Here is a 115,343-nt window from a genome sequence, read left to right on the forward strand (position 1 = left end):
TAACTGGGAAATAGTGCCACAAGGTAATGCGCAAGGTATTGGTGTTATTGATAGCGGTAGCGTTACAGCTACCAGCGCGTCTGCTACTGGTTTAACAACAGATACCTTGTACGACCTATACGTGCAATCAGATTGTGGAGCCGGCGATTTAAGCGGTTATGCTGGACCGTTTACCTTTAATGCAGGATACTGCTTACCGTCTGGAACAAACACAAGTACTTATATAAACGATTTTACAGCTACCGGTCCGTATACCAATATTTCAAACTTGGGTTCTGGTTTATCTACTAATAACTATGGCGATTTTTACAATACGCAGGCTATTGAAGTGGTACCAGGAATGTCATTCGATTTCAGTACAACTATTGTGAGTGGTACAGTGGGTTCAACTATTTGGATTGACTGGAACAATGATTTTGTGTTTGATCAGGCAACAGAAACCATGTTCACTACTACAAGTTTTGGTAATGGGCCATTTACAGGAAGCATAACTGTACCAGCAGGCATTGCAGATGGCGATTACAGAATGCGTGTTATGATAGATTGGAATGATTCTAATCCATCTGAAGATGCATGCGCGTTAAATTTTGGTAGAGGAGAAGTAGAGGATTATAAAGTAACTGTAAATGCAACACTTTCTGCAGATAGCTTTAATCAAATTGCATTTAACTACTATCCAAATCCTGTGTCTAATGTGTTAACAATAAAAGGGCAACAAACCATTGAAAAAGTGTCTGTTTACAACATGTTAGGGCAAACAGTATTAAATACAACGCCAAACGCAGCAACAAGCCAAGTAGACATGTCTGCACTGCAGGCTGGTGCCTACTTTGTAAAAGTAACCATTGCTAACAGTACGGAAACTATTCGTATTATAAAGAACTAGCAATAGTTTTTATAAATGATTTTAAAAACCACCCAAACGGGTGGTTTTTTTTATGGTTTAACTACATTTGTTATATGCAACTACAATTTTCGTTTATCGTTCCCGTTTTTAATCGTCCATCAGAAATAGACGAGTTATTAAGCAGTTTAGTAGAACAACAATACCCTCATAGTTTCGAGGTGGTTATTGTTGAAGATGGCTCTACCAATTCCGCTGAACAAGTAGTAAGTAGTTATGCTAATAAGTTAACTATTAATTACTTATTCAAACCAAATTCTGGGCCGGGTGATTCTAGAAATTTTGGAATGCGCCACGCCAAAGGAAACTACTTTATAATTCTCGATTCCGATTGCATTGTACCACCACAGTATTTAAGTACGGTGTCTAATTTTTTAAATTCGACTTATGTAGATTGTTTTGGGGGACCCGATGCAGCTCACACCTCCTTTTCTAATTTGCAAAAGGCAATAAATTTTGCAATGACCTCTTTTATGACAACGGGTGGTATTAGGGGGAATAAAAATCAAATTAGTAAATTTCAGCCACGAAGTTTTAATATGGGCTTATCTAAAAAGGCTTTTAAAGAAACAGGAGGATTTGGTAATATTCATCCTGGCGAAGATCCAGATTTGTCCATCAGACTCTGGAAATTGGGTTACCAAACCGCCCTGATAACAGATGCCTACGTTTTTCACAAACGACGCATTTCATGGCGAACCTTTTATAAGCAGGTATCTAAATTTGGAAAAGTTCGTCCCATACTCAATTATTGGCATCCCGACACCAGAAAAATAACCTATTGGTTTCCTTCCGTGTTTTTTATTGGCTTTTTAGCTACTGTATTACTGGCACCCCTTATTGGTGTTTATCCGCTAGCATGGTATGTAATTTATTTTATAGGTGTATTTTTTGGTGCCCTGTTTCAAACTAAAAGTTTGTCTATTGCCATACAATCGGTGGTTGCTACTGGTATCCAGTTTACAGGCTATGGCATCGGATTTTTAACGTCAGTTATCAAGCTCAAGTTATATAATAAAGCACCGGAACAGCTATTTCCTGAATTATTTTTTAAAAACAAATCATGAAATTATTAAAACATGTTATCCATCGGGCCCTTAAAAATAAACGAATAAATGTATTTGTATTGTTTTTGGCACTTTCCTTTGGTGTGTTACTTGTTATGAAACTGTCCAATGTATATACCAATACCATTAGCTTCAAAATAAATAAGGTAAATATTCCAGAAACGGCGGTTATTTTAAACGACAGTAGCAGCAAATTACAAATTACCCTAAAAGCTAAAGGTTTTAGCTTGCTGCCTTATTATTTTAAAAAACCAGAAATTGCAATCGATTTTAGTAAACACATTACCAAAACTAAAACGCATTACATTTGGAATAAACATTCCGCTTATTTGGATATTATGAAACAATTTGATAAAGCTGTTGAGGTTGTAAACATTACACCCGACACCTTACAATTTCCTTTTGATGTAAATGCCATAAAAAAAGTCCCTGTAAAAATTAATCAGCGCATTAAATACGCCATTGGATATGATGTTTTAGGAAATTTGAAAGCCACGCCAGATTCTATAAAAATTATTGGACCAGAAGCTGTAGTAACCTCTATTACACACGTGGCCACCGATACCCTAAAACAACAGGGTGTTAAAAGTGATTTAGATGTACCAATGACTTTATTATTACCAAAAACAAAGCATCAAATTCAGTTTTCGGATAGTCAAGTAAGGGTGGCGGCAACCGTTACCAAATTTACAGAAGGCAAATTAAAAATACCCGTAACTATTATAAATGTACCAGATAACTTAAGTTTAAAATACTATCCAAAAAAAGTAAGTGTTTATTATTATACCAGTTTAGAACATTATAAAACTATTTCCGCCTCCGATTTTGAAGTTATTTGTAACTTTAACGAAGTAACCAAGCAACAACCATTTTTAGTGCCTAAATTAGTGAAACAGCCCGAGGGATTAAAGCATGTAAAAATTAATCAGGATCATATTGAGTATTTAATAACAAAATGAAAATAGTGGGATTAACAGGCGGAATTGGCAGCGGAAAAACAACGGCAGCCTCATTTTTTAAGGAGATGGGTGTGCCTGTGTATATTGCAGATGAGGAAGCTAAAATGCTAATGAATAAATCGGAAACATTGCGCAAACAACTAACTGCATTATTTGGTAGCCAAGCGTATATAAATGAGGCGTTAAATAAAACTTATATTGCTGAAGCCATTTTTAACAATAAGGCGTTACTACAGCAAATGAATAAACTAGTACACCCCATAGTGGCCAAACATTTTAATAATTGGGTTTTAAATCAACAGGGCCCTTATGTTATAAAAGAATCGGCTATTTTATTTGAACACGGTGCCGATGCAGCCTGCCATTATACCATATTGGTAACTGCGCCAGAACCAATAAGAATTTCGCGTGTTATAGCGCGCGATGGTAAAACTGAAGCTCAAGTTCGTGCTATTATAGCCAACCAAATGCCAGATGCAGAAAAACGCAAAAAAGCGTCGTTTGTTATTGAAAATATAGACCTTCAAGCCACTAAAGAACAGGTGCGAAACGTACACCTAAAATTGCTAAAAACTACAAAAACTTCTTAAATTTTAACATTATTGTTAATGTAAGGTTAAATGCTAAGATAGCTAAATGTTAAAATGTTAATTTTGAACGATGAGCAAAAAGTTATTCATCATACTGGTGTTATTAATGAGTCTGTCGCTTGTTGGTATAATATTTGTCCAAGCTTATTATATCAACAATTCAATTAAAAACGAGGAAGATCAGTTTAATTTTAATGTAAAAAATGCATTAACCTACGCTTCTCGCCAAATTGAAGAGCGCGAAATGACAAGCTATTACAACAAATACCAAACCTTGGTAGATGAAAAAAAACAAGCCGATACGGTAGCTATTTCAAAATTGTTTATTGTCTCCCAAATTAACGACACCAACGAAACGTTTATATATAGAAGTGGCATATTAGAAGAAAATCATAAATTATCTTCTTCGCTCTTTGACATTGGTTTAGATAGCTTAAATATTAAACGCATTATAGGGAGTTCGGAAGCTAAAGTATTTAGTAACCAAGCTACAATGGATAATGAATTAACACCCAATCCGGTTTTAAGTTTGTTAAAAACGGGACGCATGACCGCGGCCGAACGCATAAATTTTGACGAGGCTTTTAAAGTGCTAGGAAGCAGAATTCCTATTCATAAACGTGTTAGCGAGGCGCAAATAGATAATTTGTTGTGCCGAAAATTGCGAGACGACAACATTCATTTAGATTATGAATTTGCCATTTACAGTAATGATTTAGCAACGAAAATTCAGACGGATAATTTTGAAATGGATCAGGGCACCACGTTTAGTGTCAATATCTTTTCGAACGAGTTTGATCGTAACAACTATCAATTGTTGGTAAATTTTCCGAAACGTAATAAATTCTTACAATCGTCCATAATACGGATGACCTTGTTGTCTATAATTTTCACTTCCATTATAATTATTGCTTATTCCAGTGCTTTATTGCAACTTTTTAGGCAACGAAAAATATCGGAAATTAAAACCGATTTTATAAACAACATGACACATGAGTTTAAAACGCCAATTGCAACTATAAATTTAGCGCTAGATGCCGTTAAAAACCCAAAAGTTATTAACGATCCAGATCGTGTGGCTAGATACTTGCAAATGATTCGCGATGAAAATAAACGCATGCATGCCCAAGTGGAAAATGTTTTACGCATTTCTAAACTGGAAAAAAATGAATTAAACATCAGTAAAGATCGTGTGGATTTACATGAGTTAATTGAAGATGCCATTGCACATATCCATTTAATTGTGGAAGATAGAAAAGGCTATGTTAACGCGCATTTAGAGGCCGAGCAATCATCGGTATTAGCAAATGAAACGCACTTTACAAATGTATTGGTAAATATATTGGACAATGCCGTAAAATACTCGCCAAACGCGCCTAAAATTGATGTGTTTACGGAAACTGTTGGTAATAATATTATTATAAAAATAAAAGATCAAGGAAGTGGTATGGGAAAAGCCGCTCAAAAACGTGTTTTTGAAAAATTTTACAGAGAACATACAGGAAATATACACAATGTAAAAGGGCATGGTCTTGGTTTAGCCTACGTAAAGCGTATGGTGGAAGATCACCAAGGTCATATATCTTTAGAAAGTGAAAAAGAAAAAGGAAGTACCTTTATTATAAAACTTCCATTAATATCGTAAATGTTATGACAGAACAAAACAAAAAAATATTGTTAGTAGAAGATGATCCTAACTTCGGTATCATTCTTAAAGATTATTTAATGATGAATGATTACGATGTAACCCACGCCAAAAACGGTATGGAGGGATTCGAAAAATTTAAAAAAGACGATTTCGATTTATGTATTCTAGATGTAATGATGCCGTATAAAGACGGGTTTACATTAGCAAAAGAAATCCGTGAGAAAAATACCGATGTACCTATTGTTTTCTTAACGGCAAAGGCCATGAAAGAGGATGTCCTTAAAGGGTACAAAGTGGGCGCAGACGACTATTTAAACAAACCGTTTGATAGCGAAGTCCTGCTTATGAAAATAAAAGCTATTATGCAGCGTAAAGCAACCGAAACTGTTGCCGATAGTAAGCAATTTCAGTTTACTATAGGCGGTTTTGAGCTTAACTCTAAACTGCGTTTTTTAACCTATAAAGGTGGGGAGCAAATTAAGTTGTCGCCTAAAGAGAATGAATTATTGCGCTTATTAGCTTTGCATGAAAACGATTTAATGCCAAGAGAATTAGCCCTAACAAAAATATGGCGAGACGATAATTATTTTACATCGCGAAGCATGGACGTGTACATTGCAAAACTTCGAAAATACTTGAAATTAGACGATAACGTAGAAATTTTAAATATCCATGGCGAAGGATTCAGACTTGTAGTAAATACCGAATCTGAAGATTAACCCAAAATAGTAAAAAAAACCAGCTTTATAGCTGGTTTTTTTATTTCGAAATACGGGTGTTTATAGCTTCTATAATTTTGGAAATATCGGTATTATAATCAAACCAAAGTGTATTGCTGTTTCGTTTAAACCACGTTAGCTGCCTTTTGGCAAAACGTCTGGTGTTCATTTTTATAGTAGATACGGCAGATTCTAAACTACAATCGCCATTTAAATAGTTGAAAATTTCTTTGTAGCCTACGGTATTTAGTGCATTCAAATGCGCCTGATCTTTTAGTTTGGTAACTTCTTCTAAAAGTCCCGCCGCCATCATGGCGTCTACACGATTATTTATGCGGTTGTAAATAATGTCGCGCGGCGCCGTTAATCCTATCGTTAGTGTTTTAAATGGTCTGTTACTAGCCGTTTTATTTAAAAAGGACGAATAGGGTTTGCCACTACCAATGCAAACTTCTAGCGCACGTATAACCCGATGCGGATTTTGAAGCGCTATGGTATTATAGGTTTGTGGGTCTTTTTGTTTTAGGATTTCCTGTAAAGCTTCCAAGCCCTCGGTTTCTAGGGTATTGTTTAAAGCGATACGAATGGCCTTATCTATTTTCGGAAACGCATCTAGCCCAGTTGTTACAGCATCTACATATAAACCAGAGCCACCTACCATAATAACAATTTGGTGGGTTTTAAATAGCTGTGTGAGTTTCGTTAAAGCATCTTTTTCAAAACTACCCACACTGTAAGTATCTGTTATGGATTTATTGTGTATAAAATGATGCTTGGCTGCCTGTAATTCTGAAGCTGAAGGAGCAGCGGTGCCAATAGGTATTTCCTTGTAAAACTGGCGGGAATCTGCCGAAATAATTTCAGTATTAAAATAAGTGGCCAATTGAATACTTAATGCGGTTTTTCCAATACCGGTTGGACCAACTACAGAAATGAGATACTTATGTTGCAACATGGAAATTGGGGTTGGTGTATTAGCGTTTAGACGGTAAGTAATGGCCGCATTTATAGCAAAATTCAGCTTTATCCTTATGATTGTCTGCCGTACAATTTCGGCAGGATTTTGTGTTTAAATCTACCTCATTTACCGTTGCTGTTTCGTGAGCGGCATTAGCAGCGGCATTGGCAGCTAATTGGTTGTCCATATTTACTTTACGCGTGTATTCTGCCGAAACAATACCCGTAGGCACAGCAATAATACCATAACCCAAAATCATGATTAAACTGGCTATAAATTGTCCCAATGGTGTAACAGGTGCAATATCGCCAAATCCTACGGTGGTTAAGGTAACAATACTCCAATATATACTTTTAGGAATGTTATCAAATCCGCTTGCTTCGCCTTCTACTAAATACATAATTGTTCCGAAAATAGTTGCAGCAATAATAACAGCAAACAAAAACACGAATATTTTAGCCCGACTGGCTTTTATAGCCGTACCCAAATGAATAGAAGCTCCCAAAAAACGTGCTAATTTTAAAATTCGGAAGACACGCAGTAAACGCAATGCGCGGAGTGCCACCAGTGCGTGAGTACCCGGAAAAATTAACGAAATGTATTTAGGTAATGTGGACAGCAAATCCACGATACCATAAAAACTGGTAATGTATTTAAGTGGTTTTTTAACAGAAATAATACGTAAAATATATTCAATGGTAAACAATACGGTAATTATCCATTCTGAAATGTTTAAAAAATCGTGGTATTTTTCGTCAATGCTTCTTACGCTTTCCAGCATAACCAAAACAATACTAGCTATGATGACTATTAGTAAAACAACATCAAATAACTTGCCTGCAGGCGTATCTGCTCCGTAAATTACCTCGTGAAGTTTGGCTTGCCAATTTCTATACTGTTTCTTGCCCATAATACTAAATATACAATAAGTTTTGCCTATTTGTTAATTATCGAATTTTAATATTTTTATCTTTTTGTTTTTACGTAAGTAGCTTTTAATAATGTGTTGCGCATCTCGGTTGTTTGCCATGGGCGTAATAATAGTTTCTAAAACCTTCTTATTTGTAATTTGATAATTTAAATTAAAATAGCCTAGGCCTTTAAAAATACCATTTTCTATTAATATCGCGCTACGTTCATCTACCGCTCTAGCACGGTCTATTATTACCATGGTGTCGTTGGTATAACTATTTTTTTCAATAAGTTGCAACACACGTTTGTTGTAGTTTTCGGCCGATTCTTCTTGCACACAGGCTCCTAAACATTGTTTAATGCTGTAATTAAAACAGCTAGACTTGGTTGGATATAAGCCTGTTAATTTCTGGCACAAATTAAACGTTTCTACCGCTTTAAACAGATAACTTTTGGCACTTTGTCTATTTGTAAAAGTGGTTATGGGTTTTTTTCGGCCATCAGCCTTATCAATTACCAAATTAATGTAACCATGTTCGTCTTTAAAACTGTATAATGCGTGTGTAAAGCTGTTGCGGCGTAAAGCTCTGTTGTATATTGGTTTTAGTTTTTTTATTTCTTCGCTTTCCTTTAACAATGCCACCAATTCGCTTCCTGTATGTTCGTAGGTTACCGTGGCAGCATGGCGTTGTATTTTTTTAGATTTTGGACTACTATTTGTAAAGTGCTGGCTAATTCTATTTTTAATATTGTTGCTTTTGCCTATATAAATTATGGTGCCAGCTTCATTGTGAATATAATAAACACCTGTAGCATGAGGCAATTTATCTAGAATTGTTTTTAAATTGGCTGCCAAACCTTTTTTAGCTTCCAGTTGAATGGTGTCCTGAATTATAGATTTTTCCGAATCCTTGGCCAGTAACATTTTAAATAAAGCTACAGTAGCTTGTGCGTCGCCCGTTGCCCGATGCCTGTCGCTAACTGGAATTCCTAATGCGCGTGCTAATTTACCCAAACTATACGACTCCTGATTAGGAAGTAGTTTTTGAGATAACTGCACCGTACACAGTGTTTTTCGTTTAAACGCGAATCCTAAACGGTTAAATTCTGTTTTTAAAATACGGTAATCGAACTGCGAATTATGAGCAACAATAATACAGTCCTCTGTAATTTCGACAATGCGTTTAGCTACCTCATAAAATTTAGGCGCTGTTTTTAGCATACCATTATTTATGCCCGTAAGGTTTACAACATAAGGCTGAATTGGGCGTTCTGGATTTACCAAACTGCTAAACTGATCGACTACCTGGTGTCCATCAAATTTATAAATGGCTATCTCGGTTATACCTTCTTCATTATACTTGCCACCTGTGGTTTCTATGTCTAAAATTGCGTAAATAGTGTTCGTTTTTTTATTTTCCTAGGTTGTAATTCCTTTCAAACCGGGTTTTTAATTGCGCGCTCCAAAGATACTACTTCCTACGCGAATCATGTTACTTCCACATTGTATTGCCAATTCGTAATCACCGCTCATGCCCATAGAGATTATGTTCAAATCTGCATGCACTTGTTTCAGTTGGTTAAACACGGTTTTAAGTGTTTTAAACTCCTGGGTTACTTGTGTTGTATTGTTGGTAAATGTGGCCATCCCCATAACACCAACAACTTGAATGTTATTTAGTGTTTTAAAGGTATCGTGTTGCAATATTTGAAGGGCTTCTGTACTATTTAAGCCAAATTTGGTGTCTTCAGCAGCAATTTTTATTTGCAATAAACAGTTAATTGCACGGTTGTTTTTTTTTGCCTGTTTATTTATTTCCTGCAACAGTTTATAACTATCCACACCGTGTATTAAATTTACAAATGGGGCCATGTATTTAACTTTGTTTCGTTGTACATGCCCAATCATGTGCCACAAAATATCCTTGGGTAGGGCCGCATGTTTTTCTGCCATTTCTTGAATTTTATTTTCACCAAAAATGCGATGTCCTGAATGATAGGCTTCTAAAATAGCTTCGGTTGGTTTGGTTTTTGAAACCGCAACCAATGTAACGTCTTCAGGAATGGTTTTCTTAATTTTTTCTAGGTTTTCTTTAATGGACATATAAGTTTGGGATTTTAAAAGTAAAAATGTCGGGCTAATAAACACGGTACAAAATTACGGAATGTAATGGGTTTTCTTGACTAGTTACTAAACAAACGGAGCTTTTTGAAAGCAAATTAATTTTAAATAAGCGTTATTAAAAAGCACAACGTTATCACGACATGGAAAGACCTCCAAAATAGCCCTACAGACAGGTTAACAACTTATTTTAAAATTCGTAAATGGTAATGCCACTACGTAATTTTGGTTCGATAAAGGTAGATTTAGGCGGCATTTTAAGTCCGTCGTCTGCAATTTGTTTCATTTCATCAATTTTTACAGGAACCATGCCAAAACCAACCGCAAAGTCGCCGTTATCCACGCTGCTTTTCATGTTTACCACATCGTTTTTACCATTCATATACATTATACGGTTATCGTTTCGTAAATCCACAATACCTAAAATAGGCTCTAAAATTGTTTTAAACAATATTTGTGTATCAAGGCCATCCAGCGAGTTGGTCATTTTATAAGCAGTTTTACGAAGATGTAACGAATAAAATTCGCCGTCTAAATACATGCTAAACTGATGTTTTTGATTTGGTTTATAGGGTATCGATCCGCGGTTTTCAATCCGGTATACCGTATCTAATTGAATTAAAAAAGCTTCTTTTGTTAGGCCGTTTAAATCTTTTACAAGTCTATTAAATTCATGAATGCGCAAATCTGATTCTGGAATTAAATAACTCATAAAAAAATTATACGGTTCCTGTCCGCTATGATTTTTGTTTTCTGTTTTACAATCTTTATATAGTAAATATGAGCTAGCCGACCTGTGGTGGCCATCGGCAATATACACATGCGACATGCTTTCAAATTCTGTTTCAATAGCTTTTAAAAGTTCGGGTTTTTCTACCTTCCATAAATAGTGCGTATCTCTGTAAGTAGTTGTAAACTCATATTCTGCCCGTTCTTTCTGTTTTTTTGAAATAATATTTTTAATTACAGTATTATCCGGATAGGTTAAAAGAACCGGTTCGGCGTTAAAACCAACTGTTTTTAAATAGTCCTTAAAAATAATTTCTTTGTAAGCTATGGTGTCCTCGTGTTTCCGAATGCGGTTGTTTTCGTAATCCAAAGCACTTACGGCAGCAATTATGCCGTTAAACTCCTGATTTTCGCGGTCTACAATTTTGTAAACGTAATAGCAAGGCTTGCTATCCTGCACAAATATGGCGTCTTCTTTAAACTCGAGATAGCGGTTTTTTACCAACGAATAGCGTTCAATACCCGAAATTTCTTTATCGAAGCGATAACCCGGATTTACAATGTGTAAAAACGAAAAGGGGTTATCGCGCAGCCGCGATTCTAATTGTTCTTTGGTGTAACTTTGGTAGGATCTAGCAGCAACCAGATTTACTTTGTCGCGCGTTGGTCTAACTGCTTTAAATGGAATTATTTTTGCCATGTTTAGGTTGCTTCAATGTTGGCAAGTTCTTTTTTGTAATACCATTGCGCCCCAAATTTTGTGTTTTAGGGCGCAAGGTTTTTGTTGTTATTTTAAAAACTGTTTGGATACCTTTTCGGCTTTACGACTTTCGGAATAATCGTAAAAACCTTCACCCGATTTTACGCCAAGTTTGCCGGCGCGTACCATATTTACTAGTAGTGGGCAAGGCGCATATTTTGGATTTTTAAATCCGTCGTGCATAACATGTAAAATGGATAAGCATACATCCAAACCAATAAAATCAGCCAGTTGTAAAGGTCCCATTGGGTGCGCCATGCCTAACTTCATTACGGTATCTATTTCTGTAACTCCTGCTACACCGTTGTACAGCGTTTCTATAGATTCGTTTATCATAGGCATTAAAATACGGTTGGCCACAAACCCAGGGTAATCGTTTACTTCTGTAGGTATTTTGCCAAGGGTTTTAGACAATGTCATGATGGTTTCGGTTACCTCATTGCTGGTATTATAGCCTCTAATAATTTCAACTAATTTCATAATTGGCACCGGATTCATGAAGTGCATACCAATTACTTGGCTAGGCCTGTTGGTAACTGCTGCAATTTGGGTAATGGAAATTGAGGAGGTGTTGGTAGCTAAAATGGTGTTTTCTGCACAAACGGCGTCTAAATCCTTGAAAATTTTCAGTTTTAAATCGATGTTTTCAGTAGCAGCCTCCACAACCAATTCAACGGTTTTTACACCTTCGTGCATTTTGGTATGGGTGGTAATATTGCCTAAAGTTTCTTGTTTTTGGGCTTCCGATATTTTTTCTTTGGCTACCATTCTATCTAAATTTTTAGCAATGGTATCCATTCCTTTTTTTAAGGAAGCTTCGTTAATATCAATTAATTGAACTTTAAAACCGCTTTGGGCAAATGTATGAGCAATACCATTTCCCATGGTTCCTGCTCCTATAACTGCAATGTTTTTCATAAAAATATAGTTTCTATTTCTGTTAGGAATTTAGTCTGTATTCCAAAATTAATTTCAAATTATAAGTATGGCTTAAGCCTAACCTTTAAAACTGGTTAATAATCATATTGGCTACACGAAGCGCTTCCGTGCCGTCGTGTAGGCTAACTACTGGTGTGGTGTTGGTGTTAATGGCATGCGCAAATGTTTCCAATTCGTCCAAAATGGCATTGTTGTTTGTAACTTCAGGGTTATCAAAATAAATTTGTTTTTTAACCCCCTCGGCATTTTGCAACACCATATCAAAATCGCCTGGATTTTCGGGCGCATCTTTCATTTTTACCACTTCACATTTTTTTTCTAAAAAGTCCACAGATATATAAGCATCGCGCTGAAAAAATCTGGTTTTACGCATGTTTTTTAATGAAATACGGCTTGCTGTTAAATTGGCCACACAGCCGTTTTCAAATTCTATACGGGCATTGGCAATATCTGGTGTATCGCTAATTACTGACACGCCACTGGCAGATACGCTTTTTACTTTGGATTTTACAACGCTTAACACAATATCGATATCGTGAATCATTAAATCTAAAACCACAGGGACATCAGTGCCACGCGGATTAAATTCGGCTAACCGGTGCGCTTCAATAAACATGGGGTTTTCAATTTTGTTTTTAACCGCGGTAAAAGCTGGATTAAAACGTTCCACATGTCCTACTTGGCCGCGAATATTGTGTTTGGCTAGCAGTGCTCTAATTTCTTCGGCCTCTGCAACGGTATTGGTTATGGGTTTTTCTATAAAAATATGTTTGCCTTGTGCTATGGCTTTTTTAGCGCATTCGTAATGCGAAAGGGTAGGGGTTACAATATCTACCATATCTACGGCTGCAATAAGTGCGTCTATAGAATTGAAGTAGGTGTAACCAAATTCTTCAGCTACTTTTTTGGCATTTGCTTCATCTGCGTCGTAAAAGCCAACTAGTTCGTATTTATCCGATTGCTGTAATAAGCGTAAGTGAATTTTCCCCAAATGCCCTGCACCTAGGACCCCAGCTTTTATCATAATATCTTGTTTTCAACAAAAATACGGTTTTTCATTATTTATTGCTCCGAAATTTGCCATAAAATAACCTCTGGTTAATTGTGGAAAAAATAGCTGTCTTTTAATTTTTACCCATTAAATGTTTGTGTAATTTTAGATTTTTAAAATTTGCATAGTTTGAAAGATACATTTAAGCATAAGGGCATGCGCCAACAGTTGGTTCAGGTAATTAAGGATAAGGGTATTATAGATAGTCGCGTACTGAATGCTATTGGTAAAATACCACGTCATTTATTTATGGATTCGAGTTTTTTAGATCATGCCTACCAGGATAAAGCATTTCCTATTGCGGCGGATCAGACTATTTCGCAGCCGTATACTGTAGCTTTTCAAACCGAGTTGTTACAAATTGAAAAAGGCGATAAAGTTTTGGAAATTGGCACCGGAAGTGGTTATCAAACGGCGGTGTTATGCGAAATGGGAGCCCAGGTATTTAGTATTGAGCGCCAACATGAATTATTTAAAAAAACACGTCAGTTTTTACCCAAATTAAATTACCGACCTAAAAAATTAATTTTTGGCGACGGGTATATAGGTTTAAAAGAAGAGGCGCCATTTAAAGGAATTATTGTAACTGCAGGCGCACCTTTTGTACCGAAAGCTTTGTTGAGTCAGTTGGATATTGGCGGTAGACTGGTTATACCAGTGGGCGACCAGGTGCAAATTATGACCCTCTTTATTAGAAATGGGGTAAAAGATTTTGAAAAGCACGAATTTGGCGAGTTTCGTTTTGTGCCTTTACTGGAGGATAAAAACTAATTTAGTTACGTTTTTTAGCTTTTAAATGCCATAAAATAGAAACCAAGGGGCCCACGGTTAGTATTACAACTAACGCTATAATGATGTAATGTGCAACCTGACTTATTTGTTGGTTATCCTGTTTGCTTACCCGAACAATTTCAATGGACAAAACTGTAAAAATTAAAGCCATTATTAGGTTTATAAAACGCATTAACCGTGTGGCGTGTTGGTACATGGTTTTCGCATTTTCTGCTGTAATTTTTGTAGGATAATTAAAAAGGTGTGGAAATTTATTTAGGTAATAACCGCCGTAAATAATGGGAAAACCAATAATATATATAATCCATATCATGTCCTTGCTATCGTAGCGCGTTGCGGTGCCATCAAAGTTAAAATGCATAGGAATTAATTCAGGCAAGGAATTGTACTGAAAGCAGGTATACAGAAAGGCCAAAATTAATAACCCAAATGTTGTAATATCTACATACCGATCTAGTTTGGTGGGTTTTAAGTCAATTTTAGGTCGGTTGTCAAAAAACATAATTTAAGAATTGGCTTTTATTTTGGTAAATAATCCGATGGAATAGGTTTTTTGGGTGTTTCCAAACTCCAATACAAGTTTACAATCCACCACCTAATACCGTCGTTAAGAAGCTGAATGCTTTTAATGCCGCGCATGGCTGGTGCGGGATCATTTTCGGTATGGTACACTTCAAAGGTGCTAAATACGTGTGCCATGTTTCCAAAAACATCCATTTTTCTGTGTATTTCCTTTTCTATATAGCCTTCTTCTTTTAGCCAGGTAGCCGAGGTGTTTTTGTAAGCATCTGTGCTTAAATATTTGGCTAAATGATTGCCATCTAAACTGGTTCCTGTTGGAATAATTTTAGCATTGGGATAAAACAAATATTTAAAATCGCCCCAATTGCGCTCAAAACCGGGTTTACCCGAGTTTACCCGATACAATTCTGTAATAATAGCATCTATACTGCCCACTTTTTTAGCGCTAGGATCTAGAAATAGCTGCGCTTGGCTTGGTGCTAGGTATCCAAGAAACAAGGAAATTAAGAGTACTTTCTTTAAAAACATAGTTAAAAACTTTTTTTAATCCGGTCCAAACGGACTTTGTTTTCACGGTCTTTTATGGTTTCTCGTTTATCGTACAATTTTTTACCTCTTGCCAAAGCAATGACTAGTTTGGCGTAACCTTTTTCGTTTATAAACAGCCGCAATGGTATAATAGTTAAGCCGGTATTTTGTACCTCTTTGTTTAATTTTTTTAATTCGCGTTTATTAAGTAGCAATTTGCGGGTAGCCTTTGGTTGGTGATTGTAATAGGTGCCATACATGTATTCTTCCACCGTCATGTTTACAACAAAAAGCTCGCCTTGCTCATTAAATTCGCAAAAGCTTTCGGCAATAGATGCTTTGCTATTTCTAATCGATTTTATTTCGGTGCCAGATAATACAATACCTGCCGTGTATTTATCTAAAATTTCATATTGAAATTTAGCCTTTTTATTTCTTATGTTAACCGTGTTCTGCATAAGGCCAAAGGTAAATAATTTATGCTTGTTTTTCGAATTTATTCCGTAAGTATTCAGTAGCTTTACAACGGATAAATGAAATTTTTGGAACCATGAAATACCCTATTTTTTTAGTTTTTTTGTTTGTTTTAGTAGCTTGTGAGCCTTCTAAAAAATCACTTACAGCACAAGAAATTGTTAACGAGGCCATTGCGGTTGCTGGCGGAAGCAAATTTGATTCGGCGGCCTATTCGTTTCAATTTAGAGATAAGCAATATTTTGCATCCAGAAACAAGGGCTTGTTTACTTTGGCTAGAACCTTTAAGGATACCACAGGAATTGTAAAAGATGTAATTACTAATTCTGGTTTTACGCGCTATGTTAATAACAAACCTGTGGTAATAGCAGATAGCACTAAAGCCCAATTACATGCGGCTGTAAATTCTGTTCATTATTTTGCGGTGTTGCCATATGGCCTAAACGATGCCGCAGTAAATAAAGAGTTGTTAGGTACGGTAAGCATAAAAAACACGCCTTACTACAAAATAAAAGTAACCTTTAATGAAGCAGGAGGCGGTGAGGATTATGAAGATGTTTTTATTTATTGGATTCATACAAACACGTTTAAAACGGCATATTTGGCCTATTCCTACGAGGAAGATGATGGTATTGGATTTAGATTTCGAGAGGCCTTTAATGAGCGTTATGTTGGCGAAATGCGTTTTGTAGATTACAATAACTATAAAACCGAAAAAACAGATATTCTGGTAGAAGATTTAGATGACTTGTTTGAAAATAATTCGTTAACATTAGTATCTAAAATAAACTTGGAAGCTATAAAAATGGCGGCATCTTTTAGTGTGGCGGACTAAAGGATACTAGCTCTTAAAATGTAATCAAATAAAAAACCATGTGCACCTAATGATGTACATGGTTTTTAGTTTTTTTACTTGAAATATGTTTGTTCAAACTACCCTTATGCTAGCTCCAAAGCTATAGAAATCATGTCTTTAAAGGTGGTTTCCCGCTCTTTGCTTGTGGTGCGTTCGCCTGTAACCAACGAATCTGAAATGGTTAAAATAGTTAGGGCGTTTACATTGTGTTTGGCAGCAACAGTATATAGGCCGGCGGTTTCCATTTCTACGCACAACACACCAAATTTGGACCATTTTTTATAGGACTCAAAATTATCTGCATAAAACTCGTCGGAGGTAAAAACGTTTCCTGCTTTAACAGGAATTTGTTTGCTTTTGGCTACTTCTACGGCTTTTAAAAACAAATCAAAATTGGCTGTTGGCGCAAAATCAGCGCCACCAAAGCGTAATTCGTTAACGCCCGAATTGGAGGAGGCAGCCATGGCCAAAACAATGTCTCTAATTTTTACGTGTGCCTGGTACGAACCAGCGCTACCAACCCGAATTAGGTTTTTTACGCCAAATTCGTTAATTAATTCGTGGGCATAAATGGAAATACTGGGCACCCCCATACCTGTTCCCATAACCGAAATACGCTTGCCATTGTAGGTGCCTGTATAGCCAAACATATTTCTTACCGTGTTGAAACAAACAGGGTTCTCAAAAAAAGTTTCGGCTATCCATTTGGCGCGTAGCGGATCGCCGGGTAGTAGTATCGTTTCGGCAATATCGCCTTTGTTTGCATCTATATGAACGCTCATAGTTTTTGGTTTTAGCTGTTTTTTTTCTGTAGTTCTTCCATGATTGAAACACCCGCTGAACAACCTAATCTGTCCACACCGGCTTCAAGGTATTTTTCTGCTACTTCTAGCGTTTTTATACCACCAGAGGCTTTTATTTTAGCCCCTTTTTTAACTGTTTTCCGAATCATTTTAACGGCCGTTAAGGTGGCGCCACTTTTTGAAAAGCCAGTGGATGTTTTTATAAAATCTGCTTTGGCATCCAAGCAAATTTGGCATGCCTTTATAATTTCATTTTTAGATAATTCACTTATTTCTAAAATTACTTTTAGCACTTTATTGCCAATAGCTAACTTAACATCTCTAATATCTGTATACACATTTACAAAGTTCTCACTTTTCAGCATACCAATATTTAAAACCATATCAATTTCGTCTGCGCCATCGGCAATGGCTTTTTTTGCTTCAAAAACTTTCACTTCTGTGGCCATGGCACCTAATGGGAATCCAACAACAGCGCACACCTTTACATTGGATTTTGCTAAAAGTGCTTTCGCCAAAGGCACGTAATGTCCGTTTACACAAACACTATAAAAACGATGTTGTTTGGCTTCCTCGCAAAGCGTTTTAATGTCTTTTTGGGATGTAGTGGGTTTTAAAGCGGTATGGTCTATATAGTTATTAATTGTCTTCATGTAAAAAATAGGTTAAGATGGGATAAAAGTACGCTAAACGGTTCAATTTTCCCCATAAAGTACTAAATATTCTCTTATTTTGATGATTTTGTTTGAAAGAAAAACTGTTTTAAATATAAAATGGTTAGCAGGTGTATTTTTTGTACTTGTAAGTGTCACATTTACAGTTTACTAAAACTATAAATTATGGACTATGATTTTTGTCAGTATTTAACCTGTTTTAAGCCAGTACTTTTGGTTTATAATTTTAAAACCTTTAAATCATGAAAAAAATAATTTTTAGCGCCTTGTTAGCTTTTGCATTTGTTTTTAATGCACAGGCACAAGAAAATGAGACATCGAAAGACGATTATAGCAAATGGCAAGCTCGCTTTAGAGTAATATCGGTTATTCCTTCGCCAGGCGATAACCTACCTGGGGCTGAAGTAAATATTTCTACTACGTTTATGCCCGAATTGGATTTTACGTATTTCTTTACTAAAAATATTGCAGCCGAATTAATTTTATCGTCTACTAAACACGAAGTGGATGTAGATGATGCATTAGATTTAGGTCACGTATGGTTATTACCACCAACTTTAAATTTACAATACCACTTTTATGCAGGCAATTTTAAGCCGTATATTGGAGCAGGTATTAACTATACTATTTTTTATGGTATAGATGAAGGAGCGGTAGTTGGTATGGATTATGATAATACAGTTGGTTTTTCATTTCAAGCAGGTTTGGATTACAACTTAAACGACAAATGGTTTCTAAATCTGGATGTAAAACAATTACTACTATCTACAGATGTTGAAGTAAATACAGGATTAGGTGTGTTACCAGTAGAGGTAGATATTAACCCATTAATTGTTGGTATTGGTATTGGTAGAAAATTCTAATAAGCTGTTAATTTCCACAAAAAAAAGCCACATACATGTTATGTGGCTTTTTTTGTAGGTTACCATGGGCTTCTTTTTAATTAAGAATTTTGGGTAAAAACGTGAAAAGTTTTAGGCTCTAAAAATTCTAAAAAGAAAAAAAGCAACGTGCGTCTTTTTACAGATTTACGTTGCTTTTTACACTAACTAACCAACCAAAACATTAAAACGTAGTACCGTGTTATTTATTTTCGCTTTAACGAAACTTTAATAGTATTAGGCTGTTAATTCATTCTGATTTCTAAACACCAGTTGCTCATCAAAAGCATCAAGGAGTATAATGCTGTCTGTTGTAATACGGCCAGATAAAATTTCTTTACTCAAGGCATTTAAAACCTCTTTCTGAATAACCCGTTTTACAGGTCTGGCACCATACTCTGGATTATAACCTTTTTTGGCTAAATACTGAATGGCTTCTGGAGTCGCATCAAAAGTGATACCTTGTTTACTAATCATTTTTGAAACACTTTTTAATTGTAAGCCCACAATTTCTGTAATATTATCTTGTGTTAATGGCGTAAACATAATGGTTTCGTCTATTCGGTTTAAAAATTCGGGTCTAACCGATTGTTTTAGTAAGCCTAGTACCTCTATTTTTGCCAGTTCCATAGCGGCATCTACATCGTCTGTAGCTTCAAATTTTTCCTGAATTATCTGACTGCCCATATTAGAGGTCATGATAATAATGGTGTTTTTAAAATCGGCCATGCGCCCTTTATTGTCTGTTAAATGCCCTTCATCCAATACTTGCAATAAAATATTAAAGGTATCTGGATGTGCCTTTTCAATTTCATCCAGCAATACTACGGAATAGGGTTTCCGGCGCACAGCCTCTGTAAGTTGTCCGCCTTCCTCATACCCAACATATCCGGGAGGTGCACCAACCAAGCGGCTTACCGCATGGCGCTCTTGATACTCGCTCATGTCTATACGTGTCATAGCAGCTTCATCGTCAAATAGGTACTCGGCTAAAGCTTTGGCTAACTCGGTTTTTCCTACCCCCGTTGTTCCTAAAAATAGGAAGGTGCCAATTGGTTTTTGGGGATTTTGTAAGCCAGCTCGAGAACGACGTACAGCATCACTTACGGCTACAATAGCCTCTTCTTGGCCCACAACACGTTTGTGAAGTTGCGCTTCAAGTTTTAGTAATTTTTCGCGATCGCTCTGAAGCATTTTCGATACCGGTATACCGGTCCATTTTGCTACTACTTCGGCAATATCATCGTAAGTGACTTCCTCTTTAATTAAGGAGCTATCCGATTGATTGGCTTGTAATTCTTTCTGAAGTGCTTCTAAATGTTCTTGTGCTTCTTTTATTTTGCCATAGCGAATTTCGGCTACTTTGCCGTAGTCGCCATCGCGCTCGGCACGTTCCGCTTCCAGCTTAAATTCTTCAATATTAGATTTGGCAACCTGAATATTGTCTACCACTTCTTTTTCGGTCTTCCATTTGGCGTTTAGTTCGTTGCGCTCTTCTTTTAAGTTGGCAAGGTCGGCGCGCAAGGATTTTAATTTAACATCATCTTTTTCGCGCTTTATAGCTTCAATTTCAATTTCCAATTGCATCACTTTTCTGTCCAAAACATCCAATTCTTCTGGCTTGGAGTTTATTTCCATACGCAGTTTGGAGGCAGCTTCGTCCATTAAATCGATGGCCTTGTCTGGTAAAAAACGGTTGGTTATATAACGTTCAGATAATTCTACGGCGCCAATAATAGCTTCGTCCTTAATGCGTACTTTATGGTGCGTTTCGTATTTTTCTTTAATACCGCGCAAAATAGAAATAGCACTTTCTGTATCTGGTTCGTCCACCATTACTTTTTGAAAACGACGCTCTAAAGCTTTGTCTTTTTCGAAGTATTTTTGGTATTCATCTAAAGTGGTGGCACCAATGGCGCGCAATTCGCCTCTGGCTAATGCAGGTTTTAAAATATTGGCAGCATCCATGGCGCCTTGGCCACCACCAGCACCTACAAGTGTATGTATTTCGTCTATAAACAGAACAATATCGCCTTCGCTAGTTGTAACTTCTTTAATGACAGCTTTTAGGCGTTCTTCAAATTCGCCTTTGTATTTAGCCCCAGCAATGAGCGCGCCCATGTCCAAAGCAAAAATCTGTTTGTCTACCAAGTTTTCAGGTACATCGCCATCTATAATTCGGTGCGCCAAACCTTCAGCAATAGCTGTTTTACCGGTTCCAGGTTCGCCTACCAAAATAGGGTTGTTTTTTGTTCTACGGGATAAAATTTGAAGAATCCGGCGTATTTCTTCATCACGCCCAATTACAGGATCCAGTTTACCATCTTTAGCTAGCTGATTTAAGTTTTTAGCATATTTGTTTAAAGAATTGTAGGTTTCCTCTTGGCTTTGTGATGTAACCCGATTGCCTTGGCGTAATTCTTCAATGGCGGCTTTTAAATGTTTTTCTGTGACTCCTTGGTCTTTTAACATCTGACTAATTTTGCTGTTCGACTTGAAAATAGCCAGTATAATGTGTTCAACAGATACGTATTCGTCTGTCATTTTCTTGGCAATTATGGAAGCCTCATTTAAGGTTTTTCCAGCCTCGCGACTTAACATGAGTTCCCCGCCAGATACTTTAGCAAAACTTTCCAATTGTTTATCTAAAGTCTGTTTTAAAATGTTAATATTAACATTTAGTTTTTTAAGTAAAAAAGGAAGCACGTTTTCGTCCACTGTAAAGAGTGCTTTAAAAATATGCTCGTTTTCTATTTGTTGGTGTCCAAAGCCTTGGGCTAGCTGCTGTGCTTGCTGGATGGCTTCTTGAGATTTAATGGTGAAATTATTTAAATTCATAGTATTTATGTCCTTGGTTAGGATCTGTTTTTAAGGTTTTTTTGTTGTGTTTGTAATTCAAATAGCAATATCCTTACCAGTTTACGGTAGCAGACAAAATGACGTTTTAAGACCTTGTTTTACTGACGTTTAGTCAGTTTTCGTAACTGCTAAAAATGTTTAGACTATCTTTGATGGTAAAAATAGAAACACCTTATGCAATTTATAAAAAACTTATTTGGAGGTTCTTCGGAGCCTAAAGAGGAAAAGATTCTGCCATGGCAGGCGCTAACTACTACTGCCAATTTGGATACGATAGATAAAAAGTCTGTAGCTAAAACCCAACTTATTTTTAAACATTCCACACGTTGTGGCATTAGTAAAATGGTGTTAAATCAGTTTGTAACAAGTTATAATCTGGATTTATCAGCCGATTTGTATTATTTGGATTTACTTAATTACCGGGCTTTATCCGATGAGATAGGCTACCGGTATCAAGTTTTGCACGAATCGCCACAATTACTCATAATTCGAAATGGTGTTGCAGTGGCACATGCCAGTCATGGTGCCATTAATGACTTGCATTTGGAGAAGTACGTGTAAGTTAATGACCACAAATTTGAATCCTTAAGTATTCATTTTTAACTATATTTGAGACATAAAAGCAATAAATCAAAACAGATAATTCATGAAAAAAACTATTATGATGGCCTTTATGGTGTCCGCTTTATGGACGTGTAAAAACCAAGAGGCGCCCAAAGAATCTACTGAAAACAAAGCAGTCGCAACTGTTTATTACAACGGCGACATAATTACAATGGATGGCGATACGGCTCAATATGCGGAAGCAGTTGTAGTATCTGAAGGTAAAATTACCTTTGTAGGCAATGCAAACGAGGCCATGAAAGTGGCAGGTCCGGGACATAAAATGAAAGACTTGGATGGTAAAACCATGTTACCAGGATTTATAGATCCGCACAGTCATTTTATAAACGCACTGTCCATGAGCAACCAGGCAAACTGTTCGCCGGCTCCTGTAGGTAAGGGCAACGACGTACCAGGAATACTTGCTGCTTTAAAGGATTTCCAAAAGGAGAAGGCTGTACCAGAGGGCAAATTAATTACCGGTTATGGTTACGACGATTCGGTTATGCCAGAAGGTAGAACCTTAAATAGAGATGATTTGGATGACGCTTTTCCCAATAATCCAGTTTTAATTATTCATGTATCGCTACATGGTGGGGTACTAAACTCTAAAGCTATGGAATTATTTGGTATTTCTGCGGAAACCGAAACTCCTGCTGGTGGTATTATTGTTAGAAAACCAGGAACCAATGAGCCATATGGCTTAATTATGGAAACGGCATTTATGCCTATCATGGAACAATTACCAACGCCTACAGATGCCGAATTAATGCAACAAATAAAAGACGGGCAAATGATTTATGCTGAAGAAGGTGTAACCACTGCACACGAAGGGTTAACGAATGCGCAACAAGTAGCTATTTTGAAAAAAGCGGCAGATGCTAATGCGTTATTTATAGATGTTATTTCCTATCCTTTTATTACCGAAATGGATACACTAATTAGTACTTATGGTTTGGATGCTTTTGGCAAATACGACAACGGATTAAAATTAGGGGGTATAAAAATTACTATAGATGGTTCGCCACAGGGGCGTACAGCCTTATTTACCACGCCTTACTTAACTGGAGGTCCAGGAGGTGAAAAAAATTGGAAAGGCGAATCGACTTTCTCACAGGATGAGGTAAACAACATGTTAAAACGCATTTACGATAATGGCCTACAATCTACCTTTCATGCCAACGGAGACGGCGCAATTGATATGTGTTTAAAGGCTCACGAGTTTGCAAGCAATGGCGATTTGACTAAAGACAGACGCACCACTATTATTCACTCGCAGTTTGTTCGAGATGATCAATTAGATAAATATGTAGACTATAATTTAATTCCTTCATTATATACCGAGCACACCTTCTTTTTTGGCGATACCCACGTTAAAAATCGCGGTTTAGAGCAGGCTTCCAGAATTAGCCCTATGAAAACGGCCATGGAAAAAGGTTTAAAACCTACTAACCATACAGATTTTAATGTAGTGCCTATAAATCAATTATTTGTAATATGGTCTGCAGTAAACAGGATAACAAGAAACGGGGAGGTGTTAGGTGCCGAGGAGCGTGTTTCGCCATACCAAGCACTGCAAGCTATTACCACCAATGCAGCGTATCAATATTTTGAAGAAGATACCAAAGGAAGGTTAAAAGCAGGCTATGTTGCAGATTTTGTAATTTTAGATAAAAACCCACTAAAAGTAGATGCTATGGCTATTAAAGATATAGTGGTGCAGGAAACCATAAAAGGAGGTAATTCTATATTTTTAAAAGAATAAATACACTAAAACATGATAAAAACTCCCAATTTATGTTGGGAGTTTTTTTTTATAAAAATACGGACTGCCAAGTTAAAAGATAGTAAGCGCTTAACAATTGCAGTTTCTTTTGGCGGATTTATTACGCATTTAAGAATTTTCTTATTACGACCTTGTGTTTTTTAAACAAAGGAGGGTAGCATGTTGTTTTATTGAGGCAAACAAATATACCACCGCAACTAATTTATATGTTAGAAATTAATTTACTTTTGGGGCTCACAATAATTTATAAAAATAATGACAAAGTATTATGTTTTAGTTGGCTTGTTTTTAGCTAGCTTTCAAGCGGTTGTTTCGCAGGGTATAACGGGCGATAATGTCGAGTTTAACGTGCCACAGCCCCCAAAAGTAGCTATTCCAGAAGCCCAGCAATTTTATGCGGTAACGGTAACGTCACCTTATAATATTACAGCGGATGATGTTATAGCGCAGTCTAAAATAGATTTTCAGAACGAACTGGATAATTACGATCAAAAAGTCTTGGATAGCGAGGCGGAACATAAGGTTATACTGGCGCAGCATGAAAAGGATATTGAAATAGCCAAAGAAAAATATGCCATAGAGTCCAAGGAGTACAGCAAGTTGTCCTTATTGGAGCGCATGGCAGTAGCCGAACAAGGAAAAAAACCTACATTGGTACTACCTAGCAGACCAACCTACTACAAACCGGCTAAACCTATTTATAGAAATCCAAACTTAAACGATTATGTAATAGTCGATAATACCATTCTAGCGAGCAAAATTGTTGTAAATGGCATGCAGCGCGGCGAGAATATTCTGGATATTCAAGTTGCTATGGAACGGGTAAATTTTCAGGATAACGCTGGTAAATCTTATGCCAATCTGCCAACAAACATTGCGGTAAGTTTAAATGGTGTTCCAGATTTTACAACCAATTTGTTCACGGACTTCGAATTAATAGCTAATTACCCAACTAATAATATTAACAAAAACCGCGAGGAAAAAGCTTACTTGGAAAAAGTGATTAAGCAAGTAAACCAGTTGTTAAATGAACGGTATGGCTATATTAATAAGCGCAAATCTTTATATTTAGAAGTGGTTAAAAACCGAAAAAACACTTACGACGATTTGGAAAAAGCGCATATTTATGTTCTTACTAACTTAAAGAAAATTCAAGAGGATCCTCATTCGCGTTTAACACTTTCGGCTATGGAAAACCTGCAAAAAGGTTTGGATATTTGGGATAACACTTTAGCAAAAATTGATTACAAAAATTCCAAAGCCGATTACAATGCTAAAATTGCTCAATATGTTTATTTTAATTTAATAAAAGTACATGTAGCGTTAAACAGAAAAGAACAAGCTGAAAACTATTTAAATGCCTTACAGGAAAATTTAATTTACATAAAACTTTCTTACGACGATGAGCAAGCATTAAAGCGCCTAGAAAAAGAAATTTACACACAATAAAAGTATGAAAACACTATATGTATTAGTTAGTTTGCTTTTTGCGTCTTTATTGCATGCACAACAAATTAATTACGGACCACAATTTCCATTCAATCCGGAGACAGAAAATGATTTACAATTCGTACTATCGGATAATTACAACAGCTATTTGTTTAGTCAAATAAATATGCATGGTATGCAAAGTAAACATGCCCTTATTTTGCGAAAACTGGACCAAACAAACACTTTAGTAGCAACCTATGAGCATACGTTTCCGGGAATGGGCGCGAGTAGTTTGTATAACTTTTTAGGTGTATACCAACGTAATGCCAATCAGTTAGTAGCCTACACACATGCGTACTCTGGTAAAATGGATAAAATGGAAGTGTATGAAATAGTGTTCCATAAAACCACCAATACTTTTGCAGAGCGTCTAATTTTTAGTCACCCTATTGAATCCAATTCTAAATCGGGTAACGTAGCTTTTAAAGTGTCTGAAAATGGCTTGTATGCGGGACTTATTTATACGCCATATGCCAAACGGAAAGAGCCAGCAAAAAGTATTATAAATCTTTATAATACGGAAACAGGCGAGCGCTTATGGGATAAGGAGGTTGTATTTGAGGATACCAATGAAAAGCATGTAGGAGTGACTAATTCGGGAAGCATTTTATGGGTGCGCACGGAAAAAGGGTTTAAAGCGGAAACCAATCAGTTATTTGTGGTAAATGCAGACCAAACAAAACGTTTGTTATTCCCAGAAAAAACAGCTTTATTCCAGCCAAAATTGTTTTCTATTGGCAATCAGGATTACTTTATGGCTTTTTATGAAGATAAGTCCATTGGCCTAAAATTTGGTAAATTTAACCGATTGCTTATGTACAGTTTAACCGACGGTTCCATATTAAATAACAATAAAATAGACGTGTTAACGCAGTACAAAAGTTTAACAGGGGTGGCACCAGCTGAAATTACCGATGTTAAAATTTCTGAACTTATTGTGGGTAATAATAGCATGCATGTTATTTTAGAAACACTTTACAAAGCTGGTACGGTACAAAAGCCTATGTTTTCAGGTAGCAGCACTACCATGGAAGTAGATTTAATTAAGTATGGTGTGGGCTATGTTTTAGAAACTGATATGGCCGGAAAGGTTTTACAAACCACCACACTAAAAACAAGTGTTGGTATGTTGCCAGAAATTTCTAATTCGTTTGGAATTATCTCTATTTTAGGCGATTTCTATATTAACACAGGTTGGTATTACGGTTTATACAAACCAAGCCAATTAAACGGTTTGAACGAAAACTATGGCAGAAAGCTTTTTGGCTACAGTTCGTTACGAGATTACGGTACGTTTGTTAATCAACTAATGCATTATTCGGCAGACAGTCGGATTTTAAAATTAGCGCGGTACCACAGCAACAACAGCTTGTCAGTTATGGATCTAACTAATTTTCCTGAATAACAGGTTTTTTAGTAGAGATGTGGCAAAAAAAAGCCCGCAACAAATTTTTGTTGCGGGCTTTTTATATGCTAAAAATAGTAATTACTTACCAGCTTTTTTTGGTTCAAAAACAGGAAGTAGCTCGGTAGAAACTTCGCCAAAACCAATACGTGTACCATCTTTTTCGCAATGACCGCGCATAATTACGGTATCGTAGTCGTTTATAAATTTACGGGTGGTGCCATCTTTTAGTTTTACAGGTTTTTCACCGCGCCAGCTTAATTCAAGCATAGAACCGTAGGAATCTGGTGTTGGACCAGAAATGGTACCACTACCCATCATGTCGCCAGAGTTAACAGGGCAACCATTTACGGTGTGGTGCGCTAACTGCTGTGCCATATTCCAATACATATATTTAAAGTTGGAGCGGCTTACAATAGTTTCTTTAGCCGATTTTGGTTTTATAGCAACCTCCAGTTTAATATCGTAGCTTTTCTTGCCTTTATATTGCAGATAAGGAAGTTGCGGTTTTAAAGGTTTCGGACTTTCCACACGGAAAGGTTCTAAAGCATCCAGGGTAACTATCCAAGGCGAAATAGACGACGCAAAACTTTTGGCTAAAAATGGACCTAAAGGCACATATTCCCATTTTTGAATATCGCGTGCAGACCAGTCGTTAAATAACACCAGTCCAAAAATATACTCCTCGGCTTCGTCTATGGGAATTGGTTCACCCAAATCGTTAGCATCGGTAGTAATAAAAGCCATTTCTAATTCAAAATCTACTAATTTACTCGGACCAAAAACTGGGGTGTCGCTACCAGCAGGTAAGGTTTGTCCTTGTGGCCTGTGTATTGGAATACCAGACGGAATAATAGACGAACTTCTACCATGGTAGCCAACAGGAATGTGCAGCCAGTTTGGCATTAAGGCGTTTTCTGGATCGCGGAACATGGTGCCAACATTTGTGGCATGCTCAATACTGGAATAAAAATCGGTGTAATCGCCAATTTGAACGGGTAGCTGCATTTCAATTTCATCCAAACGGAACAGCACCACTTCTTTATGTTTTTTATTGTCTTTTAAAACATGGTTTTCAGCGTCAAAAATTTCGGCAATGCGGTTTCTAACGGCGCGCCATGTTTTTCTGCCATCGGCAATAAAGTCGTTTAAAGAATCCTGAAGGAAAATATCGTCTGTTAGCGGAATACCATCAAAATAACCAAGTTGGTGTAAAGCTCCTAAATCAATTGCCGTATCGCCTATGCGGGTACCAATGGTAATAATATCATCGCGCGTTAGAAATACGCCAAAAGGAATGTTTTGTATGGGAAAATCGGAGTTCTTATCTACATGTAACCACGATTTTCTGTCTGGATTGTTAGCTGAAATTGGCATAACTATATTCTGTTTTTTGGTGTTTAAAATCTTTTCAAACCTACATAACTTTTCGTTTTATTACTAATTAAAGACTGAAAAACTTCGAAATCTTTACCCTTAAAGAAAAACAATTTAGGTATGGTAAATATATGTTTTTTGGTGTATTAAACTAATCTATTTCTTATTTTTGCAATCTATTCAACAATAACCAAAATTTATGCAACGCGACGAACAAATATTTGAACTCATAGAAGCCGAAAAACAAAGACAGCTTCAAGGTATAGAACTCATAGCATCGGAAAATTTTGTAAGTAACCAGGTTATGGAAGCAGCCGGATCTGTGTTAACAAACAAATACGCTGAAGGCTATCCAGGAAAGCGCTACTATGGTGGTTGCGAAGTAGTAGATGAGGTGGAGCAATTAGCTATAGAACGCGCTAAAGCTTTGTTTGGTGCGGCCTACGCGAACGTACAACCGCACTCTGGTAGCCAGGCTAATACCGCTGTTTTTTCGGTTTGTTTAAAACCAGGCGATACCATTCTTGGTTTCGATTTATCGCATGGTGGCCATTTAACGCATGGCTCGCCTGTAAATTTCTCGGGAAAATTATACAATCCTGTTTTTTACGGTGTTGATAAGGAAACCGGTTTAATAGATTACAATCATGTAGCCGAAGTTGCCCAGCGCGAAAAACCAAAAATGATTATTTGTGGGGCTTCAGCATATTCTCGCGATATGGATTTTAAGCGTTTCCGAGAAATTGCCGATAGCGTGGGCGCATTACTTTTAGGCGATATTTCACATCCATCGGGTTTAATAGCTAAAGGTATTTTAAACGATCCGCTGCCACATTGCCATATTGTTACTACCACCACACATAAAACATTGCGTGGTCCTAGAGGCGGTATGATATTAATGGGACAGGATTTTGATAACCCATTTGGTATTAGGCTTAAAAATGGTAGTTTACGAAAAATGTCGTCTCTACTGGATTCGGGTGTGTTTCCAGGTAACCAAGGCGGACCACTAGAACATATTATTGCCGCTAAAGCTATTGCTTTTGGAGAAGCTTTAACGGACGAATTTATGCACTACATGTTACAAGTTAAGAAAAATGCAGCCGCTATGGCAAAGGCTTTTGTAGAGCGTGATTACCATATTATTTCCGGAGGAACCGATAACCACATGATGCTTATTGATTTGCGTAACAAAAATATTACTGGAAAAGACGCTGAAAAAGCTTTAGTGAAAGCGGATATTACGGTGAACAAAAACATGGTGCCTTTTGATGATAAAAGCCCGTTTGTAACATCTGGTATCCGGGTAGGCACACCTGCTATTACCACCCGTGGCCTTAAAGAAAACGATATGGATGCTATTGTGGCACTAATAGATGCTGTTATTATGAACCACGAGGACGATGCTAAATTAGAGGCCATTAGTAAAGAAGTAAATGCTATGATGAGTCATTTACCGTTATTTGCCTAATCGGAATTAATGTCAACTTAAAGTCATAAAAAAACCTGCTTGTTTATTTAAGCAGGTTTTTTTCGTTTTGCTGTTAGGTGTAAAATATTTGGTTTTAAATATGCTTAATTAATTTCATGCACCATTACACAAAGGTATTTTAGTTAGCAGCTTATTTTTTTAGGACGTAAATTGTATTTATTAAGGGTAAATACTTTTTGTATTCTGTTATGTTCTGTATGTGGCTGTGTGCTAATTTTTTAAGAGATTGTAATTTAAGAAAAGTATTTCTTTGTAAGAAAATTTAGATGTTTTATATTGGCTGTCTATTAATCAAGTTGGTTCTTGAGTGAGTCAGTGTCAACTTTAAAACTTTATACCATGAAAAAACTATTTTTATTATTTTTAAGTACAACATTGATGTTTACCACATCTTGTTCAAGCGACGATGACAATAACACGCCGCCACCGGCACCCAGAAATACCGTAACAAAAGCGAATATTTTAGTGTTGGATTTATCTGATAATCCCATGCAAAATGTAACGGTTTACGCGCAATCTGAAAGTAATTGGGATGCTAACGGAGGTGCTTCCAGTACAAATGCCAATTTTGAAGTAACCACCGGTGCAGATGGCATTGCTAAATTTGACGATTTATACACCGAAGCCGATTTTAACAGCGGTAATAATTTTACTAACGTATACCGCTTTTCGGTATTTATTAATACAGGTACTACAACAGGTAATGTAACCGTAGGACAAAGTATTACTATGGGCGAAGAAGTAAATATTACGCTAAATAGCCTGTAAACTTAATTAATAACACCAACCGCTGGCTCATCAGTTCAACGCTATTTAAACAATGCGAATAAGGTGTTTTACACATATCTCATTTTCAGTTTATATGTTTTTTAATTTGAATTAAGATACACCATTTATATCGCGAATAAAAAAGCCTGCTTAACTATAAGCAGGCTTTCTTTTTTTTGGTTGTACCTTACAAAAACGGGACTTTTGTGTGAGTCCTTAAAAATCGGTGTTTTGATATGCTCCAGCATCCGGAGACGCGGTTCTGTTTATTCCCAAAATATCATTAGGTACGGCATCCGAAAATATATTAGGGCCAATGGCTGTAGCACCAGAATTTGGACTAATAAGTAGTTCGTTTTTAGCCGTGTTTTTAAAAACAGGTGCTTCGTTAAAACGCGTGCTTTCGTATAAATCGGTATTGTTAAAGTTGTAATTACCACCCGTAAAATTGCCATTTGGGTCGTTAAAGCGCACTAACGAATTGGTAAACTTAAAATTAAAGGTGTTGTTAGGATCTGCTTCCTCGTCTAAAACAAATTCAATATCGTCATTACCATATACAATACAATTATTAAAGTTAGCTTCCGTTAAATTGAAAAGGAATAGCGCATCTTCAGTTTCCCGATAATTATTTAGTAATAAGGAAGGGAACTGTCTGAAACTATTATTCCAATAGTTAGCAATGGTGCAATGTGTGAAATTGTATTTACCACCTTCTGTTCCGGCAAATGAGGATTGCCCCGAATTATTAATAACCACGTTTTCTGCAGTAATGGATGTATTTCGCCCTAAAATGCCAAAATTACTACTATTGTAAATTTGCGAGTTGTTAAGGGTAAGCTTGGCATTGGGTGCATCTGCATTGCTATCGCTTAAAATACCAACACTAGCATTTTTTATAGTTGCATAATTAATTTGGTTGTTTAGGCTACCCTGAAATAGCCATATTGTTCCCCATTGTCCAGGAACATCACTAAAATCTGGTTCTAATCTGTCGCCTTCAAAAATAACTTCGTTTTCTAATAAATCAGGATCACTACTAAAAGCACCATTTACCACCAACGAGGCGCCTTCAGAAACCAGTAATCCGGAGTTGGCATGAAAATGAATGCGTGCTCCCGCTTCAATGGTTAGGATTTCGCCATTTGGAACAGCCGCATAACCATAAACTACATAAGGTTTTTGGTTGGTAAAAGTGAGCTCGTCTGGCATTAAATAACGGCCTTGAATATCTGTTTCTACTTGCTCGCCTCCAATATTTAGTGTGAGGGTTTCAATTAAACCTGTACTAGCGTCTCTGTCTGGGTAAATAAAAACAGCGTCTTTAACTAATGTTACTAAATCTACATTTTGTTGCGTACTACCCGAGTCAAAAATGATTTTATCGGTGTAAAGAAACTCACCTGCGTTAGGTAGATTGTTTATATCAATGGTAGTTTCAATAAATACAAACATACTGTCTTTGGCTAAAATTTCTACATCTTGAAACGTTTTACCGGGCATTCCGTCTACATTTAAGCGGTATTCAGAATCATTTCCGGCAGCCAACCTAATACTTGGAACGCGAATATCTGTATTGCTACGGTTGTATACTTTTAAGCTGTAGGTACTAGAACCTATGTTGGTAAAAACCGTATCCAAATATACGGTATCCTTGGAGAATTCTAAATTTCCGGTGCTTGGTGAAAACTCTAAATCGTTGCGACAAGAGCTCCAAAGCATTAAAAAACCAATACAAAAAAGAAAGGAAATGATGCGATTCATGAGAGTTAAGTATTTAGCATGGGCGCCGTTATAATTTGGCAGCCTTTTGTGTTGTGCGACTTGTATATGTTAGTTGGTTGTGTGCCGTATAGCATATACCTTCCAGATGCTCAAAAATATAACTTTTGCTTTTATGATTTTGTATGAATTTACTAAAATTATAAAAATATGGCTTTTATATCTGGTGTTATCCTGGTTGGACGCATGGGGTTTCCCGCCATAAGGCACCACTTGGTTTCAGACTTTGCAAGCAATACGTTGTTTTTTAAAATTTCTACAACGCGGGTGCATGTTACACCTTTAGCTTCTGGCACATAGGTTTTTAAGGTGATTTCGTCGTTTAAAAAAGCGGGCTTTTTATAACTTATTTGGTGTTCTAACATAATCCAAAAATAGAAATCGGTTATGGTGTTAGGTGCCTTGGAAAACCAATGCATTTTTGCAACATCTTCTACCCACTGCACGTAACGCACGTTATTTACATGGTTTAGGTTGTCTAAATCCGTTTCGGTAACGTGGATTGTGGTGGTAAATGTTTGCATGATATATGTTTCAATTAAATACTGGTGGTACGGGAACGCTGCATGCGTTTGCTTATTTTTCGGTTATTTTTACCTCAAAAAGTTTGTCCCAGTATTTGCCTGTTACAAATAATGTTTCTGTATCAGGATTGTATGCAATACCATTTAATACATCCAGTTTGGGGTGTTTTGTAACGCGTTTTTGCAAGGATGTAAAGTCTATGACTCCTTCTACGGCACCATTTTCAGGATTAATAATAGCCACCCCATTTTTGTTCCACCTATTGGCATAAATTTTTCCATTTACCCATTCTAGTTCATTCAATTCAACTACCTTGCCTTTATTATGATAAGCTTGTATATAACCTTCCTCTGCCAGTGTTTCTGGATTTAAGGTCCATATTTTTTCGGTGCCGTCGCTCTTATACAATTGCTTACCATCATTACAGATGCCCCAACCCTCGACGCTTTCACCGTATTTAAAACTACCCGTTTTTTCAAAAGTAGCCACATCGTACACAAAACCAGTACCTCTTTTCCAGGTTAGTTGGTATATGCTGTTGTTAAGAATGGTAATACCTTCGCCAAAATATTCTTGTGGTAAATTGATGTTTTTAAGTACTTGGCCTGTTTTGTAATCTACCTGGCGCAATTTGGAACCTCCGTACTGGCCGGTACCTTCATATAACATGCCGTTATAAAATTCCAATCCTTGGGTGTAAGAACTTGGGTCGTGTGGATATTCGTTAATCAGGGTGTATGTGTAAATTTTTGGTGTTTCGTTATTTAAAATAGTAATTGATTTGGATACGCTAGCGGTTTCCCCATTTAGGCTAAAAGAAGCACTTAGGGTATGAATACCCAACTTAATTGAATGTAATGGAACAAGCGTGGACACTTCGTTATCGTTTAAGCGAAACGTAACATTGCTTAATGGATGGTTTTTAGGGTTAGAAATAGCTAGTTTTAAGGTGTCGCCAAGCGAAAATGCCTCGTTTTTAGCGTTAGTTTGAATAGAAATTTCTTTTTTTACGTCATTTATATTTGTTCCGCAGGAAACTACAAATAGCGATAAAATTATGAGCGTAAGCCACTTATAAAAGGTCATGATATTGAATTTATGCTAGGCAAGATATTTATTAAAATTCAGTATAAAAAATCATTGTGAAAAATTTAAAAGATTGTATCTTTGCAGTGGGCAAGTCCTACACAACCAGCTCCTGTTGAATCCTCCAGGGCGGGAACGCAGCAAAGGTAGATGGTCGTAGCGGTGTGATGTAGGTAGCTTGCCTTTTTTTGTGCCTTTTTATATCCTATACAACGAAAGGATTTTTATGATAACAAAGATTTGTAAACTGCTGTTTGCAAATCTTTTTCTTTTTGTAGCTATTCCCAATTTTCATCCTTAATTTTGGCGACCAAACAGATAAAGAAAATTTTAAAGCATGTCTAAAGTTATTTTAATTACTGGTGGCTCCTCGGGAATTGGTAAGTCGGTAGGAAATTTTTTAACCAAAAAAGGCTATACCGTTTTTGGTACCAGCCGTTTTCCAGAAAAATACCCGCAAAGTAATTTTCCTATAATCCGAATGGATGTTACCAAACCCAATTCTGTTACCGAGGCAGTAGCCAGTGTCATAGAAAAAGCAGGTAGGTTGGATGTGCTTATTAATAACGCCGGTGTTGGTATAACTGGCCCTATTGAAGAATTGCCTGATAGTGAAATTCAAAAGAATTTTGAAACTAATTTTTTCGGACCCATTCGGGTTATAAAAGCAGTGTTACCCGTAATGCGGGAACAACAAGCTGGTTTAATTATTAATGTTACCTCTATTGCAGGTTATATGGGTTTGCCTTACAGGGGTATATATTCGGCTAGTAAAGGCGCATTAGAGTTGTTAACCGAAGCGTTTAGAATGGAAATAAGCAATTTTAACATAGCCATGACAAACGTGGCGCCAGGCGATTTTGCCACCAACATTGCATCTGGCCGTTACCATGCACCGGTTCTGGAAAATTCGCCCTATAAACAGGCTTATGGTAATACCTTAAAGCTTATGGATACGCACGTAAATCAAGGTAAAGATCCCCTGGAAATGGCCAAGGCTATTTATAAAATTATAAACACCCCAAAGCCTAAAGTGCATTATAAAGTAGGGGAATTTATGCAGAAGTTTTCGGTTGTTTTAAAACGTGTTTTACCGGATAAAGTTTATGAAAAACTGTTAATGAACCATTATAAATTGTAATTTTACCGCAATATACAGGTGTCCATATAGTGGCACAAAATTTAACTTAACAAAGTCTGTGTTAGCAGATAAAACATAAATATGTACTTATGAAATTTTTTATTGATACCGCTAATTTAAGTCAAATTCGCGAAGCGCAAGACATGGGCGTTTTAGATGGCGTTACAACCAACCCGTCCTTAATGGCAAAAGAAGGCATTACCGGACACGATAACATTATGAAGCACTACGTCGATATTTGTAATATTGTGGATGGCGATGTTAGTGCCGAGGTTATTGCTACGGATTATGAGGGCATGATTAGAGAGGGCGAAGCATTAGCCGATTTACACGAACAAATAGTTGTGAAGCTACCCATGATTAAGGAAGGCGTTAAGGCGTGTAAATACTTTTCCGATAAAGGCATCAAAACAAACGTAACCTTGGTGTTCTCCCCAGGACAGGCACTTTTAGCTGCTAAGGCCGGAGCTACCTATGTTTCGCCGTTTATTGGTCGTTTAGACGATATCTCTACAGACGGGTTAAATTTAATAGCCGAAATTCGTCATATTTACGATAATTATAATTTCCAAACCGAAATTTTAGCTGCTTCCGTGCGTCATACCATGCATATTATAGATTGCGCCAAGCTTGGAGCCGATGTTATGACAGGACCACTAAGCGCTATAGATGGCTTATTAAAACATCCATTAACAGATATAGGTTTGGCTAAATTTTTAGAAGATTTTAAAAAAGGTAACTAACTTTAATAGACAGTTTCCTAACTAACTAAAAAAGTTCCAAACCAAACGGTTTGGAACTTTTTTAGTCTAAAATATATTCTTGTTTTTATGTTAGGTGTGTAACCCAACGCCAAAAGTGGTGCAGCTAAAACTGCTTAACACTAGGCTTCCTGATACTGTAAACTATTGGTTTAAAAGTCCCAGAAGTTCTTCTTCAAAAAGTATGGAAAACATGTTGGTATGGGCATTCACGATTTTACCATTTTTATCCACAATCATGACCTTATTAATAGGCGATATAGCCAATTTTTGCTTGGCCAATTCTGGGTTTTTAAAAATGAATTCATCATTTTTAGCATAACTGTATTGCGAAATAAGTTGCTTCCAGTTAGCATAATCCTTGCTTGATGCGTTTATGGCAATAAAATTAATTTCTGGATATTTTATTTTAAGCTCTTGCGCTTTTCGGTGGCTATCGTTATGCGATCGGTAAACGGAGGACCAAAAATAAATAACTGTAGGTTTGTTAATAACGTTATTTAATGCCAACTCATTGTTGTTGTAATCTATAATGCTAATGGCTGGTAATGGCGAACCCGGTTTTAAGTTTTTTAACGCGTTTACCATATTGGTAACGTAGCGGGTGTTTTTCTTATTATTGGTTTTGGCAGTGTAAGAATTTAAAATTTGATCGTATTCGTTAATGTTTTTACTATGACTAATAAATTCAATAGCTGTTTGTGCTAAAAGAGAGTTTTTTAGCGAGTCGCTAACAACCAAACTATCAATTAAATTTAATTTTATCAGGTTGTAGTTTAATGATTTTATATTGAAAACGGTATCGTCCGATTTTTTAAAATGTTCTAAAAGGGCAATATTTTCAAAATGGTGTTTCAAAAACGAGTAGTATGGGAAGTAATCCATTAACTCGCAGTAATTGTAATTAATGTCTTTGCGGTAATTGTAGAAATCTGGCGGCAGCGATTCAAAATTAGCACGTTCCGATTTGCTGTAATTTACAAACGGATATACTTCTTTACTTAAATAATAATCGTAATTAATATTACCTTTTACCAAATTTAAAAAAGTAGCGGTGGACGGGTTTTTGTCGTTAAACGCCTTTAATTGGTTTAATTTATAGTCTCTTATAGAATCCAAACGACGTTCAAATTCTTTAGGCGGCAGTTGGCTGTAACCTAAAATAGTTTTATCCTCTTTTTCGCCATCCAAAAATAAATTAATGAGGTAGTTATTTTTTTTGGCACCACGCCCGGTATAAACTAACGATTCATCAAACTCCAACGTGTTTAAACGAAACAACAAACTGTCTTGTGGCTCTAACAAAACCATTTGGTATTCCAAGCCTTCCGAAGCCCATAAACGAAACGTATAAAGGCCACGTTCTACACGGTCTATTTTGTACAGAAATCGGTTGTTTTCATCCAGTGTTAGGGTGTCTAAAATGGTTTCGCCTTTAGAAAGAATTACAAATTTAGACTTCGGGTTAACTACCTCGCCACCAAAGTAGGCAGAGCCATCTGCTGTGGTGGTGTCCGACTGGCAAGATACCAAAACAATAGTAGCAACAAATAAAGCAAAAATATGGTTTAATGCATTCATGGTTTTCATCTCAAGTAGGTGGTAGTCTGAAACAACAAATGTAAAAGTTGTATGCGGTTCATGTTGTTAATACGTTGTTAAATATTAATATACTTGGTTTCGCTTCTATTAATGGCCTGTTTTTCGTACTTTTGCAAAAATTAAAAATTAAACATGTTATCAGTTTCAAATTTATCTGTTCAGTTTGGTAAGCGCGTACTTTTCGATGAGGTAAGTACCACCTTCAATAACGGAAATTGCTACGGCATTATTGGTGCCAATGGTGCTGGAAAATCCACTTTTTTAAAAATTTTATCGGGCAAACAGGAACCTACTTCAGGCCATGTTCACTTAGAGCCAGGCAAACGCATGTCTGTATTGGAACAAAATCATAACCTATACGATGACAATACGGTTTTAGAAACGGTTATAAGAGGCAACCAACCACTGTTTAAACTTAAAACTGAAATTGATGCCTTGTATGCCGATTATACTGATGAAAATGCTGAAAAAATAGGCGAGCTTCAGGTGCTTTTTGAAGAAATGAACGGTTGGAATGCCGATAGCGACGCCGCAGCCATGTTGTCTAACTTGGGTATCGCAGAAGCTCATCATTATACCTTAATGAAAGATTTGGACGGCAAACAAAAAGTACGTGTTTTATTAGCGCAGGCTTTATTTGGTAATCCAGATGTGCTTATTATGGATGAGCCTACCAACGACCTTGACTATGAAACCATAGCTTGGTTAGAAAACTTTTTAGCCAATTATGAAAATTGTGTTATTGTCGTGTCGCACGACAGGCACTTTTTAGATGCCGTTTGTACCCATATTTCCGATATCGATTTTGGAAAAATAAATCATTTTACGGGAAATTACACTTTTTGGTACGAATCCTCGCAGTTAGCAGCTAGGCAGCATGCACAACAAAATAAGAAGGCCGAGGAGAAAAAGAAAGAACTGGAAGAGTTTATTCGCAGGTTTTCTGCCAACGTAGCTAAAAGTAAGCAAGCTACCAGTAGAAAAAAAATGATTGATAAACTGAATATAAACGAGATTAGACGAACCAGCCGCCGCTATCCAGCCATTATTTTTGAGCGAGAGCGCGAAGCGGGCGATCAAATTTTAAATGTGCAAGGTCTTGAGGCGTCTATAGATGGCGAAATTTTATTCAGAAAAATAGATTTAAACTTGAATAAAGGAGACAAAGTTGTCGTGTTTTCTAAAGACTCTCGGGCTACAACAGCTTTTTACGAAATTTTAAATGGCAATCAGCAAGCAGACGCCGGTAAATTTGACTGGGGTATAACAACCACCCAAGCATATTTACCTCTAGATAATAGTGCATTTTTTGAAAACAATTTAACTCTGGTAGATTGGCTACGCCAGTACGCTAAAACTGAAGAAGAGCGTGAGGAAGTTTATATAAGAGGGTTTCTTGGTAAAATGATTTTTAGTGGCGAAGAGGCTCTAAAAAAATCCAATGTCCTATCTGGAGGTGAAAAAGTACGCTGCATGTTAAGTAGAATGATGATGATGCGTGCTAATGTACTTCAGTTGGACGAACCAACCAACCACCTAGATTTAGAGAGTATTACGGCGTTTAACAATTCGCTTAAAAACTTTAAAGGCACGGTGTTATTTACAACACATGATCATGAGTTTGCCCAAACAGTTGCAAATAGAGTGGTGGAGCTTACACCAAACGGAATTATAGATAGGTACACTACTTTTGATGAATACATGCAAGACCCAAAAATTAAAGACATGCGCCAAAAAATGTATGCTGTAGAAACTGTTTAAAAGACCAAAAAAAGCATAAAAAAATCTCTAACGTAAAAAATTAGAGATTTTTTTTGTTTCCGGATGTAGATTTTTACTAATAAGAATCTAATTCGGAAGTAACACTTTCCACAACCGGAATTGCCTCCGATAATTCATCGGCGTTAACATAAATATCTTGCGATCCAGACACGGCCGCTCCAAAACCTGCTAATCGGCCAGATTCTGTTTCATCTTTTACAATGGCTGTAATACCTAAAGCATCTAATTTATCGACTATTAATTGTGCAATAATAAAACTACCTGTGTAAATTTTTTTGTAATCGGATTCCATACTATTAGGTCTTTAAATATGATATGTAAGATACGAATTAAGTAGTTAAATCGCTAATTTTTAGGTTTTAATTACATCTATACCGTAACTAATAGCATTTTAATTTTTCCATTATTTAAGATAATAATATGGGTATTTCCAAATAAAATCATTTTATATAAGTACCTTTGTTATTATATAATTTTTTAAACTATTACAATGAGTAAAGGAACAGTAAAATTCTTCAACGATTCTAAAGGATTTGGATTTATCGTAGAAGATGACACAAACAAAGAACATTTTGTTCACATTTCTGGATTAATTGATGAGATTCGTGAAGGTGATGCCGTAGAATTTGATTTAGAAGAAGGACGAAAAGGATTGAACGCAGTAAACGTTAAAGTAATATAATTTATATTTAACTTATTAGTGATTGTAAAAAGCCTCGACAACAATGTCGAGGCTTTTTTATGGATGTTCAGCGTTGGTAATTTTTAGCGCAGGGAAGCGCCTAATTCAGTTTCAAAACGGGTTTGAAGCTTCTGCATTATTTTGTCAATTTGTTTATCGGTAAGTGTTTTGTTGGCATCCTGAAAGGTAAAGCTAACGGCGTAACTTTTTTTACCTTCCGGCAGTTTATCGCCTTGATACACATCAAATAAATTAATATGTTTTAATAGTTTCTTTTCGGTTTCTTTTGCCAACTTGTACATACTATTAAATGTAACGGTTGTATCTACTAACAAGGCAAAATCACGACGTATTTCTGGATACTTTGAAATAGGCGTAAAGGTAACTTGATTGTATTTAGCTGTTTCCAATACCGCGTCCCAATAGAAATTAGCATATAATACGGGTTGCGATATACCAAAGTGTTTTAGAATAGATTTTTTAACCAAACCAAATTCCGCCAATTTGGTCTTTTTACCGAAATTAATTAGCAACCCTTCGCTAAATTCGCTAGAAACCACTGGTAGTTCGTTTACCTGATTAATTCCTAAACGCGCGAAAATAGTTTTAATTATTCCCTTCAAATAATAGAAATCGGTTGTTTTAGCAGGTGCATTCCAATGGTTTTGGTTTACATTTCCTGTAACTAATAAGGCCAAATGTTTTTGCTCTTGACGTTTTTCTGGCAAGTTATGGTAAGTTTTACCAAACTCAAAAAGTTTTAAATCGTCGCGCCGTCTGTTTATATTGTGCGTCATGTTTTCCAATCCAGAAAATAACATAGATTGCCTCATAACACTTAATTCGGTGCTTAAAGGATTTAGCATTTCTACCTGATGCTCGGGTTTTAAATCGGCGCTTAAACCCGTATAAGTTGGCGATGTAAGTGAGTTGCTTAAAGTTTCAAAAAAGCCTTGGGCCACCAACTGGTTACTAATACTATTTTGAAGTTTGTAGTCTTCAAATTTTGAGGTGTTGGAAATAGACGCATTTAACTTACTGGTTATGTTAATATTGTTGTAACCATACACGCGTAAAATTTCTTCAATAATATCGGCTTCGCGCTGCACATCGTTTCGATAGGAAGGCACAGTAAGGCCCAATCCTGTTTCGGTAACATTGTTAATTCGAATATCCAAAGACATTAAAATGCGCTTAATCGTTTCTTTAGGAATGGTTTCGCCAATTAATTTGGTGGCATTTTCGAAGCTAAAACGAACTTGAAAATCTTCAATTTTATTTGGGTATAGGTCTATTATATCACTGGTTACAAAACCTCCTGCAATTTCAGTTATTAAAAGTGCTGCTCGTTTTAAGGCATATTCCGTAATATTTGGGTCGGTACCGCGCTCAAAACGGAAAGAGGCATCGGTGTTTAAATTGTGGCGTTTGGCTGTTTTGCGGATACTAACCGGGTTAAAATAGGCACTTTCCAGAAAAATACTGGTAGTTGTTTCGGTTACGCCAGAATCTATGCCGCCAAATACACCTGCTATACACATAGGTTTTTCGGCATTACAAATCATTAAATCTTCTTCGTGCAGTTCACGTTCCACACCATCTAGGGTTGTAAATTTTGTACCGGTAGCTAATGTTTTTACTTCAATTTTATTACCAATTATTTTGCTGGCATCAAAGGCGTGTAATGGTTGTCCTAATTCGTGTAAAACGTAATTGGTAGCATCTACCACATTGTTTACAGGGGTTAAGCCAATAGCCTTTAACCGATTTTGCAGCCAACTTGGCGATTGGGCCACTTTTATATTGGAAATGGTTAAACCACCATACCGGGGCGCAAGTGTTTTGTTTAAAACATCCACATCTATGCGCAGTGAGCGGTTATCTACATGAAACGCACTAACCGATGGTGTAATAAGTTCTGTATTAATATCTTTTTGTGTAAAGCCCGCGCGTAAATCGCGCGCCACACCAAAATGACTCATGGCATCTGCTCGGTTTGGTGTTAAACCAATTTCGAATACATGGTCGTTTTCAACTTTAAATAAGTCTGCTGCTTTTGTTCCTACCGGGGTTTTAGGGTCTAATACAAGAATGCCATCGTGGCCTGCACCTAAACCTAATTCGTCTTCGGCGCAAATCATGCCATGGCTTTCTTCGCCGCGAATTTTACCTTTTTTTATAGTCCATGCTTCGCCGGTTTCAGTGTATAAGGTGGTACCAATGGTGGCAACAGGTACTTTTTGTCCAGCAGCTACATTAGGAGCGCCACACACTATTTGTAAGGGTGTTTCGTTACCAACGGACACCGTAGTTATTTTTAGCCTGTCTGCATTTGGATGTTGTTCGCAAGTAAGTACTTCGCCAACTACAACGCCCTCAAGGCCACCTTTTACAGATTGGTAAGGGGTTAAGCCCTCTACTTCCAAGCCTAAATCGGTTAATAATTCACTTATTTGCTCTGGACTCCAATCTGTTTTTATAAATTGCTTTAGCCAGTTGTAAGAAATCTTCATGAAATATAGGTTAATTAAGTCGGCAAAGATAAAATATTGATACGAGCATTCAAACAAAGGCTGTACAAATATACCAGAAGGTATTTACTGGAATTTAGGGCAGATTAAGTTGCCGGATTCCTTCATAAACAACTATACTCACGGCATTGGCTAAATTTAGGCTCCGAACCTGTTCGCTAAAAAGCGGAATTTTAAAAAGCTTTGTTTGGTTTTTGTGTAAAAGACTTTGTGGTAAGCCAACCGATTCTTTACCAAAAACTAGAAACAAATTGTCTGTAAATTTAATTTGGTAATGTGGTGTGCCTGCCTGACTGGATAAAAACACCATTGTAGCCTTTTTGTGTGTGCTTAAAAATGCATCCAAATTATCATAGTAAAAAACGTTTAGGTGCTGCCAGTAATCAAGGCCAGCTCGTTTTAAACGGGTGTCGGTAATTTCAAAACCAAAGGGTTTTACTAAGTGTAAATTAGCGCCAGAAGCTAAAGCTAAACGGCCAATGTTTCCGGTGTTATTAGGTATTTCTGGTTCAATTAATACAATATTTAAGGGCATTTTTTTATTTTAAGAGTTTTGTAGTTGCTGCGTTTAGGAAATATAATTCCAAATGTTTCGGTATTTACTCATTTGCCTGTAGGTGTTTAAAATAGCTTGATTATGTGGTTTGGATAGGGTAGGGTCCTCCTTTAAAATTTGTTTTGCCATAAATCGTGCTGTTTTTAGGATGGCGCCATCCTTAACAATATCAGCTATTCTTAAATTAAGTACGCCACTTTGTTGCGTTCCCATAATGTCGCCTGGACCACGAAGTTTTAGATCTACTTCCGCAATATCAAAGCCATCGTTTGTGCGTGTCATGGTTTCTAAACGGGTTTTGCTATCGGCGCTTAATTTATGGCTTGTCATGAGTATGCAATAGCTTTGTTCGGCCCCACGTCCAACGCGACCACGCAACTGGTGTAGTTGCGATAAGCCAAAACGCTCGGCACTTTCAATAATCATAACCGAAGCGTTGGGCACATTTACACCAACCTCTATAACGGTTGTAGCTACCATTATTTGTGTTTCGCCTTTAACAAAACGCTGCATTTCATAATCTTTATCAGCGGGTTTCATTTGGCCATGAACTATAGAGATTTGGTAGTTTGGCGGCGGAAAATCGCGCGCAATACTTTCATAGCCATCCATTAAATCTTTATAATCCATTTTTTCGCTTTCCTGAATTAGGGGGTACACAATGTACACTTGTCTACCCAAAGCTATTTCATCGCGAATAAACCGAAACACATCCAATCTATTTTTGTCGTATCGGTGCACCGTTTTTATAGCTTGTCTGCCTGGTGGCAATTCATCTATCACCGATACATCTAGGTCGCCATAAACAGACATGGCTAAAGTGCGCGGAATGGGTGTGGCCGTCATGACTAAAATATGTGGTGGAATAATAGCTGTGTCTGGTGTTTTAGTGGCTACTTTAGTTAGGACATTTTCCAATTGTGAAAAACTAGATGCGCTGTTATTAAAAATGGCGGTATCTGGAATTTCAATAACCTGAAAGCCCACGGATTTTAGTACATGTGTTTGTAAAGCGTAAGCCTCTTTTTCGGTGTTATTTGCAAAAGCCTCTTTGGTTATTTGGATGATGAGTTTTTTTTCTTCGCAATAAAAGTCTACTACAAACAAATCTAAGGCGTAGTGCCTAATAAACAAATTATTACCTGCCTTTCCGGCAAGGTATTTGGCAAGTACATCTGTAGCCTGTTTATGGCGTTCTGTTGCTTGTAACCCTGGTGTTTTTAAAAGTTGCATGCTATCCGGATGCGATTTGCTATACTGGTTTACAAGAGCCTTTAGTTTGCTTTGTAACTCGGTTTTGCTTGCTTGTTTTTTAGGACCTTTATGCCATAATTTACTCCGTTGTGCCACACCAAAACGGTGTTGTTCGTCAATAATGGCTAGGCCTAAATTTTTAAAGATTACACTGTCTTCCAGAAGCGCGTGCGTGCCCACCAGCATTTGTAATTGGCCGCTTACTAAACCGGCATGTATTTCTTTGCGTTCTGCTTTTTTGGTGGAGCCGGTAAGTAATTTTATACTTATATTTAGTTGCTTACACCAAGCAAGTAAGCCTTGATAATGCTGCGTAGCTAAAATTTCTGTGGGTGCCATAAGGCAGGCCTGATATTGGTTGTCTAAGGCCATGAGCATGGTCATAAAACCCACAATTGTTTTTCCAGAGCCTACATCGCCTTGCAACAGTCTATTCATTTGAGCTTTACTACCCAAGTCCTGTCTAATTTCTTTTAACACGCGTTTTTGTGCGTTGGTTAGTTGGAAGGGTAAATATTGCTGATAAAAGGTATTAAAATAAGTACCCACTGTGTGAAACGGAAGTCCCTTAATTTTTGATTTATGAATTAAGTTTTTAAGAATTAATTGGAGTTGAATATAAAATAATTCTTCAAATTTTAATCGGTATTGCGCCTTGGCTAAAAGCGCTTGGTTTTTTGGGAAATGAATATTAAAAAGCGCATCGGTTTTTGAAATTAACTGCTGACTTTCTAATAGCTGTGGAGATAAGGTTTCGGTAAAACGGCTTTTTGTTTCCATAAACAATTGTTGCATAATATTGCTTAAAACCCGGTTGCTTATTCCTTTGTTCTGTAATTTCTCGGTAGACGGGTAAATGGGCTGCATGGCAGAGCGTAAACTGGCTTCATGTTCCGATAACAGTTCCATTTCGGGATGTGGCATGCTAAATTTACCACCATAAAAATTTGTTTTACCAAAAATAACATAAGACGTATGGAGCTTTAAGTTACTTCTTATCCATTTATGACCACGAAACCATACAAGCTCCATGGTACCGGTATCGTCTTTAAAAGTTCCTACCAAGCGTTTCCCACGTTTTTGGGCAACTTCTTCAAATTTTACCAGACTACCAATAATTTGAACATCGGTGTTGTTAGGCTGTAACTGATTAATTTTGAAGTAGGCAGTACGGTCTAGATACCTGTTGGGAAATAAATTTAATAAATCTTGGTAGGTATGAATGCCCAGCTCTTTCCGAAGTAAATCGGCTCTGTTTGGGCCAACACCTTTTAAATAATCAATGGGAGTTTGAAGCATAACTAGCAAAAACTGATTTTTGGTAAAAATAAATCTAAAAAATAAGTTTTCTCTTAAAACTTTATTATTTTACGGTATTTTTTAATTTAAATATGTAAAATATGAATGTATCTTCAAAATTTAAAGTGCTAGCCTTGTTGGCATTGGTTTTAACCCTGTTTTATTGTAGTAGCGACGACGCATCGGAGGCAACAAAACCTGATATAGGTATATCAGCAACCATAACAAACTTTGGTGACATACCTGTTTTAAGCGTTTCGGACGCCCAAACAGTAGCAGTAACAAGCACCAATCTTACAGCAGATTTACGTATAGAGGCATCTGCAAATTTTGAAATAAGTAGTGATAATAGTACGTTTTTGGGCAACCTAACCATACCCGCTTCCGATGCTAATGCGGGTAGTAAAACCCTTTATGTGCGTTTTGCGCCTGGTAATAATGCAATTGGGGCTATTTCTGGAACAGTGCAGTTTAAAAGTTCAGGAGCTGCTACCAAAACCATAAATGTGGTGGGTACCGGTGTTAGTATTACACCATTTATTGTTGTAAATCCAGATAGTTTGGATTTTGGAGACGTTACGGTAAACCAAATTTCGGACGCCCGTGCCATCAGCGTAAATGGCGACAATTTAGAAACGGATATTACCGTAATAACCACCGCTGGCTTTGCCGTATCTTTGGACGATGTAACCTTTGGTAATTCAGTACAAATAAGTGCAGAAAATGCCAATAATGAAACTATAATTTATGTACGTTACGAGGCAAGCAATGTAGGCGAACAGTTAGGTACTTTAACGGTTCAGAATCAGGAGGCAGATAATGTTAGCATTAACTTACGCGGAACTGGCCTGCCTGTGGTGTATAATTACCAAACATTTAATGGCCAGCGCTTGGCCTTTGGTGGTGGTTATAACCAATCCGCTACTCAAACATTTAACTTGCATCCGGATGTTACCAACATTGAAACGGTAAAAATGTACGTAAAATTACGTTGCCCGGCTGGTGGTTGCGATGAATGGGATGTATATGCCAATGTAAAGGTACTGGATAACGACTCTGGCGAGCTATATGAAATAGGCCGCTATATTACACCGTATTGGAACGATAATAGTCAATTACCTCGCGGATTTGAATTTGATGTAACCGATTTTAAATCCTTATTAACTGGCGCAACAGAATTACGTATTAGAACCGAGTGTTGGAATGCAGACGGGTATGAGGTTTCTGTAGATTTCGATTTCATTGAAGGAACACCAGACTATCCATATTACGCGGTTTCGCGCGTTTTAAATTACGATGATTGGTCTTCTTCGGGGGTGCCTTATGGTGTGTCGCATAGCTTCGATTTAGATAAAACCATTAGCATTCCTGGTAATGCAGAAAGTACGCATTTACGAACAATTATCTCTGGTTGGGGCCACGCAACACCTTACGACGCTGGTGGTAGAGGCTGTGCAGAATGGTGCTACCGAACACACAGTATTAAAATTGATGGCGCCAATACCTTCGATCATTATATGGGGCCACTAGGTTGTGCATCCAATCCGGTAAACAACCAAAATCCTGGCAATTGGCGTCCAGACCGAGCAGGTTGGTGTCCGGGTATGGCTGTACCAGTGCGTACCGATACCTTTAACAGTAGCATGGCTGGTAGTACTTTTAATTTTGAATACGATTATGAAGACTGGACAACCGATGGCCAAAGCGGTAATGCCTTTTATGCAACATCTACCTTTGTAGTCGTAAAAAGCAATACGCCTATAAGCAAGCCAACAGTTACCGATTAACTTTTTAGGCTAACATAAAGTAAAAGCACGTTATAAAGTAACGTGCTTTTTTATTGACTTTAGGTTTGTTATATTTCACCTATGAAACAGTACACAACACTAATATTTTCTTTCTTTTGTTTGATGCTTTTTGGGCAACAAACTGCTGTAGTAGATTTTAAGGAATTAAGCGCAGCAGTTGAACCCAATGTTGCTGCCAAAAGTATTACCGGTCAGGTAAAATTAGTTTTCGATATTTTAAAACCAACCGATTCCATTTTTATAGATGCTCAAAACATGACTTTTATAAATGTGCGTTTAAATGGCGCTGCAGTCGCTTTTAAAAACAACAGCACCAAATTAATAGTGGCGCATAATTTTAAGAAAAAGAAAGCATATTCGCTAACATTTCAGTACCAAGCAACTCCCAAAAAAGCAGTGTATTTTGTTGGTTGGGATTCGGCGGCACCTAATCAAATCTGGACCCAAGGACAAGGGAAATATACTAGTAATTGGTTGCCTAGTTTAGACGATATGAATGAAAAGCTAATTTTTAATTTAACGATTACTTTTAATTCTGATTATGAGATTATTGCAAATGGTAAATTGTTAGAAAAAACAACACAAAACCAAAAAACGACATGGCATTTCGGCATGAAACATCCCATGCCCAGTTATTTGGTAGCGTTTGCAATAGGGCAGTATGTGGTAAATAAATCTAGTACAGATAGTGGGATTCCAATTATGCTTTATACTTACCCACAGGATAGTTTAAAAATGGAGCCCACCTACCGTTACACCAAGCGTATGTTTCATTTTTTGGAGCAGGAAATAGGCGTGCCATATCCTTGGCAAAATTACAAACAAGTTCCGGTTCATGATTTTTTATATGCGGGTATGGAAAATACAGGTACAACAATTTTTTCGGATGCTTTTGTAGTAGATTCTATTGCTTTTAACGACAGAAATTACGTAAATGTAAACGCACATGAATTAGCACACCAATGGTTTGGTAATTTGGTAACAGCAAAATCTGGAACCCACCATTGGCTGCAAGAGGGTTTTGCTACCTATTACGCCTTACTAGCCGAAAAAGATATTTATGGAACCAATCATTATTATTGGCAATTATTTGGATATGCGCTAGCGCTGTGGGAGCAAGACGCACAAGGCAATGGTACGGCACTGTTAAACCCTAAATCGAGTAGCACCACGTTTTATAAAAAAGGGGCATGGCTGTTGCATGCTTTACGAGAACAAGTAGGCGATAAGGCTTTTAAAACGGCTGTTAAATCTTATTTAAATAGGCACGCGTTTGGCAACGCTGAAACCAATGATTTTATGGAACAGGTGGCATTAGCTAGTGGTAAGGATTTAACTAATTTTGCCAACTTGTGGTTGCATAACAAAAAGTTTCCATATCGTGAAGCTATGGCCAGTTTGGAAAAATCTGTTTACATTCAGGAGTATCTTATGGCAGACTGCGAGGCGAAAACGGCAAAATGTCAATACTATTTAGAGGCACCAATTTCTTCAGAAGCTAAATCCAAAATTATTGGTCAAGTGCCCCATTTAGTTACCCCAGATGTTTTTAATAATAACCTGAAAGTACGCCAAGCTATTGCTACCCATTTAACCACGATTCCTAAAGCGCTCCAAGAGCATTACGCTTCCTTATTACAAGATGCGTCATATAAAACGGTGGAAATAGCCTTGTATAATTTGTGGGTTAATTTTCCTGAAAAGCGTTCGGATTATTTAAACCAGACCAAACATATAATTGGGTTTCCTGATAAAAATGTGCGCTTGTTATGGCTTGTATTGGCACTATCCACGCCTAATTACGAACCCAACCTTACCGATAACTATTTTAAAGAATTGGAAAGCTACACGTCTGCCGACTATAATTTTGAAGTCCGCCAAAATGCTTTTTCCTATTTAAACGCAATAAATGTATTTACAGAGGAAAGTTTATACAACCTATACCAAGCCACCTACCATCATAATTGGCGGTTTAAAAGTTTTGCTAAAAACCTGCTCGAAAGTTTGGAAGCCAACAAGGCCTATTCTAAACTAATAAAAGACATTAAACAACTGGAACCCTAATGTGCCATGTTTTAAGTACTTATAATGTTTTTTAAAAAAGGATGTAACCACACCTCGTAAAAAGCACCAGTGTTAATAATTTAAAGGAATGACGCAGTTTTTAATTGGCGGTTGGTTACCACAAATCGCCTACTTCTTTTTTAATAAACGATAAAGCGGCATCGCTAGGCGCCTGCTTTTCCATCATTTCGGTTAAAACAACTTCCCGTAGCTTGTTTGCTGTGTCGGTTTTTTCTAATAAAGACGCTTTTCTTATAAGTTGAATTGTCGCATTTTTAGCGGCCGTAATAATATTCCAACATTCGTCTGAAATATAAATTTGTTGCGATAAATTGTGTTCAAACTCTTGCTCTATGTTTTGAATGAGTAAGGATTCGTAATCTTCCTTATTAGACGATAAGGGCGACACCCTAATAAGTAGTTTTGAAGGCGTAATACGTTCTAAAAATAAAGTCATACGTTCGTAAGCCTGAAGGCGCACAGGCAAGCTGTTGGTTTGCATGTCTTTATGAAGTAGAAAACGCCTGCGGCCATCTTCATTTTTAGTATGCGCTTTAAAAAAATAGTAGGCAATTACTCCAGTAGTTACTGCTGGAATGGTGTACATAAATAGATTTAGAATTTGCTGTTCCATGTGTTTATTTTATTGAATACAAACTTAACTTGTTTTAAATAATGGCGCAAGAAGTAACCTGTAAAAATAATTAGAAATAATAGGTTTAAGGCCCCGTAAGTGCTGGTATATTTTTGTTAAATAAAATACTTTAAATAGCGTTTTCAGTAATTTTTTTTACACCCCCTAAATGCGGACAATCTTTCAGACTTTGAACGTTTGTAAATGGAACGGGTGTTTTGCTATACTTGTAGGTTTTATCCAATTCTTTGGAAAGGTTTTGATCGTCCACATTAACAGCTACATCGTCCATTTTAAACTGGCACGGATGTTCGTAACCAGCGGCATGTGTTATTTCTAAAAACTCTTTTCTAAAGGTTTTAAAATATTGAGCAAGTCGCACCGATTTTAAGGTAGGATCTATTCCGCTTTGTAGCCATTTGTTTTGTGTAGCCACACCACTCGGACATCGGTTTGTATGGCATACCTGCGCTTGAATACACCCAATGCTCATCATGGCTTCTCGAGCTACATTTATACAATCGGCTCCCATGGCAAATGCCATAGCAGCTTTGGCAGGGAAGCCTAATTTACCGCTGCCAATAAAAAAGATGCGATCGGTTAAATTTCGATTTTTGAATATTTTATACAACGAGCTGAAACCATACACCCAAGGTAAGGAAACGTGGTCTGCAAAGCTTGGTGGGGCTGCTCCGGTTCCGCCTTCGCCGCCGTCTACAGTTATAAAATCGGGTCCTTTACCAGTTTTAATCATTAAATCGGCTAATTCTTCCCATTGCTCCAGTTTTCCAATGGCTGCTTTAATACCCACTGGTAACCCCGTAGCGTCTGCTATTTCTTCAATAAACGTGAGCATTTCGGAAACATTCGAAAAAGCTGAATGACTTGGTGGCGACAAAACGTCTTTACCCAAAGGAACACTTCTAATTTCAGCAATTTCGGGCGTTATTTTAGAGGCTGGTAATACCCCGCCTTTACCGGGTTTAGCGCCCTGAGACAGTTTAATTTCAATGGCTCGAATAAACGGGTTTTTACTTACCAAAGCAACCAATTTGTCCATAGAAAAGGTGCCATCGTCATTGCGCACCCCAAAATAGCCTGTTCCAAAATGAAAAACAACATCGCCACCATGTGTATGATATGGCGATAGGCCACCTTCACCAGTACTTTGGTATGCATCGGCCATTTTAATACCCTTGTTTAATGACTCTACTGCGGTAGCCGATAAAGAACCGAAACTCATGGCGCTTACATTAATAACCGAGGCAGGTCTAAACGGACGCCGTCTGTTGTTATATAACCCCATAACTTTTGCACAGGGTAAAAAATCTGGATCCTTGGCATTTGGATGATTAGGTGCTAGTTTATAGGGCATCATGGCATTGTTTATAAAAATATGCTGATGTGCATAAATATCCCGGTCTGTTCCAAAACCTTCGTAATTGTTTTGCTTTTTTGCCGAAGCATAAATCCAACTGCGCTCAATGCGATTAAATGGTAACTCCTCTCTGTTGTTGGCTACCAAATACTGCCGTAATTCGGGTCCTATTTTTTCCAACATATATCTAAAATGGCCAATTATGGGGAAATTATGACTTATAGTGTGGCTTTTTTGAATAAACACATCGCGAATGGCAATTAGAACCAAGACCAATAACACCCACATCCACCAACTAATAGAACCTAAAAAATCGAGAAAAGTCTGCATAAACATAAATTTTTACGTAAAGATATTTAAAATATATCTTAAAAAATTGGATATCTTTAGGAAATGGAGGCAACTTTAAAAAAACGATTGGGCATATTTTTTCTTATAATTGGCGTGGTAGGTTTGTTACTTATTGGTTTACAGTGGTTTATTGAAAACAAAATTGAAAATACGTTAAAAACCGAACTACCTAAAAATGTACAGCTTACATACTCGGCTTTAGATTTTAATATTTTTACGGGCAGTTTGGCACTACATAATACTGCGGTATACCGTTTGGGGCGAGTTACTAACGACACCTTATTAGATTTAAAATTAGAACAGTTGCAATTGGAACGCGTAAGCTACTGGCACTATTTTGTGAACAACACCATAAGCCTGTCCAATGTGGCTTTACGCAATCCAAAAATTCAGTACCGCCACAATCCAAAAGTGACCAAAGATTCCTATAAACCTGAATCTGGTAACGCGTTAAAAATACCAATACGCGTAGCTAATTTTGAGCTAACCAATGGGCATATTCAAATAAATAATGCGGCCAACGATTCGCTATTATTTTGGGTAAATAATGTTCATCTGGATATACAAGCTATACGGGTAGACCAAAAAACGCTAAAAGAAAAAATTCCTTTTGCATACACTAACTTGGCACTACTTTCAGATAGTTTGTATGTAAAAGTTGGTGCTTATGATGCCTTAAAAGCAGCGGCTTTTAGTTTTAAAAATAACCAACTTAAGGTTCAAGATATTTTGTTTAAAACCATATATTCCAAAAAACAATTATCGCAGGTTATTACAAAAGAGCGTGATCATTATAATGTGGCTGTTAAATTGCTGCAGGTTAACGACTTGTTTTATGGCTTTCGTAATAATAAAATCCTTCAAATTAAAAGTCCACAGATTACTATTTCGCAAATTGATGCGGCCATTTTTCGTGATAAATTAGTAGCAGACGATCCAAGTTTTAAGCCGCTTTACAGTCGTATGCTGCGCCATTTAAATTCTGATTTGGCCCTAGATGAGGTTAAGATTTTAGATTCTAAAATAAGTTATTCCGAAAAAGTAAAAATAGACCGCCAAGCGGGTACAGTTAATTTTAACGATTTTCAAGCAAGCATAACCAATGTCAGTAACACGTATTTAGCACCCACTAAAACTACATTGAAAATAAAAACACAGTTCATGAATCATGCGCCACTACAAGTTAACTGGGAGTTTGATGTGAACGACCAAACAGATCGATTTTTATTTCAAGCCGAATTGCGAGGCGTACAAGCAGCTTACCTTAATAAATTTGTTGAACCAAATTTAAATGCCCGCCTTGAAGGGGCTTTGGAACAAACCTTTTTTACCATAAATGGCACTAATAACCTGTCCGATATCGATTTTAAAACCAAATACCAAAACTTTACTGTAAACTTACTGCGCCAAGATGGTAAAGATAAAAATGCTTTTTTATCAGACATTCTAAATATCTTTGTACCTAAAAATAGTAAACACCAAAAACTGGAGTTTAAGGAAGTAACTAAATCTGGAATTAAACGCAACAGCAGTCAATCTGTTTTTAATTACATCTGGATTAACGTTCGAGCGGGATTAAAAAAAGCCATGACAATTTAGGGCTTGTTGGCTAAATATGCGGTTAAATTGTTTATAAATTATTCAGGATTCTAGCGGCCTAAACGGTTAACAATGGTTATTTTCACACCATAAAAAAATAGAAAAGTTTGGAGAAGTATTTAAGCCAATTAAATGATGCGCAACTAGCGCCAACAGTACAAAAGGACGGACCAATGATTGTTATTGCTGGTGCCGGTTCCGGTAAAACGCGTGTATTAACTTACCGGATTGCCTACCTTATGAGTCAGGGAGTAGATGCGTTTAATATTCTGGCTCTAACATTTACTAACAAGGCAGCACGCGAAATGAAAGCCCGTATTGCTACAATTGTAGGCGAAAGCGAGGCAAAAAATTTGTGGATGGGAACATTTCACTCGGTTTTTGCTAAAATTTTGCGTTTTGAAGCCGATAGGTTGGGCTACCCAAGCAATTTTACCATTTACGATACCCAAGATTCCGATAAACTTATAGCCTCCATAATTAAGGAGATGAACCTGGATAAGGAGATTTACAAAACCAAACAAATTAGGTCGCGTATTTCTTCATATAAAAACAGCCTAATAACAGTTAAGGCCTATTTTAAAAATCCGGAGCTTATGGAAGCCGATAAAATGGCGAGACGTCCGTTGATGGGTGAGATTTACAGAAATTATGTGGATCGCTGTTTTAAAGCTGGTGTTATGGATTTTGACGATTTATTGCTTAAAACCAATGAGTTATTAACACGTTTTCCTGAAGTATTGGCTAAATATCAAGATAAATTTCGCTATATCTTGGTAGATGAGTACCAGGATACCAACCATTCGCAGTACTTAATTGTGCGTGCCTTATCAGATAGATTTCAAAATATTTGTGTAGTAGGAGATGATGCTCAAAGTATTTATGCGTTTCGTGGGGCGAATATTAATAATATTTTAAATTTTCAGAAGGATTACGACAATGTTAAATTGTTTCGGTTAGAACAAAATTACCGTTCAACAAAAAATATTGTTAATGCGGCCAATTCTATCATCGATAAAAACCAAACCAAACTAGATAAAATAGTGTGGACTGCAAACGAGGAAGGACCAAAAATAAAAGTAAACAGGTCCTTAACCGATGGCGATGAGGGGCGTTTTGTAGCGAGTTCTATTTTCGAGAATAAAATGCAAAACCAGCTGCCAAACAGCGATTTTGCAGTGCTGTACAGAACCAATGCACAATCCAGATCTATAGAGGACGCCTTAAGAAAGCGCGATATTCCGTACCGCATATACGGTGGTTTATCCTTTTATCAGCGTAAAGAAATTAAAGACGTTTTGTCCTATTTACGCTTAATTATAAACCCGGCCGATGAGGAAGCCTTAAAACGGGTTATTAATTACCCAGCACGTGGTATTGGGCAAACTACTATGGACCGCTTAGTGGTAGCGGCCAATAATTATGGAAAAACCATTTTCGAGGTTATTCAAAATATCGATACCTTACCTGTAAATATTCATGGTGGCGCACGTAACAAATTAAAAGATTTTACGACGCTTATTGAAAGCTTTCAGGTTATGAATAAAACAGCCAATGCCTTCGATTTGGCCGAACACGTTACAAAAGCCAGTGGCTTAATACGTGAATTAAAAAAAGACAGCACTCCTGAAGGTGTTGCCCGAATGGAGAATATTGAAGAGCTGTTAAACGGTATTAGAGACTTTGTTGAAGGGCAAAAAGAAATTGCCGATGCTACAGCCTCGCTAGCCGAATTTTTGGAAGATGTGGCTTTGGCTACCGATTTGGATGCCGATAAAGGAGACGCCGATCATGTGGCATTAATGACCATACATTTAGCCAAAGGACTGGAGTTTCCCTACGTTTATATAGTTGGCTTGGAAGAGGATTTGTTTCCCTCGGCTATGAGTTTGGGTACAAGAAGCGAATTGGAAGAGGAGCGCCGCCTATTTTATGTGGCCTTAACTCGTGCCGAAAAACAGGCTTATTTAACCTATGCCTTATCGCGCTACCGATGGGGTAAATTAATTGATGCCGAGCCTAGCCGTTTTATTGAAGAAATAGATGACGCCTATTTAGATATTATTACCCCCATACAAGAACGCCGGTTTAACCCCATGTTGGATGCCGACATTTTTGGGGACCCCGAACCAAATAAAGTACGATTTAAAAAACCAGTGCAGCCAACCTTAAAAAAGAAAGGACCACCGGTTTCAAAAGCAACAAAAAAAGAAGTACCAACCTCAAAAAACCTAAAACCTGTTAGTCAAACAAAAGGACATACCAATTTATTTGATGGCAAACTTGCTGTAGGGAATATGGTAGAACATTTAAGGTTTGGAAAAGGCGAAGTTTTAAAAATTGAAGGAACTGGTGCCGATGTAAAAGCCGAAATAAAATTTGATAACGGCGGGGTTAAAAAATTACTATTACGATTTGCCAAATTAGAAGTGATTGGCTAAATTTAAGGTATTTGAATAACCCAGTAAACGTGGTAAACAAGTGCTAAAAAGGTAAAATTTAATACCAAAAACTATGGCTGAATTTTTAAAAATTTACGAAGAAAACCCAAATCCGAAAGCAATTAAACAAGTGGTTGCTGTTTTAAAACAAGGCGGGTTAATTATTTATCCCACAGATACCGTGTATGGGTTGGGCTGCGATATAACCAACGTGAAAGCACTGGAGAAAATAGCCAGAATTAAAGGCGTGAAACTCGAAAAATCTAATTTTTCTTTTATTTGTCACGATTTAAGTAATTTAAGCGACTATGTAAAGCAAATAGATACGGCTACGTTTAAAATACTAAAACGCGCCTTGCCAGGACCTTATACCTTTATTTTGCCAGGTTCTAAATCCTTACCATCGGTTTTTAAAAAGAAAAAAACAGTGGGTATTCGGGTGCCAAATAACAACATTACTTTAGAAATAGTTAAGCAACTTGGTAATCCTATTATTTCTACTTCCATTCGCGATGAAGATGATGTTTTGGAATACACTACAGACCCTGAATTAATTTTTGAAAAATGGCAAAACCTAGTCGATTTGGTTATTGATGCGGGTTATGGTGACAATGTAGCTTCTACCGTTATCGATTTATCGGAAGAGACGCCGCAAGTAATTCGTGAAGGAAAAGGCAGTTTAGAAATATTTTAGCAAGGACCTCCTGTTTATTTTTTGTGCCTATTACAGAAACAATCGTAACAGGTAACGCGCATATTTCTAGTAAAAATAAAAAAGCTCAATTTTTTAAAATTGAGCTTTTCTTTAATTTTTGGAAATCTTAAATTATTTGCCGTCTGCGGCTAAATTTTTCATTTCTTTATCAATCATTTCGTAAAATTCGTCAATTTTAGGTAAAACAATTATACGTGTACGTCTGTTTTTAGCTCTGTTTTCAGCACTGTCATTATCTACTAATGGCTGATGTTCGCCACGGCCAGCAGCAATAAGTTGCTTGGAATCTACACCTAAATCTTCTAATACACGTACTACAGAGGTGGCACGCTTAACACTTAAATCCCAGTTATCAATTAAAGGTGGTTTGTTGTAAGGTACAGGATCTGTGTGTGCTTCAACCATACATTCAAATGACGGTTTAGATTTTACAACAGTAGCTACTTTTCCTAAAATTTCCTTGGCGCGTGTTGTTACACTATAGCTACCACTTTGAAACAATAGCTTATCGGCAATAGAAATAAATACCACTCCTTTTTCAACATTTACCTGAATATCAGGATCGTTAATACCTACTTCCTTTTTTAGGCTAGTTACAAGGGCTAGCATAACACTGTCTTTTTTACTTACAGCATCTTGTAAACGGGATATTCTTAAGTCTTTTTCTTTTAAACTTTCTAACGATTTTTCAACATTACTAGCACCTTTAGTGGTAAGCATGGTTAGCGATTCGTTACTGGATATTAAGTTTTCGTTGGCTTGCTTTAAATCGGCAATACGATCTTCTAAACCTTGCGCTTTGGTTAAGCAGGAGTTTAACTTTATCGTAGCAGTATTTAATAAATCTTGTGTTTCTTTTTGTTTGGCTTCTAGAGCAGCGTATTCCTTTTTGGATACGCATGAACCTAGCAGAAACATGGCGGAAATACTGAATAAAATTAGTTTTTTCATAATAGTTAATACGATTTTAGATGTTAATTGTTAACATACCAAAATTATATAAAAGATTAGTTCATTTCACAGCTATTAACAAAAACTTTAACAAATTTGTAAGCGGTTCATTATTAATTTATTAAATAAAGTAAGGGTGTATTTTAGCCATCTAAATTCATAAGTTTGGCAATTGTATCTTGGTTTGCTTCAGGCTTTGTGCTTTTGTTTCACGTATACGTCCCAAACTATGGATTTTGTTTGGTAATATCCTGGCTTCTTATTTATATATCGGCGTTTTTTTAGTAAGCTAGGCAGCTGGGTATAATAAACGAGGTGTGCTTTTAAAATGGCTACAATATGAAGGAATTTTAGGTTAAACAAAAACTTAAAACCAGCCAAACCGTCCAGGACAAGACGTGTAAAAATTAACAGAAATAAATTTCCTGACGCATTTTTAGTTACTGTATACAAACTGTTTCTAAAATTTAAATAGGTTTTTTTAGGATTGGCAGCGTTTAGGGTGGCGCCACCCACATGATAAACCTCCGCGCCACCAACATAAACTACTTTCAAATTTTTATTAAAAGCGCGCCAGCATAAATCGATTTCTTCCATATGGGCAAAAAAGGATTCATCAAAACCATTAAGTGCTTGAAAAACAGATTTTCGAATAAAAAAACAAGCTCCAGAGGCCCAAAAAATAGTGCTGGTGTTGTTGTATTGCTGAGTATCTTTTTCAATGCTATTAAAAACACGGCCACGGCAATACGGGTAGCCAAACTTATCTATAAAGCCGCCAGCAGCTCCAGCATATTCAAAATAATCTGGGTTTTTATAATCCAGAATTTTAGGTTGAATGATGGCTGTATCGGCGTTTTTTTCAAATTCGCTACGTATGGGTTCCAGCCAGTTTGCGGTAACTTGTACGTCGCTATTTAGAAGGCAATAAATGGGTTCATTAACTTGTTTTAACGCATCGTTATAGCCTTTCGCGTAACCACCATTTTTAGTGTTTTCAATAATGGTAACATTGCTAAAATGGGCTTTTACAAAGGCAATGGAGTTATCTGTAGAGGCGTTGTCGGCCACATAAATAGCAGCCTCATTGGAGTATTCTATAACGGATGGCAAAAACTGCTCCAATAATTTTTTTCCATTCCAATTTAAAATTACGACGGCTATTTTCATACGTTTTATTCTGTTAAGCTAGGTTGTAATGCGGTGTTTATAAAGCCGGTTTATTCTTGTTTATTATTTTGTATCCTTTTAGTTATGGCGTATAGTTGGGTAACTCCTTTAAAAAAACATAGCGCTCGGCTTGTAAATCCATCATGCAATAATAATGGTTTATGCCGTTTGTTACCATTAAATAATTGGCGTTTAGTGTGCGGTTATATTGCGCAATTTGGTCGAATGTACCCTGATTAATAGCAATGTTTGGCGCCTTGCACTCCACAATAATATGAATACTTCCATCTGGATTGTACACCACAATATCGTAACGTTTTTTAAGGCCGTTAACACGCAATTCTTTTTCTACATTTATAAGTGATTTTGGGTAATTTTTCTCCAACATTAAAACCTGTAGGCAATGCTGTCTTACCCATTCCTCTGGTTGCAAAATCACAAATTTTTTTCGAATGGGATCGAATATAGATACTTTATTTTCGCTATTTTTGAAACGAAACGAAAACTGCGTAAAATTAAGTGTTTGCATGGGTATTACCTAGAGTTTTGCCAAAGTTACGGTACAATAATGACATACCAAACGCTGTGCCCGCTTTTTGAAACACCCAGATAAAATAAAAATAGTAACAATTTTGGATGAAGTTAAACAACTGGTAGCCGATATAAAGAAACGGTATTTTAAACCTATTTATTTATTAATGGGCGAGGAGCCTTATTACATTGATAAAATTTCAAATTATATCCAAGAAACGGTTTTAACAGAAGAGGAACGCGGGTTTAACCAAATGGTACTGTACGGTCGGGATGTTACCGTGGACGACATAGTTGGTCATGCAAAACGGTTTCCTATGATGGCCGAATACCAAGTTATTATTGTAAAGGAAGCGCAGGATTTGCATAAGAGCATTGAGAATTTAGTGGCCTATACCAAAAACCCGCAGCCATCCACAATTTTGGTTTTAAATTATAAATACAAAAGTATTGATAAGCGCAAAGCCCTGTACAAAGCCATAAAAAAAGTAGGCCTTGTTTTTGAGAGTCCCAAGCTTTACGAAAACAAAATACCAAGCTGGATGAACCGTGTTTTGGCAGCTAAAAACTATAGCATTACCCCAAAGGCGGCCCTTATGCTAACTGAATTTTTAGGTACGGACTTGAGTAAAATTAGTAATGAGTTGGATAAACTGGTTATTATTTTACCAGAAGGCACACAAATTACGCCGGAGTTAGTTGAAGAAAATATTGGTATTAGTAAAGATTACAATAACTTTGAATTACACAAAGCTATTGCTTACAGAGATACTGTTAAAGCCCTAAAAATTGTAAAATATTTTGGAGAAAACCCTAAAGAGAATCCCATGGTGCTGGTTATAGGTTTCTTGTTTACTTATTTTAGTCGCATTTTACATTTACACGGTTTACACGACAAATCGCCTAGAAGTGTTTCGGCAGCCTTAAAGATTTCTCCTTTTTTTACAGAAGAATACATTGTAGCCGCCAAAAATTATCCTATGAAGAAGGTGAGTGCTATAATTTCGGATATTAGAACCTTCGACGCTAAAAGTAAAGGTGTAGGTGCGCAAGCAGTTAGTCAAGGTGACTTGCTAAAAGAATTGCTAGTACGTATTATGTATTAGTGTTTTTTGAAAATTTAACAAAATCCAATTTAAATTATAAACAATTGTTAAACAGTGTTTTAAATTCTGTTTAACGCTTATTATTATGTATACTAAAGGTATTAACTAATAACTTAAACATACATATAATGAAACATTTAAATAGTAAACGCGTAGCCATTTTAGCTACAAACGGATTTGAAGAAAGTGAATTAATTTCGCCTAAAAAAGCGCTAGAAGAAGCAGGCGCTCATGTGGATATTGTGAGTTTGGAATCGGGTACTATAAAATCGTGGACTGACGGAAATTGGGGTAAAACGTATGCTGTTGACAAAACGCTGGACAGTGTTTCGCAAAGCGATTATAACGCCTTAATGTTACCTGGCGGCGTGATCAATCCAGACGTATTGCGAAAAAACAAAAACGCCGTGAGTTTTGTGAAATCGTTTTTTGAAAATCACAAACCAGTTGCAGCCATTTGTCACGCACCTTGGTTATTAGCCGAAGCGGATGTTTTAAAAGGACGACAAGTAACATCTTACGATTCCATTAAAACCGATATTATAAATGCTGGTGCACACTGGGTAGACGAAGAAGTTGTGGTAGACAACGGATTGATAACAAGTAGATCTCCAGAGGATTTACCTGCGTTTAATGCCAAATTGGTAGAAGAGGTTTACGAAGGTAAACACGCCAGTCAGACAGCTTAATACAAACCACAAACCATTAAAAAACCTTAATAGCAGACCTATTAAGGTTTTTTGTTTTACACATTATCCAATTAATTCATTTAAAGCCAAATTATAATCGTGTTGTAAATCGGCGTGCAGGTTGCCAGCAATTTTTTTTATTCGGGTTATTTGGCTATTGTAAATATTCGTTAAGGTTGTATTATTTTTAATACTGGGCTTCAGTTTCATTAAACATGAACAGAAATGCAATAAAAGCTCTATTTCGGTTTCTTTTTTCAACGAGTATCGCGCATATTTTTTTATTAATCGTAAAATTTTACGCACACTTTTTTTAATATAAAAATAACTAGTGGTATTTATCTCGGAAAAGGCTTGGCTTATATGGGCTTTTACAAGCTGTATGTACGCATCTTCATCATGAGACTCAAATAATAAATAGGTGAGGAGCTCCTTGTTTTCTTTTTTAAATTTGGATAATCTTAAAACCAATGCTATTAATTCGCTATCCGTTTTATCCTGTAATTCTTTTTTTATGGTGGTAACGGAAACGGCTTTCATAGTATAAGGGTTATTAGCATGAAGGATTTCTTTTTATTTTTTATCCAAGGCATATTTACCTGGTCCAGCAAGAAAAATGACTACAAAGCCAACCAGATATAAAAGTGCTTTTTCTTTAACAAAAAAGTCGTCTTGAAGGTGTACAATAAAAGCAGCGACCACCATGGTTATGGCAGCAGGAATAGCAGCCAATTTGGTTTTAAAACCTACAATTATAAATAAAGGAGCCACTACCTCGCCAATAAGTGCTAATATTAAGGATACGGTTGGCCCTAAACCTAATGGATCGCCAAATTCTATGGGGCTTGCAAACAAACGTTCTATTTTAGGTATGCCGTGAGCCAACATCATACCAGACATACCAATTCTTAAAATAGCTAAAGCTAAATCTGTGTAATTTTTTGTAAACATAATTCTGTCTTATAAAATTTTTAAATCCGTTAGGATACGGGTTACTTACGCTTTTAAAGGTACTAAAAAAGAAAAAGACCTGTTCATTTTATTAAAAAAAACAGGTCTTATTAGTTAATGTATTGTTTGTTACATAGTTATTTAACGAAGTTTCGGGAAACTGCTTGGGTTTGCTTCATGCATTACATTGTAAACGGCTTCAAAAACATCTTCAACAGATGGTTTAGAGAAATAATCGCCATCCGTGCCATAAGCTGGTCTGTGTGCTTTAGCTGTTAGTGTTTCCGGCTTACTATCTAGGTGCTTATAAGCATTTTGTTTGTCCAAAATTTCGCTTAAAATAAAGGCCGAAGCGCCACCCGGTACATCTTCATCTATAACCATTAATCGGTTTGTTTTTGCTACACTTTTTACAATGTCATGATTAATATCGAATGGTAATAACGACTGTATATCAATAATTTCAGCATGTATACCAACTTCTTGAAGTTCTTTAGCGGCTTGCTCTACAATACGCAGCGTAGATCCGTAAGAAACTAATGTAATATCGGCGCCTTCGCGAATGGTTTCTACCACACCTAAAGGGGTTTTAAATTCACCAATATTTGTCGGCATTTTTTCCTTTAAACGGTAGCCATTTAAACATTCTACAATTAAAGCAGGTTCATCACTTTCCATTAAAGTATTGTAAAAACCAGCAGCTTTGGTCATATTTCTTGGCACTAACACATGAATACCACGAATTAAATGCATAACACCGCCCATTTGCGAGCCCGAATGCCAAATACCTTCCAGTCTGTGCCCACGGGTTCTAATTATTAAAGGCGCTTTTTGGCGACCTCTTGTTCTGTATTGCAAGGTGGCTAAATCGTCGCTCATAATTTGCAAAGCGTACAAAATATAATCTAAATATTGGATTTCAGCAATGGGGCGCAAACCGCGCATAGCCATACCAATACCTTGGCCTAAAATGGTAGCCTCACGAATACCAGCATCTGATACGCGCAATTCGCCATACTTTTCTTGCATGCCTTCTAAACCTTGGTTTACATCGCCAATATGGCCGGCATCTTCACCAAAAATAAGCGCTTCCGGATATTTGCTAAAAATAGCATCAAAATTATCACGTATTACCAAACGGGCATCTACATCTTCGCTAGAATCGCTATAAGTAGGCTTAACCTCTTTAATGTGTAAAGCAGATTTACTGGATTGCGAATATAAATGCGAACTGTATTTAGGTTGTATGGTATCTGTATAATTGGTAATCCAAGCAGTTAGCTCTTGTTTAGTCGCCGATGTTTCGTGCACCACATATCGTAACGCTTTTCTGGCTGTCGATAAAATATCTTTTCGGATGGGCTCTGAAATTTCAGCCAAATCATTTTTAAGTTTATCAATAAAAACGCGGTTGCTACTAGCAGCAGAAACGGTTTCTAACAAGGCAACTAATTCATTTTGCTCCTGTTTTAGTGGGCTTGAAAATGCCGTCCAAGCTGCTTTTTTACCATCGCGAACTTGCTTTTTAATTGTTTTTTCAAGAGCAGATAAATCATCATCAGTTGCAATGTTATTAGCTATTATCCACTCACGAAATTTTACATTACAATCAAATTCTGCTTCCCAAGCCAAGCGCGCTTCATTTTTATAACGCTCATGCGAACCAGATGTTGAGTGACCTTGTGGCTGTGTTAATTCCTGAACATGAATTAAAACAGGCACATGTTCTTCACGAGCAATTTTTGCTGCTTTTTGGTACGTTTCAATTAAAGTTGGATAATCCCAACCCATAACGCGTAAAATTTCAAATCCGTTTTGATCTTTTTCACGTTGGAAACCTTTTAATATTTCTGATATGTTTTCTTTAGTAGTTTGATATTTAGCATGTACAGAAATTCCGTATTCATCGTCCCAAACACTCATAACCATAGGAACCTGTAAAACACCCGCGGCATTTATAGTTTCGAAAAATAAGCCTTCACTGGTACTGGCATTTCCAATAGTTCCCCAAGCTACTTCATTACCTTTATTAGAAAAATGGGTGGTATTGATACCTGTTACATGTCTGTAAATTTTTGATGCTTGCGCTAAACCTAGTAAACGAGGCATTTGGCCGGCTGTAGGTGAAATATCTGCACTGGAATTTTTTTGCTCTAATAAATTATTCCAATTGCCATTTTCGTCTAAACTCTGTGTTGAAAAGTGACCACCCATTTGGCGTCCTGCCGACATAGGTTCGTCTTTTAAATCGGTATTACCGTAAAGACCCGCAAAAAACTGCTCGATATTTAAAGCGCCAATAGCCATCATAAATGTTTGATCGCGGTAATATCCAGAACGGAAATCGCCATTTTTAAACGCTTTAGCCATCGCTAATTGAGGTACTTCTTTACCATCGCCAAAAATTCCAAATTTTGCTTTACCAGTTAGTACTTCACGGCGTCCAAGCAAGCTACATTCGCGAGAGGTTACGGCCAAGGTATAATCGTTTAAAACTTCTGTTTTAAAATCTTCAAAAGATAGGTCTTTATTTACTTCAGAGTTTGCTTTCATAGGTGACTAGGTATTTTTGCAAAGGTAATTATTAAAACTAATATTTACAACGCAATAAGGTGTTATAAAAATAGTGTATTCTTATAAAACACCTGTTTTTGCTGAAATGTTTTCAATAAAACCAGATTAAATGAAATTCTGTTACAGATTCTGTAGTGAAAATAAGAATTGGTACTTAATTAGACCATTAATAGTAATGTGATAAAACTAAAACTAATAGTGTTTTAAAATTCAAAGTTATAATAAACCTGGTTTTTTGGGTAAATGCCGCTCTTATGCAAATACCAAACACTTTAAAATAGGTGATTAGGTAATTAGTTAATAATCAATTTTCTAAAGGAATTACTGAAGAAACATCTTGCAAATTATGTGTTTTGCATAAAATTAGTATGTTTAATAACTATCTCAAACTAGCTTTCCAATTGATAGCCCCAAAATTAATCGTATGAATACAGTTATTAATGTTTTAATTATGGATGATCATCCCATAATCATTGGCGCTTATAGACGTGCGTTAGAAGAACTTTCTAAAAGTAATCCCGAATTTTCTTTCTGTATATTTCAAGCCACAGCAATGGATGAAGCGCTTGATTTGATTGATAAAAAGTTTTCGCGAAATAAATTAGATTTACTCATTTTGGATATAAGTATGCCAAAAAGCAAAAGAAATAATTTACATTCAGGGGAAGATTTAGGTCAACATGTAAATATTAAACTCGAAAATTATCCAGATACGGAATTTGAAGTTTTAAACGGAATAGTTAATAACATATCTTTAATTCCTGATAAAGATGGTTTGTATTTAATAGATGTAAAACTTCCAGAAAAATTAATGACGTTGTACAATAAAAAAATAGATTTCAAGCAAGAAATGAGAGGTTCTGCTGAAATTATTACAGAAGATTTAAGATTAATTGAGCGTTTCTTTTATCTATTTAAAGAAATACTAAAAAGATAAAACCTTTAAACTAACTAAACCTTAATACCACCGCCTGGTAAACAAGCCAAATAATGTATTAAAATCTAACGTCACGATAAATCTGATTTTTTCGGCATATTGCGGTTGTGAAACTTCCCAACCTAAATTGGAATACACTGGAAAATAAAGTTCAAAATAATCTTCCAGAAGACTAACACGAATACCGGTATCGTATAATACTTGAATGCTGTTATCATGGTTTTTAATCATGCCAAGATCGCCATAAGCTAAAATGTATTTCCAAATTGTGGTACTACCATTTAAGGCCGATAACCACTGATTCGCAAAGCCAGGTTGTAATTTCGATTTAAAGCCACCTTCGGCAATTATTAATTGCTGACTAAATAAACCCGTACTTTCCGAGCGACCGTAGTAATTATAATCAAATAAATAATCGGTTGGTCTATCTAAAGCAAAACTAAAATAATTAGAATCCTGGTAGGTTTTGTTGTACAGAAAAACACCAGTAAAAAAGCGCAAATTATATTGTCTGTTGGTTTCCGTTAATTTTCTGAACTCATAATTAAGGGCTATTTTTCCGAATTTTTCAGAAAATTGGGTGTCTACAAACCAAGCGGAAAAATTCACTAAATTTTTATCTATTTGGCGGTACCTCATGTTAAAAACACCATAATCCGGCTGTATGTCTCTGGTGGTTGTAGGCGTGGTAGGGTTGGTATCGCGATTAATATCAACATAGCGAAAATTTAAATATTGACGCTTATTGGAACGCAAATTAGACTTATTGCGGAAGGATAACTGAACGCCGGGCGTATATTTAGTAACAAACAAATTTTCGGCATAGCTAGCGTAACTTGCTCCAATGCCATAATCTATGTGAAATAAATGAGCAGTGTTATTAAAATATTGGCGGTAGTTAAGGCTTACCGAACCCGTTAATGCATTCGATTTTAAGCCATATTGCGGTGCTATTTTATAATAAAAAGGCTTCCGTAATACCGATTTGTTGTAGGCTTTGGCGCCTAACACAATGCCATCGTAAATATTATTAAATTCTACAATAGGCATTAAAAATACCTGATTATAAGCAGGATCCTCAATGTCCTTTAATAAACGAACTTGCAGTGGTTTGTTAAAAAGTTTTTTAGTAAGTAATTTGGTGTTGTTTCTAACATTGTATTCGGGTACTATATAATCGTAATTTAAAACTAGCCGCGTAGTTTCCATATCTGGAATGACCACTGTAGCGGAATCTGTTATGGTTTCTGTCCAAATTTTAGTTGTTAAACTTTGGTTGTTAAAAGCAAAAAGCGAAATAGGAGCAGGCATGTTTCGCCTGTTTTTTATAGTAACATGAATGGAATCCTCCTTTCTAATAGCTTTCGTAATTTTGAAATCCATGTATTTATTGGTTTCCAGGTAATCACCAAAAAACCAATTTAAGTCTTTGTGTGTTTTGGATTTTAAAAAACGCTCGAAACTGGAAGTGGTTACAATTTGATTCTGATGGCGTTCTAAAAACGTTTTAAGGTGTTTGGGAAGCGAGTCGTTCTCAAGATAGGCATCTACATATTTTAAGCCAATACCTGCTTTGTATTTATTGGCAATATTCTCATTAAATTTTAACAAAGAATCCTTTTCCATGAGCAAAGGCTGATCTATGTGTTGGCGCGCCATATGAAGATATAAAAAACTGTACTGCGCATTAAAATCCAATTGGGTAGCATGAAACGATTTTAAACCCCAAAAATTAGATAACGTACCGGCTAACTTCATATCTGGATAAAACGCATCCACATAGGCCATTAAATAATATATTTGCAAACCATCTATGAGCCACTGGTCTGTGCGCGGATTTAGTTGCAAAACATTTTCAAGATAGTTGCGTAATCCTGTTTTAAGAATTTTAAGTTCATACTGAAAATGATCGGGGAATGGCCTTATAAAATTTGGTAGTAGGTTTAATCCGTAAATAGGACTTTTGCGATAATCTATATCCGAAATAAGCAACCGTTTATGCGGATACGGCCCTAATTTATCGGTTAAAAATTTGGCAATATTATCGGTTACAAGTACTTTGTTTAAGGTGCTTAAGTTTTCGTCGTCTACATTGGAAACTAGCGTGAAATAATCTGTTTCAATTTCTCGAAAATCGTTGTTTTTCTTTAAGAATAGTTTCGAGTTAACACGGTTTTTTCCAGTAAAAACAGCTACTTGTTGTGAGTTGGTTTTGGTAAGGCTCACCCTATCCAGTTCGGTTTCGATATTAAAATGGGGAGGACAGGTAATTTCCAAGTTAATGTTAGCCTGTGGTACAAACATATCATCCAAATCCTTATTACTGCTATAGTGCCAATTGCCGTTATAAACAGCGGGTGTTATATACCAATAACGTAAATTGAAATCGCCATTTTCAGTAACGCCATAGCGTGTAAATTTATCCTTGGGTACTTGTACAATGTAATTTAAACGTATGGTGTAAGCACTATTGGGTAATGCAGGTTCTGTTAGGTTTACTTGCAACACATCAATCATATTTTTTATGCGCGTAAAACTTACTTGTTCATTGTTTTGTGTTACCGAAGTGACTACCGAGTAGCCACGGTCGTTATTTTTTGCAAAGTGGAACTCTGTTTTAAATTCTTCTGCAAAACGCTTTGCTAAAGGTGTTTTTTTTGTGGCAAAGCTATGGTTCCAATCGTTTAAATAAACAGTTTGAAGGGTATCTGCCGTATTGTTATAATAGGTGATTAATTGGGAAATTTGAATTTGGCTTTTTTCAACGTTGAAGTTGGCACGAATGTCCATTTTATTTTGACTAAAACCAAGGACAAAGCCTGCAAAGAATACGCTAACAAACAGTTTCTTTATTTTCAAGGTGTTTTTATAAACTTTAATGGTTTTATGTGCTGCCAATTGGCACCTACAATATAATAGATGCCAGCCGATAAATGTGTTAAGGGAACGTTATAAGTATTTCTCGCAGTTACTGGCACATGCGTAATAAGTTGCCCAATGGTGTTGTAAATATAAAGGTTTTGGTTGTTACCTAATACTGTTTCATTTACTTTTAATTGTAAGCTATTTTGAACATAATTGGATCCTAAAATTTCGATAGGATTGTTAACCTTCTGGCTATATGTTGGCACCGATAGGGCAGATGTTGTTGAAATTTCCATGGTAACAGGTAAATGATCGCTGAATAAGTGCAGGGCTTCGCGAATGTTGTATGTAAACAAGCTTCCATCGCAATCGGGACTAATTATAGCCTTATTAAAGCAGTCTGGGTTACCATTATTGCCATATACTTGGTATGTTTCTGGTTCGTAGTACAAATCTGTTCCAGTTTGGTTTAGGTTACTGGAGGTCATCATAAAATCAAACCGATCGTCCATACCGCCAGAGCTGCCACCAAAGTCTGTGCGCGTTCGCGTAGATTGGGTAAAAACAGAAGCAAAACTTGCGTTATTATGCCAGTTGCCAAGGCTGTTGGCGGGATCGGTAAACGTGATTGTATTGTTGGGGTTTGTTAGCGCTTGAAAAGCTGGCTCCGAACTTGTGTAAACATTAAAATCGCCTGCCAATATTACATGGCTATCTTCTGGAAAGGTGTTTAAGTAGCTCATTAAATCGTTTACCATGCGAAGTCGGAGTGCTTCGTTGTCAACCCCTCTAGATGCTTTTAAATGGCCAACAATAACGTCTAGAAAAATCCGATTTTCTAATTCATTGGTTGCAAGTAACTCCAGTTTATAGTGGTTAAAATCTCTAAACAACGTTGGTATAATGGTTTGGTTATCCAATTGAAATTTGGAGCCATTATAAAAAAGCATATTTTGAAAGGCATTGCTATCGCCTATGGTATCGTCCGAGGTGTTTAATTGAAACGCAGCCATTTCAAAATCGATAGCTATACGTTCTTGGAATACTTGTAAAATATTAATAGCTGCTGCTTCATTGTTAAGCTCGCAAACCATAAAGATATCTGGTTGGTAATCCATGAGTATGGTTTGTAAATGAAGCAGCCTATTGGGAACGGTGTTTTCTGAAGGAAAGTTTAAAAGGTTATAAAACATAAGTTTATATGATGTTTGGGCATGTGCATTGTTTATTAAACACATACCTAAAACCATTAATAATAACCATTTCTTTCTCATAAAAATCAGCGTCGTTGCTATTTTAAAAGTTTGGTGTTAGTTTAGATTCTTTGTAGAAACTATCTAAAATAGGAATAACTTCTTCGGCGGTATCTACCAGATGAATTAAGTCTAAATCCTTGGGGCTAATGTTTGCAAAGCCATCTAAAACGGAAGCCTTAATCCAATCCAGTAAACCAGACCAAAAATCGGTTCCTACCAAAATAATTGGAAATTTTTCAATTTTATTAGTTTGAATTAAAGTAATGGCTTCAAAAAGTTCATCTAAAGTTCCAAAGCCACCAGGCATAACAACAAAGCCTTGCGAGTACTTAACAAACATGACCTTTCTAACAAAAAAATAATCGAAATCTAGGCTCTTATCGGCGTCTATATACGGGTTGTCATGTTGTTCAAAAGGCAATTCAATATTCAAGCCAACCGAGGTTCCACCGGCTATATGGGCGCCTTTGTTACCCGCTTCCATAATACCTGGGCCGCCACCGGTTATAACGCCGTAGCCATGTTCTACAATTTTTCTGGCAACATCTTCTGCTAATTTATAGTATTTATCCTCGGGTTTTGTTCTAGCGGAACCAAAAATGGATACGCAAGGACCAATTTTACTTAATTTTTCGTAACCGTTAACAAATTCGCCCATTATTTTAAAAATGGCCCATGAATCGTTTGTTTTTATTTCATTCCAACGTTTGTGATGTTGTTCTGTTCTCATGTTTTTTTATCTCTTTTTTAATATGATTTTACCTGAACTTATTCTTGTGTGCTATTCCAAAAACTACAGGATTGGTATTGTATATGTGTTTAAAACAAAGCAAGGTGGTAAAAATAACCGATTTATTACAATTCTTTTTTAAGAAATTGTGCGGTGTAACTTTTTTTAACCTTTACAATGTCTTCGGGGGTGCCTTTTGCTATAATTTGGCCACCGCCTTTGCCACCTTCTGGTCCTACATCAATAATATAATCTACTGTTTTTATAACGTCTAAATTATGCTCAATTATTAAAACCGTATTGCCTTTGTTAACCAATTTGTTTAACACAATCATTAAGACCCTAATGTCTTCAAAATGAAGGCCGGTTGTAGGTTCGTCCAGAATGTAAAAGGTATTTCCGGTATCGCGTTTGCTTAATTCGGTTGCTAATTTAATGCGTTGTGCTTCGCCGCCAGACAAGGTGGTGCTTTGCTGCCCCAGTGTAATATAGCCCAGACCAACATCCTGAACGGTTTTTAGTTTTTTATAAATTTTAGGAATGTGTTCAAAAAAGTCAACCCCTTCATTAATCGTCATGTTTAGCACATCGCTAATAGATTTGCCTTTGTATCTTATTTCCAAAGTTTCTCGGTTAAAGCGTTTACCTTGACAGGTTTCGCACTCAACATAAACATCTGGTAAAAAGTTCATTTCTATAACACGTAAGCCGCCGCCTTGGCAGGTTTCGCAGCGTCCGCCCTTTACATTAAAACTAAATCGCCCTGGTTTGTAGCCTCTAATCATGGCTTCTGGTATTTTGGCAAACAAGCTTCGTATTTCGCTAAAAACACCTGTATAGGTAGCAGGATTACTTCGTGGTGTTCGGCCAATAGGCGATTGGTTAATATCGATAACCTTATCTATATGTTCCAAACCTTTAATGCTTTTGTAGGGCATGGGTTTTTTAACGCCATTAAAATAATGGGCATTCATAATAGGATACAACGTTTCGTTAATTAACGTGGATTTACCACTACCAGAAACACCGGTAACACCTATCATTTTTCCTAATGGGATGCTTATAGATACATTTTTTAAGTTGTTACCAGTGCAGCCCTTTAAGGTTAGTATTTTGCCATTGCCTTCGCGGCGCTTTTTAGGAACCTCAATTGCTTTTTTGCCATTTAAATAGTCGGCTGTTAGGGTGTGGTGTGTTTTTAATTCAGCTGGTGTGCCAATACTTATAATTTCGCCACCGTGTTTACCCGCTTTAGGGCCAATGTCTATAACATAATCGGCATTCTCAATCATATCTTTGTCGTGTTCTACCACAATAACCGAGTTGCCAATATTTCGTAATGAGATTAAAGATTTTATCAGTTTTTCGTTATCTCGTTGGTGTAAACCAATACTTGGTTCGTCTAAAATGTAAAGCACACCTACTAACTGCGACCCAATTTGAGTAGCTAGGCGAATGCGTTGTGCCTCGCCACCAGAGAGTGTTTTGGAACTGCGGTTTAACGATAAATAATCTAATCCAACATCCAGAAGAAATTGGGTTCTTGCTGTTATTTCTTTCAGAATTTCTTCTGAAATTTTAAGCTGTTTTTTAGTTAGTGTTTCAGGTAATTTTTTAAACCAAGCAGCCAAATCTATAATATCCATTTGTGCTAGCTCGGCAATATTTACCCCGTTAACTTTAAAGTACAACGATTCTTTACGCAGGCGTGAGCCTTGGCATGTTGGACATAAAACTTTATCCATGTATTCTTTTGCCCAGCGTTTTAAGGAGGTTGTTTCGGCTTTTTCAAACTGATTTTCTATAAAGTTAGCAACACCTTCAAACTCTATTTTATAACTTCGGGTTACGCCCAAAACTTTGTTTTCTACTTCAAATTTTTCGTTACCACCGTATAAGATTATTTTTTTAGCTGCCTCTGGAATGTCTTTATAGGCATCGGTAAGCGAAAAGTTATAGCGTTGTGCAATGGTTTCAAATTGTTTAAAAATCCAACCTGATTTTTGCGGACCGTGAGGTGCCAATGCACCCGCTTTAATGGAAAGTGAGTGATCTGGAATTATTTTATTTTCGTTTACCTGATAACGCGAACCAATACCATTACAAGTAGGACAAGCACCTTTAGGTGAGTTAAACGAAAAATTATTAGGTTCTGGATTGGGGTAAGAAATTCCGGAACTAGGACACATTAAGTTTCTACTAAAATACCGTACCGCTTGCGTGTCTTGGTCAATTACCATTAAAACATCGTCACCGTGATACATGGCTGTGTTAATGGTTTCCGACAAGCGTTTATCGTTATCCGTGGAGCCATCAATTTTAAGCCGATCGATTACAATTTCTATATCGTGGGTTTTGTACCTATCCAGTTTCATGCCCCGTACAATATCTTTTATTTCGCCGTCGGTGCGCACTTTTACAAAGCCCTGTTTCGCTATTTGTTCAAAAAGCTCGCGATAATGACCTTTTCTGGAGCGCACTACTGGTGCCAGAATATTGATACGCTTACCTTGAAAGCTTTCCGTTATTAATTGCTTTATTTGCTCGTCGTTGTAGCTTACCATTTTATCGCCTGTGTTATAGCTGTAGGCATCGCTAGCGCGGGCATAAAGCAAGCGCAAGAAATCGTAAATTTCTGTTATTGTACCAACGGTGGATCGTGGCGATTTGCTGGTGGTTTTTTGCTCAATGGCAATAACCGGCGATAGGCCGTCAATTTTATCGACATCTGGACGTTCCAAGCCACCTAAAAATTGGCGGGCATAAGCCGAAAAGGTTTCAATATAACGGCGTTGTCCTTCGGCATAAATGGTATCGAAAGCCAAAGACGATTTACCACTACCAGATAAACCCGTAATGACAACCAGTTTTTCGCGTGGAATGGAAATATCTATATTTTTTAGGTTGTGAACGCGTGCGCCCTGAACCTCTATGGTGTCTTCTAATGTACTCATATGTTAGTAATGTAACCTGATTTACAAACCAGTTTGCAAAGGTACTGATAATGCTTTACAATATAAAGTTATAACCGCGTATAGATAGCGGCTTGCTAGATTATAAAAAGGCTGAAACTATAGTTACGTATTGTTAACCAAAACCGGTAAAAAATGTCCTGCTAATGAGCCAATAAAATGCTGGTAAGGCCTGTTATTTAAGGTCTTTAAACTCTTTTGCCCATTTAATAAGATTGTCGGGTCCGTGGTCTAGTTGTAGTTTTTCAATAATATTTGTGCGGTGTTTTTGAACCGTTCTAGGCGATACGTAAAGGATGTCGGCTATTTCCGTTGAACTTTTATCCTCGGCAATTAATTGCACAATTTTACGCTCGGATTTGGTAAGTTGGTTGTACTTTTTTAGTTCTTTTTCGGCACTGCTTTCAAATGCATTTCCCAACGAAGAACTGTAATGTGTATTGCCCGCCATAACTGCTTGAATACACTGGTCTATTTCTTTAAAACTGTCTTCTTTTAACAAATAGCCCGGTACTTCCAGTTTTTTTGCTTGTGCTACAAAACTTTTAAGTTTGTGATACGTCATAACAATAAAGCGCGTGGGTAACCGGTCTTCTTGTTGGCAGGCTGCAATAACTTCAAACCCATTTATATTGGGCATTTCTATATCCAATAAGGCAATTTTTGGTTCCATCAGTTTAATAACCTCCAGTGCCTCTGCACCATTTTGTGCTGTTTTGAGCACGGTGTATCCTGCCTGTTCCAATTCCTGATGCAAGCCCTTAAGCATTAAAGGGTGATCCTCTGCAATAACAAGTGTTATATCTTTTTTCGGCGTCATTATGAAAACAAGTTTCGGTACGGTTTATTTATTACAAAAATAAAACTAAATACTGTTTTCTAGCAGGCAGTTTTAAAGTAAATTCTAAAAAAAAAACAAGCTTAATTGTTAAACGGGGAGTTTTATGGTTATTTGGGTGCCTTTATTTTGGTTAGATTGCACTTGCAAGGTAGCATTAATAATTTTGCTGCGTTCCACAAGCGATTTCATGCCTAAACTTTTGGATGTTTTTAGCGCGTTGGCATAATTAAAGCCTTGACCATTATCTTTTACGCTTACAATGAGTTCATTGTCTTTTTTGTAAATTTTAATATGCACAGCTTTAGCTTTGGCGTGTTTAATCGTGTTGTTTAGTATTTCTTGAAGCATTCGGTAAACATGTAAGGCTGCGTCTTTAGAAATAAGTGCGTTTACGTCTTCAATTTCCAGAGTAAAAAACTCTTCAGTATTTTCGTCTATGTCGTGCACCATGTTTTTTATGGCAGTTGTAAAGCCAAAACGCTCCAAAGTAATGGGGTAGAGCCCTTGCGATATACCTCTAAGATTGGTTAAGGTGTTCTGCGCTAGCTGGTTATACGTTTGGTTGTTAATGGTTTTAAGTTTGCGAGTTAGCAACATGAGCTCTTGCCCAACACTATCGTGCAATTCTAGCGCCAGTCGTGTGCGTTCTTGCTCCTGTGTTTTTATGATATCTTGTGTAAAAATTTCCTGAAGTTTTTGGCGTTTTTTGTATTCTTTTCGAGATCGGATACTTATTACAAAACCGAAAAAAGCAATTAAACCAAGGCTACCGAATAAAATCCACTGATTTTTAACATCATTTTTAGCGTCTAATAAAGCTATGTTACTTTCTTGATTTTCTATAATTAAATCCCGTTTTTCGGTTTCGTATAAGGTTTGGTAGTAAGCTAAAATACGTGTTTTTTGAATGCTTCCAATGGAGTCTTTTATGGTTGTATAATTTTTATAGTGCTTGAGGGCCAGTTCAAAATTGTTGAGTTTATTGTGAACATCAGACATGAATAACTCGGCCTCCTGTAGCTCCTCGTATTGGTCCTCTGCCAAACGCATGTTGTATAGTTTTTGACCGTATTGCAGTGCTGTAGGGTAGTCTTTTTTCGCATAAGCCAAACGCATTTGAGCATCAATAAAAAAAGGCCTATTAAAAGGCGTTAGTTTTGTGGTGTCTTCGCGTATGCTGTTAAACAATTTTGTGGCTTGTTTAAGGCTGTCATTTTCGGCTAATGCTACTACTAGTGTGGCCTTGTAAGGAATTTCAAAAAAATCTTTATATCTGGATGTTTCACTTTTCTTTAAGGCGCGTTTTAAATTTTTAATACGTTCAATTTGATTGTTATTTTTAGCATCATCCACGGCCATATTAAAGTAAATATTTGGTAGGCTTTGATAGCTTTTTACAGTTTTTGCCAGTTCTGCCAGTTCTTCACGTTCTTTTTTTGCGGCTTCAAAAAAGCCGTTTTTGCTGTACAAAATGGATATGGAGTTTTTAGCATTTAACCACATAACCGTATCGTTATTTTTTTGAAATAAGGCAGCGGCCTCTTGTAAATCCAACGAGGCTTCGCCAAATTTACCGTTGTTTACGTGCGCCACACCACGCGCGTATTTGGAAAGCGCCACGTAAGGCGAATTGTATTGCTTGGCATAATAATGCGAACTGTCGAAAAGTTTTATGGCTTCATCAAATTCTCGCGATTCCGCGTAAACTTCTGCGGCTTCATAGTAAAAATCGTCCAGAAGTTCTGGGTTACTTTTATTGGTTATAATACTCTGAATGCCATTTACAACCTGTTTGGCTTCGGGTAAATTATTTCTACCAAAATTAAGGTAGTTTATAAACCGAGTAGCCTGTTTTATGGCAATATCCAAAGAGTCCAGTTGCTGGGCGTAGGAGATGGTTACGCGGTAAATAGAGTCGTTATTCCAGGGGGTATTGTACCGAATTTCATCGGCTAGACTATCTAAAAATTTTAGGCGTTCCCAGCCAGAGGATTTCTGGTTGCTCAAATCCATTAGTTTCTTATTCGCTTTAAGATCTAAATCTTGGGCATATGAAAAACTAGAAAAACAAAAAATAATGACTACTAGGAAACGCCTCATGGTGTTGCTAATTTTTTCAAAAATACTGGGTTTTAAGTTTATAATAAAATTGTTTTTGCCAATGTTCTAAATTCCGAATAGTTGTTGGTATTTAAGCGTGTAATTTTTTGAAATAATTGCCGGATAATAAGCTGTAATTTTGTTATTATTGTTTTAATAACAAATGCTACATGGTAATTTTTAAAGTTGGTAGCAAAAAAAAAGTGAAAAGCAATTAAATACTGACAACATGCAAATATTAGGAATAAGTTCGCGAATTAATCACCCTGAATATGGGAAAGGCGTTATAACAAACGTAACCTCAAAACACTATTGGGTAACCTTTATAGAATCGGGGTTGGAAACAATAGAAATTGATTCTGAATTTGAAATTATTGAAGCGGCAGACAACGATGTGGATACCATTAGTTTTGCCGAAGTTGAATCTAGTTTGGTACAAATTTTAAAGCGCTGGAGTGATGTTTCGGAAGTGGTACACATAGCCGATAAATGGAAAGGTGGTACACTAATTATGGAGCCAGGAGATACTAATTTAAAGTCCAATAGCTTACCCATAGACACGTTTTTTCATAAAATAACCATGGTGCGCGACCGCTTGCGCGTTATGGAGCAAAAGATAAATTCTAGTGGCTTACAAGAGCAGGAAAAAATAGATTTACAACAATACATAACCCGTTGCTATGGCAGTTTAACTTCGTTTAACGTGTTGTTTAAATTGAAGGAGCAGCATTTTAAAGGACAGAAAAAATAAAAAATTACCAACTTTAGTTTAACAAACCTAAAGTTTGTTGCTTTTTATTTGCCAACCACATTATTGAGTTTAATGCCTAAAAATAAAAACTGATGAAAAGTGGGTAAAAGGGCGCCACTTTCGGTGGTAGTCCAGTTATTCCAGCTGGCCTCCAAGCCGCCAATTGGTAAAATTTGTACCCACATACGGAACTTAATGGGTTTGTTATTAGCGTCTAGTATCCACAAATAAGAATCGCCAGGTGTTGTACCACCACTGGTGTAGGTAACTAATAAACCTTGTTGGTTATTATCTAAAGGTATTAGTTGCCGTTCTGTACCGGGATCAAAAACTTTATAAGGCGCCACCAGCCAGAAAGAGTCGTTGTTAAAGTAGCCAAGGGCTGTTTTGATGTGTTCCGAAGCTTGTTCGCCTTGTATTTCAAAATTATGAACAAAAACCTTACTCGAGTCGGGATGGTTTAAATGAAGCTGTACTTTATAATCTTTCCAACGCACTGTGCAGGTATGTTTGTTTTTTTGCCACTGGTAATGCCGTCTGTTTTTAAAGCTCCATTCAATGTAATTTGTGTTTTTGTAGGCTTCGTAATTTAAAGCCTCCAACATGTTGTGGGCCAGACTATCCGCTTGAGGTCCTGCTATGCCTGTAGGTAATTCTTCGTTGTATTTAAAGTACACAAACCCGAAAAACAGTAGGCTAGGCAGGGTTAAAAATACCACTATGCCAAGGCTTATTTTTACTATTTTTTTTATGGTCATGTTAGTCTAACTGAATTTTTAGATTGCGTAAATTCCAATTACCTTGTTGGTGTTATTAAAAAAGCTACTCACAGTAAACTTTTTAAGGCTTCGTTCAAAAGTAAGAAAAATTATTGTGTATTTCGCCTATGCTACCAGCAAGCGCTTTAGTTTATTAAGGCTTTTTTATTTTAAGGCAATTTCTTTCCTCACTACTGTTAGCATGAGAAGCTTTTAACCAAGCAATACGTGCTGTTTAAATGTTTCTAAATATTTTATTTAAAGCTGTAGTTAGCTAATAAACGTGTTAGTGCTTGCGCGGCAAAAATGCGTAGTTCTTCAAAAAAACTAGTAAACTCCAATTCAAATTTGCTGTAGTGTTCTAGTAATTCTGTGGTGGCTAAATGCATGTTAGATTTGTAACCGGTTCGTTTGTTCATACCGTTTAAAACCTGTTGAATACCTTGCACATGTGCATAATTTAGAAGCCAGTTATGCTGCATCATAAAAGGAACCATGTGTTGCGTTTTTTGGGGAAGTATGTGAAAGTTTTCTTCTAATAATTGGTAAAAATCTTGTACAAAAATAGCCAGCGGTATTTTGGAGTAGGTGGTCCAGTTTTTAGCCAGAAAATGATCGTAAAAAATGTCTACAATGATACCGCTGTAATGACCGTAATTTTTGTGTAGTTTTTTAGTGCTTTGCCTAAATATGGGGTGTGCATCTGTAAAAGTATCTATTTCGCGGTGTAACAAAATACCAATTTGTATTTCTTTAGAATACTTTAGATATTGTTTTCCGCGTATACCATCGGCAATAAAATTTCCAATAGCAACGTTTTTTAAGTTGTTAGAAAGGTAAATATGGGCGAGAAAATTCATGCCTTAAAGATAGGTTTTTTGTTTGGCACAAAACAAAATTAATGCGCTTAAAAAGTCGGCATTAGCCTGCACCGTTATCATAGCAGCGTACAACTTTCATGTGTTTTAACGGGTACCCATGTGCAATTTCCGAAATTTCTTTCAAAAGGGCGCTTAATGCTTATATTTGTCCTTTAAGTTATTATCATCTTTAAATTTTCATGTATTATGACATTAATAAAATCTATTTCAGGAATTCGCGGCACTATTGGTGGTGCAGTTGGTTCTAATTTAACACCCATCGATGCGGTAAAATTTGCATCTGCGTATGGGGTTTGGATTAAACAACAATATAAAAAGGATGCTTACCGTGTGGTGGTGGGGCGCGATGCGCGTATTTCAGGTGAGATGATTCAAAATTTGGTTATAAATACATTGGTAGGTTTAGGCATACATGTAATCGATTTAGGACTTTCAACAACACCAACTGTAGAAGTAGCGGTACCCATGGAACATGCCGATGGTGGTATAATTTTAACAGCTAGTCACAATCCCAAAGAATGGAATGCTTTAAAATTACTTAATAATAAAGGCGAATTTTTAAACGGTGAAGAGGGCGCTAAAATTTTAAACATAGCCGAAAGCCAGCATATAAGCTTTGCTGATGTAGACAGTTTAGGAAAAATAACCCGAAACGATGCTTATATTGATATGCACATAGATGCCATTTTAGATTTAAAACTTGTAAATAAAGCGGCCATAGAAAAAGCAAAATTTAAGGTTGTGGTAGATGGTGTAAACTCCACAGGAGGCATTGCCATTCCACTGTTATTGGAACGTTTAGGCGTAACTTGTGTAAAACTGTACTGTGAACCAACAGGGCATTTTCCGCATAATCCGGAGCCGTTGAAAGAGCATTTAACAGATTTATCGGATGCGGTTGTAAAAGAACGTGCCGATTTTGGTATTGTAGTAGACCCAGATGTAGATAGGTTGGCTTTTATAGACGAAACAGGCGCTATGTTTGGCGAGGAGTATACTTTAGTAGCCTGTGCCGATTATGTGTTAAGCAAAACACCCGGCAACACGGTAAGCAATATGAGTTCCACTAGAGCCTTGCGTGATATTACCGAAAAACATGGTGGCACCTATCAAGCTAGTGCAGTGGGCGAAGTAAATGTAGTGGCTTTAATGAAACAAAATAATGCTGTTATTGGCGGCGAAGGTAACGGTGGTATTATTTACCCAGCATCGCATTACGGTCGCGATGCCATGGTTGGTGTTGCTTTATTTTTGAGTCTGCTTGCAGAAAAACAACTTACGGTTAGTGCCTTGCGTGCAACCTACCCCAATTATTTCATGAGTAAGAAAAAAATAGCTTTAACTCCAGAACTGAATGTGGATGCTATTTTAAAAGCTATGGCAGCGCAGTACCAGGAAAAAGAAGCAGTAAATACTACGGATGGCGTAAAAATTGATTTTAGCAACAGTTGGGTACATTTGCGAAAAAGTAACACCGAACCTATTATTAGAATTTATACAGAAGCCGAAAATCAGGAGGCTGCCAATGTTTTGGCCGATAGGTTTATAGCTGAAATTAAAGCGGTGTCTAGCGGCTTATAATCTATTTTTAAAATAATTTAAATGTAACAAACCAAGACAGCTACACGGTGTAGAGGTCTTGGTTTGTGGTATTTATTATCAGCTGTACGCCAACACCTATGTTACTGAAATTGAGCGGGGACTTTATTACGGTGTTTCCAGCGTTTATGTGTCCACAAATAATACTCTGGAGCTTCATTAATTTGCGCTTCTACCAGTTCTAAAAACTTGTCTGTTATGCTGTAGTTTGGAAACGCGTTGGGGTTATGAGCAATGGTTGTAAAGGTAGTTTCGTAATAGCCCCTTTTTATTCGTTTAACGCCAAAAAATACAACAGTCATGTCTAGTTTTTTTGCCAACATTTCGGCGCCTGTATGCACGGGTACTTTAATACCCATAAAATCTTTCCAATGGTGTGCTTTTTCGGCTTTAGGCGATTGGTCTGATGCAAATCCGCAAAGTGTAATTTCGCCACGTTCGTGAGCGGCAGAGATGGTTAAAATAGCTTCTTTGGTTGTTATTAAGTGACTGTTGTATTTAGCACGAATGCGTTTTACGAGTTTATCGAAATATGTATTGGCTAATTGTTTGTAAATAGCATAGCCTGTCATGTTTACATAGGTTTGTAAAATAAAAATCCATTCCCAACTGCCATAATGGGCGCATACCAAGGCAACACTGCGTTTTTGTTTTTCTAAATCTTGAAGTAACGCCACGTTTGTAAAGGTAAAATGCTTCTTCATTTCTGCCTCCGAAATGGTCATCGATTTAATGGACTCCAAAATCATATCGCATAAATGGTGGTAAAACTTTTTTCGAATCTGGTTTAACTCCTTATCGGTTTTGTTTGGAAAAGCTAGCTTTAAATTGGCTTTAACTACTTTTTTTCTGTAGCCAATTAGGTAATAAAGCAAAACAAATAAACCGTCGGAAACGGCATACAGCAATCGGAACGGTAAAATAGAAATTACCCATAAAATGGGATAAATAAGAATATAGGCAAGAAATTGCATGAATAAGTTTTAGATTTGCAGCTACAAATATATAGTATATTCTATTTAAACAAATAGTATTTATGGGCGATTTAAGTTTAGTAACGTTAGTAATTATTGCCGCCAATGTGGTGGTTTCATTAAAGGGATTTAACGATTTTTCATTTTTTGAACGCTATAAGTTTAATATTGCTGCCATTACACGTGGCGAAAAAGTGCGGATGTTTTCATCTGGTTTTTTGCATGTAGATATAGCGCACTTATTTTTCAATATGTTTTCATTGTACGTTTTTGCTAATGTGGTAATTGCTTTTTTAGGGAATTTTAAGTTTTTATTGGTATACGTAGTTAGTTTACTTTTGGGTAATTTATTGTCATTATATTTTCACAAAAACGAACCATATTATTCGGCTGTTGGGGCAAGCGGTGCTGTTATGGGTATTGTTTATGCCGCAATTTTGCTGCAACCAGGTATGAGCCTCTACTTGTTTTTTATTCCCATTCCTATTCCAGCGTATATTTTTGGTATTGGTTATATGTTATATTCCATTTATGGAATGAAAAATAAAGTAGGTAATATTGGTCATGATGCACATTTTGGTGGTGCTATTGGTGGGTATATAACAACGCTGCTTTTTGCAAGTTGGTTGTTTGAAAAAAACTTACTTATGGTTATTTTATTAGCTTTACCCATTGTGTTGTTATACATTTTAAAAAAGGCTGGTAAATTATAAGTTAGGGTATTCATAAACTAAAAAAAACGCGCCCTTTTAAGGACGCGTTTTTTTTATTTATAAGTTTCAAGTTATTGATTTTAGATAACTAGAAACGTCATTTATTTTAAAAATAGACGTGAGCCTAATTTAAAAGCTCTGCAATTTTAGCCTCTAGTGCGTCGCCACGTAAGTTTTTAGCAACAATTTTTCCTTCGCTATCTAAAATAAATGTAGCTGGAATAGCTTGTATGTTGTAAAGTTTGGCAACAGGATCGTTAAAATAATTTAGGTTAGAAACTTGGTACCACGTTAGATTGTCTTTTTCTATGGCTGCCAACCACTCTGCTTTAGCGTCTTTTTGTCTTGGATTACCGTCCAGTGAAACACCAATAATTTCTAATCCTTTTTCGTGGTATTTTTCATACACTTTTACAACATTCGGGTTTTCGCGTCTGCAAGGTCCGCACCAGGCAGCCCAAAAGTCGATGATGGTTACTTTTCCTAAAACATCTTTTAGCGCTATGGTTTCGCCATCTGGGTTGGGAGCTGAAAACTCTGGAGCCATACTTCCAATAGCCGTAGCTTTTTCGCTATTTAGCAACGTGTTAATACTTTCACCCATTCTACTTGTTTTCACGGCATCGGTAAAATTATCGTACAATTCCTGTGCTTTGGCCGTTTCAATACTTTTTGTTTTAATAAGATTTTCTAAAATAGCGGCACTGGTTACTGCATCGTTGTACTTTTTAATAGTCTCTTGATTTTTCAGGTTCCCTTCATCTACAATTTTTTGGTACTCTGCTTGAATGGCATTCATTTTCGCGGTATCGCCAGCTGTTCTCGCAGCCATATAAGCTTGCCCCATAGATTGATTTTTTAATCTGATAGGATCCGAGATATCTCTAAAAAGTTTAAAAATATCATTCTCTTTACTTCCTGTAACCACAGATTTTTGCAAACTGTCTTTATAAAAAGTTACGGACATGGTTTCGTTTTCCAAAACAATTGGCATGCCACCAGCAGCGCCCTCTAAAGTAAGAACATATAAATCTGGGCTGGTAACCGACCCCGTAAAAGAAACTTTACCATCTTTTACCACAGATGAGTCCGTAAACGTTACATTGTTTAAATCGGCATTACGAAGCACCATAGTTTTTCCGTTTAAAGAGGCATCTATTGTACCGTTTAACGTATAACCATTTGTTTTTTCCTCATTTTTACACGACGCTACAAGCACAATACCTGATAGTAGCAAGATTTTTTTAATCATTTTTTCTCATTTTAGTTTAGGCAAATATACATATTTGACAAAAACATAAGGTAACAATAAGCAAATATCCAAAGGGTTAGTTTATATCTATAATTTAGTACTTTTGTGTTATGAATAATAAGGATACAATTGTGGCGCTTGCCACGCCATCGGGTGCTGGGGCCATTGCAGTCATTCGGTTGTCTGGTAGTCAAGCTATCGCTATAGCAGACCGCTGTTTTACGTCTGTTAGTAAATCTAAAAAATTAGCCCAGGTAAATACGCACACCATTCATTTGGGTCATATTGTGGATGGCTCCAAGGAGTTAGATGAGGTTTTGGTTTCAGTTTTTAAAAATCCGCAGTCCTACACTGGCGAGGATGTTGTAGAAATTTCATGTCATGGCTCAAATTATATTCAACAACAAATTATTCAGTTGTTTTTACGTAATGGTTGCCGAATGGCAGACGCAGGCGAATTTACCTTACGCGCTTTTTTAAATGGTAAATTAGATTTAAGTCAGGCAGAAGCTGTAGCCGATTTAATAGCTAGTGACAACGAAGCCTCGCACCAGGTAGCCATGCAGCAAATGCGCGGTGGTTTTTCAAGTGAAATTGCGAAACTGCGCGAAGAACTATTAAACTTTGCGTCTTTAATTGAATTGGAATTGGACTTTGCGGAAGAAGATGTAGAATTTGCGGACAGAGGTCAGTTTCGTGAGTTGCTAACCCGAATACATACGGTTTTAAAACGATTAATAGATTCGTTTGCTGTTGGAAATGTTATAAAAAATGGCATTCCTGTTGCCATTGTAGGTGAACCCAATGTTGGTAAATCTACTTTACTAAATGCTTTGTTAAACGAGGAGCGCGCCATTGTTAGCGATGTGGCGGGCACTACCCGCGATACCATTGAAGATGAAATAAGTATTGGCGGTATGGGATTCCGTTTTATTGATACAGCCGGTATTAGAGACACCCAAGATGTGGTAGAGACAATTGGCATTAAAAAAACATTTGAAAAAATAGAACAGGCGCAAGTAGTTATTTATTTGTTTGATGCTACCCAATTTCAAGCTCAAGAAAACAGGCTACGTATAGAACTGGAAAAAATTAAAAACAAATACCCATTAAAACCGTTACTTGTTATTGCCAATAAGGTAGATAAAATTGATGATGTGGCAGTAACCCATCTTCAAAATGTTATACCAAATGTGCATGTAATGTCTGCTAAATCGGGAATGGGTGTAGAGCTATTAACCAATGCTTTATTGGATTTGGTGAATACGGGCGCTTTGCGAAATAATGAAACCATTATTACAAACACCCGCCATTACGATGCCCTGTTAAAAGCTTTGGAAGAAATCCAAAAAGTAAAAGCCGGATTGGAAGCCGGATTGGCAACCGATTTAATGGCTATAGATATACGGGAAGCCCTTTACTATTTTGGTTTAATAACCGGAAGCGTAACCAACGACGAATTACTTGGTAATATTTTTGCTAATTTTTGTATTGGGAAGTAACTTACTTTCTTTTACTTGTTAATGTATTGATTTTATTGACTTTAAAGCTTTTTATCTTCTCTTTTTTGTTGCTTTTTTGTTCTTTTTTAACTAAATTTGTTGTATATCTGTTGCCTTAAATACTGATTTGTTGCCCAAATCTGTTGGCTAAAAGATTGGCGAAATGATGCACCATATTGCCCCACGTTGCACCATAACGCTACATAAAGCACCATTTATGAGCAGTAATTTATACATCCCAAAAACCTGTAAACATTGCGGTAATGCTTTTACAGCACGCACAACAGTAACTAAATACTGTGGTGATACTTGCGCTAAAAAAGCCTATAAGGCACGTAAGCGTAAAGAAAAAGTACAAGCTACTCTTACAAAGGATATGCAGCAGCAAAATGAAGCTGTCCAAATTCCAAACCTCAACACGGTAAATAATAAAGATTTTTTAAGCGTTACTGAAGCCTCACAATTGATTGGTGTTAGTAGATGGACCATTCAAAGAATGATTCAACAAGGACGTTTAAAAGCAGTCCCTTTTGGAAGAAAACGTATTGTAGCCAGATGGCAAATAGAAAACCTCTTTAATTAGCATCCTATGAAAGTAACATTAAGACAACGCAAAAAGAATGATAAAATAAGTCTGTATTTAGATTACTATCATAAAGGAAAACGCAAAACCGAGTATTTGCGATTATACCTTACACCTAATCCTAAAACTAAAACCGAAAGAGAGGTTAACAAGAAAACCAAGCAATTAGCAGAAACCATTTGCGCACAACGCCAAATAGAAATACAAAATGGTATTTATGGCTTTCAGGATATTGAGAAATTAAAAGGAAGCTTTATTACTTATGTTACGGCTTTAGCTGAAAAGAAAAATACCAGCTCTGGCAACTATGGTAATTGGAACAGTATGCTAAAGCACCTAAAAACTTTTTGTCCAACAGACGTTAGTTTTCAAGATATTGATAAGGATTTCGTAGAACGCTTTAAAGAGTATTTAGATAAGGATGCAATGGCAAGAGCAGGTAAAAAATTATCTCAAAACTCTAAATATTCATACTATGGTAAGTTTTGTGCAGCTTTAAAGCAAGCGGTTAAGGATGGCATTTTAAAAGTTAATCCTGCTAATGGTGTAGATTATTTCAAACAAGGAGAACCTCAACGAGAATTTTTAACGCTTGATGAATTACAAAAGGCAGTTAACACAGAATGTGAATTACCATTATTAAAAAATGCTTTTATATTTTCAGCCCTTACCGGATTACGTTGGTCAGATATTGAAAAATTGTTGTGGTCAGAAATTCAACACTCTAAAGAAATGGGTTATTACATACGTTTCAGACAAAAGAAAACCAAAGGCGCTGAAACCTTACCAATTTCAGAACAGGCAAGAGAATTATTAGGAGAAGCAGGAAAACCCGAAGCAAAAGTTTTTGAAGGTTTACATTATAGTGCCTGGTCAAATCTGAAATTGCAACAATGGATGTTGAAAGCAGGTATTACAAAAGATATTACATTTCATTGTGCGCGTCATACCTATGCTACTTTACAGTTAACTTTGGGTACAGATATTTACACAGTATCAAAATTATTAGGTCATAAGGAATTGAGAACAACACAGATTTATGCCAAAGTAATTGATGATAAAAAGAAAGAAGCTGCTAACCGTATTCAATTGGATTTATAATGAAAGGAAATGTATTTGCAAGTTTGGTATCGATTACCAACGGATTACATAGAGACAATAGATCAGAACGAGAATTTAATTTTTTGAACTCTGAATTAACGGAAACACCAAAAGCTAATAATGCGGTTTTTAAAGTAAACTTTAAAAGACCTTTAAACAGTAAAAAAGAATATTACTTCAAGTTGATTTCAAATGATACTGAAACTGAATTAGAAGCATTAAAATCCCAATTCCCAAAAGATGCTACAGAACCAGAAAACAAGTATAACTATACCGTACAATTTAATAAGTTCAATAAGTATTTAAAGGATATTGCCGCCTATATTAAAAAGCAGTCTATAAGTAACGATTTAGGCAATGATGCCGATTATACCATCAATTACTTGAAAGTATCTGCAATTCGTTTATATGCTGAACTACAAGAGCAATATGGACAGTTTTCGGATACAGCTTTATTTTCAATTCAAGAAATAGCAGAAAAGTATTTTAACGATACTGATTTTGATGCTTCAATATTTATAAAGTTAGAAGCTGATAAAAAAGAGGTGGTTAAAAAGCCATCTACACCGAAAAGCAAACCAAAAACCTCATTCGGTTATAAAAATAAAGACACATCTGGACTATTGAAAGTATTAAACGATTTTCAATTAAGGGTTGATTTGCTTGATAATAGAACTACAGTACAACAGTTATTTAACCTATTAATAGCAAAAGATTTTACAGAGGCAAATACACAAATTTATATTCAATGCGAAACAACACAGTTTAGTTATATTGTAGATGTTCTAAAACCATTCTTTACAGGATTCAATCCTACTTCTATTGAGCGTTCAGGTAAATTTATTACCAAAACAGGCACGCTATTAAAAGCAAACAATCTTCATAAAAACAAAGTCCACAACCCAAAAGAAAAGGAAGAAATAGACAATATTATCCAACAACTGCAATAAAAAACAGTAAGATTAGTAAGAAATCTTACTGTTCTCTTACCCTCATTTTACACTCTTACTAAAATCCGATAGCCAATTTTAAACCTTTGTCCTGTTCTTGAAAACCAAGAATGACATTTGGCCAGATGTCCATTTCTATTTTTAAAATTAATTAGTTATGGACGAAATATTAGAACGTCTTAAAATTATTGAAGCACATGTTTTAGACAGAAACATTATTGTAAAAAACGTATTGAGTTTTAATGAAGCCTGTAAATTTTTGGAATTGTCACAATCCCATTTATACAAGCTTACAAGTACTGGAAATATTCCACATTACAAACCGAATGGTAAGAAGATTTATTTCAACAGAGCAGAATTAGAACAATGGTTATTGAGTAACCGTGTTGATTCACAAGATGAAATCGAACAGCAAGCTGCCGATTACTTAATCAAGAAAGGAGCGGTGAAGTTATGACTGAAATAATCGATTTACTCTTGGCGCTCTCACAAGAAATAAAGGACTTAAAAGCACGTATCGAGTTGTTGCGACATACAAGAGCAGAAGTGTTGAAAGATACGTGGATAGACAACCAAGACGTATTGCAGACCTTACACATCAGTAAGCGAACCTTACAAACCTTTAGAGATAACGGAACACTACCTTATAGCAAGGTAAAGGGTAAGTTTTATTACAAGGTGTCCGATGTGGAGCAATTGCTTCAAGACAACTACTACAACCATAATTTCAAGCAAGATGGAAGTAAGTAGAGAGGCAATTTTAAACAAAACACATTACGGCATAAAAATTTATGCCTACGTGTTAAGACAGTATTATCCTGAAACAACAGTCCTTTCTGTAAAAGGAAGGGACTGCGGGATAACCCGAAACCCTTTTAATGGTGGTAAAGAAACCTTACGGATTCATATTGATGGTGTAATAGCAACGCATCGAGATACAGAGTTACAAACCTTTAACGGTGATGTATTCGATTTTGCGCAATACCATTTCAGAATAACCGATGAAGAAGAATTGTTACTCAAGATTAACCAAGAGTTGCATCTCAATTTAGAAGTCAAGGAAAAAAACCAATTAGATTGGTTGAATGGTCCAGACGATACCTGGTATGCATACTGTAGCTTTTTCAAAGCCCCAGTTCGCAATGTGTTTCCTGCGGAAACTTTGCGATTACATCAAGTATTTGCATTAATCACAAGTGATAAATACAAAAGAATTACTGAAGATTTAAGAGCAATAACCGATGTAAAAGAAGCACGTAAATTCAAAGCGAATCGCTTTGATTACGTAACCTTTTCAGGAACTTTTGAAAAGCGTAATGATAGCAATTTGTTACAGCATTCCAATCTATTAACCATTGATTTCGACCATTTAGAAAACTTACAAGAGTTAAAAGCACAATTACTAAACGATGAATGTTTTGAAACCGAAATGCTATTTACATCACCTTCTGGTGATGGCCTAAAATGGATTATCAGAATAGATGTTTCAGAAGTAACACATTCAGAGTATTTCACAGCAGTGGCAAATTATATTAAGCATACATATAACATTAAGGTTGACCAGTCAGGTAAAGACGTTTCCAGAGCGTGTTTTTTACCATACGACCCGACAGCCTTTTTACATAAAAGACACCAAGCATTATGACTAAAATATTTAACCCAAAAGAATGGTTGAAAGTTCCAGAAGAACAACCAGAGCCAATACGCAACAACGCAACAACAAATGTTGTTGCTGTTACTGATAATGACATTGAAACCTACATTTCTGCAATTGAACAATCAGGCATAGACATCACAGGAAATTATACCACTTGGAGAGATTTAGGATTTGCTTTAGCTGAAGAATATGGAGAAACAGGAAGAGACTATTTTCACCGTATAAGTAAAAACTATGTAGGTTATGATTCAAAAGAATGTGACGAACAATTCAATAAATGCCTTAATGCCAAAGGGCACGGCATTAGCATTGCAACGTTTTACCATTATGTACATCAGGCAGGTATAAAACCAATGAAGCAACAAAATAACAGCGAGGTTGCAACAAATGTTGCAACGGTTGTTGATGCACCAGAAACAACAATGCCAACAATACCGGATGAGGTATTTAATACCTTACCGCAGTTTTTACAACAAGTTGTAAACCCTGCGAGTAGTCAAGAGGAAAAGGACATTTTGTTGTTAGGAGCTTTGACGGCTTTTAGTGCCTGTTTTCCTAAACTCTTTGGTATCTACGACCAACGCAAAGTATTTAGCAATCTATATCTATTTGTGACAGCACCTGCATCTGCAGGTAAAGGCAGGCTTAACCAAATTAAAAATTTGGTAGATCCTGTTCATAAATTAAAGCGTGAGCAAGCCAAAGGGCTAAAGCAGCAGTTTAATACAGAAATGGCAACCTACAATATGAACAAGGGTAAAGATGAAAACTTGGAGAAACCAGGTAAGCCACCCGAAAGAATGTTGTTCATACCTGCCAATAATAGTGTTACAGGTGTATATCAATTAATTTCTGATAATGAAGGGAGAGGATTGATTTTTGAAACCGAAGGCGATACATTAGCACAAGCATTTAAAAGCGATTACGGTAATTATTCTGATGGTTTTCGTAAAGCGTTTCATCACGAAACCATTAGCTATTATCGTAGAACCGATAGAGAATATGTAGATATTGAAAAACCGTGTTTATCTACTGTATTGTCAGGAACACCCAAGCAAGTCGCAACCTTAATCCCCAATGCAGAAAATGGTTTGTTCAGTCGCTTTATGTTCTATTATATGAATATTAAACCCACGTGGAAAAACGTGTTTTCAAGTAATAACAATGTTGGGTTAGATGATTACTATTCGCAATTAGGCAATGAGTTTTTAGGCTTATACAAAACCTTAAAGAATAATCCAGAAATCGAAGTAAGATTGACTTTGCAACAACAACAGCAATTCAATACGTTTTTTGAATCCTTACAGACCAAATACATCAACTTACAACCCGAAGAGTATATTGCAACCATTAGACGATTAGGCTTAATTGCATTTCGGCTAATGATGCTATTCACAGCATTTCGCATTATGGAAGATGGTGATGTCAATCAAGTAAAAGAATGTGAGGATGTCGATTTTCAAAATGCACTAACAATCATTGCTATTTTAGTAAAGCATAGCAGTAAAGTGTTCAACGATTTGCCAATAGAACAAAAAGCGGTAAAACGCTTAAACCGAAAGGAACGCTTTTTAGAAAGCCTTCCAAAGCATTTTAGCAGACAAGACTATTTAGATTTGGCAACAACCCAAAACATCCCACATAAAACGGCAGAAGGCTACATTACCAAATTTGTAGAAGCAGGATTAATGCATAGAGAAGCACATAATAGCTACTCTAATCCTGCAAAAGCATAAATAAGGAAATTAAGGATTTAAGGAATTAAACATGTTATGTCAGTCTACAGCCTTACTTTTTGTTTAATAACGTCAGCTTACAAACTGACTAAATATTTGTATATGTCAGGTTAAAACCTTACGTTTGTGTATAATATGTCAGTCTAAAGCCTTACATTATGAATAAGAAGCGATTACAATTAGAACAATTAGACCGAAAATTAAAAGGGTTTAATACAGCTGCTCAAGTAACACCACCACCAACAGGTTGGCTTAAAGCGGTAAGAGTGTCTTTAGGGATGTCTTTACAGCAGTTGGCAGATAAGTTGTCTATTACAAAGCAGAGTGTACAGGAGATTGAAAAAAGGGAAAAAGAAGGAAATATAACCCTCAAAACCTTAAAAGATACAGCCAGTGCGCTCGATATGCAATTGGTATATGGCTTCGTGCCTAAAGATGGTACGTTAGATGATTTAATAGAGCGAAAAGCCAAAGAATTGGCAATACGTATTGTGTCAAGAACATCTAACACAATGAAACTGGAAGATCAAGAAAACTCTAAACAACGTATTAAAAAAGCGATTGAAGAGCGCACCACCATTATTAAAAATGAAATGCCAAAAATGCTATGGGATTAAACCTGGACTACATAGATGGGCAAACCCCAATTGATGAAGAAGAAAAAGAGGGTTTACTCATAGAAACCATATCCGCTAAAGGTGAATTGGACGAGTTTGAACAACTCAATATCGAAGAAGCCTTACAGTGGATATTTGGTAAAAAGTTCAAACCAAAGCAGGTATTCACAGAGAAATTTATTTGCGATTTACACAAACGAATGTATGGCAATGTATGGGCGTGGGCTGGTACATTCAGAAAAACAGAAAAAAACATAGGGGTTAAGAGTTATCTAATCCCAATCCAGTTAAAAGCCCTTTGTGATGATACGCTGTTTTGGATAGAAAACAAAACCTATCCACCAGAAGAAATCGCTATTGGTTTTAAACATAGGTTGGTAAGCATACATTGTTTCCCTAATGGAAATGGGAGGCATAGTAGATTGATGGCAGACATTATTATCGAAAAACTATTTGGCAAAGAACCCTTCTCTTGGGGTGCAGCAAATCTCTCTAAAGATAGCGATACACGTAAAGCCTATCTTAAAGCAGTAAAACAAGCCGATGATAACGACTACAAACCTTTATTGGACTTTGCTAATTCTTAATTCCCATAAATACCTTAAATTCAATGCTGTAATTACATCAGCAGACGAATTTTGGTCGTAGGTCTTTTGAGAATACTGCTTTAACAAAAACCTGAAAATGACCACCGTACTAACTGTACGAACACGGTTAAGGAAGCGAGGATTTTAAATCCTCATTTCTTTGCATAACATTTAGATTCCTTAAAATCCTTAACATCCTCATATCCTTACAATGTCATTGCGAGCGTAGTGCGGAAATCTATAAAAAGGTCTATGAGTGTTCACTAAATCAAAATGTTCATTGTCACTGAACACTTAAAAATAATGAACACTATAACTGGCATAACGTTTTCAATAATAAACTTGAAATTAAAAATTTCTTACGGAAAACCGTATCAATGTTAAAGTGTTAAAAACTACTTTTATTTTTCTATTTGCCTTTTAGGGTTCTTTGTTTTCTTTTCTTATTTTTAAAAGCTAAAAGTATCCCTAAAGACAGTTTAAGCAATAGCAAATTTTACGATACTATGGTATGGTAAGGTGGGCTCTTGCGCTATTTTAAAACAAGTTCAATGCAATTACAGGTAATTCAAAATAAAATTTATCAAGTGCGAGGCGAACGAATTATGTTGGATTTCGACCTTGCTGAATTGTATCAAGTAGAAACCAGAGTACTTAAACAAGCTGTAAGAAGAAATCTGGATAGATTTCCACAAGACTTTATGTTCGAACTTACAAAAGAAGAGTACGATAACTTGACATCACAAAATGTGATCTCAAGTCATGGAGGTCGTCGTTATATGCCTTTTGCCTTTACTGAACAAGGAGTAGCAATGTTATCAAGCATACTCAACAGTAAAAAAGCAATCGATGTAAATATAGCAATTATTAGAGCCTTTGTAGTGTTACGTCAACATTTGGCAGATTACAAAGACCTCAAAGAAGAAATTGCTAAACTCGAAAAGCAAATGAATACCAAATTCAAGGACATCAACCAAGCCTTAAATTACCTCTTAAACAAAGATCAGCAACAAACACAACAGGCCAATAGAAAACAAATCGGATTTAAAAAGAACTAACCTTATAAATGCAAGAACACTTAAAAACCAACATACTCAATTTTAAATGGCCAAGTAGCACACCTGTAATATACTTATCGTTGGAGGATATAGAAGAAAGTCATCCAATTCATTGGTCAAAGTTTTCAAAGCAGATAAAAAAGGCGTTTCCTGATACAGATTTATCTCAAGTAGAGCATATTTATACCACATTTACTCAAGAAATTCCCAATGCCCCAAGTATCAAAATAAACTTGGTAAAGGATAAAGAACTACGCATATACAAGCAATTTCTGAAGCACCAATTAAAAACCTATTTTTTAGAAAAGGGCTATATCGTAGTTAAAAACTTTGTGCGTGATGTACAAGTGTGGATACCTTCAAAAAATGGCAACACAGCAGACTATAACCTCTATTATAAATTTTCATTTAAGATACAGTTTGCAAAACTTACAGACTTACCAGAGTTAATAATCTCATATGATGGGACTTCAAAAGTACTTACAAAGTCAGTTCAGGATATTGAGGAAACAGAATATATTAAACGTTGCGTGTATGGTCAAAAGACGTTTAATTACCAAATGGACCTCGATACAGAGGACAAAGAAGAGTTTTACAACAGTATAGATTTTAGTCAAGCATTTCCTATATTCAACTTACAACTCGCAAGAGCTTTAAACACGCCAATTGAAGAACCAGAAAGACCAAAAAACAAATATCAAAAGTACGTTACACTCATTACCAATTTTGCAGAAAAGTATTTGTTTACAGAAGAATTTAAAGCCTTATTCCCGTTTAAGCAAGATGCTTTTATAGATGTTCCTGGTAATCGTATTAATCACATAAATCCTAACTTGGGCTTATTGGAGTTTGGTAAAGACCAATATGGTAATAAGAAAACCCATTTAGTACCTAAAAAGGCAATGAATATCTTAAGCCCATATCGCAGACCAAACAATCAAAATATCAAGATATTTTTTATTTGCCACAGCTCTCATAAAAACGATGTATTGAAGTTTTATGACAATTTTAAAAATGGTGTACAAACAGAGAAAGTCTTTTACAAAGGTTTAGAGGCTTATGTAAACATCAAAGCATCATCATCTAAAGAACATTTTATTGAGTTTACCAATGAAAGTGACCCTATCCCAGAGATAGTTGAAAAGTTAGAAAGCTTAACCTTCGACCACGATAATATAAAATACGCAGCATTTTATTTAAGCCCATTCGATAGGTTTACACCAGATCCTGACGACCGCGAAATTTACATCCGTATTAAAGAATTGTTTTTAAACGAAGGCATTGTCACACAAGTGGTCGATTATGAAAAAATGGTCATCAATATTGAAAATCAATACAACTTCCAATTTTCATTACAAAATATGGCATTGGCTATCCACGCCAAATTAGGTGGCGCACCTTGGAAGCTGGCAGTAACCGATAAAAAAGAATTGGTTATAGGTGTAGGAGCATTTACCAATCAAGGAGAAAACAGAAGGTATATAGCCAGTGCCTTTAGCTTTCAGAACAATGGCTTGTTTAGAAATTTTGAATACTTCAACCAAAACGAAACAGAGCTACTGGCAGGGAGTATTTTAAAAGCGATTAGGGATTTTACTTCAGTAACTCAAGCAGATAAGGTAGTGATTCATTTTTACAAGGAAATGAAATATGAGGAGTTAAAACCTATAATAGAAGGGATGCACAAACTAAAATTAGGAGTGCCTTTATACATACTAAACATCAATAAAACAGAATCTGAAGACATTATTGCCTACGATTTAAATTGGGATGACAAGCTAATGCCGGTTAGTGGCACATACATTCGCATTGCCGAAAATCAGTTTTTATTGTTCAACAATGCACGTTATCCAAGTGACCGATTTTATTCAGATACCGATGGTTATCCTTTTCCAATAAAGATTAAGATAAGCAGTCCGGATGATGATGCATTTGAAGATGTTGAGGTCATTGAAGAATTGTTAACCCAAGTATATCAGTTTAGTAGATTGTATTGGAAATCGTTAAGGCAACAAAATGTCCCAATCACAATCAAATACCCTGAAATGGTAGCGCAAATAGCACCTCGTTTTAATAATGGCATCCCTAACGAGGCTAAAGATAAATTATGGTTTTTATAGCAATTTTAAAGAAGTTAAAGTTAGTAATATTGTACAAAACAATCCCAGCATAAATACGATAACCGATAACATCAATACTCTTTGCTTTATAGCGATAGTCTTACCCAGAAAATAAAGATCCATAATCAATTCGTCATATACTGTCTTGCCAGTACTCATAATTCTATCAAATTCCTCTTTAAATTCTGTTAGAGTTTGAGTGGAAAAATTTTCAGCATAAAGGGTTCCTTTATATCCACTCTTTCTAAAAGTCTTCCCTATATACCTGTGAGGTAACATACTGGCAATAGCAAAAATCATAGACAACATACTGCAAATCACCAAAATTTTTATGGAAATACTGTGTTCTGTTATTTTAGCTTCCCAGTTCAAAATTTGTATTCCAAAAAGCAACGAAGTAATAATGGAATTTACAGTAAGTACAATCCTCGCTTTATTGTCAACCATTTTTAATAGGTTATAATGGTTTTTACTAACCGTTCTAAATAAGGTTTGTATCCCACGAGCATCGTACTTGTGTAGTTTTTCGTTAATCGGCTTATCTTGTTCCATTGGTAAAAGTGTCATAATGTAACAGCTTACCCATTTCATTTTTGGTTTGCCGTATTCTATTTGCTGAAATATTCAAGTTTTGCAAAACTTGAATATTATAATAAAGTTCCTTTAAAAGAATAACATCTCTTGTAATAAGTTGCTGCTTTTCTTTTTTGGTCAAGGTAGTAAGCGCTGTTACGGGATATAGACCATAGCTATCAATATTGGTTTTTATGCCATTTCCTTTTGGATAATCCCAACTTAAGAGTGTCAAGCCAATACACTTTCCATAGTCAACGGCATCTTTAGTAAAACGTGTATTGGTTACCAACCAACCTTGTTTTAAATGCGTTCCGTTGTTAGAGTTGCCATTCCAATGTTTTTGTACGTCTAAAAATCTGGAGTTGATATACAAGGGCACCTTTACATTGCTCGTTGCCCTTGAATCGGAATGAAATTTACATTCTATGGCATAAGCAATCCCATCTTTTTCTGCCAACACATCAACTTCGTGGGTAACACAATGGCCTTGTAAAACCACACCAACTTTAGTTTTGAAGCCTTTTTCCTTTAATAGAGCACTTATTAAACGCTCAAACGGATAACCTGTTGGCCCTAATTCAAAAAGGGCACGTTTAAGACTATATCTTGAAGCGAAAGTACGGTCAAACTTTTTTAAAATTGAAAAGGCCTTTTTATAGATGTCGTTGGTTGTAATGCCATTATAAATATGAGCGTTTATCTGACTGATTATGACATCAATCTGGTTGTTGGTTGCACCGCAGGAACGTAATGAAGCTCGTAATTTATCTTCTGAATAAAACTCTTTTTCTTCAGAATTTTTGGTTACTATTATTTGTTTGGCATTCATTGTTGAAGTTGTTAAAAGCGTAAAATTTCGGTCATAATCCCAAATCGTATGACGTCTAATTGATGTTGAAAATAAATATTGTAATAATCCATACCGTGATAGAATTGCACAAACAATCCAATATCTTCCAAAAACTGGGGGTGATAGTAAAAGGTCAATCCCGCATTAATACGGTCTGCATCAAAAAAGTCAAGATTATTGTATTGGTCCAACATCAATGTAGTTTCCAATTTCACCGAAAAATGAGGTCTTTGGCTGCTTCGGCTATTACCAAAAGGTATCTTAAAGGCAGTAAAAGCGTTATGCCACCGCAAACCGCTATATGAACCTTCAAGTTCTTCAAGCATCCAGCTTTTTGGGTGTGCTTCAATAGAGCTTTTAAAAACTTTTATGGCATTGAGTCGAGAACTGTAAGAAGATTTTAAAATCCCCAATTCAAAATAATTTGTTGCAAAATTTCCAGTTAGTAAATTTATAGTTCCATCTTCATTATAAAACGAACCATCTTGTCCATTTGAATGGTGTGCAATTTTACCAAATATTGAAAGACTATTATTGGCATTATCTTGTTTGGCCAAATAATAAAAAGAAATTTGCGGGATGTAGCTTGGTGTTCTAACAGGGTATGATTCTTCATTGTACATCCTAATGATAATCTGTGGCGTTAAAACAGCCATAAGTTTAGAATCTTTCCGTTCCCTGATAATGAATGAAGGATTTACATTGGCTTCAAACATTAAAGGTTCTATGTTTCCTATATCCAATGGAAACGTAATATAACTATCGGTCTGGTTAACAAGAGCAATTTTGGATAAGGTCAGCTCGGGAAAAATAGAATCTATCTCTTGGGCAATCGCATAAAAATGACAGCTTATAAACAATAACAGTATGTATAATCTGCATTTCATTTCTATTTATAAATTACTTTAACCGTAATGGTCTTGTCCTTTTGTAAATCAAAGCTGGCATCTTTGAAGTTTGGCCGATTGGATAATCCAAAATCATCGTAATTCGAAAACCCTATACCTTCTTTGGGTAAGGGAAGCATAAATTTCTTGTCAATCTTGCCATTGTTGTTTTCGTCGTGTAAAACAGTAACCGCATAGTTACCTTTAGGTAGGTCGTTAAATGTGGCCTTGATGTTTTTATCATCAATTTTTACGCTCTTCTTTTTATAGTAGCGTTCAAACTTTTCATCTGGCAAACTACCTTCAGAATTGTAGAGTGAAAAAATCAATGTGCCTTTCGTGTTTTTCAAATTCTCAATGTTCACAGTAAGGCTATACGCTTCTGTAATTGAATTGTTGTTTGGTATAAATACCCAACTGCATATTAGTATCGTTAATAAGGTTTTCATTTTTTAAATATTTTTTTAGCAATTCCAAGAAGAATGATGGTGAATACAATCCTAAAAATCATTGCACCAACAGTTTTTGTTTCATAAAGGTTTCCGGTATTAATATGAATTAACAGCCCAACAAAACCTAGTAGTAGAATAATCAAAGCAGTCAGTAAGACTTTAACAGTCCAAAGCTTTCTAATAATGAAACCGTAAGCCGCTGTTAAATAGAGGATAGCACACGAAAAATTGATACCTACAATAAACAGCACATAATTTCCTTGTTTTGCCCTTACGTCAAACCAATCAAATAGGATAGAGCTACTTAAATACAAGGTCAAGAGCCCAAAGGCTACCAAAACAATAGCACTAATGATTCTAATAAAACTATTCTTATTCATTTGCTTTTAGTTTTTCACCAAACCACCATTTTGGTTTGGGTGCTTTTTTTGTCAGCCCAAATTCCTTTACCGCATATGTGTCTATATGTCTAATAAGGTCATCTATAGAATCTGTAACATACAACAACTTCAAATCTGCTTCACTAATACTTTCACGTTCTGCCATTAAATGGATGTGTTCACATAATTCTTTGTGATATGCTGTATCAAAAATCACCACAGGAAAATTTTTGATGATTTTGGTTTGTATTAATGTTAGTGCTTCAAATAACTCATCAAGAGTGCCTATACCACCAGGCATCACTACAAAAGCATAGGAGTACTTAACCAATATGACTTTTCGAACAAAAAAGTATGGGATATCAATCCATTTGTGCAAAAAAGGGTTTGGTGTCTGCTCAAAAGGCAGTACAATATTACAACCAACAGAATAGCCTCCTGCTTCATAGGCTCCTTTATTGGCAGCTTCCATAATACCTGGGCCACCACCTGTCATTACGGTAAATCCCATTTTGGAAAGTTCAGCTCCTATTTTTTCAGCATTTTGATAATGTTCGGATTCTTTTGTAAAACGTGCTGAACCAAAAACGGTAACACAAGGACCAACAAAATGCATAACCCGGAAAGACCTGATAAAATTGAAGAATACTTTAATGGCAAATCCCAATTCCCTAAAACGGGACAAAGGACCTCTTATAAACAGTGATTCATTGGTGACCAATTTGTTTTTATGTCTGATACTGTGATTCATTTTATGTTGTTTTTTTGTAGCTCCAAACAGCCAAACCGTTCATTACAATCGCATAGGCCAGTGTTTTTATGGCCAATGGGAAAATATCGGTAAACCCAGACCCTTTGAGCATTACCATTCTAATGATTTCCACAAAATATTTAATGGGATTAAACTCCGTAAGTATTTGTGCCCATTTTGGCATACTTTCAATGGGTGTAAACAAGCCACTCATTAATATAAATATCACTATAAAGAACCACGCAATAAACATTGCTTGCTGTTGTGTATCAGTGTAGTTTGAAATAAAAAGTCCCATTCCTAAAATCACCAAGATATAAACAGAGGTGTAAGCATATAGCAGTCCTAAATTACCTAGCATAGGCGTATTAAAAATAATTTTGGCGAGTATTAAACCTATGGTCAACAGTCCCATACCTATTATCCAAAAAGGGAAGAGCTTACCTATGATAAAATGACTTTTTCGTATGGGCGTAACATTGATTTGTTCCAAGGTGCCTATTTCTTTTTCCCTAACAATGTTCATTCCAGATAAAAACAGGGTAATCATTGTTACGAGCAAAACAAGAATACCTGGCACCATAAATGTTTTGTAGTTCAAGGTCTGGTTGTACCAGAATAAAGGAATACTATCGATACTATTTGGTTTTTGTACAGTATCTGAAATCTGTATCAAATCCATCGCAATATTTTTGTTGTAGTTCTGTATAATTTGGGTTATATAAACATTGATAACTCCAGCTGCCGAACCATCAATGGCATCAATAAATACGCCAATGTCTTTAGTTTTGTCTTTTTGTAAATCCCGTTCAAAATGCACTGGAATATTCAAGTAGGCATCAATCGTACCTTCCTGCATTGCTTGGGAAGCCTCCTTTTCAGAAGGAAACTTTTCTGAAACATTGAAATAAGTCGAAGCTTCAAATTGTTCTATCAACCCTCTAGACGTGCTACTGTTATCGGAATCAACATATCCAAATTGTATATTTTTTATTTCGTAGGTAGCCGCATTGGATAAAATGACCAATTGTAGCACAGGTAAAATAAATATGATGGGTAGCATTCCTTTATTTCTAAAGATTTGCTTAAACTCCTTTTTTATAATGTATAGTATTATTTTCATCTTACTCCAGTCTAATTTTATATTTCTTCACACTTACACCAATGAACAATAATGTCATTAAAAGAAGAATCAAGGTTTCCTTTAAAACAAAACCAATTCCAATACCTTTTAACATTATGCCTTTTACAATGATTATAAACCACTTTGCAGGTATGATGTTGCTAATAACCTGAAGCGGTAATGGCATACTGCTAATAGGGAAAATAAACCCGGATAGTAATATGGTGGGTAACATTAAGCCCATAAGGGAAATCATCATAGCTGTTTGCTGTGTTGCCGATATGGTAGAAATTAAAATACCCAAAGCCAATGATGTGATGATAAACAGGACACTTTCAATCCCTAATAAGAATAAGCTGCCATTAACAGGCACATTAAACACGAAAATGCTCAACAAGACGATGACTACGGCATTGATAACAGATAGGAAAATGTATGGAAACACTTTACCTATAATTACCTGAAATGGTTTTAAAGGGGAAACCAATAAAATTTCCATTGTACCTTGTTCTTTTTCACGGGTGATGGAAATAGAAGTCATCATTGCTGAAACCAACATCAGAATAACAGTCATAACCCCTGGAACAAACATATAAACACTTTTCAATTCGGCGTTATAAACCATCCTGCTTTGCGGTATAATCTGGTAATCAATGGAAATATTTTCGTTTAATTCTTGCTGATACTTTTTAAGTATTGACGAAATGTAATTACTTATGGTACTGGCCATATTTGGATCCGTGGCATCTGTAAGTACTTGTACGTTGGCCTGTTTTTCTTTAATGAGGTTATTTCCAAAGTTATTTTCAAATTGAAGTACCGCTTTTACTTTGCCTTTTTTGAATATGGATTCTATGGATGACTCTTGTTGAATAATATCAACAATGCTAAAGTGTTTTGAAGCGGCTATTTTATTGATGATTTCTTTAGATGTTACATCATTGGCCTGGTCTAAAATGGCTATATCAACATTGTTGATTTCATTGGTGATGGCGAAACCAAACAATAATATTTGGGCTATGGGCATCCCGAATAATATAAATAGGGAACGTTTATCACGGAATATGTGATAAAACTCTTTTCTTACAAAACCTATAAATCGTTTCATCCTCTGGCCAGTTTTAAAAATACATCGTTCATTGTGTCAGTTTTATAATGTTCTTTTAGCTTTTTTGGGGTGTCCAGAGCTTCAATTTTTCCATTGACCATTATGGAAACACGGTCGCAATATTCTGCTTCGTCCATATAATGGGTAGTTACAAAAATGGTAGTTCCATTATGGGCAGCTTTATAGATCATTTCCCAAAATTGACGTCTTGTAATAGGATCTACTCCGCCAGTAGGCTCATCCAAAAAAACGATTTTAGGCTCGTGCAATAGAGAAACCGAAAACGCCAACTTTTGTTTCCATCCCAAGGGTAGCGAAGCCACAAGACTGTTTGTGACTTCTTCAAGCCCTAATTCCTCAACCAGTTCACATCGTTTTTGATCTATTTGTTTTTTGGTCAATCCGTAAATACCACCAAAAAATGTGATGTTCTCTTTTACTGTCAAATCATCATACAAGGCAAATTTTTGACTCATATACCCAATATTTTTTTTGATGGATTCGGTTTCCTTATAAACATCAAAACCGGCAACCGTCGCGGTTCCCGAAGTAGGGGAAGAAATCCCAATGAGCATTTTCATTGCTGTGGTTTTACCAGCACCATTTGCTCCCAAAAAGCCAAATATTTCCCCTGTCTTTACCTGAAAACTTATTTGGTTTACCGCTGCAAAGTCCCCAAATAACTTGGATAGATTTTCTACTTGTATAACGTTATTATCTTTCATCATTTAGCTAATTCCATAAAAGTGTCTTCTATGGTAGGTTGGGTTTTTTCAATTTTAATATCTGTAAGACCTTGAAATTCCAGATAGGTTTTCAAACTTGCCTTATCTATAGGTTCACGCTTGTCGGTATAGTGTACGAACTCCCCAAAAGGAAAAATACTGTAGGTGTGCTCGTAATTAGTTAAACTCTCAATGAGGTTGTACATATTCTGGGCACTGATGTTGTATAACGGTTTTGGAAAGTGGCTAACAATTGCGTTTGGCGTTTCTATTTCAAGGATGTTACCATCTTGAATTAATGCGATGCGGTCACATAAGGCAGCTTCATCCATATACGGGGTTGATACTAAAATGGTAATTCCTTTTTTCTGTAACCGTTTGAGCATTTCCCAAAATTCCTTTCTCGATACGGGGTCCACTCCAGTTGTAGGCTCATCCAGAAAAAGGACTTTCGGTTTGTGTATCAACGCACAGCTTAAGGCAAGCTTTTGTTTCATACCACCTGATAGTTTGCCTGCTCTACGATTTTTAAAAGGTTCTATTTGTACATAGATGTCTTTTACCAAATCATAGTTCTCTTCTATGCTCGTACCAAAAATTGTAGCAAAAAAATTCAAATTTTCCTCTACGGTCAAATCTTGATAAAGTGAAAAACGCCCAGGCATATACCCAACACTATTTCTAATGGATTTATAATCGTTAAGCACATCATAACCAGCTACGGTAGCTTGCCCATTATCTGCTATCAACAGCGTGGTAAGTATGCGGAACAAGGTGGTTTTTCCTGCACCATCAGGACCTATAAGTCCAAAAAGCTCACCAGGTTTTACATCAAAGGAAATATCTGATAATGCGGTTATTTCACCATAAGATTTTGATATGTTGGATATTGTGATGCCCATAATTATTCAAAATAATCGTCATAAGCATTTACGTTTTGCTCAATGCTCTTATAAATATGTTGTGCTTCAGCCAAGGTGTTAGCTTCTTTTAAAGCATCAATTTTTTCAATTAACGGAAGCAGCCATACGTGTAAATTATCGTGTGAAGGTCCTTTCATAGTACATTCTTTAATGACATAGTTTTTTTCTTTGTTAAGTGCACCGGCGATGGTGTGATAATCATTCAAATCTTTTAGGTTACTTGTTGTTAATACGGATTGCATTCTAACTACACCTTCATTTGTTTCAGGATTCGCAGTCCATTTAACTCCATTATTCAATTTTATTTCTTGCATCCAGTGATTGCCAACTAAATCATTTTCACGTTGATGCTCTGTATGTTCAACTTTATTGTTTTTTACTGTAGTGCTTTCTTTGGGTAGGTCTTTACAACCTGTAAAAAGTAGTGATACTGCAATGAGTACGATTATTATTTTATTCATAATTTCAAGTTTAAAATTTATTGATTTGATTTTGTGCTTAACCACATTTCAGCTGGCATTCCTATTTTTATACTACCATCATTTTTTACCTGTATCTTTACCGCATAGACCAAGGCTACACGTTCCTCTTTGGTTTGAATAATCTTTGGGGTAAATTCTGCTTCTGAAGCAATCCAACTAATAGTTCCTTCATAGGTTTTCATCCCATTTTGGTCATCGATTTTGACACTTACACTTTCACCTATGAAAATATTGGCCAATTGAGTTTCGCTTACATAAACCCGTAGTTCCATGGTTGATAAATCGGCAATCTTATAGAGTGGTTTTCCAAAAGCTACAATCTCATTGGATTCGGCATATTTAGATAAAACCGTTCCGTTTATTGGATTAATAATTTTGCTTTTTTGAATTTGGTCTTCTAATTGTTGCAATTGTACATCAATAGATTTCAATTCGTTCACTACCGGGGCATTTTGGGTTTCTACACTCCTTATTTGGGTTTTTATGACATCTATTTCACCTACCACATCATCCAGTTGTTTTTGAGTGCCAGCACTATCTTTAATCAGGTTTTCTACTCTGTTCTTATTGATACTCGCTGTTTTCAATTTGGCCTGCAATACATCAATCTGTGATAAAACACCTTTGGATTTGGCGTTAATTACATCCTTTTGCACCATAAGTTGATTTTTCTTGAGATGTAGAGGAATGGTGTCTATATAGCCAATAAGTTGGTTGTGTTCTAGTACAGTACCTTCCTCAATAGTAAAAGCCATTAGTTTCCCAGTGTTTTCGGCTGATACCGATATTTCAGTAGCTTCAAAATTTCCATAGCCATCGGCTTTATCTCCGTTATTATTACAGGCTGTTAATACATTTATAACGGTTAGTACAATTAGTATTTTCTTTATGTTTTTCATCATTTTTCTATTTAGTATCTCCCTTAAGGGTATTGTAATTGGCTTTGGCTAATTCCAATTGGGTTTTATGTTGATTGAACAAATTTTCTGTTTCGTAAAGTTTGGTAAGCTCTGTAATGTATTCAGAGGTCGTAATAACACCATTCCTCAATTGAGATTCGGAAGTATTAACTACTTCTTGTTGTAAAGAAATTAACTGCTGGTCAATAGCAATGGTGCTTTCAAGCGTTTCAATTTCTTTTTGTTGCTCATTTAAAGCGGTGTTTGTGTTCAGTCTAAAAACTTCTTCTTGATTGCTTATCAATTCTTTTGAATAATCTAATGCTTGCCTCTCTTTCTTATTTCCATTCCAGTCGAACACGTCCCAGTTTAGCTTTAAACCAACGATGTAGTAGGATGTAAAGTCATTTTCCAACATATTTAATCCCGGATTACCATAACCGCCAGTTGCAAAACCTTTAAGTTCGGGAACCAATGATTTGGATAGTATATTTTGTTGTTGTCCTATCTCTTGTTTCTGTAAGTTGAACAAGCCTAATTCCGGTCTGTTCAAATCTGAAACTGTATTTATTAATAGCAAAGGCTTTTGAAATTCTGTTTCATCAGGAATAGAAACTCCTATTAATGAAGATAAAGATGCAATAAGTTTCGACTTATTGTTGGTTGCTTCTTTCGTTTGCTGTAAAATTTTCAACAATTCAGCTTCAATGATTTTATCTGAAGTAGGCAACAATACACCGTTTTCTATTCCAGATTTCACTTCCTTTAATTTACTATTCAATTGTTGCTCTCTTACGTTTAACAATTTAGTTTGGTCTTCAATCAGAAGAATTGAAAAATAAAGTTGATTAACACGTTGTTTCAATTGATACAGATTGACTTCGACCTCTTGTTGCTTTCTTTCAGTAACGGTATTTTGTAAACCTTGCGATGCTTTAATTTTTCCACCATCGAAAATCAGCTGATTAGCTGTAAGTGTGGCACGATATTGGTCGTTATTCAAAGGCTCTATGTCTATATTTGGTACTGGAACCTCGGTAACATCACTCTGATAGGTCGCCTGGGCATTAAGATAAAGCTGCGGTAATGTCTTTGCTTTTATAGCCGAAAGTTCGACCTCCTTCTGTTGCTCTAAAATAACACGTTGTTTAGAAAGAGGATAATTTGTTTTCAAACCTTCGTAACATTCGTTTAAACTAATTGTGTTTTGGCTGTAACCGAAAATCGTTGTTAAAAAGAATAGTCCGAATATATATATAGCTTTCATAGATTTATTTTTTTATGGCATTAATAATGAAATCGGACACCTCTTTTTTACGAGCTTCTAAAAGAGATTTATAATCGTTGTCATCAACATCCGTGAAGGCTTTAATTAATGGAGTGGCTACAAAAGGAAATATGTTTAAAGCTAAAATGTTTATAAACAACTGTTCTGCACTTATAGGTATAATGTTACCAATATTAATTTCTTTTTGGACTTGCAGTTTAAACTTGTCAATACTTGGAAAGGCGACATTATTCTTAATTTTTTCAATGAATTTTGGATTTCTGTTAAGCTCTTGAATAATGAAGTTTGGTAAATAAGGATGTTTTATAATAAAGCTAATGTAGTTGTGGGTAAAATTTTTGATTTTATCCTCTAATGATGAATCATCATTAAGAATGGCATTAAGCTGTGGGGCTAATAAGGCAAACGCCTTTTTAAAGACCGCCTCAAATAAAAGCTGCTTACTTCTGTAATAATAATGCAACATTGCCTTATTGATGCTTGCTTTATCTGCAATTTCCTGCATCCGTGCACCATCCATTCCTTTAGCTTGGAAAATTTTCTGGGCTGCTTCCAATATTTGTTCTTCAGTTTTATTGTCTTTGTGTTTTGTCATTATATAACCATTTAGTTTAGCCGTATGGTTAACAAAAGTAAATAAAAATAATTAAAAACAATTATGTTAACATAAATTTATGCTTTTACAAAGGGTGTTATTTCTAAATGATATACCTTTTATAGAGAATTAAATAAATGGGAGTAGCAGGTAATAAGGTGTTCGTCAGTTGTTCCATTTTGTTCCATAAAGCATAATCACAAATGCGTTGCATTGGTGCTTACCATACATAGTACTACTGCGGTGGCACATCCTCGTTAGCACTATGTATTTGCTTTACTTCACACATTACACAACTTCCTCACCCGCAGCTACTCTTGCACCCCAAACCCCAATAAGGTGTGTGCTTGTGGCACACTAAATACAAATTGGGGTACAACCGCTGCTTCATAATTTGGCTCGCCTGCTGTTCGCTGCGGGCAAAACCCACAGGTGGTATGAGAGCGTCGTGATGAGAAATGTAAAACACAAAAAATAAATCATGTTGAAGTTTGAGCATAACAAGACCGTATGTGATGACTTCAAAATGAAGCGTAGCGTTTTATTTTGAAGTGGTTTCATTTCGGAATAGATGGGCTTATGCCACCTGTGGGTTCACGGGTGTCACAGTTTTTGATGGCAGCCATTTTGCATATACAATAACCGCTTCAAGAAATTTGAAATTTCCAAATACTTATAAAACTGCTTTAATAACTGATTAAATAGTCTTTTAAATCCAAAAGCGGATTATTCTATATTGCAAACGCACAGCAAGAGTAACGCATTCAGTCAGCTATTTCAGCCACCTCACAACCCATTTTTAAATTGGCAATTGCTCGTTAGGTGAAATCAAAATCCTCAATTTCCTTAATCTACTTAATTCCTTATAAATTAAATGATGATAAGTACTCACAATTGCTAAAATTTAAAAACGGTAACCATCCTTCAATAGCTTCATTCAATTGTTACACTTGCTTTCCCTCGCTACACCCAAGCTGAATCCAACGGCATCAAAAACCTGCGCCACCCTTGCGTTTTCAACGTAGGCGTGGTAGCCCTATCGGGCAATTTTCCCACACCACCCTTGCTCAACTCGCTGGCGGCTCGCTATTATGGCTATCGCCATACGCTACGCGATTACCTGCTACAGAAACATTGTCGAAAAAAGAAAACCCTCGAAAAGAGGGCTTTATTGTTATGTTGATGATTTTAGTTTAAATTTAAACTTCCACAACAGAAGCATTTGGTGCATTAGTTTTAACAGAAGCTATACCATTTTCCATTCCAGAGGAAGACTCATACATTTCACTGGTCCCAATCACTTGACCATTACTGGCCTTTAAATTGAAATAATGTTTACCATTACTTGATATTTTTCTATCGAATTTACTGTCATCTTGTGAATTTTTCCGAACAGATTCAATACCATTCATACAACCAGCTTTTGCCGAATAACCTTCACTTGCTAATATGGTTTGACCATTGTTAGCTTTTAATCTAAAACGATACTCATTTCGAGCATCTTGATATACTTCAAATTTTGCCATAATGCTTTTATTTATAATTACCCTTAAATATAAGGAAAAGGAAAAAAAAGATTGCAAAGATAGATGGCTTCCTTCATCCCACGCTCATCATACTATAAAGTTCAAGCCCTACGGGTTTTGAAAAAAATATTGCACCTGTGGTCAGGCGCAAATTTCAAAACCCTTTCCATTGGCAATATTTTTTCCAAAAAACTTGACAGTATGTCAACGCCATCAAAGAAACGGCTTTCTTTTTTCTCTTTTTCTTTGTAAAAAAAATGTTCATTTTTTTATTTCTGATGCAAAAGGAAGTAATCTGAAGCAACAAAATCCATATCCAACGAATAGCATAAAAGTTGCCATATATTTCAATGGAAGGTACAACTTCGTGTTAAGTCCGTACCAAGTCCGAAGAAAAGTAAGTTTCATTTAAATTATTTATGTTATGGGTAAAATTGCTCAAGGAATTTTAGGAGGGCTTTCCGGTAAGGTTGGAAACATTATCGGTGGAAGCTGGAAAGGTATTGACTACATCAGAATTAAACCTTCAAGTGTAGCCAATCCAAGAACTGTAGGTCAGGTAAACCAAAGAAATAAGTTTACTGTGACTTTAGAATTTATTCAAGCTGTTAAACCATTTATCCAAAAAGGATATAAGTTTTTAGCAGTGAAGAAAACAGCATTTAATGCTGCGATGTCTTATGTGTTGAATAATGCCATCACAGGAGTCGAACCAGACTTTGAGGTGGATTATGCAACCGCATTAGTAAGTAGGGGAGGTTTATCAGCTGCTTTGAACCCTTCTACAGATCTTGCAACAGCTGGAGAAGTAACTTTTAACTGGGATGATAACTCTGCTGAAGGTAACGCAAATGCTACCGATAAAGCAATGTTATTGGTTTACAATCCATCAAAGAAAGAATCTATTTCTTTAACAGATGGAGCAGACAGAACAGTAGGAACTCAAATTGTTGCAATACCAACAACCTACGCAGGAGATACTGTAGAGCTATTTATAGCATTTATAACTGCCGATGGTAGCCAAGTATCAAACAGTACTTATTTGGGCTCTGGGATAGCCAATTAATAGCTTGGTGCTTTTATTTGAAAACCGCTCAAATCGAGCGGTTTTTTTATGTTATATTCGTAAGTGAATTTATTAATGATTGCTCTTGTTTTACTCTTTTTATGCATTTTTTGTATCCTATTTGTTGCCCAAATGCTGTAACTATCGTAAAATCAAGGATAATTACATATTGTATCGGAAAGTAACCACCACAAAAAAAAACCTTAAAACCTTGGCTTATGGTGTTCAAACTACCAAGTTGTAGCAAATAATTTAGTAGTATGTCTTATTAAATAGACTTGGTTACGCAGCCTTTAAAAATCGTAAGGGAGGACTAAAAATTTCTTTGGTTTTAAACTGTGAATGGATAAACTTCTGTTAAACAAACGTCTGGTTTACTTAATTTTTGTAACTTCGACATAATTATGAAACAGACACCTGCTAAAATATTGGCTTTTGTGATGGCTTTTGTAGTATTATTCTCTACAACGTCATTTGCTATGCATATGCATTATTGTGGTGGGATATTAGTGGAAACAGCTATTTTCCATAAAGCCAAAGGTTGCGGTATGGAAAAGGAGAAACCTGCTACTGAAGGATGTTCTATTACCAATAAAAATTGTTGCGATGATAAACAATTAGCAATTGAAGGTCAAGACGAACTTCAACAGCAAAGCGCTAAAATTTCTTTTGAACAACAGGTATTCATTACTTCATTTGTTTACACATATATTAACCTTTTTGAAGGTATAAAAAATAATGTAGCTTCTTATGAGGCGTACAAACCGCCGCTCGTTATAAGGCAACTCTACAAAATAGACGAGACGTATTTAATTTGATTTTTAAACAATAGACTGTGTTATCCTATGGCTTTACGTTATACGGATAATTTGTTGTATTCGGTGTTTTTTCAATACCAATGTCTAACTGTTTAATAATCAAACTATATGCTGAATAGAAGCATCAAATTTTTTATAGAAAATAAGCTCGTTGCCGTATTACTTCTTATACTGTTTATAGGTTGGGGAACTGTAAACGCGCCCTTTAATTGGGACACCGGATTCTTACCATCAAATCCAGTAGCCGTGGATGCCATTCCAGATATTGGTGAAAACCAACAAATCGTGTTCACATCATGGGAAGGACGATCGCCTCAAGATATTGAAGACCAAATTACGTATCCCCTAACCACTTCATTACTCGGTATTCCTGGTGTAAAAACCATCAGAAGTTCTTCGATGTTTGGCGTATCTAGTATCTATATTATTTTTGAAGAAGATATCGAGTTTTATTGGAGCAGAAGTCGGATTCTCGAGAAACTAAACTCCTTATCTAGCGGTTTATTGCCCGATGGTGTTAATCCTACACTAGGTCCCGATGCTACGGGATTAGGACAAATATTCTGGTACACCCTTGAGGGCCGGGATAAAAACGGAAAAGTAACTGGTGGTTGGGATTTACACGAATTAAGGAGTATTCAAGACTATTACGTAAAGTATGCTTTATCCTCCGCAAGCGGCGTTTCTGAAGTCGCCTCCATTGGTGGTTACGTGCAGGAATATCAGGTGGATGTCAATCCAGAACTCATGCGCCAATACGATATTGGGTTACATCAAGTAGTAAAAGCTGTTAAGGCGAGTAATAAAGAAATTGGGGTACAAACCTTAGAAATAAATCAGGTTGAATATTTGGTGCGTGGTTTGGGTTATATAAAGTCTATTTCAGACCTTGAAAATGCGGTGGTATCCTCTAAGAATTACACATCGATTCGCATTAAAGATATTGCTAAAGTATCCTTAGGCCCTGCCGCGCGAAGAGGCATTTTGGATAAAGAAGGTGCTGAAGTTGTTGGCGGTGTTGTGGTGTCTCGTTATGGCGCAAACCCTATGGAGGTTATCAATAATGTTAAAGACAAAATTAACCAGTTAAGCGCAGGTTTACCTTCTAAAGTTCTGGCAGACGGCAGTACGTCGCAAGTCACTATTGTTCCTTTTTACGACAGAACAGAGCTTATTCAAGAAACCATAGGCACACTTAATGAAGCCTTAACACTACAAATTTTAATTACCGTTTTGGTTATTATCGTTATGGTTTTTAATCTTCGTGCTTCAGTTTTAATTTCGGGATTACTACCAGTTGCCGTTTTAACGGTATTTATTGCCATGAAACTGTTTGATGTCGATGCCAATATTGTCGCCCTTTCAGGAATCGCCATTGCTATTGGTACCATGGTGGATGTTGGTGTTATACTTTCTGAAAATATTATTCGTCATTTAGACGCCGAAAGTGAAAATGTCATTCCTACAGAGCGTCTTACGAGCGACGAGGAACGTGAGTTCAGCGAAGCGAAATCTCATGATGAGGTTCTTCACGCTGTCCAGAAAGACAAACGTTCAATAAATCAAATTGTTTATAATGCCACCTCAGAAGTTTCTGGTGCCATACTCACGGCGGTATTAACAACCATTATTAGTTTTATTCCGGTTTTTACTATGATAGGCTCTGAAGGTAAATTATTCAGACCTCTAGCCTTCACAAAAACCTTCGCTTTAATAGCTTCTATAGTGGTAGCCTTGTTTTTAATTCCGCCATTCGCCGCGTTTTTATTCCGAAGAAAACCTATTAGGAAACACGTCGCTTTAATTATTAATCTCGCTTTAATTATTGCTGGAATTACTGGCGTGATTTACGGTTATTGGTTGGGTATTATTTTAATAGCTTATGGGATAGTAAACCTTCATAAATTATTTAATTTTTTACCTTTAGAAAACCTAGCTTTCGGAAAGACACTATTAGCAAAGGCAAATGGTTTGATTTCGGTAGTGGCCATAGTCTTTCTATTGGCAGAATATTGGAGACCTCTAGGCGTCGATAAAAGTATTTTTTGGAATCTCGTTTTTGTAGGTGTTATTTGCTTTGGCTTGTTGAGTGTTTTTACGATATTTAGAAGGTATTACACTCGTATTTTACGATGGTGTTTAGATCATAAACTATTATTTTTATCTGTTCCTTTAGCTATTGTTATTGCAGGTTTTTTCATCATGAAAAACACAGGAAAAGAATTTATGCCGTCATTAAACGAAGGTTCTTTTCTTTTAATGCCCACCTCTATGCCGCACTCTGGAATAGAAGAAAATAAACGCGTTTTACAGCAGTTGGATATGGCCGTGGCCAGTATTCCAGAAATTGAATCTGTCGTGGGTAAAGCTGGTAGAACCGAATCGGCTTTAGATCCCGCGCCGCTTTCTATGTATGAAAACATTATTCAGTATAAACCTGAATATATGTTAAATGACAATGGTGAACGTGGGCGGTTCAAGGTTAATGATGATGGCTTATTTGAATTGAAAACGAATGTCATTCCGACAGAGCGAGGAACGAGCAATGAGCAATCTCATCAAGAAATTCTTAAAGATGATCAGAATGATGAAGCAACACGTTACATTGCTTCTGGAAATTCTGTTAAAAGGTCTCAACTAATTGAAGACAAAAACGGCGAATTCTACCGCAACTGGCGACCAGAAATTAAATCGCCAGATGATATTTGGAACGAAATTGTACGTGTTACCAAATTACCAGGCGTAACATCGGCTCCAAAACTACAACCTATTGAAACCCGTTTGGTGATGCTTCAAACCGGCATGCGAGCACCAATGGGAATTAAGGTAAAGGGTCAAGATTTAAAACAAATTGAAGCCTTTGGCGTACAATTAGAAACGATTATTAAAGAAGCCGAAGGCGTTAAAAAAGAAGCCGTTTTTGCAGACCGCATCGTGGGTAAACCGTATATGTTAATTGATATTAATAGGGCTAACATTGCGAGATATGGGGTTTCTATACAAGACGTACAAGATATATTACAGGTGGCCGTTGGCGGCATGGTACTAACCCAAACTGTTGAAGGCAGAGAGCGCTATGGTGTTCGTGTGCGTTATCCGCGAGAATTACGTGCTAATCCATCCGATTTAGAGCAAATTTACATACCCAGCGCTACTGGTAACCCTGTTCCATTAAGTAAACTTGCCGCTATTCGTTATGAGCAAGGGCCTCAAGTAATAAAAAGTGAAGACACCTTTTTAGTCGGTTATGTATTATTTGATAAATTAGACGGTTTTGCAGAAGTTACGGTGGTCGAAAATGCACAAGCTTTAATTCAACAAAAAATTGATTCTGGCCAATTAATCGTTCCAAAAGGTATCAATTACCAATTTACTGGAACCTACGAAAATCAACTGCGAGCCGAGAAAACCTTATCGGTTGTTGTGCCTTTAGCTTTAGCCATTATTTTTATAATCCTGTACTTTCAATTTCGCTCGGTAACCACATCTTTAATGGTGTTTACCGGCATTGCAGTGGCTTTTGCTGGAGGATTTATCATGATTTGGCTCTATGGTCAGGATTGGTTTTTAAATTTTAATTTCTTTGGCGAAAATATGCGCGACTTGTTCCAAATGCATCCTATTAATTTAAGTGTTGCCGTTTGGGTTGGGTTTATTGCTCTTTTCGGAATTGCTACCGATGATGGTGTGGTTATGGCCACCTATTTAACCCAAACTTTCGAAAAAAACACACCAGAAAACAGAAGCGAAATTAGAGCTTCTATTGTCGAAGCCGGAGAAAAACGAATCAGACCCTGTTTAATGACGACAGCAACCACCATTTTAGCTTTATTACCAATTTTAACCTCCACAGGTCGAGGAAGTGATATCATGATTCCTATGGCAATCCCGAGTTTTGGAGGCATGCTAATTGCGCTGATTACGTTGTTTGTAGTGCCCGTTTTGTATAGCTGGAGAGCGGAGTTGGTTATATATAGAATAAAGAAAAAAGAGAATAGAGAATAGAGAATAGACTAAAATAATCTACAATGAGAAACCTTAATTTACAAATTATCCGAAAAGCTGTCTTAATTCTTTGTTCTTTATTCTTTGTTCTTTCATCTCAAAGTCAAGAACTAGAAACACTAATAAATGAAGCGCTTGCAAACAGTCCTGAAATCCAAAAATTCGATTTAAAATATAAAATTGCTTCCGAAAAGGTAAACGAAGTCAATAGCTTACCAAACACCGAATTTAACTTGGGCGTTATGGCTGTAAAACCTGAAATGGACATGCCTATGGAACGTTTTCGAGTTTCTGTCATGCAAATGCTACCTTGGTTTGGTACCATAACAGCCAGAGAAAACTACGTTAGTTCCGTTGCCGATGCGCAGTATGTTAAAATTATAATTGCCAAGCGTAACTTAATGGCTTCGGTTTCGGAAGTTTACTACAATTTATACGCCAATAAAGCCAAACAAAAAGTGCTAACCAATCATGTTCAATTATTAAAAACTTATGAAACTTTAGCCCTAACCGCGGTAGAAATAGGCAAAGCGTCCGCAGTAGATGTGTTGCGCTTGCAAATACGCCAAAACGAATTAAGGCAATTAAAAGATGAATTAAGGCAACAATTTTTAGCAGTGCAAACTAATTTAAACAAGCTTTTAAACAGAAAACATACTGTTGCCATAACCGTAGTAGATAGTTTAATAATGCCTTCCGAAGATTTTGAAACGCCTTCCGAAAATTTGGCGTGGCATCCGGAATTGTTGCGCTACGATAAGCTTTATCAATCCGTAGAGCAATCGGAATTGTTAAACCAAAAAGAAATGGCACCCATGGTAGGTATTGGTGTGGAATATATTAGTCAAGAAAACAGCCCCATGATAACCAGTGCGTATAAAGATATGGTTATGCCAATGTTATCGGTGTCTATACCCATTTTTAATAAAAAGTACCGTTCGCAAAGCAAGCAAAATGAGTTGAAACAACAAGAAATTTCAACTCAAAAACAAGAACGCTTAAACACTTTGGAAACACATTTAGCCAAAGCTATAAGGGAACGAATTGCGGCCAGATTAAGCCACGAAACGCTTATTAAAAATTTACAACACGCCCAAAATGCCGAAGCGATGCTTCTTAAAAGTTACGAAACAGGAACAATAGATTTTAAGGATATTTTGGATATTCAAGAACTAACATTAAAGTTTCAAATAAAACAAATAGAGGCTGTTAAGGCTTATTATGTTCAAACAACGGTTATTAATTATTTAACTCAATAAAGCTAACAGGTTAATAAAAACCTAATAGGTTTTTAAAATCTGTTAGGGCTAGAAAACAACAAGCATGATACACACATATCACATACACGGCATGACTTGCAACGGTTGCCGCAGTCACGTTGAAAACATACTTTCAAAAGTAGAAGGTGTTTCAAAAGCCACGGTTAATTTAGAAAAGGCAGAAGCAGTAATTGAAACGGATTCGCATATTCCTATTGAAGTTTTTCAAAAGGCCTTAAAAATGGATGGTGACACTTATACGATTCACATTCAAAGCATTGACGAAAAGGTACATACCTATCACATACACGGCATGACCTGCAACGGTTGCCGCAGTCACGTTGAAAACATACTTTCAAAAGTAGAAGGTGTTTTAAAAGTCACGGTTAATTTAGAAAAGGCAGAAGCAGTAATTGAAACGGATTCGCATATCCCTATTGAAACCTTTCAAAAAGCAT

General features: G+C 36.3%; 102 protein-coding genes and 1 other RNA gene (2 of these 103 cut by a window edge). 48 read left to right on the plus strand and 55 right to left on the minus strand.

Features of this window, described 5'->3' with window-relative positions; genetic code table 11:
- The 6 genes from ACFSQP_RS09990 to ACFSQP_RS10015 form a co-directional block, all read left to right on the plus strand.
- A protein-coding gene (locus tag ACFSQP_RS09990; protein ID WP_376893995.1) for a GEVED domain-containing protein crosses the window boundary here: on the plus strand, positions 1-886 show its 3' end. Its footprint begins 1,697 nt before the window's first position; the window shows 886 of its 2,583 coding nt (coding positions 1,698-2,583); its start codon lies beyond the left edge, outside the window; it ends in the stop codon at positions 884-886.
- Positions 887-960: 74 nt separating this feature from the next.
- Positions 961-1,971, plus strand: a complete 1,011-nt coding sequence (locus ACFSQP_RS09995; protein WP_376893997.1) for a glycosyltransferase — start codon at positions 961-963, stop codon at positions 1,969-1,971.
- A complete protein-coding gene (locus ACFSQP_RS10000) occupies positions 1,968-2,930 on the plus strand; it encodes a CdaR family protein (RefSeq protein WP_376893998.1) in 963 nt (320 codons plus the stop codon). Before ACFSQP_RS09995 ends, ACFSQP_RS10000 begins: the two co-directional genes overlap by 4 nt.
- The gene (coaE, locus tag ACFSQP_RS10005) at positions 2,927-3,520 is read left to right on the plus strand and encodes a dephospho-CoA kinase (RefSeq protein ID WP_376894000.1); all 594 of its coding nucleotides are present in this window, start codon (positions 2,927-2,929) and stop codon (positions 3,518-3,520) included. The genes ACFSQP_RS10000 and coaE overlap by 4 nt, the downstream gene beginning before the upstream one ends.
- Positions 3,521-3,590: 70 nt before the next feature.
- Complete coding sequence (locus ACFSQP_RS10010; protein ID WP_376894001.1) at positions 3,591-5,165, plus strand: sensor histidine kinase; 1,575 nt, start codon at positions 3,591-3,593, stop codon at positions 5,163-5,165.
- A gap of 5 nt (positions 5,166-5,170) precedes the next feature.
- The gene (locus ACFSQP_RS10015; protein ID WP_376894003.1) at positions 5,171-5,887 is read left to right on the plus strand and encodes a response regulator transcription factor; all 717 of its coding nucleotides are present in this window, start codon (positions 5,171-5,173) and stop codon (positions 5,885-5,887) included.
- A gap of 40 nt (positions 5,888-5,927) precedes the next feature.
- Here the strand turns inward: ACFSQP_RS10015 and miaA are convergent, their stop codons facing one another.
- The 7 genes from miaA to ACFSQP_RS10050 form a co-directional block, all read right to left on the minus strand.
- Positions 5,928-6,842 carry a tRNA (adenosine(37)-N6)-dimethylallyltransferase MiaA gene (gene miaA / locus ACFSQP_RS10020; RefSeq protein WP_376894004.1) on the minus strand — a complete coding sequence of 305 codons (915 nt, stop codon included), beginning with the start codon at positions 6,840-6,842 and terminating at the stop codon, positions 5,928-5,930.
- Positions 6,843-6,861: 19 nt separating this feature from the next.
- On the minus strand, positions 6,862-7,755 hold the full coding sequence (locus ACFSQP_RS10025; RefSeq protein ID WP_376894005.1) for an ion transporter: 894 nt from the start codon (positions 7,753-7,755) through the stop codon (positions 6,862-6,864).
- Positions 7,756-7,788: 33 nt separating this feature from the next.
- Positions 7,789-9,156 (minus strand): exonuclease domain-containing protein, encoded by a 1,368-nt coding sequence (locus ACFSQP_RS10030; protein ID WP_376894328.1) that lies wholly within the window; start codon positions 9,154-9,156, stop codon positions 7,789-7,791.
- Between the two features lie 51 nt (positions 9,157-9,207).
- The gene (locus tag ACFSQP_RS10035) at positions 9,208-9,861 is read right to left on the minus strand and encodes a YggS family pyridoxal phosphate-dependent enzyme (protein ID WP_376894007.1); all 654 of its coding nucleotides are present in this window, start codon (positions 9,859-9,861) and stop codon (positions 9,208-9,210) included.
- A 208-nt stretch (positions 9,862-10,069) separates the two neighbouring features.
- Entirely contained in the window at positions 10,070-11,308 is a 1,239-nt protein-coding gene (locus tag ACFSQP_RS10040; RefSeq protein WP_376894009.1) for a DUF1015 domain-containing protein, read from the minus strand.
- An 87-nt stretch (positions 11,309-11,395) separates the two neighbouring features.
- Positions 11,396-12,286, minus strand: a complete 891-nt coding sequence (locus tag ACFSQP_RS10045) for a 3-hydroxyacyl-CoA dehydrogenase family protein (RefSeq protein WP_376894011.1) — start codon at positions 12,284-12,286, stop codon at positions 11,396-11,398.
- An 85-nt stretch (positions 12,287-12,371) separates the two neighbouring features.
- A complete protein-coding gene (locus ACFSQP_RS10050; RefSeq protein ID WP_376894013.1) occupies positions 12,372-13,331 on the minus strand; it encodes a Gfo/Idh/MocA family protein in 960 nt (319 codons plus the stop codon).
- Between the two features lie 156 nt (positions 13,332-13,487).
- On the opposite strand from ACFSQP_RS10050, the gene ACFSQP_RS10055 reads away from it, so the two are divergent.
- Positions 13,488-14,129 carry a protein-L-isoaspartate(D-aspartate) O-methyltransferase gene (locus ACFSQP_RS10055; protein WP_376894015.1) on the plus strand — a complete coding sequence of 214 codons (642 nt, stop codon included), beginning with the start codon at positions 13,488-13,490 and terminating at the stop codon, positions 14,127-14,129.
- Position 14,130: 1 nt separating this feature from the next.
- Here the strand turns inward: ACFSQP_RS10055 and ACFSQP_RS10060 are convergent, their stop codons facing one another.
- The 3 genes from ACFSQP_RS10060 to smpB are packed head-to-tail and all read right to left on the minus strand — an operon-like array spanning position 14,131 to position 15,658.
- The gene (locus tag ACFSQP_RS10060; RefSeq protein WP_376894016.1) at positions 14,131-14,652 is read right to left on the minus strand and encodes a DUF1648 domain-containing protein; all 522 of its coding nucleotides are present in this window, start codon (positions 14,650-14,652) and stop codon (positions 14,131-14,133) included.
- A gap of 17 nt (positions 14,653-14,669) precedes the next feature.
- On the minus strand, positions 14,670-15,200 hold the full coding sequence (locus tag ACFSQP_RS10065) for a hypothetical protein (RefSeq protein ID WP_376894018.1): 531 nt from the start codon (positions 15,198-15,200) through the stop codon (positions 14,670-14,672).
- Between the two features lie 2 nt (positions 15,201-15,202).
- The gene (gene smpB / locus ACFSQP_RS10070) at positions 15,203-15,658 is read right to left on the minus strand and encodes an SsrA-binding protein SmpB (RefSeq protein ID WP_376894020.1); all 456 of its coding nucleotides are present in this window, start codon (positions 15,656-15,658) and stop codon (positions 15,203-15,205) included.
- A gap of 92 nt (positions 15,659-15,750) precedes the next feature.
- Here smpB and ACFSQP_RS10075 point away from each other — a divergent pair, with 92 nt between their 5' ends.
- On the plus strand, positions 15,751-16,509 hold the full coding sequence (locus ACFSQP_RS10075) for a DUF6503 family protein (protein ID WP_376894022.1): 759 nt from the start codon (positions 15,751-15,753) through the stop codon (positions 16,507-16,509).
- A 104-nt stretch (positions 16,510-16,613) separates the two neighbouring features.
- On the opposite strand, the gene deoD is transcribed toward ACFSQP_RS10075, so the two are convergent.
- Entirely contained in the window at positions 16,614-17,312 is a 699-nt protein-coding gene (gene deoD / locus ACFSQP_RS10080) for a purine-nucleoside phosphorylase (protein WP_376894024.1), read from the minus strand.
- An 11-nt stretch (positions 17,313-17,323) separates the two neighbouring features.
- Positions 17,324-17,986 (minus strand): deoxyribose-phosphate aldolase, encoded by a 663-nt coding sequence (gene deoC, locus ACFSQP_RS10085; RefSeq protein ID WP_376894026.1) that lies wholly within the window; start codon positions 17,984-17,986, stop codon positions 17,324-17,326.
- A 263-nt stretch (positions 17,987-18,249) separates the two neighbouring features.
- On the opposite strand from deoC, the gene ACFSQP_RS10090 reads away from it, so the two are divergent.
- A complete protein-coding gene (locus ACFSQP_RS10090) occupies positions 18,250-18,870 on the plus strand; it encodes an OmpW/AlkL family protein (protein ID WP_376894028.1) in 621 nt (206 codons plus the stop codon).
- A 255-nt stretch (positions 18,871-19,125) separates the two neighbouring features.
- On the opposite strand, the gene clpB is transcribed toward ACFSQP_RS10090, so the two are convergent.
- The gene (gene clpB, locus ACFSQP_RS10095) at positions 19,126-21,726 is read right to left on the minus strand and encodes an ATP-dependent chaperone ClpB (RefSeq protein WP_376894029.1); all 2,601 of its coding nucleotides are present in this window, start codon (positions 21,724-21,726) and stop codon (positions 19,126-19,128) included.
- 195 nt (positions 21,727-21,921) lie between these two features.
- Between clpB and ytxJ the strand changes: the two genes are divergently transcribed.
- From ytxJ to ACFSQP_RS10115, 4 genes are all read left to right on the plus strand, one after another.
- Complete coding sequence (gene ytxJ / locus ACFSQP_RS10100; protein ID WP_376894031.1) at positions 21,922-22,308, plus strand: bacillithiol system redox-active protein YtxJ; 387 nt, start codon at positions 21,922-21,924, stop codon at positions 22,306-22,308.
- Positions 22,309-22,393: 85 nt separating this feature from the next.
- Entirely contained in the window at positions 22,394-24,115 is a 1,722-nt protein-coding gene (locus ACFSQP_RS10105; protein ID WP_376894033.1) for an amidohydrolase, read from the plus strand.
- Positions 24,116-24,391: 276 nt separating this feature from the next.
- A complete protein-coding gene (locus tag ACFSQP_RS10110) occupies positions 24,392-25,585 on the plus strand; it encodes a hypothetical protein (protein WP_376894035.1) in 1,194 nt (397 codons plus the stop codon).
- A gap of 4 nt (positions 25,586-25,589) precedes the next feature.
- Positions 25,590-27,032, plus strand: a complete 1,443-nt coding sequence (locus tag ACFSQP_RS10115; RefSeq protein ID WP_376894037.1) for a hypothetical protein — start codon at positions 25,590-25,592, stop codon at positions 27,030-27,032.
- 81 nt (positions 27,033-27,113) lie between these two features.
- Here ACFSQP_RS10115 and fahA read toward each other — a convergent pair whose 3' ends face one another.
- Complete coding sequence (gene fahA, locus ACFSQP_RS10120; protein WP_376894039.1) at positions 27,114-28,409, minus strand: fumarylacetoacetase; 1,296 nt, start codon at positions 28,407-28,409, stop codon at positions 27,114-27,116.
- A gap of 199 nt (positions 28,410-28,608) precedes the next feature.
- Between fahA and ACFSQP_RS10125 the strand changes: the two genes are divergently transcribed.
- Positions 28,609-29,880, plus strand: a complete 1,272-nt coding sequence (locus tag ACFSQP_RS10125; RefSeq protein WP_376894041.1) for a serine hydroxymethyltransferase — start codon at positions 28,609-28,611, stop codon at positions 29,878-29,880.
- Between the two features lie 360 nt (positions 29,881-30,240).
- Entirely contained in the window at positions 30,241-30,669 is a 429-nt protein-coding gene (locus ACFSQP_RS10130) for a hypothetical protein (protein WP_376894043.1), read from the plus strand.
- Positions 30,670-30,885: 216 nt separating this feature from the next.
- On the opposite strand, the gene ACFSQP_RS10135 is transcribed toward ACFSQP_RS10130, so the two are convergent.
- The 3 genes from ACFSQP_RS10135 to ACFSQP_RS10145 all read right to left on the minus strand — a co-directional run bounded on the left by ACFSQP_RS10135 (position 30,886) and on the right by ACFSQP_RS10145 (position 34,062).
- Positions 30,886-32,433, minus strand: a complete 1,548-nt coding sequence (locus ACFSQP_RS10135; RefSeq protein WP_376894044.1) for a hypothetical protein — start codon at positions 32,431-32,433, stop codon at positions 30,886-30,888.
- Positions 32,434-32,591: 158 nt separating this feature from the next.
- The gene (locus tag ACFSQP_RS10140; protein ID WP_376894046.1) at positions 32,592-32,975 is read right to left on the minus strand and encodes an acyl-CoA thioesterase; all 384 of its coding nucleotides are present in this window, start codon (positions 32,973-32,975) and stop codon (positions 32,592-32,594) included.
- A gap of 52 nt (positions 32,976-33,027) precedes the next feature.
- The gene (locus ACFSQP_RS10145; RefSeq protein WP_376894048.1) at positions 33,028-34,062 is read right to left on the minus strand and encodes a glutaminyl-peptide cyclotransferase; all 1,035 of its coding nucleotides are present in this window, start codon (positions 34,060-34,062) and stop codon (positions 33,028-33,030) included.
- Positions 34,063-34,150: 88 nt separating this feature from the next.
- Between ACFSQP_RS10145 and ffs the strand changes: the two genes are divergently transcribed.
- From ffs to fsa, 3 genes are all read left to right on the plus strand, one after another.
- An RNA gene (gene ffs / locus ACFSQP_RS10150) (signal recognition particle sRNA small type) lies at positions 34,151-34,249 on the plus strand.
- A 150-nt stretch (positions 34,250-34,399) separates the two neighbouring features.
- The gene (locus ACFSQP_RS10155) at positions 34,400-35,203 is read left to right on the plus strand and encodes an SDR family oxidoreductase (protein WP_376894050.1); all 804 of its coding nucleotides are present in this window, start codon (positions 34,400-34,402) and stop codon (positions 35,201-35,203) included.
- 89 nt (positions 35,204-35,292) lie between these two features.
- Entirely contained in the window at positions 35,293-35,946 is a 654-nt protein-coding gene (fsa, locus tag ACFSQP_RS10160) for a fructose-6-phosphate aldolase (RefSeq protein WP_376894052.1), read from the plus strand.
- A 162-nt stretch (positions 35,947-36,108) separates the two neighbouring features.
- Here the strand turns inward: fsa and ACFSQP_RS10165 are convergent, their stop codons facing one another.
- A complete protein-coding gene (locus ACFSQP_RS10165) occupies positions 36,109-37,545 on the minus strand; it encodes a TlpA family protein disulfide reductase (protein WP_376894054.1) in 1,437 nt (478 codons plus the stop codon).
- Between the two features lie 153 nt (positions 37,546-37,698).
- Here ACFSQP_RS10165 and ACFSQP_RS10170 point away from each other — a divergent pair, with 153 nt between their 5' ends.
- Positions 37,699-39,327 carry an ABC-F family ATP-binding cassette domain-containing protein gene (locus ACFSQP_RS10170; RefSeq protein WP_376894056.1) on the plus strand — a complete coding sequence of 543 codons (1,629 nt, stop codon included), beginning with the start codon at positions 37,699-37,701 and terminating at the stop codon, positions 39,325-39,327.
- Positions 39,328-39,403: 76 nt separating this feature from the next.
- Here ACFSQP_RS10170 and ACFSQP_RS10175 read toward each other — a convergent pair whose 3' ends face one another.
- A complete protein-coding gene (locus ACFSQP_RS10175) occupies positions 39,404-39,640 on the minus strand; it encodes a DUF2007 domain-containing protein (RefSeq protein ID WP_376894057.1) in 237 nt (78 codons plus the stop codon).
- Between the two features lie 198 nt (positions 39,641-39,838).
- On the opposite strand from ACFSQP_RS10175, the gene ACFSQP_RS10180 reads away from it, so the two are divergent.
- Complete coding sequence (locus ACFSQP_RS10180; protein WP_092208350.1) at positions 39,839-40,030, plus strand: cold-shock protein; 192 nt, start codon at positions 39,839-39,841, stop codon at positions 40,028-40,030.
- 83 nt (positions 40,031-40,113) lie between these two features.
- Here ACFSQP_RS10180 and pheT read toward each other — a convergent pair whose 3' ends face one another.
- The 3 genes from pheT to ACFSQP_RS10195 all read right to left on the minus strand — a co-directional run bounded on the left by pheT (position 40,114) and on the right by ACFSQP_RS10195 (position 45,670).
- The gene (gene pheT / locus ACFSQP_RS10185; protein WP_376894059.1) at positions 40,114-42,543 is read right to left on the minus strand and encodes a phenylalanine--tRNA ligase subunit beta; all 2,430 of its coding nucleotides are present in this window, start codon (positions 42,541-42,543) and stop codon (positions 40,114-40,116) included.
- A gap of 94 nt (positions 42,544-42,637) precedes the next feature.
- A complete protein-coding gene (locus ACFSQP_RS10190) occupies positions 42,638-43,096 on the minus strand; it encodes a tRNA (cytidine(34)-2'-O)-methyltransferase (RefSeq protein ID WP_376894061.1) in 459 nt (152 codons plus the stop codon).
- 33 nt (positions 43,097-43,129) lie between these two features.
- Positions 43,130-45,670: a helicase-related protein gene (locus ACFSQP_RS10195; RefSeq protein WP_376894063.1), complete on the minus strand. Its 2,541-nt coding sequence runs from the start codon at positions 45,668-45,670 to the stop codon at positions 43,130-43,132.
- A gap of 101 nt (positions 45,671-45,771) precedes the next feature.
- On the opposite strand from ACFSQP_RS10195, the gene ACFSQP_RS10200 reads away from it, so the two are divergent.
- On the plus strand, positions 45,772-47,457 hold the full coding sequence (locus ACFSQP_RS10200) for a peptide-N-glycosidase F-related protein (protein WP_376894065.1): 1,686 nt from the start codon (positions 45,772-45,774) through the stop codon (positions 47,455-47,457).
- Between the two features lie 81 nt (positions 47,458-47,538).
- Positions 47,539-49,542, plus strand: coding sequence for a M1 family metallopeptidase (locus ACFSQP_RS10205; protein ID WP_376894067.1), 2,004 nt, complete (start codon positions 47,539-47,541; stop codon positions 49,540-49,542).
- A 115-nt stretch (positions 49,543-49,657) separates the two neighbouring features.
- Here ACFSQP_RS10205 and ACFSQP_RS10210 read toward each other — a convergent pair whose 3' ends face one another.
- Entirely contained in the window at positions 49,658-50,176 is a 519-nt protein-coding gene (locus ACFSQP_RS10210) for a DUF7935 family protein (RefSeq protein WP_376894069.1), read from the minus strand.
- A gap of 130 nt (positions 50,177-50,306) precedes the next feature.
- Entirely contained in the window at positions 50,307-51,884 is a 1,578-nt protein-coding gene (locus ACFSQP_RS10215; protein WP_376894070.1) for an FMN-binding glutamate synthase family protein, read from the minus strand.
- A gap of 63 nt (positions 51,885-51,947) precedes the next feature.
- Here ACFSQP_RS10215 and ACFSQP_RS10220 point away from each other — a divergent pair, with 63 nt between their 5' ends.
- The 3 genes from ACFSQP_RS10220 (at position 51,948) to ACFSQP_RS10230 (ending at position 56,639) form a co-directional block, all read left to right on the plus strand.
- Positions 51,948-53,504, plus strand: coding sequence for a hypothetical protein (locus tag ACFSQP_RS10220; protein ID WP_376894072.1), 1,557 nt, complete (start codon positions 51,948-51,950; stop codon positions 53,502-53,504).
- 107 nt (positions 53,505-53,611) lie between these two features.
- On the plus strand, positions 53,612-55,945 hold the full coding sequence (locus ACFSQP_RS10225) for an ATP-dependent helicase (RefSeq protein WP_376894074.1): 2,334 nt from the start codon (positions 53,612-53,614) through the stop codon (positions 55,943-55,945).
- 73 nt (positions 55,946-56,018) lie between these two features.
- Positions 56,019-56,639 carry an L-threonylcarbamoyladenylate synthase gene (locus tag ACFSQP_RS10230; protein ID WP_376894076.1) on the plus strand — a complete coding sequence of 207 codons (621 nt, stop codon included), beginning with the start codon at positions 56,019-56,021 and terminating at the stop codon, positions 56,637-56,639.
- Between the two features lie 132 nt (positions 56,640-56,771).
- On the opposite strand, the gene ACFSQP_RS10235 is transcribed toward ACFSQP_RS10230, so the two are convergent.
- The 3 genes from ACFSQP_RS10235 to ACFSQP_RS10245 form a co-directional block, all read right to left on the minus strand.
- Positions 56,772-57,611, minus strand: coding sequence for an OmpA/MotB family protein (locus tag ACFSQP_RS10235; RefSeq protein ID WP_376894078.1), 840 nt, complete (start codon positions 57,609-57,611; stop codon positions 56,772-56,774).
- Positions 57,612-57,800: 189 nt separating this feature from the next.
- Positions 57,801-58,781: a glycosyltransferase gene (locus ACFSQP_RS10240; protein ID WP_376894079.1), complete on the minus strand. Its 981-nt coding sequence runs from the start codon at positions 58,779-58,781 to the stop codon at positions 57,801-57,803.
- A gap of 82 nt (positions 58,782-58,863) precedes the next feature.
- Positions 58,864-59,310, minus strand: a complete 447-nt coding sequence (locus ACFSQP_RS10245) for a type I restriction enzyme HsdR N-terminal domain-containing protein (protein WP_376894081.1) — start codon at positions 59,308-59,310, stop codon at positions 58,864-58,866.
- A 103-nt stretch (positions 59,311-59,413) separates the two neighbouring features.
- Between ACFSQP_RS10245 and holA the strand changes: the two genes are divergently transcribed.
- On the plus strand, positions 59,414-60,418 hold the full coding sequence (gene holA / locus ACFSQP_RS10250; RefSeq protein ID WP_376894330.1) for a DNA polymerase III subunit delta: 1,005 nt from the start codon (positions 59,414-59,416) through the stop codon (positions 60,416-60,418).
- A gap of 128 nt (positions 60,419-60,546) precedes the next feature.
- Positions 60,547-61,107, plus strand: a complete 561-nt coding sequence (locus ACFSQP_RS10255) for a type 1 glutamine amidotransferase domain-containing protein (protein ID WP_376894083.1) — start codon at positions 60,547-60,549, stop codon at positions 61,105-61,107.
- A 63-nt stretch (positions 61,108-61,170) separates the two neighbouring features.
- Here ACFSQP_RS10255 and ACFSQP_RS10260 read toward each other — a convergent pair whose 3' ends face one another.
- The 3 genes from ACFSQP_RS10260 to ACFSQP_RS10270 all read right to left on the minus strand — a co-directional run bounded on the left by ACFSQP_RS10260 (position 61,171) and on the right by ACFSQP_RS10270 (position 64,611).
- Positions 61,171-61,647, minus strand: a complete 477-nt coding sequence (locus ACFSQP_RS10260) for a hypothetical protein (protein ID WP_376894085.1) — start codon at positions 61,645-61,647, stop codon at positions 61,171-61,173.
- A 33-nt stretch (positions 61,648-61,680) separates the two neighbouring features.
- The gene (locus ACFSQP_RS10265) at positions 61,681-62,058 is read right to left on the minus strand and encodes a DoxX family protein (protein WP_376894087.1); all 378 of its coding nucleotides are present in this window, start codon (positions 62,056-62,058) and stop codon (positions 61,681-61,683) included.
- Between the two features lie 141 nt (positions 62,059-62,199).
- The gene (locus ACFSQP_RS10270; RefSeq protein WP_376894089.1) at positions 62,200-64,611 is read right to left on the minus strand and encodes an alpha-ketoacid dehydrogenase subunit alpha/beta; all 2,412 of its coding nucleotides are present in this window, start codon (positions 64,609-64,611) and stop codon (positions 62,200-62,202) included.
- Between the two features lie 445 nt (positions 64,612-65,056).
- Here ACFSQP_RS10270 and ACFSQP_RS10275 point away from each other — a divergent pair, with 445 nt between their 5' ends.
- Positions 65,057-65,569: a hypothetical protein gene (locus ACFSQP_RS10275; RefSeq protein WP_376894091.1), complete on the plus strand. Its 513-nt coding sequence runs from the start codon at positions 65,057-65,059 to the stop codon at positions 65,567-65,569.
- Between the two features lie 21 nt (positions 65,570-65,590).
- Here ACFSQP_RS10275 and ACFSQP_RS10280 read toward each other — a convergent pair whose 3' ends face one another.
- The 6 genes from ACFSQP_RS10280 to ACFSQP_RS10305 all read right to left on the minus strand — a co-directional run bounded on the left by ACFSQP_RS10280 (position 65,591) and on the right by ACFSQP_RS10305 (position 76,333).
- The gene (locus tag ACFSQP_RS10280) at positions 65,591-68,428 is read right to left on the minus strand and encodes a metalloprotease (protein WP_376894093.1); all 2,838 of its coding nucleotides are present in this window, start codon (positions 68,426-68,428) and stop codon (positions 65,591-65,593) included.
- Positions 68,425-69,708 (minus strand): endonuclease/exonuclease/phosphatase family protein, encoded by a 1,284-nt coding sequence (locus ACFSQP_RS10285; RefSeq protein WP_376894095.1) that lies wholly within the window; start codon positions 69,706-69,708, stop codon positions 68,425-68,427. Before ACFSQP_RS10285 ends, ACFSQP_RS10280 begins: the two co-directional genes overlap by 4 nt.
- Positions 69,709-69,730: 22 nt before the next feature.
- Entirely contained in the window at positions 69,731-70,420 is a 690-nt protein-coding gene (locus ACFSQP_RS10290; RefSeq protein WP_376894097.1) for an LOG family protein, read from the minus strand.
- A 125-nt stretch (positions 70,421-70,545) separates the two neighbouring features.
- The gene (gene uvrA, locus ACFSQP_RS10295; protein ID WP_376894099.1) at positions 70,546-73,374 is read right to left on the minus strand and encodes an excinuclease ABC subunit UvrA; all 2,829 of its coding nucleotides are present in this window, start codon (positions 73,372-73,374) and stop codon (positions 70,546-70,548) included.
- Positions 73,375-73,567: 193 nt separating this feature from the next.
- Positions 73,568-74,212 (minus strand): response regulator, encoded by a 645-nt coding sequence (locus tag ACFSQP_RS10300; protein ID WP_376894101.1) that lies wholly within the window; start codon positions 74,210-74,212, stop codon positions 73,568-73,570.
- A gap of 108 nt (positions 74,213-74,320) precedes the next feature.
- Positions 74,321-76,333 (minus strand): ATP-binding protein, encoded by a 2,013-nt coding sequence (locus ACFSQP_RS10305; RefSeq protein WP_376894102.1) that lies wholly within the window; start codon positions 76,331-76,333, stop codon positions 74,321-74,323.
- Positions 76,334-76,562: 229 nt separating this feature from the next.
- Here ACFSQP_RS10305 and ACFSQP_RS10310 point away from each other — a divergent pair, with 229 nt between their 5' ends.
- Entirely contained in the window at positions 76,563-77,084 is a 522-nt protein-coding gene (locus ACFSQP_RS10310; protein ID WP_376894104.1) for a hypothetical protein, read from the plus strand.
- 44 nt (positions 77,085-77,128) lie between these two features.
- On the opposite strand, the gene ACFSQP_RS10315 is transcribed toward ACFSQP_RS10310, so the two are convergent.
- Together ACFSQP_RS10315 and ACFSQP_RS10320 are read right to left on the minus strand one after the other, a co-directional pair.
- Positions 77,129-77,842 carry a hypothetical protein gene (locus tag ACFSQP_RS10315; RefSeq protein WP_376894106.1) on the minus strand — a complete coding sequence of 238 codons (714 nt, stop codon included), beginning with the start codon at positions 77,840-77,842 and terminating at the stop codon, positions 77,129-77,131.
- Between the two features lie 254 nt (positions 77,843-78,096).
- The gene (locus ACFSQP_RS10320; protein ID WP_376894108.1) at positions 78,097-78,702 is read right to left on the minus strand and encodes an acyl carrier protein phosphodiesterase; all 606 of its coding nucleotides are present in this window, start codon (positions 78,700-78,702) and stop codon (positions 78,097-78,099) included.
- A gap of 207 nt (positions 78,703-78,909) precedes the next feature.
- On the opposite strand from ACFSQP_RS10320, the gene glmM reads away from it, so the two are divergent.
- A complete protein-coding gene (gene glmM, locus ACFSQP_RS10325) occupies positions 78,910-80,304 on the plus strand; it encodes a phosphoglucosamine mutase (RefSeq protein WP_376894110.1) in 1,395 nt (464 codons plus the stop codon).
- Between the two features lie 101 nt (positions 80,305-80,405).
- On the opposite strand, the gene ACFSQP_RS10330 is transcribed toward glmM, so the two are convergent.
- A complete protein-coding gene (locus ACFSQP_RS10330; protein ID WP_376894112.1) occupies positions 80,406-81,296 on the minus strand; it encodes a lysophospholipid acyltransferase family protein in 891 nt (296 codons plus the stop codon).
- Between the two features lie 62 nt (positions 81,297-81,358).
- Here ACFSQP_RS10330 and ACFSQP_RS10335 point away from each other — a divergent pair, with 62 nt between their 5' ends.
- Positions 81,359-82,009, plus strand: coding sequence for a rhomboid family intramembrane serine protease (locus tag ACFSQP_RS10335; protein WP_376894114.1), 651 nt, complete (start codon positions 81,359-81,361; stop codon positions 82,007-82,009).
- A gap of 124 nt (positions 82,010-82,133) precedes the next feature.
- Here ACFSQP_RS10335 and ACFSQP_RS10340 read toward each other — a convergent pair whose 3' ends face one another.
- Entirely contained in the window at positions 82,134-83,261 is a 1,128-nt protein-coding gene (locus ACFSQP_RS10340) for a redoxin domain-containing protein (RefSeq protein ID WP_376894116.1), read from the minus strand.
- A 110-nt stretch (positions 83,262-83,371) separates the two neighbouring features.
- Between ACFSQP_RS10340 and mnmE the strand changes: the two genes are divergently transcribed.
- From mnmE to ACFSQP_RS10400, 12 genes are all read left to right on the plus strand, one after another.
- Positions 83,372-84,763 carry a tRNA uridine-5-carboxymethylaminomethyl(34) synthesis GTPase MnmE gene (gene mnmE / locus ACFSQP_RS10345; RefSeq protein ID WP_376894118.1) on the plus strand — a complete coding sequence of 464 codons (1,392 nt, stop codon included), beginning with the start codon at positions 83,372-83,374 and terminating at the stop codon, positions 84,761-84,763.
- Between the two features lie 163 nt (positions 84,764-84,926).
- A complete protein-coding gene (locus tag ACFSQP_RS10350; RefSeq protein ID WP_376894120.1) occupies positions 84,927-85,346 on the plus strand; it encodes a helix-turn-helix domain-containing protein in 420 nt (139 codons plus the stop codon).
- A 6-nt stretch (positions 85,347-85,352) separates the two neighbouring features.
- Positions 85,353-86,447: a phage integrase SAM-like domain-containing protein gene (locus ACFSQP_RS10355; RefSeq protein WP_376894122.1), complete on the plus strand. Its 1,095-nt coding sequence runs from the start codon at positions 85,353-85,355 to the stop codon at positions 86,445-86,447.
- A complete protein-coding gene (locus ACFSQP_RS10360; RefSeq protein ID WP_376894124.1) occupies positions 86,447-87,397 on the plus strand; it encodes a DUF6617 family protein in 951 nt (316 codons plus the stop codon). The genes ACFSQP_RS10355 and ACFSQP_RS10360 overlap by 1 nt, the downstream gene beginning before the upstream one ends.
- Positions 87,398-87,554: 157 nt before the next feature.
- Positions 87,555-87,854, plus strand: a complete 300-nt coding sequence (locus ACFSQP_RS10365; protein WP_376894126.1) for a helix-turn-helix domain-containing protein — start codon at positions 87,555-87,557, stop codon at positions 87,852-87,854.
- On the plus strand, positions 87,851-88,147 hold the full coding sequence (locus tag ACFSQP_RS10370; RefSeq protein WP_376894128.1) for a helix-turn-helix domain-containing protein: 297 nt from the start codon (positions 87,851-87,853) through the stop codon (positions 88,145-88,147). Before ACFSQP_RS10365 ends, ACFSQP_RS10370 begins: the two co-directional genes overlap by 4 nt.
- A complete protein-coding gene (locus tag ACFSQP_RS10375) occupies positions 88,134-89,042 on the plus strand; it encodes a BT4734/BF3469 family protein (RefSeq protein WP_376894130.1) in 909 nt (302 codons plus the stop codon). The genes ACFSQP_RS10370 and ACFSQP_RS10375 overlap by 14 nt, the downstream gene beginning before the upstream one ends.
- Positions 89,039-90,790, plus strand: coding sequence for a DUF3987 domain-containing protein (locus ACFSQP_RS10380; protein ID WP_376894132.1), 1,752 nt, complete (start codon positions 89,039-89,041; stop codon positions 90,788-90,790). Before ACFSQP_RS10375 ends, ACFSQP_RS10380 begins: the two co-directional genes overlap by 4 nt.
- Positions 90,791-90,948: 158 nt before the next feature.
- Positions 90,949-91,407 (plus strand): mobile mystery protein A, encoded by a 459-nt coding sequence (locus tag ACFSQP_RS10385; RefSeq protein WP_318543165.1) that lies wholly within the window; start codon positions 90,949-90,951, stop codon positions 91,405-91,407.
- Complete coding sequence (locus ACFSQP_RS10390; RefSeq protein WP_376894134.1) at positions 91,398-91,994, plus strand: mobile mystery protein B; 597 nt, start codon at positions 91,398-91,400, stop codon at positions 91,992-91,994. Before ACFSQP_RS10385 ends, ACFSQP_RS10390 begins: the two co-directional genes overlap by 10 nt.
- 551 nt (positions 91,995-92,545) lie before the next feature.
- Positions 92,546-93,052: an ORF6N domain-containing protein gene (locus tag ACFSQP_RS10395; protein ID WP_376894136.1), complete on the plus strand. Its 507-nt coding sequence runs from the start codon at positions 92,546-92,548 to the stop codon at positions 93,050-93,052.
- Between the two features lie 8 nt (positions 93,053-93,060).
- On the plus strand, positions 93,061-95,172 hold the full coding sequence (locus ACFSQP_RS10400; protein ID WP_376894138.1) for a Piwi domain-containing protein: 2,112 nt from the start codon (positions 93,061-93,063) through the stop codon (positions 95,170-95,172).
- Here the strand turns inward: ACFSQP_RS10400 and ACFSQP_RS10405 are convergent.
- The 15 genes from ACFSQP_RS10405 to ACFSQP_RS10475 form a co-directional block, all read right to left on the minus strand.
- The gene (locus tag ACFSQP_RS10405; protein ID WP_376894140.1) at positions 95,167-95,724 is read right to left on the minus strand and encodes a Pycsar system effector family protein; all 558 of its coding nucleotides are present in this window, start codon (positions 95,722-95,724) and stop codon (positions 95,167-95,169) included. The genes ACFSQP_RS10400 and ACFSQP_RS10405 overlap by 6 nt on opposite strands.
- Positions 95,711-96,577, minus strand: a complete 867-nt coding sequence (locus ACFSQP_RS10410; RefSeq protein ID WP_376894142.1) for a restriction endonuclease — start codon at positions 96,575-96,577, stop codon at positions 95,711-95,713. Before ACFSQP_RS10410 ends, ACFSQP_RS10405 begins: the two co-directional genes overlap by 14 nt.
- Before the next feature lie 11 nt (positions 96,578-96,588).
- On the minus strand, positions 96,589-97,485 hold the full coding sequence (locus tag ACFSQP_RS10415) for a hypothetical protein (protein WP_376894144.1): 897 nt from the start codon (positions 97,483-97,485) through the stop codon (positions 96,589-96,591).
- A 2-nt stretch (positions 97,486-97,487) separates the two neighbouring features.
- The gene (locus ACFSQP_RS10420; protein ID WP_376894146.1) at positions 97,488-97,934 is read right to left on the minus strand and encodes a DUF2141 domain-containing protein; all 447 of its coding nucleotides are present in this window, start codon (positions 97,932-97,934) and stop codon (positions 97,488-97,490) included.
- Positions 97,931-98,317: a hypothetical protein gene (locus ACFSQP_RS10425; protein WP_376894148.1), complete on the minus strand. Its 387-nt coding sequence runs from the start codon at positions 98,315-98,317 to the stop codon at positions 97,931-97,933. Before ACFSQP_RS10425 ends, ACFSQP_RS10420 begins: the two co-directional genes overlap by 4 nt.
- On the minus strand, positions 98,310-99,068 hold the full coding sequence (locus ACFSQP_RS10430) for an LOG family protein (protein ID WP_376894149.1): 759 nt from the start codon (positions 99,066-99,068) through the stop codon (positions 98,310-98,312). Before ACFSQP_RS10430 ends, ACFSQP_RS10425 begins: the two co-directional genes overlap by 8 nt.
- A 1-nt stretch (position 99,069) precedes the next feature.
- Positions 99,070-100,191: an ABC transporter permease gene (locus ACFSQP_RS10435; protein ID WP_376894151.1), complete on the minus strand. Its 1,122-nt coding sequence runs from the start codon at positions 100,189-100,191 to the stop codon at positions 99,070-99,072.
- 1 nt (position 100,192) lies between these two features.
- Positions 100,193-101,299: an ABC transporter permease gene (locus ACFSQP_RS10440; protein WP_376894153.1), complete on the minus strand. Its 1,107-nt coding sequence runs from the start codon at positions 101,297-101,299 to the stop codon at positions 100,193-100,195.
- On the minus strand, positions 101,296-102,024 hold the full coding sequence (locus ACFSQP_RS10445; RefSeq protein ID WP_376894332.1) for an ABC transporter ATP-binding protein: 729 nt from the start codon (positions 102,022-102,024) through the stop codon (positions 101,296-101,298). The genes ACFSQP_RS10440 and ACFSQP_RS10445 overlap by 4 nt, the downstream gene beginning before the upstream one ends.
- Complete coding sequence (locus ACFSQP_RS10450) at positions 102,024-102,926, minus strand: ABC transporter ATP-binding protein (RefSeq protein ID WP_376894155.1); 903 nt, start codon at positions 102,924-102,926, stop codon at positions 102,024-102,026. The genes ACFSQP_RS10445 and ACFSQP_RS10450 overlap by 1 nt, the downstream gene beginning before the upstream one ends.
- A gap of 2 nt (positions 102,927-102,928) precedes the next feature.
- On the minus strand, positions 102,929-103,408 hold the full coding sequence (locus ACFSQP_RS10455; RefSeq protein ID WP_376894157.1) for a hypothetical protein: 480 nt from the start codon (positions 103,406-103,408) through the stop codon (positions 102,929-102,931).
- A gap of 17 nt (positions 103,409-103,425) precedes the next feature.
- A complete protein-coding gene (locus ACFSQP_RS10460) occupies positions 103,426-104,331 on the minus strand; it encodes an HlyD family secretion protein (protein ID WP_376894158.1) in 906 nt (301 codons plus the stop codon).
- A gap of 4 nt (positions 104,332-104,335) precedes the next feature.
- Positions 104,336-105,595, minus strand: a complete 1,260-nt coding sequence (locus ACFSQP_RS10465) for a TolC family protein (RefSeq protein ID WP_376894160.1) — start codon at positions 105,593-105,595, stop codon at positions 104,336-104,338.
- 4 nt (positions 105,596-105,599) lie between these two features.
- Positions 105,600-106,211, minus strand: a complete 612-nt coding sequence (locus tag ACFSQP_RS10470; RefSeq protein ID WP_376894162.1) for a TetR/AcrR family transcriptional regulator — start codon at positions 106,209-106,211, stop codon at positions 105,600-105,602.
- Between the two features lie 1,199 nt (positions 106,212-107,410).
- Positions 107,411-107,737 carry a YegP family protein gene (locus tag ACFSQP_RS10475; protein WP_134200220.1) on the minus strand — a complete coding sequence of 109 codons (327 nt, stop codon included), beginning with the start codon at positions 107,735-107,737 and terminating at the stop codon, positions 107,411-107,413.
- Between the two features lie 424 nt (positions 107,738-108,161).
- Between ACFSQP_RS10475 and ACFSQP_RS10480 the strand changes: the two genes are divergently transcribed.
- The 5 genes from ACFSQP_RS10480 to ACFSQP_RS10500 form a co-directional block, all read left to right on the plus strand.
- On the plus strand, positions 108,162-108,803 hold the full coding sequence (locus ACFSQP_RS10480; protein ID WP_376894164.1) for a DUF6266 family protein: 642 nt from the start codon (positions 108,162-108,164) through the stop codon (positions 108,801-108,803).
- 404 nt (positions 108,804-109,207) lie between these two features.
- Positions 109,208-109,621, plus strand: coding sequence for an HYC_CC_PP family protein (locus tag ACFSQP_RS10485; protein ID WP_376894166.1), 414 nt, complete (start codon positions 109,208-109,210; stop codon positions 109,619-109,621).
- Between the two features lie 108 nt (positions 109,622-109,729).
- Positions 109,730-113,626, plus strand: coding sequence for an efflux RND transporter permease subunit (locus tag ACFSQP_RS10490; RefSeq protein WP_376894168.1), 3,897 nt, complete (start codon positions 109,730-109,732; stop codon positions 113,624-113,626).
- 23 nt (positions 113,627-113,649) lie between these two features.
- Positions 113,650-114,885 (plus strand): TolC family protein, encoded by a 1,236-nt coding sequence (locus ACFSQP_RS10495; RefSeq protein ID WP_376894170.1) that lies wholly within the window; start codon positions 113,650-113,652, stop codon positions 114,883-114,885.
- A gap of 64 nt (positions 114,886-114,949) precedes the next feature.
- A protein-coding gene (locus ACFSQP_RS10500) for a heavy metal translocating P-type ATPase (protein ID WP_376894171.1) crosses the window boundary here: on the plus strand, positions 114,950-115,343 show its beginning. The gene runs 2,324 nt beyond the window's last position; only the first 394 of its 2,718 coding nucleotides appear in the window; it begins with the start codon at positions 114,950-114,952; the stop codon falls past the right edge of the window.

This window comes from Bizionia sediminis, from assembly GCF_042684585.1.
GTDB classification, from domain to species: Bacteria; Bacteroidota; Bacteroidia; order Flavobacteriales; family Flavobacteriaceae; genus Algorimicrobium; species Algorimicrobium sediminis.

Excerpts from the sequence above, each read along its gene's own strand:
- ACFSQP_RS10450 (WP_376894155.1), bottom strand. The coding sequence starts at position 102,926 with ATGGGCATCACAATATCCAACATATCAAAATCTTATGGTGAAATAACC.
- ACFSQP_RS10130 (WP_376894043.1), top strand. The coding sequence starts at position 30,241 with ATGAAAAAACTATTTTTATTATTTTTAAGTACAACATTGATGTTTACC.
- glmM (WP_376894110.1), top strand. The coding sequence starts at position 78,910 with ATGACATTAATAAAATCTATTTCAGGAATTCGCGGCACTATTGGTGGT.
- ACFSQP_RS10105 (WP_376894033.1), top strand. The coding sequence starts at position 22,394 with ATGAAAAAAACTATTATGATGGCCTTTATGGTGTCCGCTTTATGGACG.
- fahA (WP_376894039.1), bottom strand. The coding sequence starts at position 28,409 with ATGCCAATTTCAGCTAACAATCCAGACAGAAAATCGTGGTTACATGTA.
- ACFSQP_RS10255 (WP_376894083.1), top strand. The coding sequence starts at position 60,547 with ATGAAACATTTAAATAGTAAACGCGTAGCCATTTTAGCTACAAACGGA.
- ACFSQP_RS10155 (WP_376894050.1), top strand. The coding sequence starts at position 34,400 with ATGTCTAAAGTTATTTTAATTACTGGTGGCTCCTCGGGAATTGGTAAG.
- ACFSQP_RS10435 (WP_376894151.1), bottom strand. The coding sequence starts at position 100,191 with ATGAAAATAATACTATACATTATAAAAAAGGAGTTTAAGCAAATCTTT.
- ACFSQP_RS10015 (WP_376894003.1), top strand. The coding sequence starts at position 5,171 with ATGACAGAACAAAACAAAAAAATATTGTTAGTAGAAGATGATCCTAAC.
- ACFSQP_RS10350 (WP_376894120.1), top strand. The coding sequence starts at position 84,927 with ATGATGCACCATATTGCCCCACGTTGCACCATAACGCTACATAAAGCA.
- smpB (WP_376894020.1), bottom strand. The coding sequence starts at position 15,658 with ATGCAGAACACGGTTAACATAAGAAATAAAAAGGCTAAATTTCAATAT.
- ACFSQP_RS10200 (WP_376894065.1), top strand. The coding sequence starts at position 45,772 with ATGAATGTATCTTCAAAATTTAAAGTGCTAGCCTTGTTGGCATTGGTT.
- ACFSQP_RS10370 (WP_376894128.1), top strand. The coding sequence starts at position 87,851 with ATGACTGAAATAATCGATTTACTCTTGGCGCTCTCACAAGAAATAAAG.
- ACFSQP_RS10220 (WP_376894072.1), top strand. The coding sequence starts at position 51,948 with ATGGAGGCAACTTTAAAAAAACGATTGGGCATATTTTTTCTTATAATT.
- ACFSQP_RS10385 (WP_318543165.1), top strand. The coding sequence starts at position 90,949 with ATGAATAAGAAGCGATTACAATTAGAACAATTAGACCGAAAATTAAAA.
- ACFSQP_RS10025 (WP_376894005.1), bottom strand. The coding sequence starts at position 7,755 with ATGGGCAAGAAACAGTATAGAAATTGGCAAGCCAAACTTCACGAGGTA.
- ACFSQP_RS10135 (WP_376894044.1), bottom strand. The coding sequence starts at position 32,433 with ATGAATCGCATCATTTCCTTTCTTTTTTGTATTGGTTTTTTAATGCTT.
- uvrA (WP_376894099.1), bottom strand. The coding sequence starts at position 73,374 with ATGAGTACATTAGAAGACACCATAGAGGTTCAGGGCGCACGCGTTCAC.
- ACFSQP_RS10265 (WP_376894087.1), bottom strand. The coding sequence starts at position 62,058 with ATGTTTACAAAAAATTACACAGATTTAGCTTTAGCTATTTTAAGAATT.
- ACFSQP_RS10495 (WP_376894170.1), top strand. The coding sequence starts at position 113,650 with ATGAGAAACCTTAATTTACAAATTATCCGAAAAGCTGTCTTAATTCTT.
- ACFSQP_RS10180 (WP_092208350.1), top strand. The coding sequence starts at position 39,839 with ATGAGTAAAGGAACAGTAAAATTCTTCAACGATTCTAAAGGATTTGGA.
- ACFSQP_RS10050 (WP_376894013.1), bottom strand. The coding sequence starts at position 13,331 with ATGATAAAAGCTGGGGTCCTAGGTGCAGGGCATTTGGGGAAAATTCAC.
- ACFSQP_RS10425 (WP_376894148.1), bottom strand. The coding sequence starts at position 98,317 with ATGAATAAGAATAGTTTTATTAGAATCATTAGTGCTATTGTTTTGGTA.
- ACFSQP_RS10305 (WP_376894102.1), bottom strand. The coding sequence starts at position 76,333 with ATGAGGCGTTTCCTAGTAGTCATTATTTTTTGTTTTTCTAGTTTTTCA.
- ACFSQP_RS10045 (WP_376894011.1), bottom strand. The coding sequence starts at position 12,286 with ATGAAAAACATTGCAGTTATAGGAGCAGGAACCATGGGAAATGGTATT.
- ACFSQP_RS10240 (WP_376894079.1), bottom strand. The coding sequence starts at position 58,781 with ATGAAAATAGCCGTCGTAATTTTAAATTGGAATGGAAAAAAATTATTG.
- ACFSQP_RS10360 (WP_376894124.1), top strand. The coding sequence starts at position 86,447 with ATGAAAGGAAATGTATTTGCAAGTTTGGTATCGATTACCAACGGATTA.
- ACFSQP_RS10275 (WP_376894091.1), top strand. The coding sequence starts at position 65,057 with ATGAATACAGTTATTAATGTTTTAATTATGGATGATCATCCCATAATC.
- ACFSQP_RS10440 (WP_376894153.1), bottom strand. The coding sequence starts at position 101,299 with ATGAAACGATTTATAGGTTTTGTAAGAAAAGAGTTTTATCACATATTC.
- ACFSQP_RS10320 (WP_376894108.1), bottom strand. The coding sequence starts at position 78,702 with ATGAATTTTCTCGCCCATATTTACCTTTCTAACAACTTAAAAAACGTT.
- ACFSQP_RS10010 (WP_376894001.1), top strand. The coding sequence starts at position 3,591 with ATGAGCAAAAAGTTATTCATCATACTGGTGTTATTAATGAGTCTGTCG.
- ACFSQP_RS10195 (WP_376894063.1), bottom strand. The coding sequence starts at position 45,670 with ATGCTTCAAACTCCCATTGATTATTTAAAAGGTGTTGGCCCAAACAGA.
- pheT (WP_376894059.1), bottom strand. The coding sequence starts at position 42,543 with ATGAAGATTTCTTACAACTGGCTAAAGCAATTTATAAAAACAGATTGG.
- ACFSQP_RS10430 (WP_376894149.1), bottom strand. The coding sequence starts at position 99,068 with ATGAATCACAGTATCAGACATAAAAACAAATTGGTCACCAATGAATCA.
- ACFSQP_RS10140 (WP_376894046.1), bottom strand. The coding sequence starts at position 32,975 with ATGCAAACATTTACCACCACAATCCACGTTACCGAAACGGATTTAGAC.
- coaE (WP_376894000.1), top strand. The coding sequence starts at position 2,927 with ATGAAAATAGTGGGATTAACAGGCGGAATTGGCAGCGGAAAAACAACG.
- ACFSQP_RS10460 (WP_376894158.1), bottom strand. The coding sequence starts at position 104,331 with ATGATGAAAAACATAAAGAAAATACTAATTGTACTAACCGTTATAAAT.
- ACFSQP_RS10110 (WP_376894035.1), top strand. The coding sequence starts at position 24,392 with ATGACAAAGTATTATGTTTTAGTTGGCTTGTTTTTAGCTAGCTTTCAA.
- ACFSQP_RS10485 (WP_376894166.1), top strand. The coding sequence starts at position 109,208 with ATGAAACAGACACCTGCTAAAATATTGGCTTTTGTGATGGCTTTTGTA.
- ACFSQP_RS10060 (WP_376894016.1), bottom strand. The coding sequence starts at position 14,652 with ATGTTTTTTGACAACCGACCTAAAATTGACTTAAAACCCACCAAACTA.
- ACFSQP_RS10335 (WP_376894114.1), top strand. The coding sequence starts at position 81,359 with ATGGGCGATTTAAGTTTAGTAACGTTAGTAATTATTGCCGCCAATGTG.
- ACFSQP_RS10165 (WP_376894054.1), bottom strand. The coding sequence starts at position 37,545 with ATGAATGCATTAAACCATATTTTTGCTTTATTTGTTGCTACTATTGTT.
- ACFSQP_RS10420 (WP_376894146.1), bottom strand. The coding sequence starts at position 97,934 with ATGAAAACCTTATTAACGATACTAATATGCAGTTGGGTATTTATACCA.
- ACFSQP_RS10260 (WP_376894085.1), bottom strand. The coding sequence starts at position 61,647 with ATGAAAGCCGTTTCCGTTACCACCATAAAAAAAGAATTACAGGATAAA.
- ACFSQP_RS10210 (WP_376894069.1), bottom strand. The coding sequence starts at position 50,176 with ATGGAACAGCAAATTCTAAATCTATTTATGTACACCATTCCAGCAGTA.
- ACFSQP_RS10230 (WP_376894076.1), top strand. The coding sequence starts at position 56,019 with ATGGCTGAATTTTTAAAAATTTACGAAGAAAACCCAAATCCGAAAGCA.
- ACFSQP_RS10235 (WP_376894078.1), bottom strand. The coding sequence starts at position 57,611 with ATGAAAAAACTAATTTTATTCAGTATTTCCGCCATGTTTCTGCTAGGT.
- ACFSQP_RS10445 (WP_376894332.1), bottom strand. The coding sequence starts at position 102,024 with ATGAAAGATAATAACGTTATACAAGTAGAAAATCTATCCAAGTTATTT.
- ACFSQP_RS10355 (WP_376894122.1), top strand. The coding sequence starts at position 85,353 with ATGAAAGTAACATTAAGACAACGCAAAAAGAATGATAAAATAAGTCTG.
- ACFSQP_RS10205 (WP_376894067.1), top strand. The coding sequence starts at position 47,539 with ATGAAACAGTACACAACACTAATATTTTCTTTCTTTTGTTTGATGCTT.
- ACFSQP_RS10365 (WP_376894126.1), top strand. The coding sequence starts at position 87,555 with ATGGACGAAATATTAGAACGTCTTAAAATTATTGAAGCACATGTTTTA.
- ACFSQP_RS10490 (WP_376894168.1), top strand. The coding sequence starts at position 109,730 with ATGCTGAATAGAAGCATCAAATTTTTTATAGAAAATAAGCTCGTTGCC.
- ACFSQP_RS10285 (WP_376894095.1), bottom strand. The coding sequence starts at position 69,708 with ATGAGAAAGAAATGGTTATTATTAATGGTTTTAGGTATGTGTTTAATA.
- ACFSQP_RS10475 (WP_134200220.1), bottom strand. The coding sequence starts at position 107,737 with ATGGCAAAATTTGAAGTATATCAAGATGCTCGAAATGAGTATCGTTTT.
- ACFSQP_RS10400 (WP_376894138.1), top strand. The coding sequence starts at position 93,061 with ATGCAAGAACACTTAAAAACCAACATACTCAATTTTAAATGGCCAAGT.
- mnmE (WP_376894118.1), top strand. The coding sequence starts at position 83,372 with ATGAATAATAAGGATACAATTGTGGCGCTTGCCACGCCATCGGGTGCT.
- ACFSQP_RS10175 (WP_376894057.1), bottom strand. The coding sequence starts at position 39,640 with ATGGAATCCGATTACAAAAAAATTTACACAGGTAGTTTTATTATTGCA.
- ACFSQP_RS10270 (WP_376894089.1), bottom strand. The coding sequence starts at position 64,611 with ATGAAAGCAAACTCTGAAGTAAATAAAGACCTATCTTTTGAAGATTTT.
- ACFSQP_RS10065 (WP_376894018.1), bottom strand. The coding sequence starts at position 15,200 with ATGTTTTTAAAGAAAGTACTCTTAATTTCCTTGTTTCTTGGATACCTA.
- ACFSQP_RS10375 (WP_376894130.1), top strand. The coding sequence starts at position 88,134 with ATGGAAGTAAGTAGAGAGGCAATTTTAAACAAAACACATTACGGCATA.
- ACFSQP_RS10455 (WP_376894157.1), bottom strand. The coding sequence starts at position 103,408 with ATGAATAAAATAATAATCGTACTCATTGCAGTATCACTACTTTTTACA.
- ACFSQP_RS10145 (WP_376894048.1), bottom strand. The coding sequence starts at position 34,062 with ATGACCTTTTATAAGTGGCTTACGCTCATAATTTTATCGCTATTTGTA.
- ACFSQP_RS10170 (WP_376894056.1), top strand. The coding sequence starts at position 37,699 with ATGTTATCAGTTTCAAATTTATCTGTTCAGTTTGGTAAGCGCGTACTT.
- ACFSQP_RS10310 (WP_376894104.1), top strand. The coding sequence starts at position 76,563 with ATGCAAATATTAGGAATAAGTTCGCGAATTAATCACCCTGAATATGGG.
- ACFSQP_RS09995 (WP_376893997.1), top strand. The coding sequence starts at position 961 with ATGCAACTACAATTTTCGTTTATCGTTCCCGTTTTTAATCGTCCATCA.
- ACFSQP_RS10315 (WP_376894106.1), bottom strand. The coding sequence starts at position 77,842 with ATGACCATAAAAAAAATAGTAAAAATAAGCCTTGGCATAGTGGTATTT.
- ACFSQP_RS10300 (WP_376894101.1), bottom strand. The coding sequence starts at position 74,212 with ATGACGCCGAAAAAAGATATAACACTTGTTATTGCAGAGGATCACCCT.
- ACFSQP_RS10215 (WP_376894070.1), bottom strand. The coding sequence starts at position 51,884 with ATGCAGACTTTTCTCGATTTTTTAGGTTCTATTAGTTGGTGGATGTGG.
- miaA (WP_376894004.1), bottom strand. The coding sequence starts at position 6,842 with ATGTTGCAACATAAGTATCTCATTTCTGTAGTTGGTCCAACCGGTATT.
- ACFSQP_RS10075 (WP_376894022.1), top strand. The coding sequence starts at position 15,751 with ATGAAATACCCTATTTTTTTAGTTTTTTTGTTTGTTTTAGTAGCTTGT.
- ACFSQP_RS10115 (WP_376894037.1), top strand. The coding sequence starts at position 25,590 with ATGAAAACACTATATGTATTAGTTAGTTTGCTTTTTGCGTCTTTATTG.
- ACFSQP_RS10040 (WP_376894009.1), bottom strand. The coding sequence starts at position 11,308 with ATGGCAAAAATAATTCCATTTAAAGCAGTTAGACCAACGCGCGACAAA.
- ACFSQP_RS10330 (WP_376894112.1), bottom strand. The coding sequence starts at position 81,296 with ATGCAATTTCTTGCCTATATTCTTATTTATCCCATTTTATGGGTAATT.
- deoD (WP_376894024.1), bottom strand. The coding sequence starts at position 17,312 with ATGAGCGTTCATATAGATGCAAACAAAGGCGATATTGCCGAAACGATA.
- ACFSQP_RS10245 (WP_376894081.1), bottom strand. The coding sequence starts at position 59,310 with ATGCAAACACTTAATTTTACGCAGTTTTCGTTTCGTTTCAAAAATAGC.
- ACFSQP_RS10090 (WP_376894028.1), top strand. The coding sequence starts at position 18,250 with ATGAAAAAAATAATTTTTAGCGCCTTGTTAGCTTTTGCATTTGTTTTT.
- ACFSQP_RS10480 (WP_376894164.1), top strand. The coding sequence starts at position 108,162 with ATGGGTAAAATTGCTCAAGGAATTTTAGGAGGGCTTTCCGGTAAGGTT.
- ACFSQP_RS10035 (WP_376894007.1), bottom strand. The coding sequence starts at position 9,861 with ATGTCCATTAAAGAAAACCTAGAAAAAATTAAGAAAACCATTCCTGAA.
- ACFSQP_RS10125 (WP_376894041.1), top strand. The coding sequence starts at position 28,609 with ATGCAACGCGACGAACAAATATTTGAACTCATAGAAGCCGAAAAACAA.
- ACFSQP_RS10390 (WP_376894134.1), top strand. The coding sequence starts at position 91,398 with ATGGGATTAAACCTGGACTACATAGATGGGCAAACCCCAATTGATGAA.
- ACFSQP_RS10000 (WP_376893998.1), top strand. The coding sequence starts at position 1,968 with ATGAAATTATTAAAACATGTTATCCATCGGGCCCTTAAAAATAAACGA.
- ACFSQP_RS10340 (WP_376894116.1), bottom strand. The coding sequence starts at position 83,261 with ATGATTAAAAAAATCTTGCTACTATCAGGTATTGTGCTTGTAGCGTCG.
- fsa (WP_376894052.1), top strand. The coding sequence starts at position 35,293 with ATGAAATTTTTTATTGATACCGCTAATTTAAGTCAAATTCGCGAAGCG.
- ytxJ (WP_376894031.1), top strand. The coding sequence starts at position 21,922 with ATGCAATTTATAAAAAACTTATTTGGAGGTTCTTCGGAGCCTAAAGAG.
- ACFSQP_RS10415 (WP_376894144.1), bottom strand. The coding sequence starts at position 97,485 with ATGAAATGCAGATTATACATACTGTTATTGTTTATAAGCTGTCATTTT.
- ACFSQP_RS10410 (WP_376894142.1), bottom strand. The coding sequence starts at position 96,577 with ATGAATGCCAAACAAATAATAGTAACCAAAAATTCTGAAGAAAAAGAG.
- ACFSQP_RS10405 (WP_376894140.1), bottom strand. The coding sequence starts at position 95,724 with ATGGAACAAGATAAGCCGATTAACGAAAAACTACACAAGTACGATGCT.
- ACFSQP_RS10190 (WP_376894061.1), bottom strand. The coding sequence starts at position 43,096 with ATGCCCTTAAATATTGTATTAATTGAACCAGAAATACCTAATAACACC.
- clpB (WP_376894029.1), bottom strand. The coding sequence starts at position 21,726 with ATGAATTTAAATAATTTCACCATTAAATCTCAAGAAGCCATCCAGCAA.
- ACFSQP_RS10470 (WP_376894162.1), bottom strand. The coding sequence starts at position 106,211 with ATGACAAAACACAAAGACAATAAAACTGAAGAACAAATATTGGAAGCA.
- ACFSQP_RS10465 (WP_376894160.1), bottom strand. The coding sequence starts at position 105,595 with ATGAAAGCTATATATATATTCGGACTATTCTTTTTAACAACGATTTTC.
- ACFSQP_RS10290 (WP_376894097.1), bottom strand. The coding sequence starts at position 70,420 with ATGAGAACAGAACAACATCACAAACGTTGGAATGAAATAAAAACAAAC.
- ACFSQP_RS10395 (WP_376894136.1), top strand. The coding sequence starts at position 92,546 with ATGCAATTACAGGTAATTCAAAATAAAATTTATCAAGTGCGAGGCGAA.
- deoC (WP_376894026.1), bottom strand. The coding sequence starts at position 17,986 with ATGAAGACAATTAATAACTATATAGACCATACCGCTTTAAAACCCACT.
- ACFSQP_RS10380 (WP_376894132.1), top strand. The coding sequence starts at position 89,039 with ATGACTAAAATATTTAACCCAAAAGAATGGTTGAAAGTTCCAGAAGAA.